Origin of the sequence: Bradyrhizobium sp. RDI18 (assembly GCF_043203335.1) — a bacterium.
In the GTDB taxonomy this organism is placed as follows: Bacteria; Pseudomonadota; Alphaproteobacteria; order Rhizobiales; family Xanthobacteraceae; genus Bradyrhizobium; species Bradyrhizobium retamae.
On sequence record NZ_JBICRN010000008.1, the window covers coordinates 1,860,037 to 1,973,993 of the forward strand.

Consider the following 113,957-nt stretch of genomic DNA (forward strand, 5'->3'; position numbering starts at 1 on the left):
TGGTGTGGTCTCGTCGCGCTGAAGCCGAGCCTCGGGCGCGTTCCGATCGATCCGCCCTATGTCGGCCGGGTCGCAGGTCCCATGACCCGCACCGTCGACGACGCGGCGCTGATGATGTGCGTGCTGGCGAAACCCGATCGCCGCGACGGCATGAGCCTGCCGGCCGACAGCAGCATCCACTGGAAGACGCTCGACAAGTCGCCGCGCAAGCTGCGCATCGGCCTGATGCTCGATCCCGGCGCCGGCCAGCCGCTTGAGCAGGAAGTGCGTGACGTAGCCGTCAACGCTGCCAAGGCGTTCGAATCCGCCGGCGCGATCGTCACCGAAGTCAACGGCATCCTGACGCGCGAGATGCTCGACGGGCTCGATAATTTCTGGCGGGCCCGGTTGTGGGACGATCTCTCAAAGCTTTCGCCCGAGGAGCGCGGCAAGACGCTGCCTTACATCAACAAATGGGCAGAAGCCGGCGCAAAGCTTTCCGGTGTCGACGTCGTCAGGGGTTTTAACGCCACCATGGCGATCCGCGCCGCGGCAGCAAAGCTATTCCACGAACTCGACTACGTGATCTCTCCGGTGTCGCCGGTGGTGAACTTCCCGGCCGAGTTCGCAGCACCGATCAACGATCCCGACAGGCCGTTCGAGCATATCTGCTATACCGTGCCGTGGAATATGGCGGAAAACCCGGCACTCTCCATCAATGGCGGATACGACGCCAAGGGATTTCCGATCGGCGTGCAGATCATCGGCCGCCGCTTCGACGATCTCGGCGTGCTCGGCATGGCCAAGGCATTCGAAGGCCTGCGCGGTGCGCAGCGGCCGTGGCCGTCGCCGCCGAAGTAACGGGCTAACAGTCTCCGTCATGGCCGGGCTTGTCCCGGCCATCTACGTCTTTACGCTGTCGATGGACAGAAAAGTCGTGGATGCCCGGCACAAGGGCGGGCATGACGATGTGTTGAGCAAGCGAACAAGAAACACACAGGAAGGAACATCCGATGGCGTATGAGACCATCACGTACGAGGTCGACGATCAAATTCTCACCATCACGCTGAACCGGCCCGACAAGCTCAACGCCTTCAACGGCACCATGCAGCAGGAACTGATCGACGCCTTCGACGCCGCCGACAAGGACGACAATGTCCGCGCCATCATCGTCACCGGCGCGGGCCGCGGCTTCTGCGCCGGTGCCGATCTTTCTTCCGGCGCCAATACGTTCGACCGCGACGCGCGGCATGGCCCGGTGAAGCGGCTCGCGAGCGGCGCGGTCGATTACAGCGATCCCATGGTGCGCGACGGTGGCGGCCAGGTGACGCTGCGCATCTTCAAGTGCTTAAAGCCGGTGATCGCGGCCGTGAACGGGCCAGCGGTCGGCATCGGCGTCACCATGCAGCTCGCGATGGACATTCGCATCGCGTCGGAGGCCGCGCGGTTCGGCTTCGTGTTCTCCCAACGCGGCATCGTGCCGGAAGCCGCCTCGAGCTGGTTCCTGCCGCGCATCGTCGGCATCTCGCAGGCGCTGGAATGGTGCTATTCGGGCCGCGTGTTCCCGGCACAGGAAGCGCTCGCCGGCCGTCTCGTCAGCAAGGTGGTGCCGCCGGACGATCTGCTGCCGACCGCACGCGCGCTCGCCAAGGAATTCGCCGCCAAGACCGCGCCGGTTTCGGTCGCGCTGATCCGGCAGATGATGTGGCGCATGCTGGGCGCTGACGATCCGATGGAAGCCCACAAGGTCGACAGCCGCGGCATCTACGCCCGCGGCCGCTCGGAAGACGTCAAGGAAGGCGTGGTGTCGTTCCTGGAAAAGCGCCCGGCAGAGTTCAAGAACAAGGTGTCGAGCGACATGCCCGACTATTTCCCGTGGTGGCAGGAGCGGGAGTATAAGTGAGCGATCGGCCGGCTTCGGCCGACGCGACGCGAGACGGCGTCGTCCTGCTGCATGGCATCAGCAGGACGGCGCGATCGTTTCGAAGAATGCAGACGGCAATCGAGGCTGCCGGGCTGACGGCGCTTAACCTGGATTATGCGAGCCGCCGAACGGCGCTCGAGGCGCTGGCGGAGGACATCCATCCTTCCATCCAGCGCTTTGCCGATGGCGTCGCCGGTTCCGTCCATTTCGTGTGCCATTCCATGGGTGGACTGCTGGCACGCGTCTACATCGCGAGACACCGGCCGCCACGTCTGGGCCGCGTTGTAATGATCGGCACGCCGAACAGCGGCAGCGAGATCGCCGACCGCCTGAAGAATTTCGGACCCTACCGCGCCTTCTTCGGACCGGCAGGGCAGCAACTCGGCACCCAGCGCGACGCCGCCATCGAAGCGCTGTTTCCGCCGGTCGATTATCCCGTCGGCATCATCGCCGGAAACCGCTCGATCTATCCGATCGCCTCGGCATTCTTGCCGAAGCCGCATGACGGACGGGTGTCGGTGGCGAATACCAAGCTCGACGGCATGACAGGTCACATCGTGATCGGTACGTCGCATCCGTGGCTGGTGCGAAATCGCGTTGCGATAGAGCAGACGATTGCGTTTGTTCGAACCGGCAGCTTTCGCGAGATTTAGCCGAGGCGCGCAGGTCTACGCTGAGTCGGTCGGTCGATCGGCGGCGGGCAAGCTAACGTCGCACGTCGCTTTTTGATCCATGTTCATTGAGCATGGAGCCGCGCTCCCGTCCCGCTGCAATTGCGACATCGCGCTGCGATACTGTAATCATCCAACTACCGGACCGATATCGATGTGCTTTCGCCTGCGGATGCTCATTTTGGCACCCCTCGTCCTCGCCGGCTGCGCCGATCGGGAGGCCGAATGGGCGCGGCGAGGCCGGGAAAGCCTCGTTGGTCTCGACCAATCGGCGATCCGCATGTGTGCCGGTCTGCCCACGGGCACGACAAAGGATGGCCGTGGCGAAATCTGGATGTATGAGCACGCGACCAGTCCTCCCGGCGGGGTACTGCCCCCACTGTCACAATCCCGCCCGGGCTGAACATCGGCGGCCAGCCTCCAGCAGGCTACTGTCGCGTTCAGCTCCGCTTCGTCGCTGGCAAGGTCGCGCAAGTACAGTATGCCGGTGCGACCGATATCGGCAACGCACAGGATGCGGCCTGCGGTCAGATCGTACGAACGTGCTTACGATATGCCGAAGCGCGGTGAGGAAACCTCCGTTGTCATCCCATGGTGAGCGCCACCCTGCCGATCGCCTTGCGGTCGATCAACAGCCGCATCGCTTTCGCGTAATCCTCCAGCGGCAACCGATGCGAGACGTTGGGGCGGATTTTTCCGGCTTCCGCCCACTCCGTCAGCGCCTTGATCCTGATCTCGCCAAGCGCGGGATTTCTCCGCACCGCTTCGCCGGCACGGACGCCAAGCACGCTGGCGCCCTTGATCATCAACAGGTTGGTTTTGGCAAGCCCGATGCCGCCGGTGAAGCCGATGACCAACAGCCGCGCGCCCCAGTTGATGCAGCGCATCGAGTTCTCGAACACCTCGCCGCCGACGGGATCGAACACCACGTCGGCGCCCTGCCCGGCGGTGATGCGCTTGACGGCATCGCGGAACGGCTCCTGGTCGTAGCGCACGAGATGATCGGCGCCTCTCGCCTTGGCGATTGCAAGTTTCTCGTCGCTTGACGCGGTCGCAATCACGGTGGCGCCGAGCATCTTGCCGATTTCGACGGCGGCAAGGCCCACGCCGCCGCCGGCGCCGTGCACCAGCAGCACCTCGCCCGGTTGAAGCCGGCCGCGGTCGATCAGCGCGTGATAGGCCGTGCCGTGGCCGGCCAGGGAACGTCGCGCCTTCGGCGTAGTCGAACGTCGATGGCAGCGGCACGAGCTGCGAGGGCGTGGTGACGGCTTCGTCAGCATAGGCACCGTGCCGCATCTTCACGATCACCCGGTCGCCCACCGCAACGCCTTCGACGTCATTAATCTCGACGACATCGCCCGCAGCTTCGACGCCCGGCGTGAACGGCAGTGGCGGCTTGAGCTGATACTCGCCCGCGGCCATCAGGATATCAGGGAAATTGATCCCGGCAGCACGAATGGCCACGCGCACCTGCCCCGGTGCCAGCGGCGCGGAGGCAAATGTTTCCAGACGCAGCCCCTCGGGCGGGCCGAGCTCGCGGCAGACGACAGCTTTCGGCATCAGGCGGCCCGCGCTTTCAGGCGCTCCAGCGCCTCGCGGATCAGCGGCATCCGGTCGTTGCCGAAATACATGTCGGTCTTGCCGACGAAGATGGTCGGCGAACCAAATCCGCCGCGCGCCATCACCTCGTCCGTGTTGGCCTTGAGCTGATCCTTGATCGCCTGCCGGCCGATGCCATCGAAGAATTTGACGGGATCGACGCCGACCTTCTGGCAGATCTCCGTCAGCACTGAATCCTTTGAGATGTCCTTGTCGTCGCCCCAATAGGCCTCGAACACGGCGCGCGCGAACGGCACCATGCGTTCGCCAGGTTCCTGGCCGACCCAGATGCAGCCGCGCATCGCCTTGACGCTGTTCACCGGAAACACCGTCGGCGGCATCTTGATCGCAAGCCCCGCGGACCGCGCCCAGTCGGCGAGGTCCTTCTTCATGTAGCGCGCCTTCAACGGCACCGGCGTCTCGCGAGCGGCATAGACGCTCGGGTTGACGGTGTTGAAGATGCCGCCGACCAGAATCGGCCGCCAGGTGATCGCGACGCCGAGCTCCTTGGCGAGCGGCTGAATGTTGTGGAAGGCGAGATAGGTCCAGGGGCTGGAGCAATCGAAGAAGAATTCGAGCATGGGGTTTCCTTTTGCGTCTTAGTGTTTGGCTGACTGTTTATGCTGTCATTGCGCCGCCCTGTTGCGCCCTCCCAGCGCGCCGGAAGGGTCAACTTGTGTTGTTCTGTACCTTGACCATAAGACATGGCAGACAGGCGCTCAATCAGAACCCATCGGGAGGCTCCCATGCTGTTTCCAACCACGATCGCAGGCTCTCTGCCGAAGCCGGAATGGCTGGCCGAGCCCAACACGCTGTGGGCACCCTGGAAATCGAAGGGTGACGAGCTCGCCCGCGCCAAGCGCGACGCCACCATGTTGGCGGTGAAGCTGCAGGAGGATGCCGGCGTCGATATCGTCACCGAGGGCGAGCAGGCCCGCCAACACTTCGTCCACGGCTTTCTGGAGAAGGTCGAGGGCATCGACTTCGCCCACAAGGTCGAGATGGGCATCCGCAAGGACCGCTACAAGGCGATGGTGCCGCAGGTGACAGCACCGCTGACGCTCAAGGGGCGTGTCCATGCGGATGAAGCCCGCGTCGCCCGCACCCATACCACGCGCAAACTGAAATTCACCCTGCCCGGCCCGATGACCATCGCCGACACCGTCGCCGACCGGTACTACGGCGACAAGGTCAAGATGGCGTTCGCCTTTGCCGAGCTGCTCAACAGCGAGGCCAAGGCGTTGCAGGCGGATGGCGTCGACGTGATCCAGTTTGACGAGCCCGCCTTCAACGTCTTCATGGACGAGGTCTCCGACTGGGGCATCAAGGCATTGGAGCGGGCGGCCGAAGGGCTGACCTGCACCACCGCCGTTCACATCTGCTACGGCTATGGCATCAAGGCCAACACCGACTGGAAGCAGACGCTGGGCAGCGAGTGGCGGCAATACGAGGATATCTTCCCAGCGATCGCGAAAAGCCCGATCCAGCAGGTCGCGATCGAGTGCCGCAACTCGAAAGTGCCGCTGGATCTGCTGGCGCTGCTTCCTGGCAAGGTCATCCAGGCCGGCGTGATCGACGTTGCAAGCGACACGGTGGAGACCGCGGAAGACATCGTTCAGGTGATCGAGGCGGTGTCGAAATTCGTGCCGAAGAGCAACATCGTCGCGACCACCAACTGCGGCATGGCACCGATGCGGAGAGATATCGCGGAGGCGAAGCTGGCCGCGCTCGGCGCGGGCGCAAGGCTGGCGCGGCAGAAGTTGGGGTGATGTTTCCGTCCCCTCTCCCGCTTGCGGAGGAGGGTCAGGGTGGGGGCTCTCTCCACGCGCACGAATCGTGGAGAGAGCCCCCTCTCCAGCTCTCCCCGCAAGCGGGAGAGAGGGCAGACCGCGCAAGCGGCATCGCCCACGCTAACACGCACTCGGATGCAGTACTGGCTGATATCCGGCACTCAGCGCACGCAGCGTTGACGGCGGCGTCAACAGCAATGCGTCATCGAGCGCATCGACCGCCTTGCGATACCCGTCCATCGACCATTGCAGTGCCCTGCCCTGCAGGACCAGAAAACTCTCTTCGCCCCGCTGCACCATCGCGCCGTCAGGCAATTGCGCCACCGGCACTGGCGGCGGATGCAGCCGCTTCTTGCCTCGCTCCAGCCGCTCACCATGCAGCACTGCATCGATCTCCCGCGCACGAATACCCTTCGCGCCATTGCCCTCTTCCCACGCCGCGCGAAAGCGGTTGGCGTCGTCGCGGCGGCAGAAGAAGCATGGGCGGTGCCCGGCGGCGAAAGCGGTCGCCTCGTCGAGAAAGAACAGCTCGGTCCAGCTCCGCCGGCCCATCACGGGCCGCCGCCAACCTCTGAACTCGCAGACGCAGGTGATCCACGCCGGGCTCGACCAGCGCTTCTTCAATAGCGTCTTGGTCGCGGGGTCGTGGATGATGCCGCGGTTACCGGTGAACATACCGCGATGCGGGGTGGCGATGATGTCGCCGGTGGGAGTGACGCGGTTTTGAAGGGGCATCTGTGGCTACCGTCATTCCGGGGCGATGCGCAGCATCGAACTATGGTGCGCAATTGCGCACCTGAGAATCTCGAGATTCTCCGATGTGCAACTGCACATCGTAGTTCGCCTCTTCGAGGCCCCCGGAATGACGAACACCTCACGGACGGATCGGCGGCTGGAACGAGAGCGCGGTGTCCCAGGGAAAATGGATCCAGGTATCCTGCGACACTTCCGTGATGAAAGTATCGACCAGCGGCTTGCCTTTCGGCTTGGCGTAGACGGTGGCGAAATGTGCATCGGGGAGCAACTGCCGCACCAGGCGGCCGGTGGTACCGGTATCGACGAGGTCGTCGACGATCAACAGCCCCTTGCCGGTGCCGCCGCCGAGTTTGGCGACATCGGGCGAGACGCCCTTCAGCACCTGCAGATCACCCTGCTTGTCGTGGTCGTAGCTCGCCACACAGACCGTATCGATCACGCGCAAGCCCAGCTCGCGGGCCACGATTGCGGCCGGCACCAGGCCGCCGCGGGTGATCGCGATCACGGCGTGAAATGGCCCGACCTCGTTGAGCCGCCAGGTCAGCGCCCGGCAATCCCGGTGAAACTGGTCCCAGGACACCGGAAAGGGCCGGCCGGCCTTCGCCCCGGCGCTCGGTTCGTAATTGTTGTCTGCCACGCTGCTTCGCCTTGTCGCTTCGTCCTGTCCTGGCCTGTCTGCTACCGGGTGGTGACGTTCAATGCCGCCAGCATCTCTTTCACCGCGGCCATCGCGGCGTTGAGCTTGTCGGGATCGCGCGAGCGGACGACGAGGTTGGTGTTCGGCTTCTTGTCCTCGTCCATGAACGGATAGCTGCCGATGATGGTGTCGGGATGGGCGATGGCGATCTCCCGTAACGGCCCGCCGATATCGCCTTCGCGCGCATTGGCGCGGACCGAGTCCGACAGCATCCGCACCCCCGATTTCAGCTTGGGCGCGACGATGTCCATCATCGCCTGCATGATCGAGGGGATGCCGGCCATGACTATTACATTGCCGAGCTTGAAACCGGGCGCCAGGATGGTCGCGCTCTGGATCAGTTCGGCGCCGTCGGGCACACGCGCCATGCGCAGCCGCGCCTCGTTCAGATCCTGCTCGCTCCAGCGCTCGCGGAAGCGCGCCACCACCTCCGGGTGATGCCCGATCCCGACACCAAAGGCCTTGGCAACGCTGTCGGCGGTGATGTCGTCATGGGTCGGCCCGATGCCGCCGGTGGTGAAGACGTAGGTGTAGCGATTCCGCAGTGCATTAAGGGCGTCGACAATGTCCGTCTCGTCGTCGGCGACGATGCGGACCTCCTTGAGATCGATCCCGATATTGGTCAGGTATTCGGCGATGAAGCCGATGTTCTTGTCCTTGGTACGGCCGGACAAGATCTCATCGCCGATGACCAGAATACCCGCCGTGACGATCTCGCTCATGACTTCTCCCCACCTGCCCCGTACTTTGCGCAAGCAACGCATTGAAGTCACGGGGGTTTGCTGCCGAAATAAGCACCCGGCAGCCCTTTTTTAGGGCAGCGCGGCCGGCTACCCACACGAAATGCCGCAAGCCAATGCATATCGCGCTGGCCCGAGCCTTGCTACCATCCCGTGAACTCATGCACCGTGCCGCATGGCTTCGAGAGATAGTCAGGATTTATGGCAGTTGCCTTCGATGAAATGAACGGGCCCGGCGGCGACCTCCGCCCGGCCTATCGGGAGCTCTCCCGCTGGCTGAAGGAGACGCCTCCGGATGCCCTGGAATATCGCCGTCAGGAGGCGGAACTGTTGTTCCGTCGGATCGGCATCACCTTCGCCGTTTATGGCGACGCCGAGGCACAGGAGCGGCTGATCCCCTTCGACGTGATCCCGCGAATCATGTCGGCAAAGGAATGGGCCGTTCTGGAGAAGGGCCTGAAGCAACGGGTCCGCGCGCTCAACATGTTCCTGCGCGACATCTATCACGGCCGCGACATCCTGCGCGCGAACATCATTCCCGACGACCTGATCTTCCAAAACCCGGTCTTCCGCCCCGAGATGAACGGCCAGAGCGTGCCGCACGACGTCTACGTCCACATCGCAGGAATCGATATCGTCCGGGTCGACGCCGACAATTTCATCGTGCTGGAAGATAACGCGCGAACGCCCTCGGGCGTGTCCTACATGCTGGAAAACCGCGAAATCATGATGCGGCTGTTTCCGGACCTGTTCGCCCGCCACCGCGTTGCACCTGTCGAGCGATACCCGGACGAATTGCTGTCGGCGCTGCGCTCAGTAGCGCCGCTCTCGGCCTCGGCCGAGCCGACGGTCGCGCTGATGACGCCGGGCGTCTACAATTCCGCCTATTACGAACACTCTTTCCTCGCCGACAAGCTCGGCATCGAGCTGGTCGAGGGCCGCGACCTCATCGTCAAGAACGACGAGGTGTTCATGCGCACCACCGAGGGGCTGAAGCGCGTCGACGTGCTCTACCGCCGCGTCGACGACGATTTCCTCGACCCCCTCACCTTCCGCCCGGATTCGGCGCTCGGCGTGCCCGGGCTGATGTCGGCCTATGCGGCCGGCAATATCACGCTGGCGAACGCGGTCGGCACCGGGATTGCCGACGACAAGGCGATCTATTCCTACATGCCGGAGGTCGTAAAGTTCTATCTCGGCGAAGAACCGATCCTGAAGAACGTGCCGACCTGGCGCTGCCGCGAGCCGAAGGACCTCGCCTATGTGCTCGACAATTTGAGCGAGCTGGTGGTGAAGGAAGTCCACGGCTCCGGCGGCTACGGCATGCTGATCGGCCCGGCCGCGACGAAGGCGACGATCGAGGCGTTCCGCGACAAGCTCAAGCGCGAGCCGGAGGGTTTTATCGCCCAGCCGACGCTGGCGCTCTCGACCTGCCCGACTTGCACCGCCTCCGGCCTCGCCCCGCGCCATGTCGATTTGCGCCCGTTCGTGCTGACCGGCAGCAAGCACGTCACCATCGTGCCGGGCGGACTGACTCGCGTGGCGCTGAAGGAAGGCTCCCTGGTGGTCAACTCCAGCCAGGGCGGCGGCACCAAGGACACCTGGATACTGGACGAATAGAGGGCGAAATCTTCGTATGCTGTCGCGCACTGCCGAAAACCTGTACTGGCTGGCCCGCTATGTCGAGCGCGCCGAATATATCGCGCGCACCATCGATGCGACTTTGCGAGTCACTGCGCTTCCCGCCGCCTATATCGGCAAGACCAATGAGTGGGAATCGGCGCTGCTGACGGCCGGGGTCAGCGCAAGCTTCTATGAGGCCTATCCGGAAGCCACCGAGCAGAACGTTGTCGAATATCTGGCATTCTCGCCTTCCAATCCCTCCTCGATCAAGAACTGCATCGAGGCCGCCCGGCTCAATTCGCGCTCGGTGCGAACCGCGCTGACATCAGAGATGTGGGACACCATCAACTCGGCGTGGATCGAATTGCAGGAGGTCTGGGGCAAGGGCACGTCGAGCCGCGAGGAACTGGCGCGGTTTCTCCGCTTCGTGCAGGAGACCTCGCTGCGGTTCGACGGCTCGGCCTACCGGACCATGCTGCGCAACGACGCCTACTGGTTCTCGCGGCTGGGGCTGCATCTGGAGCGCGCCGACAACACCGCGCGCATTCTCGACGTGAAATATCACGTGCTGCTGCCCGAGGAAGAGCACGTCGGTGGCCCCCTGGACTACTACCAGTGGACCTCGATCCTGCGCTCGGTCTCCGCGCTGACCGCCTATCACTGGGTCTATCGCGAGACGCTAAAGCCGTGGCTGATCGCCGACCTGCTGATCCTCAACGACACGCTGCCACGCTCGCTGGCGAGCTGCTACAGCAATCTGGTGCGCAATCTCGACCAGATCGGCGTCGCCTATGGTCGCCAGGGCGCTGCCCAGCGCCACGCCCGCGGCGTCCGCAACCGGCTTGAACACAGCCATATGGACGATATCTTCCAGCACGGCGTCCATGAGTTCATCCAGGAGTTCATCGCGGACAATTCGCGGCTCGGTGAGATCATCACCAAGCAGTATTTGATTTGAGATTTCGGACGAACAAAACCAAACGCCGTCATGGCCGGGCTTGTCCCGGCCATCCACGTCTTGCTATGCCAACCGAAGAACGTGAATGCCCGGGACATCTAGCGCGAAGACGCGCTTCGCGCTACTGCCCGGGCATGACGATCCGAACCTGGTCAAGCCATGCGCCTGCGAATTGCCCACTCCACCAGCTATCGCTACGAGCCGCCGGCCACGGGCGTGATCCAGATCCTGCGGATGACGCCCGGCAGCCATGACGGGCAGTATGTCGCCGAATGGCAGATCGATGTCTCGACCGACTCTCCGCCTCGACATGCACCAGGATGCATTCGGCAACGTCACGCATGTGCTCACCCACGGGCCGATCGCCGACCTCACCATCCATGTCGAGGGCCTGATCGAGACCCATGACACCGGCGGCGTGCTGCGCGGCTCCGACGAGCGCTTTCCGCCGAGCCTGTTCCTGCGCCAAACTGCGCTGACCGAAGTCAATCCGGCGATGGCGATCTTTGCCCGCGAGCTACGGTCGGAGTCCGATGGCGACATGCTCGGCTTCCTGCATGCGCTGATGGTGCAGATCAACGAGCACATGACGTTCGACGAGGACCCTACCAACTCGGGAACCTCGGCGGCGGAGGCATTCGCGCTCAAGCGCGGCGTCTGCCAGGACTATGCGCACATCTTCATCGCCTGCGCCCGATCCGGCGGCGTTCCGGCGCGCTTCGTCTCCGGCCATTTCCTGCGCTCCGACGGCATGATTCACCAGCCGGCGGGCCACGCCTGGGCGGAAGCCTACGTGGCCGATCTCGGCTGGGTCGGCTTTGATGCCGCCAACGGCATCTGCACCACCGACGCCCATGCGCGCGTCGCGATCGGGCTCGACTATCTCGGCGCGGCGCCAGTGCGCGGCACCCGCTATGGCGGCGGCACGGAAACGCTGACGGTCGCGGTCAAGGTCGAACAGGCCGGGCGGCCGGGTCAGTGGCAGAGCCAGTCGCAGTCGTAAACTTGGCATGTCATTCCGGGATGGCGCGCAAGCACCAGACCTCAGGTGCGCAATTGCGCACCGGGGAATCTCGAGATCCCGGGTTCGCGGTAAGCGCGCCCCGGTTGTAGGCCACCATGCCGTCTTCCCAGGGACCTGCCCGGGCGCCCACGCTGTCCAGCAGTAACAAGGCTGTAATCGAGCCGATCAGCGCTGATTGCCGCATGCGCTCCCCGCCTTCGGTTTGGAGGTTTCACCTGTCGGGCGCATGCCGCGCCACGGGGAATTGGGGTTGGATGGCTCCTCGAAATTGGCTACTAGTTGGCGCCGAAAAATCAGGCGCGTTCGGGGATCGGGAATGACCTATTGCTGCGGAATTCTGGTGCGGGACGGTCTCGTCATGATCGCAGATACGCGCACCAATGCCGGCCTCGACAACGTCTCGACCTTCCGCAAGCTCCATGTTTTCTCAAAACCCGGCGAGCGCATCATGGCGGTCGCCAGCGCCGGCAATCTGGCGATCAGCCAGTCGGTGCTGTCGACGCTGACCGAGGGTATGGAAGATCCGCACACCGGCGAGCTCGAAACGCTGATGAACGCACCGACCATGTTCCAGGCCGCGCAACGCATCGGCCGCGCCATCCGCGCCGTGCACGCCACCGAAGGCGAAGCGCTGCGATCCGAAGAGGTCTCCTTCGACGTCTCCTTCCTGTTCGGCGGCCAGATCAAGGGCTCGCGGATGCGGCTGTTCATGGTCTACACCGCCGGCAATTTCATCGAATGCACCACTGACACACCTTACCTGCAGATCGGCGAGCACAAATACGGCAAGCCGGTGCTGGACCGCGCGATGCATTACGACGTCGAACTGTATGAGGCGCTGAAGACCGGCCTGATCTCGATGGATTCGACCATGCGCTCCAATCTCGGCGTCGGCTTGCCGATCGACGTGCTGGTGGTGCGCGCAGATGCTTGCGAGGCCGACCTTAACCACCGCATCGAGGCCGGCGAGCCCTATTTCCACGACCTGCGTTCGCGCTGGTCGGCGGCCTTGCGGGCTGCACACCAGAATATTCCGAGACCACCCTACAAATCCGAAACAGAAACCAAGAACTGAAGGCGAGGAAACAATGGCCGAAGCAACCAACAAGATCGCGCTCGTGACCGGTGCCGGCACCGGCGTCGGACGCGCGGCGTCGCTGGCGCTGATGAATGCCGGCTTCACCGTGGTGCTCGCCGGGCGTCGCATGGAGATGCTGGAAGAAACCAGGAAGCTCGGCGACAATGTCGGCAAGAGCCTGTGCGTTTCCGCCGACATGACCAAACCCGATTCGATCGCGGCGCTGTTTCAAAAGGTCAAGGACACCTATGGCCGGCTCGACGTTCTCTTCAACAACGCCGGCATGGGCGCGCCGCCGGTCAATTTCGAGGACCTCAGCCTCGAGCAGTGGCAGGCGGTGGTGAACACCAACCTCACCGGCCCGTTCCTGTGCACCCAGCATGCCTTCCGCATCATGAAGGACCAGACCCCGCGCGGCGGCCGCATCATCAACAACGGCTCGATCTCCGCGCACGCGCCGCGACCCTTCTCGGCCGCCTATACGTCGACCAAGCACGCGATCACCGGCCTCACCAAGGCTTCCAACCTCGATGGCCGCATGTACGACATCGCGGTCGGCCAGGTCGACATCGGCAATGCCGCAACCCCAATGACCGACCGCATGGTCGCCGGCCCCGGCGTGATGCAGCCTGATGGCACGATGAAGCACGAACCGCGCATGGACGCGAAGGCGGTCGGCGATGCGGTGGCCTATATGGCCGGCCTGCCGCTTGATGCCAACGTGCTGTTCATGACGGTCATGGCGACCAAGATGCCGTTCGTCGGACGGGGCTGACTTTCGTGCCCCGGGCGCAGCGCACCGCTTCCGGGAACACGAGTTGGGCTTTCACAAATCGACAAGGTTGGCATAATCGCTCCCCAGGGGTTTCGGGGGATTCATGCTGCAACTGCAATCGGCGTTTGGCGTGCTGGCGTTGCTGGCGATCGCATGGGCGTGCGGCGAGAACCGCCGCGCCGTGTCGCTCCGTCAAGTAGCGATCGGGCTGGCCGTCACCATTATTACCGCACTGGTGCTGCTCAAGCTGCCGCCGGTGGCAAAAGCCTTCGGCGCCATCAACGACGCCGTCGGCACGATCGCGGCGGCGACGCGCGCCGGCACTTCCTTCGTGTTCGGGTATCTCGGCGGCGGCGCGCTGCCGTTCGATCTCACGGCGCCGGGCGCGGATTTCATCCTGGCATTTCAGGCGCTGCCGATCGTGCTGGTCATGAGCGTTCTGACCACGCTGCTGTTCTACTGGCGCGTACTGCCCCCGATCGTGCGCGGCATGGCGTGGCTGTTGGAGCGCACGCTCGGCGTCGGCGGCGCGGTCGGGCTATCGGCCGCGGCCAATATCTTTCTCGGCATGGTCGAGGCGCCGCTGTTCATCCGCCCCTATTTGGCGCAACTCACGCGCAGCGAATTGTTCCTGGTGATGACCGGCGGCATGGCTGGCATCGCCGGCACCGTGCTGGTGCTTTACGCCACATTCCTGGCACCGCTGATCCCCGATGCTGCCGCGCATTTCGTCATTGCGTCGGTGTTGGGCGCGCCGGCCGCGATCCTGATCAGCCTGATCATGGTGCCGGAGACTTCCGATAAGCGCACTGGCGGTTCGCTCGGAGATCCCGACATGCATGCGTCCTCGACCATGGATGCAATCACCAAGGGCACCGCGGCCGGGCTCGAACTGCTGCTCAACATCGTCGCTATGCTCTTGGTGCTGGTGGCGCTGGTTTATCTCGTCAATGCGATCCTCGGGCTGTTGCCCGAGATCGGCGGCGCCAAAATTTCGCTACAGCGGCTGCTGGGGCTTGTGATGGCGCCGGTGTGCTGGCTGATGGGCCTGCCCTGGCCGCAAGCCGTCACGGCCGGAAGCCTGATGGGCACCAAGACCGTGCTCAACGAGCTGATCGCCTATCTCGACCTCTCGAAACTCGGCACGGACGCGCTCGACCCGCGCTCGCGGCTGATCATGCTCTACGCGATGTGCGGCTTTGCCAACTTCGCCAGCCTCGGCATCATGATCGGCGGCCTCGGCACCATGGCACCGGATCGGCGCGAAGAGATCAATGCGCTGGGGTTGAAGTCGATCGTGTCGGGTACGCTGGCGACGTGTTTGATGGGGGCAGTGGTGGGGGTGATGACCTGACGCGTCATTCCGGGGCGATGCGAAGCATCGAACTATGGTGCGCAATTGCGCACCTGAGGTCTGGTGCTTGCGCACCATCCCGGAATGACCGCATCTCAACTCGCCAATTCCACCGTCTTGAACTCCGCCGGCAAAATCACCTCCAGCAACTCGACGTCATCGGAGTAATCCATGATCAGATGCCTGATGCGCGGCGGCTGGGTCCAGGCGCTGCCTTCTTTCATCAGCGTCTCGCCCTGCCCTTCCATATAGGTCTTCACCCAACCCTTGAGCACATAGACCATCTGGAATTCGACGTCGTGGTAATGCAGCTTTGAAACTTCCGCCGGGTTGCACGGGCCGATCAGGCGGATGACGTGCGCCTGCGCCAGGCCGTGCGTGGCGTCGGCGATCCCGAGGTCGCGATACTTTGCGTAAGTGCGCAGGCCGTCGGCCTTGAAATCTTCTTCGCGGTGATGGCTGATGGCGATGCGCTGCTTCGGCCGTGCCTTCTTGGTCGCCTTGGCTTTCGATACGCGTCCCTTGGATTTGAGGGTTTTGCGTGCCGGGGATTTGGCGGCCATCTTGTGGCCCGACCATTTCTTTTTCACCGCGGGCTGTGCCGCAGGCCGTGATGCCGCCTTCTGCTTGGCCATGTGTACCTCCCTTTGTTGTTTGTCGCGGAAGGCTAACACAAATCGGATTTCGTAGGGTGGGCAAAGGCGCGCTTGCGCCGTGCCCACCATCTATCCAGGCGTTTGGCTTGCAATGGTGGGCACGCTTCGCATTGCTCACCCTACGAGACCTGCAGTTCAATGCAGCCTGAACACACCGTCGACTGCACGCAGCTCAGCCGGCTTGATCAGCCTGGAATGCGCCACCGTCACGGAATACAGCGGGCCATCAAGCTTTTCCTGCCAGAACGCGAGGAAGTCCTTCAGCGCCGGGAATTTCGGAAACAGATCGTAATTCTGCCAGACATAGGTCTGCAGCAATGAGGGGTGATCCGGCATCCGATACAGAATTTGCGCCGTCGTCAGCCCGTAACCCAGCACCTGCTTCCGGAAGTCGTCGGAAGCAACTCCAACCCGCGAGACCATGCCAAACCTCCATTGCTGGAAGCGCATTTCACGTGGTGGCCACACACCGAGCCACCCCGGCGGAGATGCGCTCACATGAGAGAAATGTGACGCACGATACCAACCCATCACAAGCCTAAATGTTTAATGAACTGTTGAAAATTCCCGCGTTAGCAGCAGCTTACCGCACGTGCTAATACGGGGTCCGGAGGCTTCCCCGGCCGCATTAATCATGCCGAACAAAATTGGCAGGCGACATATTTGAGTGCCAATTTTTCTGCTAGAAGCCCTTGTCCCCCGAAGAATACTGGCCTAAATCAGCCGCAGCCGGATTGGCACTCGCTGGTCCGGACTGCCAAAATTCCAAAATTCTACAACATTCCCAGACGTTTAGGAGGACTGCATGAACTTCCGTCCGCTTCACGACCGCGTCGTCGTCAAACGCATCGACGCCGAAGAGAAGACCGCTGGCGGCATCATCATTCCGGACAGTGCCAAGGAAAAGCCCTCCCAGGGCGAAGTCATCGCCGTCGGCCCGGGTGGCCGCGACGAAGCCGGCAAGCTGATCCCGATCGACCTCAAGGTCGGCGACCGCGTCCTGTTCGGCAAATGGTCGGGCACCGAGGTCAAGATCGACGGCCAGGAACTCCTGATCATGAAGGAGTCCGACATCATGGGCGTGCTCGACGCCTCCGCCGCCAAGAAGAAGGCCGCCTAAGACATCGCCTGCCACGCTCACCCTGAGGAGCGCCCGCAAGGCGCCTCCCCGACAGGGTGAGAAACAAAGATCAACTCAGGGAAACCAATATGTCAGCCAAAGAAGTTAAATTCGGCGTCGATGCCCGCGACCGCATGCTGCGCGGCGTCGACATCCTCAACAACGCCGTCAAGGTGACGCTCGGCCCCAAGGGCCGCAACGTCGTGCTCGACAAGTCGTTCGGCGCTCCCCGCATCACCAAGGACGGCGTCACCGTCGCCAAGGAGATCGAGCTCGACGACAAGTTCGAGAACATGGGCGCACAGATGGTGCGCGAAGTCGCCTCCAAGTCCGCTGATGCGGCCGGCGACGGCACCACCACCGCGACCGTGCTCGCGGCTGCGATCGTCCGTGAAGGCGCCAAGTCGGTTGCCGCCGGCATGAACCCGATGGACCTGAAGCGCGGTATCGACCTGGCAGTGGAAGCCGTGGTCGCCGACCTCGTCAAGAACTCCAAGAAGGTCACCTCGAACGAGGAAATCGCCCAGGTCGGCACCATCTCCGCCAACGGCGACGCCGAAATCGGCAAGTTCCTGGCTGACGCCATGAAGAAGGTCGGCAACGAGGGCGTGATCACGGTTGAGGAAGCGAAATCGCTCGAGACCGAACTCGACGTCGTCGAAGGCATGCAGTTCGACCGCGGCTACATCTCGCCCTACTTCGTTACCAACGCCGACAAGATGCGCGTTGAAATGGACGATGCCTACATCCTGATCAACGAGAAGAAGCTCTCCTCGCTGAACGAGCTGCTGCCGCTGCTCGAAGCCGTGGTGCAGACCGGCAAGCCGCTGGTCATCGTCGCCGAAGACGTCGAAGGCGAAGCCCTCGCCACCCTCGTCGTCAACCGCCTGCGTGGTGGTCTGAAGGTCGCGGCCGTCAAGGCTCCGGGCTTCGGCGATCGCCGCAAGGCCATGCTGCAGGACATCGCGGTGCTGACCGGTGGTCAGGCGATCTCGGAAGATCTCGGCATCAAGCTCGAGAACGTCACGCTGCAGATGCTCGGTCGTGCCAAGAAGGTGATGATCGACAAGGAAAACACCACGATCGTCAACGGCGCCGGCAAGAAGGCCGACATCGAGGCGCGCGTGCAGCAGATCAAGGCGCAGATCGAGGAAACCACCTCGGACTACGACCGTGAAAAGCTGCAGGAGCGTCTGGCCAAGCTCGCGGGCGGCGTAGCCGTGATCCGCGTCGGCGGCGCGACCGAAGTCGAGGTGAAGGAGCGCAAGGATCGCGTGGATGACGCGATGCATGCGACCCGTGCGGCGGTTGAAGAAGGCATCGTGCCGGGCGGCGGCGTCGCCCTGCTCCGCGCCTCCGAGCAGCTCAAGCGCCTCAAGACCCAGAACGACGACCAGAAGACCGGCGTCGAGATCGTACGCAAGGCGCTCTCCGCGCCGGCCCGCCAGATCGCGATCAACGCCGGTGAAGACGGCTCCGTCATCGTCGGCAAGATCCTCGAGAAGGAGCAGTACTCCTACGGCTTCGACTCGCAGAACGGCGAATACGGCAATCTGGTCTCCAAGGGCATCATCGACCCGACCAAGGTGGTCCGTGCGGCGATCCAGAACGCGGCTTCCGTCGCGGCTCTCCTGATCACCACCGAAGCCATGATCGCCGAACTGCCGAAGAAGAACGCCGGCGGCCCCGCAATGCCCCCGGGCGGCGGCATGGGCGGCATGGACTTCTGATCCAGCCACTCAGGCGGTACGAGAATGCAAAACCCCGGCAGAAATGCCGGGGTTTTTTGTTTGGGCGGATCCGACCGCAACGGCGCAGTGTTTCTGCAACGTCACGCTGACGCAAAACCTTCCCGCCGCTTGAGATATCCCGGTTATACACAGCGCGGTGTAAAATATACCAGCGTATGCGTTGACAACTTCGAAAAAACTTTTCGCGAGAGTCGCAAACCGAACCGACAGTGCCGCTCTCCTCAAGCAAAGTTGTATCGGGTCGGGGCTAAATCAAAGCTCATCCAAAATCTGGTCCAACACGGAGCGTGAGCTCTCGTGACGCGAGCGTGCGTCACGAGGAATGCTTTCGCTCGCGAAGGAGTAATGCTCTGTGAGTGAAAGCGAAATGAAAGTCACACTGAACGGAACCAATGTTTTCGGCATGCCGTTGCCGGACTTCTCGAAGATCGGCTGGCCCGGCGTAAGCGGCGAGCTTGCCGAGCAGGGTTTCGCCCGCGCACGGGAAAACTACGAGAAGATCAAGGCCGCGTCGGCGGAGATGACGGAAGCGGTGCGCGAGACCTATTCGAGCAACGCCAGAGGCGCGACCGACTACGGGTTGAAGGTGTTCGAAATCTCCAACGCCAATGCCACCGCGGCGCTCGACTTCTTCGCCCATCTCGTCGGCAGCAAGTCGCCCAGCGATGTCTTGACCGTATCCGCGGCGCAAGCGCGCAAGGCGTTCGACACCGCTTCTGACCAGAACAGGGAATTGTGGGTGCTCGCCCAGAAGCTTGCGACGGAAACGGGTGAGCCGATCAGGAAGCACTTCACCAAGGTTCTCCAGAAAGCCGGCTAAAAGCCCGGCGTTCAATTCACACCCGAGACTACGTCAAGGAGGGATCCGGCCGGTTGGAACGAGTCCAAGCGATGAGCATGCGGCCCACTACCCGATGCTCGATCAGACGCGGTGCGCGATGCCCCCCAAGTAACCCGCACCGACAAGTGGCGCACTCCAACCGGCCGGTGCTTTTTTCAAACAACAAACCAATCTCCAGGGAGGGCGATATGGGAATGGTCATGGTCAAATGTCCGCGGACCGGACATGCGATTCCCACCGGCATCAAGACTGATCGCGAGAGCTTTAGCCGCAGCGCAGTGTTTTTCTCACGGACCCGTTGCGTGATCTGCCACGCCGATCACGCCTGGTTTGCCCGTGAAGCCTGGGTCGACGAGCCGAGCATCCGTGTGCGGCACCGCAGCGCACCGACACAGATCGCGTGATGATCGCGATGGAGGGACGCCATGGCGCGCATGCAAGTCTCAACCGAAACCTCCACCTGGCTGCTACAGGCAAAGGACATTCTTGATGAGGCGCGACGGCTGAAGCCGGGCCCTGAGCGCGACGAGCTGCGCCAGACAGCGAAGGTGCTGCACGAAATTGCGAAGCTCGAGGCGACATCCGAGTCAGCGCCCGAACGTGATCGGCGGCAGAGAACCTGATCTGGCGGAGAATCCACCCCTCGATGTGCGTTCCGGAATGCCGCAGCAGCAAGTCGCGACGCGGAAGGTCGAGCGGTCGCTGAAACGCGCTCAGATGGCTCCGCCCGATTTAATTCCGGAATCCGCCGATCTTCGGGCAGAGCCGCCGCGCGAGATCGGGCCGAATGGAGCGCGAACATCTCCTCGACTTCGAGATGCATTACGTTGTGGCATTCGCATGCGACCGCTGCGAGCCGCGCCGGATCGATCTCGATCATGCCTCGTCGATCGGACCTGATCGCGCCACGGGCGCGCAGCTTGCGCATCAGCAGTGTTACGGTCGTGCGTCGTACACCGACTATTTGCGATAGCGCCTGCTGGGTGAGCGGGAGCACATCATGGTCGACGCGGTCGCGAAGCTGGAGCAACCAGCGAGCCATGCGCGCCTCGACCGGGTGAAGCGCATTGCAGGCCGAGCCGAGCTGAAGCTGCATCAGCATCGCCCTGACGTGAATCTGGACCGCGTACCGGATCGCGGGGCTGCGGTTGAAAGCGGCGTGAAATCGCGATGCGGGGATCCGAAAGGCGGTGCCCGCCGCACGAACGACCGCGGTCATATCTGAAGGTGACGGCCCGAGCACCGAAAGCATGCCTACTGCTCCCTCACGCCCGACTGCGGCGGTAGCGACCGTCTGTCCGTCCGCCATGTCAATCATCAGCGAGATGGCGCCGCTATGAGGGAAGTAGACGTACTCGATTGCGTCACCCGCCCGCAAAAGGACCGCTTCCTGATTGAGCGCGATTGTCTCAAGCTCGGGCTCCAGCAGATCGAAGTCCGACGCCGGCAATGCTGCAAGAAGGCGATTCCCCATTCCGCGGCGAGACGTCACTGCGGAAAACCATTGGTAAGGCGTCCGCAACCATCTCCGTCTGGAGCGTCGTGAAACGCGAGCTTTAACATAAGTTTGAAAATGCCTTTTTTACGCGTACTCACGCAACATGCTCTCGCTCAACACACTCCAAACGCCCCGGCGCGAGGCAGACTGCTCGCGCTGTCTCAAAGAGTTAGATGCAAGTGGGCCGCCAGACGCAACCGTAAAATGCGCATGGGTAACACCGTAAGCTTACGGGGGAACCGTATGGTTCCATCCCGGCCTACGTACAAATCGCGATCAAAAGACTGTTCCATTTTTGAAACTTCCGATCCGTGCGGCTCAGGCTGTTCTCAAGGATGCAAAACCGGCAAGCGACGCCTGTCGCACATCGGGCATGCTTCCGGCCCTTCGTTCAGGGAGCTATGGCGGACGTCGTCGCTTTGCCTGTGCTACGGACTCTCTCCGTCATTCCAGCAAGCACCCGGTCTTCCCTGTGCCCTCTGAATGAGAGGGCGGGAAGTGAAGAGCAAACCTCAGGCGCAATGCGTCGCGAGATCGCGAAGTCATATTCAGTGTGTCGTCCCTGCGAACGCAGGGACCCATAATCACAAATGCGAATTGGGAAATGAAGCTGGAGCCCGCGATCGTATCAACAACCACGAGCAGTGGTTATGGGTCCCTGCGTTCGCAGGGACGACACCCGATGTTAGGCTCTTGGGTAAATGACGTCAAATCCGTCCTCGTCATTGCTGCGAGTAGCAGAGCGACGACTTGTCCGCATCCGCCTATTGGACTTTCACCAGCACCGCGAGCCGGCGGATGCCCTTGTTGCGATAGGCGTCGAGGAACGCATAGTAGTCCTTGAACGACACGCAGCCGTTGGACTGGCCGCTCGGCCCGAGCATGTAGCTGTGCGCGAGCAGCCCGTCGCGGCCGAAGATTTTTCCTCGCCGCCGATCGGCGTCAGCCGCAGAGCCGGCACGCCGTGAAACAGCGCCTCGCGCGGCTTCAGTTCGTAAATGTGCGGCGGCGTCACACCCTGCATCCGCACATGTGAATATTTGGGATCGTCCATCTTCGAGCCCAGTCCCGAATGCGCCTCGAGCTGGGTGCCGTCGGGCAGATAGACCTTGCGCGCCGAAATGTCGTAGACCGCGGTCTGGCGATCATAGGGCGGCGAGCCGCCCATCATCGGGTTCTGGCTTCGCGTATCGATGATGCTGCCGGTGACGTTGGCGTCGGCGGATGCAAAAGCGAGCAACGAGTTCTGCGAAGGCTGCTTGCCCCACAGCTTTTCAACCATGGTCTGCTTGTCGTTGGAAGCAATCGACATCACGGCGGCCTTGGCGCGCTGCGCCATGTCGCGAACGGTCGAGCCGGACGCCTTCGCGGTCTTGGCTTCGGTCTCTGCTGGCGCTGGCACAGGTGCGTTCAAGGCGAGCTTGGTGGCAGGAGCGGAAATCTTCGGCTTCGCCGCTTCCGCGGGCTTCGATGCTTGAACGGCTTTCGGCGCCTCGGCCGGCGGCGAAGCTTCCGCCAGTTTCGTCGGTTCGACGGACTTAAATTCCGCCGCTCTCGAGGGCTCGCCTTGCGCGGCAGCGGCCGCGAACCTTTCGTTGAACATCAGCGAACTCGCGACGTTCTCCGGGGCGGGCATCACCAGCGACTGTTGCGGCAGCGAGGCGAAAATCTCATTGAAGGCCGGCCGCACCGCATGCGCCGCGACGGTGCTCGGGTTGTTGACGACGGGCGCCTCGAAGCCGGCGTTGTTCACGGATGGATAGATGCTGGCGCCGAGCACGTAGGTGTAAACGGTCCAGGCGCAGCCCAGCACAAGGCCTGCGACCGCGACACCGCCGAGAAGATACTGGGGAATGCCTTTGCGGGAGGATTTCCCGCGGCTGCGGGCCGCAGGACCGAACGCACGCGTACGCTTACTCATTCACACAACGCCCAGAACAACCGTTCCACCAAGTCCCCCTTTGATGCCGCGTCCGGATATGTCCCCGGGCAGCATCTCGCAGAGGCACAGAGCGTCATTAAGGCGACTTTTAGTTAAATCCGGCTTAAACGCGGGCGGATGTAAGGCGGGCTCAAATCCATGGAACTATTGGAGAAATTTCCCCGCAATGATGCGGGCGTTGGTCCCAATCAGGGACACCCGGCGTGACGTAAACGCCGGATGTCCCATAACGGGCCAAGTTCGGCCTCAATCCTTGACGGCAGCCTGGTTAATAGCTCAACCGCGGATACCAATCCTTGCCGCGCCCTTCCGGCGTGGTGTCGAGAACGGTCCACAGCGGATCGAAGTCGGGTGCGCCGCGCGGGTCCTGTCCGGGGTCGGCGGTCGACGGTCCCATTTCAGCGGACCAGAAATGGCGGATGCTGCCGTCACGCCGGGTCAACACGGTGTAGCCGGGCACATCGGCATCCGCCGCGCTGACGTAGTCGCGCGTGTAATCGCCCGACGCATCCGAATAGATCCTGTGCCGTGTCCAGCCGCGCGCCTTCTTCGCCTCGATCAATCGCGCGATCGGCGAACGCGCCACGAACACGAAGGCGACGCGCTGTTCGAGGTCGGGCAGCTTGCCTTCCCAGGTGCTCATGAAGGACGTGCACATCGGGCACGGCTGCTCGCGCTGCGGACCGAACATGTAGCTGTAGATCACGAGCGTCTGCTTGTCGCCGAACAGGTCCGACAAGGTGGCCTTGCCGCCCTCGCCTTCAAACACATAATTCTTCGTCACCGCGCCGCCCGGCGGCAACGCGCGGCGCAATTCGGCGACCCGTTCGACGTGACGGCGCAGTTCAATCTCCTCGGCCAGCAATTGCTCGCGGGCGCGGCGATATTCGGCGCTCTCGTTGGGAAAGCGCACGCTGTTTCCGCGGGCGAGGTCGGCGGCGGGTTTCAGGGCGGAATTGGACATGGCAACACCTCGGTTGTGGTCGAGTGGTTACAAGACGTTTCGCGCCTCTTCGATCCGACACCTGCGCAACGGAAATTTCGATGTTCCTGCCGCCGTTTCGGTCCATTTTCGAGCCATTTCTGTGCTGTTTTACCGGATCTTTTTGCTGAACTGCCGGATCGGAAGACTTCGCCGAACCTTACCCGCCGAAGGCCGACATACTATTGGCTTTGCATTGGATCGCGGCGCTTGATACGGTGCCGTATCACCCTACTCCTCTGTTTCGCCGCACCCCCAAAGGGAGCCGCCATGACAATGCTGGCACGCGCCGGATCGATCGCCTTCGCAGGCATGCTGCTGTTCGCCGGATCTGCGGCGGCGCAGCCGGCAAAATCAGGCTGCACGTCCGCATCGACGGCCCAGGGAACGCAAACGCTGCATTGCCCGACCGCGATCACGATCGTGGCCGAAAGCGGCGCGAAGTTCGAACTCAGGGATCGCAACCGTGATGGCCAGGTCGATTCCGTCGAACTCAGTAACAAGGCCCTGCTGCTCGAAGTGCCGAAGAAGCCGGGTCGTGTCAGGTTCGAGGTGATGACGCCGCAGGCGATTGCCGCGGTGCGTGGTACCAAATGGACGGTGGACGCCGAAGGTACAAAGACGTCGGTCTTCGTCGTCGACGGCCGCGTGCGCGTGGCGCGGCCCGCTGGCCGCGGCAGCGTCGTACTCGGCGCCGGTGATGGCGTCGACGTGGAGCCGGCGGGCGGGTTGATCATCAAGCGCTGGCCGCCTGCGCGCGTTGCGGCCCTGATGGCAAGATTGGGACAATAGAAGCGAGCGAATGAGCCGTCGACGCCTTCATATTCTGGTTGCGTTGCTTTGCACGGGATTATGGGCAGGCGCGATATGGCTCGGCCATTCGGCCGGCCATTTGCGGTTTCTCGACCGGCTCGAGTCGGCATTGACCGACGTGCGCACGCTGGTGCGCGGCGTGAAGGCGCCACCGGACCTCGTCACGATCGTTGCGATCGACGACACCATCGTCAAACTCGTCGGCACCTATCCGCTGCCGCGCGCAGAGATAGCCAAAATCGTCGAGGCGATCGCGCGGCTGAAGCCGAAAGTCATCGCGATCGATCTCCTGCTGATCGACAAGGGACCCGCCGATGGCGATGCGGCGCTCGCGAAATCGCTCGCGGCGGGTCCGACGGTCCTTGCGGCGGCTGCGGTATTTTCGAACACCGTTCAGCCTTCCGCGGAAAGCGATGGGCCACTGGCCGGCCTGCCGAAGGCCAGCCGCTTCCTGCTGCCGCTACCGGCATTCGCCGACCGCGCGGAAGTCGGTATCGCCAATGTTGCGACGGGCCAGACCGGCACGCCGCTCTCGGTTCCGATGCTGTTCCGGACGCGCGACAAGATCGAGTTGTCGTTTCCGCTCCGTGTCGCATCGATCGCGATCGACCAACCGCTGACAATCGAGCCCGACCGCCTCAGGTTCGGCGATCGGCCGATCCCGACCGCCTCCCACTACGCGCTGCCGATTTCCTATTACGGCCCACGCCAGACCATTCGCACGATCAGCGCCGCCAATCTGGTCGACGGCCAGATCGACAAGGAAGCGATTCAGGGCCGCATCGTGGTGCTCGGCGCGACCGCGACCGGCGCCGGCGACTTCTTTCCCACGCCGTTCGATTCACTGATGCCTGGGGTGGAAATCATTTCCACTGCGATTACGCATCTGGTCGCAGGGGACGGCCTCGTGCGCAACCAAACGGTTCGCATCGCCGGGGCGGTCACGGCGATCCTGCTCCCGATGTTGCTGGTCGGTTTGCTGGTGTGGCGGCGAAACCCGATCGGTCTCGTGGCGGTCAGCGCGGTCGTGCTGGCATGGGCGACCGCGAACACGATTGCTTTCGCGCACGGCATCTGGCTCGACGCCGCGACGACCATTGCGGCAGCAGCGCCGCCGCTCATGCTGTTCGGTACGATCCAGCTATGGTCTGGCCGGCGCAGCGCCCAGCATCTCGCCGTACAGAACAGGCTGCTCGAACAATTCCAGACGCCGGGCCTGCAGGAATGGCTGACACGCGATCCTAACTTCCTGCTGGCGCCGGTCCGGCAGAATGCCGCGGTGGTGTTCGTCGATCTCTCTGGATTTACCTCGCTCAGCGAAACGCTCGATCCGGATGCCACGCGGGGGCTATTGAAAGAATTTCACGCGCTGGTCGACAAGGAAGCGACGCGATGCGGCGGCATGATCACGAGTTTTCTCGGCGACGGCGCCATGATCCTGTTCGGCCTACCGAAGCCGGCTGAGGATGACGCTACGCGCGCGGCACAATGTTCGATCGCGCTCTGCGTCAAGACCGAACGCTGGATCGAGGCGTTGCCGCCGCCGATCGCCGTGCGGATCGGCTTCAAGATCGGCGCGCATTTCGGGCCGATCGTTGCCTCCCGGCTCGGCGGCCGCAACCATCAGCACATCACCGCGACCGGTGACACCGTCAACGTCGCAAGCCGGTTGATGGAAGTGGCGGCCCGCCATGATGTTCGGCTGGCGCTCAGCGACACATTGCGCATCGCAGCCAAACGCACTGGCGCGCGGCTGAAAACCGGAAGCCTTACCGGTCCCGTCGAAGCGCAGATTCGCGGCCGATCAGGCTCGCTCGCGGTCTGGCTGTGGCGGAGCGAACGCCCCACGCTGGACCAACGCACGCATCGCGACGCCGCCGAGTGACTGGCCCACGCGTCCTATCGCAATTCCGGCGGCGGCGTGCGGTCGAACACTTCGCCCTTCGGGTTCCGCAGGAGATGGAGCGCATAAGTCTCGATTACGAGCGGGCCACGCCTGCGCTCGACCTCCCCGATCTTCTCCACGCTGGCAAACATGTCGCTCAACGGAGGATCCCCCGGCCAGACCTCGCGGACATAGAGCAACGGGCCGGCAAGCCGCGCTGCATCGGGCTCGGGCATGTTGACCCAGCGGATGCGCAGGTTCTGCTGCGCCACGCAAGTGCCCTTCGGCAGGTGGAAGGCGAGCCAGCCGGTGGTGCCGTAATCCGAGGCGAGCACGCATGTCGCTCCCGTTCGCGCCCTCGCCGCTTCGATCGCTGCGGCAGTTTCGCGCCAGCCGATGCCGACGCTGCGCACCGTGGCATCGCGGGCATAACCTGACAGCACGCCGCTGTTGGCCTGTACAACCAGCAGCACGAACATCAGGACGCCGGCCGGCACGGCCCAGCGCCGGCAGAAATCGACCAGGCGCTGCCAGCCCGGCTCCCACTCGACCAGATGGGCGGCGACGGCGGCGGCGACGGCAAACGCCGGGTAAACCGGCGCAAACCAGTTCGCCTCGACGCGCGCATGCAGCGAATGCCAGACGAAATAGGCGACGATGATCCAGAACATCACGTTGACCAGCGCGCGCGCCGGCAGCTCGCCGGCCCGGCGGCGGAGAAGCGCGTAGAGACCCATCGCGCCGAGGATCCAGACCAGCGGCGTCGCAAACGCGATCTGGGTCGGAATCAGTTCAGCGATATAGACCGGGCGGAAATCCTCGATCCGCGCCCGCCCCATCTGCTTGATGAAGGAAACCCAGTGGTGCTCGGCGTTCCACAGAATGACCGGCGCGAAGAGCGTTAGCGCAACGAGCCCGCCGAGATAAAGCCAGGGCGAGACCAGCCAGTGCCGCAGTTTGGGAACCGCGATCAGCCAGATCAGGATGGCGGGTCCGAAGAACAGTGCGGTGTATTTCGACAGCAGCGCGCAGCCGGCCGCTGCGCCGACCGCCAGCCACCACACGCCGCGGCCGGTCTGCAGCACCTTGGCGAGCGCAAACAGCAGGAAACTGGACGCCACCAGGAGCGGCGCGTCCGGCGTCACGATCATGGTGCCGACGGCGGCCATCAGCGTGATGTTCAAAAGGATCGCCGACGAGGCCGCCACCCGCCGGCTGCCAAACAGGATGGCGGCGGCGTGATAGATCGCCCAGCTCATCGGCAGCGCCAGCAGATCGAGAGCAGCCGCACGCCAAACTCGGTATCGCCTGCGATCAGGGTGCCGAGCCGGATCACCACGGCAACCATCGGCGGATGATCGTAGTAGCCGCCGGCAAGATGCTTCGACCACATCCAGTAATAGGCTTCGTCGAAGGTGATCGGCGTGAACGCGGCAGCGATCAGGCGTAGCGCGATCAGCGCCAGGATCGCCAGACCCGTGTTGAGGGCAACCCGCGCCTCGTTCGAGGTCATCTTCCGATTATCGCCTGCGCCAGACGAACAGACCGGACATGGCGTAATTCCAGACCACGCCCATCAGCGCGCCGGCAAGCCCCGCGAGCCACCAGATCGGCTCCTGCTCGAAGATCGAGAACGCCACCCCGACGTTGGCAAGCAGGCCGACGCCGCACACCAGATAAAACAGCAGCAGGCCGCGCAGGATCGCAAATCCCTTCAACCGCTGGTCGCGATAGGTGAGGAAATTGTTCAGAATGAAATTGCTGGTCATCGCGACCAGCGCACCAATGGCCTGCGCCTCAGCAAACCGGGCATTGAAGATTTCGTGCGCGATGAACAGCGCCACGAGATGTACGACAAGGCCCGTGCCCCCGACCATCGCGAACAACAGGAAACGCAGTGACACGACGTCATGCGTCAGCTTGGCCAGCACCAGCCCGAGGAAATCCAGCGCCACCATGGAATCGAGCTTGCTCTCGCCATGCTGGCGCGAGCCGAAGGTATAGGGAATTTCGACGGCGCGCAGCTTGCCCTGCGCCGAGGCGACGATATCGAGCAGGATCTTGAAGCCCTGGGTCGAGAGCTGCGGCGCCAGTTGCTCGAAACGATCGCGGCGAATCATGAAGAAGCCGCTCATGGGATCGGCGATCTCGACCTTCAGCGTGCGCTTGGCGACCTCGGTCGCAAGCTGACTGGCGCCTGCCCGCTGCTTGTTGAAACTGTCGGCGCTACCGCCCTCGATATAGCGGCTGCCGACAACCAGTTCCGCCTCGCCGCTCCGCAGCAGCGCGACCATCTTTGGCAGTTGCGCTTCGTCGTGCTGCAGGTCTGCGTCGATCACCGCAGCATAGGGCGCGCTCGATGCCAGGATACCCTCGATGCAGGCACCCGACAGCCCGCGTCGCCCGACCCGGCGGATGCAGCGGACGCGGGAATCCTTCTGCGCCAGCCCCCGCACCACTTCCCAGGTTCCGTCGGGGGAATTGTCGTCGACAAAGACGACTTCCCAGGCGATGCCGGCCAGCGTCGCCTCCAGCCGCCGGTACAGCACCGTCACGTTGTCGCGTTCGTTGAAGGTCGGAACGACCACCGAAAGCTCAGGCAAACCGGCCTGCGACGGGGTTTCGGGGCCCGGTTTGATGGCGTCATTCATGGGAGCCAGCGTATATCCGCAGCCGCCTCACATGCCAAGGCGGGGTTCCGGAACAGCCACTCAATCGGGGAAAACGGCCTTGGAAGAGCCCGAAATGCCAACGACCACGAACAGAGGCGCACGTACATCCGGCGCAGCCAAACTATTCATGGTCGTCCCAGCGCCGGAGCTGTGAAGCGTCAACGTCGCCGTTAGATTCAATATGGGAACACCGCCCGCGTTCCGCAAGGGACGGTCCGTCTCTCCTAATTCGGCACTTCCCAGATCACCGGCCCGCGCGGCGCTGGCGCAGCAGGAACCGGTTGCACCGGCGCCGATTGCTGGATGCTGGCCGGTTTGGCGGGCTTTCCATACTGGCCGATCGGCCCGTAGGCGACGGCGACCACCATCACGACCGAGGCGACGATGGCTCCCAAAAGACCGGCGAATGACTGCGAATTCATACTCAACGTTCCCCTACGCCTGACCGGGAACTGATATCATGGAAAAAGCACGTGGAGGAATACTCCCTGAGTCGACATTGAGAAAATCGGCCATCGAGTCCACCTTTCAAAATCTGACCACGCGAGTGCCGCGCAACCGACAAGCAAGAACCGCGATTAGATCGCAAACATGGCGGAGTCTCGACCTTTGATTTGACAGGGAATAGGGGAAGCAGATGTCGAATACAGATCAGGGCAAGCCGACCGGGAAATCCGGACGGCGCAACCGAAGAAGGAGAGCGGGGCAAAAAGGCCGCTCCCCAAGAGAACCCGACCGTGGGCCCAACCGCGAGCCCGGCGCCGGTTGAATTGCAAAGCCCGGATCAGGATCTGCCGCTGCAGCCGGAGCCGGTTCACGCGGAAAGCCCGAAGGTCGATCAGCCGGCCGTCGACGAACCAGCCGTCGCCGCATCGCCCGAACCGCAACCGACCGCGGCGCCCTCGCTGGCCGAGCCTGCGCCAGCCGAGGCTGCATCGATCCCGTCCGCGCCAGTCGAACCCGCGGCGGAGCCTGCGCCGGTCAGCCTGCAGACCATCGCGAACGCCTATCGCGACTACACAAGGAAATCGCTCGAGGATTTCGGGTCCTTTGTCGAGCAGCTCAGCGGCGTTCGCTCGCTCGACAAGGCGATGACGGTTCAAAGCGAATTTGTGAAGCGGGCTTATGAGACGTCCGTGGCCGAGTCGCAAAAGATCTGCGAACTCCACACCAAACTCGCCAAGCAGACCCTCGAACAACCCTTCAAGGGACTGACGGGTACTACGCGGGCGCCGCACGGCAAGCCCTGAGGTTCACGTGGTCCGGCGCAACTGGGTGGAAGCACAAACGGGTGGAAGCAAAAGGCTCCGGTTTTCCGGGGCTTTTTTTTCAGGGGACCACGCCTATGAGCCGGTGCCCTGCCCGCCCGGCCCCACTTGATTGTTCGCCGCAGAAACATCTGCATCCAACTCTACGGCCGTCACAGCCCGCTATCTCTGGTTTCCGAGAGCTTGTCGTCCGCTGCGACAAACTGGCCAATCACGGCCGGTTTGGCTAACATCGCTCGGAGCCCTCCCCTTTTCGAAGAGTCTTCCAGTGAGCAAGCCCTCGAAGTCGACCGCAACCGGCAACGGCAGCATCTATATCGGCATCGGCGGCTGGACCTTCGAGCCGTGGCGCGGCGTGTTCTATCCCGAGAAGCTGGCGCAGGCGAAAGAGCTGTCCTACGCCGCCTCGAAGCTGACCTCGATCGAGATCAACGGTACCTATTACGGTTCGCAGAAGCCGGAGAGTTTTCGCAAATGGGCGCGTGAAGTGCCCGACGGCTTCGTGTTCTCATTGAAGGGACCGCGCTTCGCGACCAATCGTCGTGTGCTGGCGGAGGCCGGCGATTCCGTAAAGCGCTTCTACGATTCCGGCGTGATGGAGCTTGGCGACCGGCTCGGCCCGGTGCTCTGGCAATTCGCGCCGACCAAAAAATTCGACGAGGCCGATTTCGGCAAATTCCTCGAACTGCTGCCGCGCAAACTCGATGGCCGCGCGCTGCGTCACGTCGTCGAGGTACGGCATGACAGTTTCTGCATGCCGGAATTCATCGCATTGCTGCGACAATTCGAGACGCCGGTCGTATTCGCCGAGCACGGCAAATATCCCGCGATCGCCGATGTCGTCAGCGACTTCGTCTATGCGCGCCTGCAGAAGGGCAATGACGAGCTCAAGACCTGCTATCCGCCGAAGCAGCTCGACGCCTGGGCGAAGCGGTTTCAGGCCTGGGCCGCCGGTGGCGAGCCCGACGACCTGCCGCGCGTCGACAAGGTCAAGCCGAAGAAGATGCCGCGCGACGTGTTCGCGTATGTGATCCACGAGGGCAAGGTGCGCGCGCCTGCGGGTGCGATGGAATTGATCGAGCGGGTCAAATAGTCAAACGCTCAGTCGAGCTTGATGCCGGCCTCGCGGATCAGTTTCGTCCAGTTTTCGTATTCGGACGCGACGAAGGCATCGAGCTTGTCGTCAGGCAGGTCCCACGGCTCGCCGCCGCTCTTCTCGAAACGCTCCTTGAGTTCGGGCAGCGAGGCACGGATTTCGCGGCGCAATTTGGTGATGACCTCCGGCGGGGTCTTGGCAGGTGCAAATATCCCGAGCCGGAATCGACATCGAGGCCAGGCACGCCCGCCTCCGACATCGTCGGCACGTCGGGAGCCAGCGGGCTGCGTTTCGACGACAGCACTGCGATGCCCCTCGCCTGCCCGGACTGCACATAAGGCAACCCGGCGGCAATCAGATCGAAGAACAGGTCGATGCGGCCGGCCAGCAGGTCGGTGAAGGCCGGCGGAGACCCCTTGTAGGGCACCTCCAGAAATTTGACGCCCGCAGCCTTCATGAAGGCAGCCGCTACCAGTTGCTGACCGGTGCCGACGCCTGCCGTCGCGACCGAGATCGAGCCCGGGTTAGCCTTTGCGGCAGCCACGATGTCCTGCAATTTGCCGTGCGGCAAATCCTTGCGGCCGACCATGACGTAGCCGAATCTGTAGACCAGCGCGACCGGTACGAAATCCTTGCGCGGGTCGTAGCCGAGCTTGGAATAGAGGGCCGAATTGAATGCCATGTTGGAGAGCCCGCCGACCACCAGCGTGTAGCCGTCCGGCTCGCTCTGGCTGGCGGCCTGCGTGCCGACGACGGTGCCGGCGCCGGGCTTGTTCTCGACCACGAAGGCCTGCCCCATCCGCTTCGACAGCGCATCCGCCACATGCCGCCCGACCAGATCGTAACTGCCGCCGGGCCCGATCGGGACGATGATCTTCACCGGACGATCGGGATAGCTTGTCTGTGCGTGCGCTGCGGCAATGCCACAAACGACAAGCGCGAGCAGCCCTGCCAGCGTCCGGCAAAATCGGTTCATCGTGTCCCCCGTGCATCCGGCCTTCGACCGGCTCTTTGGAGGGACTATGCGACATGCCGCGCCCGGCGGCAACGCGGCATATGGAAATCATCCGCGCACGACCCTAGCTTTCCCGATGACAGATCAACGCACCGGATATCGACATGGCCCGCAAGACCAAACGCCTCTTCACCATCGGCTATGAGCAGACGCCGGCGAAGGCTGTGCTCGACGAGCTGGAAGCGTCGGGCGTCAAGCTCTTGGTGGACGTGCGCGCCGTTGCTTCCTCGCGGCGGCCGGGCTTCTCCAAAACTCAGCTCGCGGCCGGCCTCGACGAGCGCGGCATCTCCTATCTGCACCTGAAGGGACTGGGAACGCCGAAGGAGGGCCGCGAGGCGGCGCGCAGCGGCAAGTTCGATCTCCTTCACAGGATCTATTCCAGGCACCTGAAGACCGCTCAGGCCAAGGAGGAACTCGACGAGCTTTCAGCGCTGGTGAAGCAATCGGGACCCGTCTGCATTCTCTGCTATGAGCGCGACCATTCTCATTGTCACCGCCAATGGATTGCCGAGATCATCGAGAATCGCGACGGCGTGAAGGTGGAAAATCTGGTCGCGCCGCAATTGTAGACCTCGTAATCCGTCACTCGTTTCCTTCAAGCCGGAACGTTCCCTCCATCATCTTCACGCTGGTGCCGCCAACGTGAATGGATGCAATCACGCCATTCTCTTTGCGGACGCGGGTCAACAGCAGGCTCGGCCGACCCATGTCGACGCCCTGCCCGATCCGCAATTTCAGTTCGCCGTCGTTAGTGGGGTCGAGATCGGCAAGCAGCGCCGCGCAGGCGGCGGTCGCGCTGCCGGTGGCCGGGTCTTCGGACAATCCGCTTGCGCCGGGATGAAACATCCGCGCCTGCAAGTCGCATGGCCTTTCGCCGGCCGGCACGTCGCGCGTATAGAAGTAGACGGCGTCGCTGCCGTCGCAGGGGAAGGTTTTTGCGAACGCCGCGGCGGCTGGCCTGGCACGCCGCAGCGCCTCGCGGGAGGCCACTTCCACCGCGAGGAAGGCCAGGCCGACCGAGATGACCTGCGGCGGATGACGGTCGGTCTTGACGTCGCCAACCGACAATGAGAGGCAGGCCGCCGCTTGTTCGACACTGACATGGGACATCCGCTTGAGCGGCTGCGGCGCCGTGAATTCGGTGCTGACGACCTTGCCATGATCCGTCACAATCTCGACCGGCACCAGGCCGGCAGCCTCCTCGAATAACAGCCGCGCCGGCGGCTTTTTCTGCCAACGTCGCCAGCACAAAGGCGGTGCCGACATTGGGATGGCCCGCGAAGGGGATTTCGCGGTTCACGGTGAAAATGCGAACCTGCGCGTCGTTCGCGCTCTCGCGCGACGGCAGCACGAAGGTCGTCTCCGAATAGTTGAACTCGGTAGCGATCGCCTGCATCTGTTCGGTCGACAGCCCGCCGGCATCGAGCACGACGGCCAGCGGATTGCCGCCGAAGGCGCGGTCGGTAAAAACGTCGACAGTGATGTAACGCCGCTGCATTCTTTCTCTCCCTATGCCAACCGCCACACGGCCATCGGCCGCTCATAGCCCCTGACCTCCACCTCGCCGAGCGAGACGGCATCGCGGCATGCTTCGCCCAGCGCGTCGCGAACCGCTTCGGAGATCAGGAATTGCGAGTTGAAGTCCTTGTTGAGCGCTTCCAGCCGCGAGGCGAAGTTCACGGTGTCGCCGATCACGGTGTATTCCTTGCGCCGGGGCGAGCCGATATTGCCGGCGACGACCTCGCCGAGATGAATGCCGATGCCAATGCGCAGCGGCCAGCTAGTCCCTTCGTTGAACCGCTCATTGGCTTCCAGCATCTCGCGAGCCGCGGCGACCGCCCGGTGCGCCGGGTCCGGCGCTTCCAGGGGCGCACCGAACAGCGCCAGGAATCCATCGCCCAGAAATTTGTTCACGATGCCGCCGTGGCGATCGAGAATGTCGACCAGCACGGCAAAGGCGCCGTCGAGCCGGTCCACCACTTCCTGCGGCGTGCGTGTGCGCGCGCCGGCGGTGAAGCTGCGGAAATCGACGAACATCACGGCGACGCGGCGGATGTCGCTGTCGGTTTTAGTGCCCTCGGCCATCAGACGTTCGACCACTTGCGGCGAGACATGCTGGCCGAACAGGTTGGTGATGCGGTCGCGCGCGGTCGCCGCTCTGATGCTCGCCTCGAACAGCCGCCGCAACTGGTGCCCGACCGCACCGGCGAGCACGCCGCAGATCAAGATGATCAGGCTGCGCGCAGCGTGATAGTAGATACTGGGCTCGGCCTCTACGCCAGTCGGCGGGTGGTAGAACATCGCCATGCAAAACAGTTGCACGGCGGCGACGGCGCCGGTGAAGGTGGAGAGCCAGAAATCCAGCCGAAGCGTCGAGAGAATGATGAAGATGAAATAGGTCATCGGCGTCACGAAGCCGAGCGCTTCCACCGAGCCCATGCTGTTGATGTGCAGCGCCAGCGCGACCGTCGGCATCGAAGTCTCGATCAGCGCGCCGAGGTAGCGCCGGATCACCGGCAGGTCGCGACCCTTCTGCATGTGACGGGTGATCTGGCCATGCACCCACAATTCGAACAGGATGAACGGCAAGATGATCGAATAGAGGTATTCCGGCTTCAGATTGCCGTGCCAGACGCGGCTCACCGCCTCGGGCGCGAAGAAGTAGACGGTCCCGAGGATGATGGCGAGCAGCGCGGTGGTTGCGATCAGCGCCTTGATCCGCAACAGCTCGGTCGTCATGACCTCGTGCATCAACGCACGCTGGAAGTCAGCCGACACGCCTGTGTCTAGATCGCTCTTCCCTTTGCCCCAGAACCTCACCGTTTCTTCCTTCGTCACTCCGCGATGGTTCGACCCGGAATACCTCAATCGAGCGTCCTGCGGAAGCGTGTCACGGCGATCGTCATTGCCACCAGCATCAGTACAATGAGTGCAATCGTGTCGTATTGCAGGTTGGAAGGAGCCGCGCCCTTCAGCATGATGGCGCGGACGATGCGGATGTAATGGGTCAGTGGCAGTCCCTCGCCGAGATACTGCGCCCACACCGGCATGCCGGCGAACGGAAACATGAAGCCGGACAACAGAATGCTCGGCAGGAAAAACATCATCGACATCTGCATCGCCTGCAACTGGTTCTGCACGATGGTAGAGAAGGTATAGCCGATCGACAGGTTGGTGGTGATGAACAGCGTCGTCAGCGCCGCCAGCAGCGCCACGCTGCCGAGAATCGGCACCCCGAACAGCAGGACACCGATGCCGACGATCAGCGAGGCCTGGATGAAGCCGACGATCACGTAGGGAATGATCTTGCCGAACATCACCTCCACCGGCTTGATCGGCATCGACAACAGGCTCTCCATGGTGCCGCGCTCGATTTCGCGCGTCACCGACAGCGCGGTGAAGATCAGCATAGTCATGGTCAGGATTGTACCGACAAGGCCAGGCACGATATTGAGCCGCGATTCCGCTGCCGGATTGTAACGGGCATGCGCCCTGATCTCGAACGGAAGCTGCGGCGGATCGCCGATGTGGAGGTCGTGCGCGAGCGCGGTCTGCACCACTGCACCGAGCGTGCCCAGCGCGGAGCCGGCCGCGACCGGATCGGTCGCATCAGCCGCGACCAATAGCGCCGGGCGGTCGCCGCGCCGCACCGCGCGTTCGAAGCCGCGCGGGATCTCGACCCCGAACAGCACCTTGCCCGACTGCAGGAGATCGTCGAATTCGGCGACGCTGTGTACTTCGCGGGTGAAGCGGAAATATTTGGTATTCTCCAGCGCCTTCAGCACCGAGCGCGCCAGATCGCTGTCCTCCTGGATCAGCACCGCCGTCGGCAGATGACGCGGCGTGGTGTTGATGGCATAGCCGAACAGCAACAACTGCATCACCGGGATCATCACGATCATCGCGAACGAGACGCGGTCGCGGCGGAGCTGGATGAATTCCTTGACCAGCATCGCATAGCTGCGCCGCCAGAAGCCGAAAGCCGGCTCCGGCACGCCGCGATTTTGGCTGGCAGCATCGGTTGCACTCATTGGAAATTGTCCTTTGAGCGGTTCATGAGATCGATGAACACGTCTTCCAGCGACGGCTCACTGTCCTCCCAGCGCCACCCCCTCTTATCGCGATAAGGCGCGATGGTTGTCTCCAGCGCGGGCTTGTCGCGTCCTGAGACGTGCAGGCTGGTGCCGAACGGCGCCACCATGTCGACGCCCGGCTTGCCGGCGAGCTCGGCCGCAAGTCCGTTCAGGTCGTCACCGGAAACCGTGTAGGTCGACAACGCTGATTTCGCGATCACTTCGTCGACCGTGCCGTGCGCCAGCAGGTGACCGTAAGCGATGTAAGCGATCTCGTGACAGCGCTCCGCCTCGTCCATGTAATGGGTGGAGACCAGCACCGTCAGCCCTTCGGCGGCCAGCGCGTGGATCTCGTTCCAAAAATCACGCCGCGCCTTGGGATCGACGCCGGCGGTCGGCTCGTCCAATAGCAGCAATTGCGGATTAGGCAGCGTGCAGGCGCCGAGCGCGAGCCGCTGCTTCCAGCCGCCGGACAGTTCGCCAGCAAGCTGCTCCTCGCGGCCGTTCAGGCCGATCCGCCGGATCATGTCGGCCGCGGCGCCCCGCGCGTCGCGCATTCCGTAGAGCCGCGCGACGAATTCGAGGTTCTCGCGGACCGAGAGATCCTGATACAGGCTGAAGCGCTGCGTCATGTAGCCGACCAGGCGCTTGATCTTGTCAGCGTCGCGGCGGATGTCGTAGCCGAGGCAGGTGCCCTCGCCGGCGTCGGGCGTCAACAGCCCGCACAACATGCGGATGGTGGTGGTCTTGCCGGAGCCGTTCGGCCCGAGGAAGCCGTAGATCGAGCCGCGCTTCACCTGCATCGAGAGGTCATGCACGACCTCGCGGCCGCCGAACGATTTCGACAGCCCGTCGACCTTGATGGCGATATCCGCGGCAGATGTCGTCGAAACCGAACTCATTTCTTCTCCGCTACCGGCGTCCGGCCGTTGAGGAATACGCTGATCGGCTGGCCGACACGCAGCACGTCTGGCCGGTTCGGCCGCGCCTGGATCAGGTAGACCAGCTTGTTGCGCTCATCGAGGCTGTAGATCACCGGCGGGGTGTATTCCGCCGTCGTCGCGATGAAGTAGATTTTTGCGGTGAGATCGGGCGCGCAATTGTCGCAGGTCACCCTCACCTCGTCGCCGATCGCAAGCTTCGGCAGTTCTGTCTCCGGCACGAAGAAGCGAATCTTCATGTTGCCCGGCGGCATGATCGACAGCACGGGCCGCTGTGCCGGCACCATCTCGCCTTCGCGGAAATAGATCTGCTGGACGGTGCCGCCGACCGGCGCGAAGCCGCTCCGCCGCGCGAGGCGTGTCTGCGAAGTATTGACGCGGGCTTCCGCGACGCGCAACGCCGAGGTCGCCGAATCGAGGTTGGCCTGCGTGCCGGAGCCGGTCTTGCTCAGCGACGCCGCGCGGTCATAGGTCTGCTGCGCATTGGCGAGCGTCGCCTTGTTTTGATTGAGGTCGGCCTGCTGCAAATCGTCGTCGACCGTATAGAGCTGCATGCCGGGCTTCACCTCGTCGCCCTCGCGCACATTGAGTTTGGTGACGCGGCCGGTCTCATCCGGACTGACGAAGATCATGTCGGCCTCGACCCAACCCTGAAAGCCCGGATCCTTACGCTCCGTGCAGCCGGCGAGTACGGTGGCGAGCGCCAGCGCGGCCAGGATCGTTATCGTTCGCGACGAAGTCATGCCGTCCTCCGTTCGCCAAAAATCAGATCGAGATGCACCCGAAACATTTCGAGGGCATCCAGTGGCGCATGTCTGCTGAAAAGGCTCTGCCAGATCACGGCGATGAGCGCGGGCGCCACCATGATTTGCGGAAACCGCGCCAGGTTCTTGTGTTGGATCTCGCCGCGCGCGATACCGAGTTCGATCAGCGCGCGCATGCCCGCAAGGCCTCGCGACACCACTTCGCGGTAATAGAAGTCGGCGACCTCAGGAAATCGCGGGCCTTCGGCAACGATCAGCCGCACAAGGTCGCCGCGCCGCGTGGTCGCCACCTCCTCGATGAAGGTCTTGGCAAAGCCCTCCACCATGTCGCGCACCGATGCTCCGGGCTGCGGGGGCGTCGCCCAGAGGCGGGTGACCAGCGGCACGATGGCGGTCCGGATCAATTCCTCGAACATCGATTCCTTGTCCTTGAAGTGCAGGTAGATCGTGCCCTTGGCGACGCCGGCGCGTTTGGCGATGTCGTCGAGCCGTGTCGCCGCAAAGCCGCGCGCGATGAATTCGTCCATCGCCGCCGCGATGATGGCCCCGCGCCGCTCGGCAGCGCGCTCGGCGCGGTTGGAGGCCGGCTTGGGCTTCGAGGAGGCCGGTGCCCTCGCTCCGGCCCGGCGATCGGCCGGCTTCGGGGCGGATTTCCTGGCCCTTTTGGTGGCTTCATTTGTCATGTTCCATTTATGACTGACTGGTCAGTCATTGTCAATTTCGATCTCTCCGTTTGGCACTCACATGGGCGTGACCGGGTTGGACGTCCCTGATCGCGCTGCCCGCCGAGGATGTTGCGTATCGCGAAGAGACATCACATCCCGCGTATGTGGGGTAGCCGGCAAGCTGCGGACCCATCCGCGTCATTGCGAGCGCAGCGAAGCAATCCATCCTTCGCATGCGGGGTGATAATGGATTGCTTCGCTGCGCTCGCAATGACGGGGATATGACTTCGCGTTCTCGCGACGCACCGCGCCCGAGGTTTGCATCTGGTGTCCCCTCCTTGAGAAGGAGGGAGCAGGGAATGCCGGGTGCTTGCTGCACCCGCGGTCTCGTGTGCAATAAGCGCTAAGAGATGCGCACACGAGCATACAGGTACAGCCGAGGCACTCCGGCATTCCCTGCGCAGTGGGTTTACGGCTTATGCCGCGCTCTCCCTGGAGACGAATTCCTCTTGCCTCCATCGCTGCCGGCTTGATGGCTGATCGATCCGGTTGGATCGAACTCGCCACCGGCAGCTTGACACCAGCCACGGGTGCCAGGACCACACGGTTTTGCCGTACGCAATAACGTCGTTCATCTTGCGCGCCGTGAGCCGCTCACGAGTTTGACTTCGCCCTGCACTCACTTTGCGCGCCGACGCCCTCGCGTCCACCGCATCCCGCCTCGCGTTCGTGACGACCGCGATACGCCCCTCTTGCCGAGACGGGACGGCGCGGAAAAAACCACTGATTTGGGGTGATGTGGAAGCGGAATATATTTGCGGGGCAGACTGGACGACCCAAATCAGCTTGAATCTGTTCAGCAAATTAGATTTTTGGCGCAACGGCTTTTCCGCTGCGATGGCTCGCTATCCTGACGTCGTCGCGCTTCCACATTTCTTGTGGGACGCCCCCACTCCCGACAGGCAGCGCCGTCGGACTCAGCCGCCCTTGGCTTTGCGGCCGCGCGCACTCGGCTTGCCGGCACGCTCTTTCCATATTCGTTCCACCAGGCCGTCAGCGCCTCCATCGCGGGTCCGAGCCCGCGCGCCTTTTGCGTGATCTCCCGGCCGCTACGGATCGCCGGAGGAGGACGTCGCACCGGTCGTCCTGTTTCTCGCGAGCAAGGATTCGCAGTTCGTGACGGGCTACAGCCTGACGCCGGATGGTGGCTCGATCATCGACAGCGCGCGGTGATTGGCAAACACAGCGTGCGGAGTACGTCCGACTCTGCCGATCGCCCTCACCCCTTGCGCATTTTGCTGAGCAGATAGTTGTCGTAATAATTTTCCGCTATCTGCGTATAGAACAGCACTTCCTTCATGTACGCGTCGTGGCTCTCCTTGGTCTTCTTGAATAGCGGGCTCTTCTCGGCGATCTCGTTCAGATGGTCCTGCGTGGCCTTGTAGCAGGCTTCCATGACCGGCTGCGGAAACGCGCGCAGCTCCGCGCCGTTGGCGACAAGCCGCTTCAGGGACGCAGGATTGACGCTGTCATACTTTTCGATCATCCACGCGCCGGCTGCCGAAGCGGCCTGGTTGAGGATCGCCTGGTACGGCTTGGGAAGTGCATTCCACTTCTCCTCGTTCACGGCCATGTGCAGCATGGCCCCGCCTTCCCACCAGCCCGGGAAATAGTAGTATTTCGCCACCTTGTAGAAGCCGAGCTTCTCATCGTCATAGGGGCCGACGAACTCCGCGGCATCGATCGTTCCTCGCTCGAGCGCCGGATAAACGTCACCGCCCGCGATCTGCTGCGGCACGACGCCGAGCCTTGCGAGCACATGGCCGCCCATGCCTGCGATGCGGAATTTCAGGCCCTTGAGGTCGTCGACCGTCTTGATCTCCTTGCGGAACCAGCCGCCCATTTGCGTGCCGGAATTGCCGCACAGAATCGCGTGCGCCTTGAAAGGCTTCAGCGCCTCGTTGCAGAGATCAGCGCCGCCGCCGAACGTCCACCAGGAATGCTGGTGGCGATGGTTCATGCCGAAGGGCGCGCCCGTCGCATAGGTCAGCGCTGGCTCCTTGCCGATGTAGAAATAGAGCGGCGTCTGCGCGATCTCGACGGTCGAGGAGCTCACCGCATCAAGCGCCTGCAGGCCGGGCACGATCTCGCCTGCCGCAAAGGTTTGAATCTGAAACTTGTTGTCGGTGGCATCAGCCACGTATTTCGCGAAAGTCTGCGCCGTGCCGAAGATGGTTTCGAGCGACTTCGGAAAGCTCGAGGTCAGACGCCATTTGATCTCCGGCGCTGCTTGCGCGATCGCAGGTGCCGCAACCAGCGTCGTCGCGCCGACCACGGCGCTGCCTTTGAGGAACGTACGGCGTTTCATGATGTACTCACTCCCTCAAATGAAAGTCGATTGGCGTGGGGCGAAGCGCCTTCCGCGCCCGTTTGATCTCATCATAACGGACTTCGAGGCATGCGTGGAAGCACAACCTCACCGTGACCGGGCGGATTGTCGCTTGAACCGCCTCAATCGGACCAGCATTATTCATCCCAGGGGCGCCGTCTCCAGAGCGCCCTCACTTGGGAGGTACAGATGAAAGCATTCACATTGGGTGCGGCGATCGCGCTTGCGTTTTCCGCTGCGGCCTACGCGCAAGCACCAAGCTGGACGGTCCCGTCCGAAAGCCAACGCTGTCCGTCGAAATGGGGCGCGGCTGACGAGCGCGGCTCGGCCAATCACCAGAAGCCCGCGGCCGTGATGAACGCAGCGAAATTGATCAAGACCGGCGAGGTGATCGAGCTGGCGCACGTGCTCGGTCCCAGCATGGCGTTCTTCGGAACGCGGCGCTTCGACATGCATACCAAGCGCACGTTCATGAACCAGTTCTCCAACATGCGTGGCTCGAACGAAGAGATCATCATTACCGAGCTTGGCCAGGTCGGCACGCAGTTCGACGGCTTTGCGCACCAGACCCATCTCAATAGCTGGTACAATTGCCAGAAGGTCGACGAGAACGCCGACCGCACCGGCTTCAAGAAGTTCGGAATCCATAATGTGGGCACGCTGTTCACGCGCGGCGTGCTGATCGACGTCGCGGGCTTCAAGGGCGTCGAGATGCTGGGCGACAATTACGAGATCACGGTGGACGATCTCGAGGGCGCCCTGAAGAAGCAAAACCTGACGCTGCAACCCGGCGACGCGGTAGTTATCCACACCGGCTGGGGCAAGCTCTACGGCAAGGACAACCCGCGCTATGTGAAATCCTGCCCGGGCATCGGCGTGCCGGCCGCGCTCTGGCTAGCCGCAAAGGACCCGATGCTGCTCGGCGCCGACAACTGGCCGGTCGAAGTCGCGCCCAACCCCGACAAGCAATTGTCGCTTCCGGTGCACCAGATCGCCCTCGTGGTGAACGGCATCCATCTGTTGGAGAATCTCAAGCTCGACGAGCTCGTGCAAAAGGGCGTCGGAGAATTCGCCTTCGTGATGCAGCCGCTCAAAATTCAAGGCGGTTCCGGCTCCACGGTGTCGCCGATCGCAGTGAGGTAACGAGTAGCGAACAAGTAGCCCGCACGAGCAACGGGGCGCGCATTCGCGCGACCCGTTGGCTCATGCGGGCTACGCTTGCTACTCCTCGGTCGGGCCCGGAAGGAGGCGGCGAAGGCGCTGAGCTTCGTGCCACGCCGCAAGACCCTGCTTCCCGAGGCGAGCTAGCCTGGTTGCCAACTGCACGAGGATGAGTGTGATCATGGCTGCCGGCCCGCTTTAGCAAGCAGACGCCCGGCCTGCTGCCCGGCGTCGTCAGTCAGTTTGAACCCGCGGGCGGCAAGGTACTGCGCAACGACACGGTCAGCGCGCCGCTGACGGGCTTCGATTTGAACGCGCAACAATCGGGTGAAAAAAGAGGGCTTTCCGGTCGGGGCAGAAAACCAGGCCCCAGTGATGAGTACGTTCGCCATGGATGGCTCCTTTATCGGAGTTGTCCCTGGGCGAATCTCCTTCCCTGACACGAGAGATAGGTACTGGTGCCAACAAATGCGAGACCAAATACCTTGCACTCATGCATCAATTTTGCACCCCGCCGCGCAAAATGCCCGGCGCAATCACATGGCTGTAACATCAAATATGCATGTCCGCCGACCCAAGCGAATCATCTGATCTGCGAGATCACTGGGCGGAGTGTGAGCAGCGAGCGCTCACTTCGCGAACGGGTTCACCCAGCCTCCCCGGCCCGCCGGCGCGCGCGGCGGATAGGCCGTCTCGAGATAGCTCAGGACCTTTTCACGATCCCCGTCGTCGAGTGGCGGCATGTTGTGGCGGTGGATCATCAGGTTGATCGAATCCTCCCACTGCGCGCGCGTCATGCCCTGCTGCGCCACCAGGCGGAAACCGTGACAGGCGGTGCAGGCGTAGAAGGTCTCGTCGCGGCCGGGACCTGCGGGAAACTCCTCCGGACTTTCCTCGCGTGGCGCAAAGCTTGTCTGCGCCACGACCGGCACGATCCAGAGCGCGCCGGCCATCGCGAACCACACCAAGCGCTGCATCATCCGACCAGCACGGCGATGCGGTGCATGGCATTGCCGCCATAGCCTTGCGGATTCCAGAAGCCGGCCTGATGCGGTTGCATCGCGCCTTTGGAATCGGTGGCGCGCGCCCAGATCTCGAAATAGCCGTCACTCGGCAGTTTCAAGGTCGCAGTCCAGCGCTGCCAGTCATATTTGTTCTTCGGCTTCTCGAGCGTGGCCCGCTGCCAGCTCGCGCCGAAATCGGTGGAGATGTCCACCTGTTTGACGGTGAGATCGCCGGCCCAGGACGCCCCGCGCAGCTTCAGCTCCTTGGTGCCAGCCGCGAACTTTGCTCCGTTGGCAGGATTGGTGATGATCGAACGCACCGGCATCGATTCCAGAATGCGGAAGTTTGCCGGATCGGCCTTGCCGCCGGGCACCATCGGCTTGATGGGGGTGCGATAGGAAAATTCGGTCATGCCGGGGCCGTCATGCTCGCGGTCGCGGATGGTGATGCGCGTCAGCCATTTCTGCGAGGCCGAGCCCGACCAGCCCGGCACGATCAGGCGCACCGGCCCGCCATGGATGTTCGGCAGCGGCTTGCCGTTCATGGCCCAGACGATCATCGTGTTGGGGTCCATCGCCTTCTCCAGCCGCACGCCGCGCGAGATGGTCGGCTTATTGGCGTCGCCCGACAGATGAAGATCGGCCGCATAATGTGCGGTGTATTTTGCGGATGGCTTCAGGCCCGCTTTCTTGAGCAGATCGGCGAGCGGCACGCCGGTCCATTCGGCGCAGCCCGCCCCGCCATTGGTCCACTGGTTGCCGCGCGCCGGCGGTGAGAACTGTGAGCGGCCGTTGCCGCCGCATTCCAGCACCATGCGCCGCGTCACGGCCTTGTATTTCGATTTCAACTCGCCGAGCGTGATCTCTATACTGTTGTTGACCTCGCCATCGATGGTGATCTTCCAGGCGTCCGGATCCTTCGCCGGCTCGGGGATCTGCCCGTTGTTGCGGATGTAGAATTTCTCGATCGGCGTGGTGTCGTCGTCGAGCAGGCTTTCGGGCGTCTCTGCGACCAGCGGCCGCTCGCCGAGCACGACCAGCCCCTCGCTCTTGCCAGGATATTTCAGGTGTTGCGGTCCCTTGGCCGGCGCGGGCGTGGCCGCCGACGGGGGCGCGGCCGGAGCGGCCTGCGCATGGGCTTGCGGGATTCCGCCGCCGTTGCGTGAGAGCGGCATGGCGCCTCCGATGACGGCGCCGATCGCAGCCAGTCCTGAACTGCCCAAAAATCTGCGCCGGCTGGTATTGAAATGGTTGCCATTGGGCGCATCGCGCCCGGACTCCCGCGCCATGATATCCTCCCTCGCTGCCCTATGCCGGGCTTTTTGGCCGCAGTTCCCTTCGGAAACCCGGCTGGCGGGAGTATTCGCGTTTTGCGGCCTTGCCGCAAGACGGCCCTGGAGGAGCCGTCGCGCGCGATTCTGCGCTTCGAGCGTCCGGCATTGGCGTCAATTTGTCGCTCGACACGGCCCACAAACCTTGCGAGATTCGCAAGACGCGACCGCCGCACAAGAAAGGCGGGACATGCTTGTCGTCAGACCTGCATTGCTCGCAACTTCTGTACTGGCAGCAATCATCATCACCGGTCGCTGAGGGGCAGTATCGTCGTCTATCGAGGCATCGCCCGATAGCCGCCAAGTCAAAGTTGGAAACAGCGGAGACCTGCCATGACTAGTATCGAAGAAGCCCCGAGCAAGCTCGTTCTGAAAGCGGGCTCGACCACGGTTACGTTCGACAAGGATGCCGGCAAGGCGATACTGCAGAAAAAAATGCTGCTGTGGAACAAGAAGCCTGTCGAGTTCCCGCTCTCCGAAATCGACGACATCGCGGTGAAGTCCGAAGTGGACGGTCTTTCAGGCGCACCAATCCACCACAGCGTCATGCACAGGCGCAATGGCGAGATCACCGTCCTGACAACCGAGGAAGCCAAGGACGCCGCCGAGACGGTCAAGAAGCTGCGTGGATTTGTCGGACTGCAGAGTTAAGGACCAGGACGGTTACCGCTCGGTGTCCGCTCTTGTGCGGACACAACGGCGCGATGCCTGACGGCATCATTTCTGTCATTGGGACAAGCTGACATTGTCACCGCTCCCGATTGGTGTCCGCTGGCGAAGGAACGCGCAGTCGGAACGATGTCCGTTCGTCGGGGCTTGTAGCGGCGTGACCGAGATGCCCGCCTCCTAGGCTCGCACGGTCACATCCAGGGAGCACCAACATGACCCCACACATCCCCGAGGAACCTTCTACCAGGTTGATCGACCGGAATCCCTTCGTGATCGTGGGCAACACGACGCCACCTCGAGATCCTGATGAAGACGGAGAGGACGAAGAGGACGAGGACGAAGAAGAGGACGAAGAAGAGGGTGCAGACGAAGCGCCGGTCATACGCGAGCCGGACGAAGACTAAGCGAGATGCCTGCGCGTCAAAACGAACGCCCGCCGACCGCTCTGAACTTATCGGTCGACTGCTCTAGATATGAAACTTCAGCCGATCGACGATCTTGTCGACCACCTTGCGCTCGGCGCGCATCGCGAGGCCGACGAGGTTGAGCTCGGCGCGGATCACGCCCTTAACCACCCGCGGTTGGCGGTGTCGTGCGTTGTCCTGAACATATCCTCGGTATAGACCGCGGGCGTGACGTTTCTCGCGAGCGCCCGTTCGAGCGCGCGGGAGAGCACCGGTCGGTCGGCGCCGTAGATCAGGATCGGCTGGCCGATCAGCGACAGTCGCATTGTCAGAGAGCGAACCCGCCGGAATGAACCGGCGGGTTTCTGCTGTGTTCGGAGTCACTCTATATCTTATGTCTATGCTGCACTCTTTGAAGGCGTTGCAGCTCCTGTCACGCCGATCTGGCTCAGCAACGTGAGCATATCGAAATAGTGCGACGCGCTCCTGACCTTTCCACCTTCGACCCGGAAGACCTCGCAAGCCGGCACTTCGATCGGCTTGTTCGATGCCGGAATTGCCCCGGTCGGCGTTTGCAGCGGCCCGGTGTGAACGCCCTTCCACACAAGTTCCAAGATGGCGGTATCGTTGCTGACAAACTCGCGTATGAATGTACCTTTGGAGTCCGGGAAGGCCTGGGCCCAGCCTTGAAGGGCTTCGATGATCTGACCCGAGCCCTCCTGGCGACGGCTCGTTGCCTTTTCGTCATACACGGCGTCGGCCGCCAACAAGTCGCTCATCTCGTTCCAGTTCTTGTTGTTGTATGCGGTAACTGTGGCCTTTGCGATTTCAATGATGTTCGCCATGGCTGAACCTCCAACTAGCGCCAAAGACACGCGGCACCAAAAGCAAAATATGTTTGCTCTTGACGCGGCGGTCGGGCACAGAGCACCGCTCCCAGCCGCTCACTTTGTCTATGCGCGGCGAAAAAGGTTCAAGCCGTCGCATTCGATGCGCCCAAGAAGAGACGGTAGTCGGTACATCATCGTCGGGCTCGCACGACACGCTGGTAACAGCGTACTTAAAATGTGCGTCTCTGCCAGGTGCAATTCGCCACTGGCTCCGATGTGCGCGCCGTTGGTATCGAGCTCAGCAGCGCGCATGGGTGAGAGGCACCCGATTGCAAACGCATCATTCGGAACGCCGTCATAAGGCCACCGGAGCAACGTCAGCTTCCTCGCCCGGAATAGTGCACTATTTCGCGCCGACAAGGACGGCTTGGGGCATCAACGACGTGAAAAAGGACGACACGCGGCAGAAGGTGCGCGCCGCACGTTGCTGGCCTGACGATTGGCGACGGCAGCTAACCACCTCGCGGTTGGCATCACGCGTGGTCTTGACGATCGTGGGCCGAGGCGAACTTCATCAGAGGCCGCGCCCGGCTCAGCCCAGACACATCCCGTTCTCAGCGTGTATCGACCTTGTAAGCGACCACAGTGCCATCCATCATCATCGGGATGATGACGATGCCATCCGGCCCCATCCCGATATCGGCGCTCCCCTTCGCGAGCGGAAGGAGGCGCGTCGCTGTGCCATTGCTCGCGATGCGGAACAGCCCGCCGGTCATCCAATCGGTGACGAGATAGCCGCCCTTGCCGTCGGGTTCGACGCCGTCGAGATTGCCGACTGGTGCCGAGCTTCCTAGATCGGACACTTTCTTCGTCGCGAGATCGACCGTCTTCATGTGGCCGGGCACCTTCGTCGAGAAGTCGGGAGCCATTTTGCCCCACGACGCGACCACAAGTCGGCCCTCCTCAACGAGAAGCCCGTTCGGATTTTCGAGCGCGTCATCCTGTATCAGAAGAGACAGCTTGCCGCCGTCGAGCACCCAAATGCTGTTTGACACCATATCGGAAGCGTAAATCCGTCCACTCCTGTCAGCCGCGAGGTCGTTCAAGAACTTGGATCCGGGTGCCTCGAACCGGTTCAGGACTTCGCCCTTGGCGAGGTCGATTTCCGCAATCCGGTCCACATCTGCGACGTACAGCTTGCCATTGGCAAGGGCGAGCCCGCCCGGACTGTCGAGTCCCTTGACCCACTCGATTGTTACGACCTTTCCATCCGGCCCGAGCTTTGAAACGAAGCCGTTGCCATCCTTTTTCATCGGATCGCCGTTGACGTTCGACACATAGACGGCCCCCGCAGCTCGGTCGAATACCGCCGATTCGGGGTTCTTGAAGCCACTCGCCTCCCACAGCTTCTGAGGTTCCGCGGCGCCGGCGCTGAAGGTAAGAACAGCTAACATTAGTGCGGAGAGCTGAGGTGTCCTCATGGTAGCCTCCTCGTGCTGCCCCGACGAACGAACAAGCCTGTTACGGCAGATGTTCCTCAGCTCTTCTTTGAAATTGCGCCGCCGGGTTAGTCGGGCAGATGCAGTCTGACTTGGTAGGTCAATCGCAGTGGCTGTCCTGGGGTCACTCGTTATTCTATTACCTCTTCAACGAGGCCAGCCTGGCGCAACGCCGGGCCAATAGCTCAGGCTTTCGAAAACGCCTAGCTGTGAAACTTCAGTCCGTCGACGATCTTGTCGATCACCTTGCGCTCGGCGCGCATCGCGAGGCCGACCAGATCGAGTTCGGCGCGGATCACCGTTCTCACCACCTCGCGGTTGGCAGCGTCATGCGTGGTCCTGAACATGTCCTCGGTGTAGATGGCGGGCGTCACGTTGCGGGCGAGCGCGCGTTCGAGCGCACGGGAGATCGCCGGCCGGTCAGCGCCGTAGATCAGGATCGGCTGCCCGATCAGCGACAGATATCTGGTGCCTGAGCCGTCGCCATAGGGCTCGCCGATACATTCGGGAAACGCCGCGGCGATGCCGCCGGCCAGGAAGGACGCGACGTTGAGCTTCTGCCACGCTTCGAGATCGGTCCGGATCACGACCGCGATCTTGGTGTCGAATTGCATGGTTGATGCGCCGGTGACGGAATTGGGGACTGTTCGCGCCAAGCGTAGCTTGAATATTTCCGCAGCGGAAGTCGCACCTCCCCCGGGCCAGACGCCGGCGCGTAAGCGCACCGGATTTTGACGATGCTCGCCGCCAGACGCGTATTGGTTTAAACTGCTGTGACGTTCCGAGCGGGAGGGCGAGCATGGAGTGCCCGAGCTGCGGAAGCGCCAATCAGGATGGCAGCCGTTTCTGCGGGAACTGTGGATCGCCGCTGCAACGGCGCTGTGGCGCCTGCGGCCGCGAGAATTCGAGCGGCAATAGTTACTGCAGCAACTGTGGCGCGCCTTTGACCGGTCCTGCCTTTCAGGGAAGATCATCAGCAGGCGGCACGCCTGCCAAGCCGACGTCTCAAGGTGCCGAGCGTCGGCAGCTCTCGGTCATGTTCTGCGATCTTGTTGGCTCAACCGCGCTCGCCTCACGGCTCGATCCGGAAGATCTGCGCGAGGTGATCGGCGACTATCACAAGGACGTTGAAGCGGTTGTGGACCGTTTCGATGGCTTCGTCGCCAAGTACATGGGCGACGGTGTCTTGGCCTACTTCGGCTACCCGCAAGCACATGAGGACGACGCGGAGCGAGCGATTCGCGCGGGTCTGGAAATTGTGACGACCGCGCGGCCGGTACCGGCTGCGCCGGGCGGGAGACTTTTGGTGCGGGTGGGCATCGCCACAGGCCTTGTCGTTGTGGGCGATCTTGTCGGTGCGGGCGAGGCCCAGGAGCGCGGCGTCGTGGGTGAGACGCCTAACCTCGCGGCCCGTCTGCAAACCTTGGCGGAACCAGGCAGCGTCGTAATCGCCCCAAGCACGCGCAAGCTCACAGGCGAGATATTTGAGTACGAGGCACTCGGCGAGGTGGAGCTAAAAGGCTTCGCTGCGCCAGTGGCCGCGTGGCGCGTGCGAGGCGAAGGCGCAGTCCCAAGCAGATTCGAGGCTTTGCATTCGGCCGCCGCCCTCACCCCGCTTGTCGGACGCGAGGAGGAAATTCAGCGGCTGCTCCGGCACTGGACACAGGCGAAGGAAGGTGAAGGGCGGGTCGTGTTGCTGACGGGCGAGCCAGGTATTGGAAAGTCACGCCTGAGCGCTGCGCTCGAAGAGCGCCTGCTCGATGAGCCGCACATCCGATTGCGCTACTTCTGCTCGCCATACCACCAAGACAGTGCTCTCCACCCGACAATTGCGCAGCTCGAACGAGCCGCCAGGTTTGAGCGGGAAGACACGCCCGAGGCCAAGCTCCACAAGCTGGAGGCTCTGCTCTCACAGACTTCGTCGCCAATCGCGGATGTGATGCTGCTTGCCGAATTGCTGAACATTCCCAGCGAAGATCTTTACGCCCCATGCCAACTCAATCCGCAGCGAAAGAAGGAGGAGACGTTCGAAGCGCTGCTTCGGCAACTCGTAGCCTTGGCTCAACACCAGCCGGTCTTGATAGTCTACGAGGATATACATTGGATCGATCCTAGCTCTCGCGAGCTGTTGGACCGTGTAATAGATCTCGTGGCAAGCCTGCCGGTGCTACAGTTGATTACCTTCCGACCTGAATTTCCGCCGCCATGGTGCGGACGATCGCACGTGACGACGTTCGCACTCACCCGGCTGGATCGGCGCCAGGGCGCGATCTTGGTACAGCGGGTCGCTGGCAATCAGGCGCTGTCCACCGATACGGTGGAACAGATCGTCACGCGCACGGACGGCGTGCCGCTCTTTGTCGAAGAGTTGACAAAAGCCGCTTTGGAGGCCCGGGCGGTCGGAGGCAGCGCAGAAGGCGCGCTCACAGGGGCATCCACATCAGCGCTAACTCTGCCCGCGACACTGCACGCGTCGCTCCTGGCGCGGCTCGATCGGCTCGGGCCGACTGCCAAACAGGTAGCGCAGACCGGAGCTTCCATCGGGCGTGAGTTTTCGTACGATCTGCTCGGCGCCGTCGCCACCCGAAAAGAACGGGAGCTGCAGAATGAACTGGCTCGGCTCGTCGCTTCTGAACTTGTATTCCAACGCGGAGCGCCGCCGCAGTCCGTTTACACCTTCAAGCACGCTCTGGTGCAGGATGCCGCCTACAGCACACTTTTGCGCGGCGATCGGCAGCAATTGCATGCGCGAATAGCCGACGTTTTGGAGCGGCGCTTTCCCGAGAGGGTCGCGCGTGAGCCTGAACTCCTGGCGCATCATTTGACAGAAGCTCGAAAGATCGATCGCGCCATCGGCTATTGGCTAAAAGCGGGCGAACGAGCCGCCGAACGCTCGGCCAATCTCGAAGCCGTCCGGCATCTGACCCGGGGATTGGAAGCATTGAAGACGCTTCCGGAAAGCCCCGAACGGGATCGGCGGGAACTCGAACTTCAGATCGCGATCGGCACCCCCTGATCGCCGTGTACGGCTATTCCGCAGCTCAAACGGGCGCCGCCTACAGCCGGGCGCGCGTTCTCTGCGAGCACCTCGGCGAGGCGGAGCCTCTCGTCGCGACGCTGAGTGGCGAGTTCGTCTATTACTTCGTGCGCGGCGACTATCGCACGATGCGGCGACTGACCGATGAGGCTCGGCAGGTATCCGAACGCCTGCCGAATCCGGTGGTTCGCCTTGCCAGCCACCGCTTGGCCGGGATCACAGCCATGCACTCCGGTGCGTTTCTCGAGGCACGGTCCGAGTTCGAGGCGATCCTGCAGCTATACGATGCGCGCCGGCACCGATCACAGCCGGTGCACTACGTTCATGACCCAAAGGTCTCGGCTCTCACCTATCTTGCGCTGGTGCTCTGGATCCTGGGCTTACCCGATGAGGCGCGTCGTTCGAGTAACGAGGCGTTCCGCTGCGCGGCTGAGTTGGATCAGGCGAACCTCACGGCGCATGTTCACAACTTCGCAGGCGCCGGCCTGGACGAATTGCTCGGCGATGTCCCGGGCGTCCGAGCTCATGCAGAAGCGATCGTTGAGCTGGCCGATCGGCACAACCTGGGTTACTGGCGCGTGAATGGTCTGATTCTTCGTGGCTGGGCGATGGTACACGAGGGCGCCGCAGAGGCCGGCATCGCGCTCATGCGCCAGAATGCGGCCGATCGCGCAGCGCTCGGCGTCGGTTGGTATCAAGCCCGGTATCTCTGCATGCTCGCTGCGGCCTATGCCCGAGTTGGGCAGGCCGAACTGGGGCTGCGCGTGATCGCCGAGGCGAAGTCCCTCGTCGCGGCGAACGACGAACACATGTGGGAGGGTGAGCTCGACCGCATCGAGGGGGAGCTCAAGCGGGTGCAAGGTGCATCGGCCACTGAGATCGAAACCTGTTTTGCGCGAGCCATAGCGATAACCCGCGCACAAGGCGCTAGGTCGCTCGAACTCCGCGCCACTCGCGACCTGGCGCGCCTCTGGCACGATCAGGGGCGACACGGTGATGCCTGCGCGCTACTCACGCCCGCTTTCGGCTGGTTCACTGAGGGCTTCGAAACCGCCGATCTAAGAGCCACAAAGGCGTTGCTTGACGAACTGACCTGAGGAGTATGGCTGGTTTTTCGCCGTGCTTGCCAGGCGCAACTGCGGGCCGCTTCCTCATCGCAACTACGATCTTGGTGTCGAATTGCATGATGTCTCCCGATGTCATTACGCGATGAAGGACCAGACCCGGAATTTCGAGATTCTCAAAGGGCAATGTGCACCATAGTTCGCGCTAGCGCGCTCCGGAATGACGATAGCAAAATAGTCACCCCTTGGCGTCGCAGGCCCAGGCGCGGATAACGCATTCCTTGCCGCCGAATTCGTAGCACTTCTTTGTCGCGGCGTTGAGCGAGCTTGAAATCTTGGGTTTCACGGCATAGCCGTGGGGACCGCAGGGATTGGTCATGTCGACGGCGAACGCAGCGCAGGCGCGTTTCATGGTGATCGCGGTGCAGGTGCCCTCGCACTGCTTCAGCGCCGCGGTGCGCGCGTCGGCCTCGGCGGCATAATCATAGGCCTTGCCGTAAGCGCCGCACTTGCCGATCGCGACCGCGCCGGCCGCCCATGCCTTGGTGATGTAACTCGAGACGGCCAGTATCAGTGTCAATGCAACGACAAACAGCGCGCGGCGCTGTGCCGCGACAGTCGAAACGATCAAGATCCCCTCCCCCGAGGTAACGAGTAGAATCTAAACCGGGGGAGTTTCCACTTGGTGAATGAGGGATTGAAGGAGTGAAAGAGTGAAGCGCCAATCTTTCCAAGCCGTCGTCCCGGCGAACGCCGGACCCATACGCCGCGGCCCTGGTTTGAGGCACGCGGGCGAAGACCTTCTAAAACACATGCCGCCTGTGGTTGATGGTGTGGACGGCCCCCTACGGCATCAGTGTGCCAGAATGAGGTTGTTGCAAATCTCAGACAAGGGAGCCGTCCGTGAAGCAGATTAGTCGCATTGGAATGGATACGTCGAAGTATATTTTTGTGCTGCATGGAGTTGATGCGGCGGAGCAGGTGGTGTTGCGCAAGAAACTTTCGCGCAAGCAGGTGCTGGAGTTCTTTGCCAAATTGCCGCCGACCGTGATCGGGATGGAGGCCTGCGGGGCTTCGCAATATTGGGCGCGGGAGCTTCGCAAGCTTGGCCATGAGGTGAAGCTGATGGCTCCGCAATTGGTGAAGCCCTATGTGACGCGGAACAAGAATGACTGGCGGGATGCGGAAGGCCTGTGTGAGGCGATGAGCCGGCCGAGCATGCGGTTTGTGCCGGTAAAGAGCGCCGAGCAGCAGGCTGCATTGATGCTGACAGGAATCCGCGATGGATTGATCGCCCGGCGCACCCAGTTGACCAACACGATCCGCGGCCATGCGGCGGAGTATGGCCTGATTGCACCCAAGGGGTTGGACAAGATCGAGCCGTTGTTGGCGCAGATTGCCCAGGACGAGACGCTTCCCGCGATGGCGCGCGAGCTGTTTACGGTGCTGGGCCGCGAATGCACCAGGCTCGAGGGCGAGCTGGAGGCGATCGAGGCCAAGCTGATGGCTTGGCACCGTGGCGATGCCATGGGCCGCCGGCTGGCAAAGATCCCTTCGGTCGGCCCGATCGTGGCGACGGCGCTGGTGATGAAGACACCAGATCCGCGCGCGTTCCGCTCCGGTCGTCACTTTGCGGCCTGGCTCGGCCTCACGCCCAAGGACCATTCCACCGCCGGCAAGACCAGGCTCGGCAAGATCACCCGGGCCGGCGATGAGGACCTTCGTCGCCTGCTGGTGATCGGGGCGACCGCGGTGATCCAGCAGGCCAGGCGTGGCCGCGGCCATCACTCGCGCTGGCTGCTGGCATTGATCCAGCGCAAGCCGCCGAAGCTTGCGGCCGTAGCGCTCGCCAACAAGGTGGCCCGTATCGCCTGGAAGCTGATGGTCACGGGGGAGGCGTACGACGCGACGCGGATCAATGCCACGGCGGCAGTCGCCGCTTAAACAGGTCAAACAGGTTGGCCGGCCGGCGGCTCGTCCGCCGACCGCCCCGGAAGCTGCAAGAGCAGATGGAGCGATCGATCGAGCAACGATGCGAGACAATCCGTGGGACCCATTGGCCGCCAACAGGCCGCTAGGTTGTTTGGAACTCGCATCGCGCAACCCATCTTGGCCAGCGGTCAACACAACCGCATTCACAGGCCGGACATATGGATGCAAGCGATCCGATCTCACTCAAAAAGCTCTTGTGCCACGGGGGCCGTCCACATATGGGTCCCTGCGTTCGCAGGGACGACAGCTATAGTTTAGCCCCGCCTTGCCGCCTCCAGCGCTTGCGGCGTGTCGATGTCGAGGAACGCGCTGTTTCCCTCGACCGGCACTTCGGCCACGGCCTCAGTGTGCTTGGCGATCAGGTGACGGGCGCCGACGTCGCCTTCCAGCGTCATCAACTCCTTGAAGAAGCGACGCGACCACAGCACGGGATTGCCCCTCCGGCCGTCGCTGACGGGGACCGCGATCAGGTGGCCGCGGTCCGGCGCGAAGGTTTCGATCAACCGGTCGATCAACCGCGCATCAATCAGCGGCATGTCGCCGAGGCAGACAATGGCGCCGTCGGCGCTGTCGGGCACCGCCGCAATGCCGGCCTTCACCGATGAGGCCAGCCCGCCGGCGAAATCCGGGTTGCGGACGAACTTTACATTGAGGCCTGCCAAGGCCTGCTCGACCAATTCGGCCTGGTGGCCGGTAACGACGATCACATCCGTTGCCTTCGAGGCCAGCGCCTGTTCGGCCACGATGCGCACCAGCTTCCTGCCGTCGATTTCGGCCAGCAGCTTGTTGGGGCCGCCCATGCGGGTCGAGCGGCCGGCGGCAAGCACGATCGCGGTCACATTGCGGTTGGCTTCGGTATCGGCAACCGTGCGCGGCTGCGGCCTTGTCACGATTTCCATCAGCAGGCCGCCGACGCCGAGGCCGGTGATTTCAGCGCGCGTGACCTTCAGCCCAGCGAGAAGCCGCATCAGCACCCAGTCAAAGCCGTTTTCGACCGGCGAGCGTGCGCAGCCCGGCGCGCCCAGCACCGGCACGCCGCCGGCGCTGCCGATCAGGAGCAGATTGCCGGGATCGACCGGCATGCCGAAATGCTCGATGGCGCCGCCGATTTCGCTGATCGCGGCCGGAATCACGTCGCGGCGGTCGGCGATCGCGGAGGCGCCGAACACGATGACGAGCTCGGCGCCGAGGCCGAGCACTTCCTTGATCGAGGACGCCAGCGCCGCCTCGTCGTGCGGCACGCGCCGTTCGGCAATGATGCTGGCACCGGCAGGCGCCAGCCGCTCCGCCGTCACCCGCAGGGTCTTGTCGATGACTTTTGGCGAGAGCCCTGGCAGCAGCGTTGAGAGCACGCCGACCCGCTTGATGACGTAGGGTGCAATCCGAAGCACGTCGCGGCCTGCGGCGGCGACGGCCGCGTCGCGCAACTTCGCTTCAACGCCGAACGGAATCAGTTTTACCGTTGCGATCATCTCGCCTTCGACCACCGGCTTGAAGGCCGCGAGCGTCGCAAAGGTGATGGCTTCGTCGACACCGTTGATGCGGTCGACCGCGGCGCGGTCGATCACCAAGACGCCGGCCTGTGCTGCGAACAGATTGGCGCGGCCGGTAAAGGCGCGCTCGACATTGACGCCCTCGCCCGCGACGGCCTGCGCGATGCTGGCGGCGGCTTCGTCTTCGGAGACGTCGCCCTCCTCCAGCCGCACCACGACGATTTCCTTGACACCTGCCTTGTCGAGCGCCTCGACTTCGGCAGGCCCGATCGTGGTGCCTTTCTTCAGCACCAGCGGCCCCTGTCGCAGCGTGTGCACGGTGACGCCGCCAATCGCATCGGCCGGACTGGCGGGACCGAACTTCATGCCGCCTGCACCTTCGCGGTTTCTTTCGGCAACCGCAGCTCGGCCGTGACCTCGGCCATGATCGCGACCGCGATCTCCGAGGGCGATACCGCGCCGATCGAAAGGCCGATCGGCGCATGGATGCGCGCAATGTCGGCATCCGCAGCGCCCTGCGCCTTCAGCCGCTCGGCGCGCTTGGCGTGGGTCTTTCGCGAGCCGAGCGCGCCGATATAGAAGCAGTCGCGTTCAAACGCGTGCAGCAGCGCCGGGTCGTCGATCTTCGGATCATGCGTCAGCGCGACAAATGCCGTGTAGTGATCGATGTTGAGCGGCGGCAGCGCCACATCGGGCCATTCCGCAATCAGCGGCACATCGGGAAAGCGCTCGGGGCTTGCAAACGCGGTGCGCGGATCCACCACCGTCACGTCGTAGTCAAGCGAACGCGCCAGCGGCGCCAGCGCCTGGCTGATATGGACTGCGCCGACAATGACGAGTCGTGCGGTCGGCGCATAAACGTTGAGAAACAGCTTCTTGCCGCCGGACTCGATCATGCCGCTCTTGCCCATGCGGAGCTGCTTGGCTAGTTCGCCCCCTAGCGGATCGGTGGCGATGTCCTTGGCCTTCACCAGCCGCTGATCGCCATTGTCCACATCGGTAACCACGATGACCGGCCGGCGCGCGGCGCGCTCGGCATTGACCTGTGTGAGGGTTTCCAGCTTCACGACTGCCCCACCTTCTCGACGAAGACGCGGATGGTGCCGCCGCAGGACAGTCCGACATTCCAGGCGGTCTCGTCGGCGACGCCGAATTCCAGCATTTTTGGCTTGCCACTGGCGATCACGTCGAGCGCCTCGGTAACAACCGCGCCTTCGACGCAGCCGCCGGAAACCGAGCCCAGAAACGTGCCGTCATCGTTGATGACGAGGCTGGAGCCGGCCGGTCTCGGCGCCGAGCCCCAGGTCTCGACCACAGTCGCCAGCGCCACGCCGTGACCGGCCTTCTGCCAGTTTTCGGCGGCCTGCAGAATGTCTTCGTCGCGATTGAGCATGGGATGCCCTTTCAAGCTGCTGAGCGGATGCGGCTCATGTGGTGCGGCGGAGGCGGCGCCGAAAGCGCCTCGATCAGCCCTTCCATCGAGGTCAAGTTATGCACCGGGCGGAATTCGTCAACGTGCGGCAGCATCATTTTGATACCCTGCGCCTTGGCCTCGAATCCGCTGTAGCGCAACAGCGGGTTGAGCCAGATCAGGCGGCGGCAGGACCGGTGCAGCCGGTCCATCTCGAAGGCGAGCTTGGCATCCGCCTCGCGCTCCAGCCCGTCGGAGATCAAGAGCACGATGGCGCCCTGCCCGAGCACGCGGCGACCCCACAATTTGTTGAAGGAGTGCAGCGAGGTAGCGATGCGGGTGCCCCCGGCCCAGTCTTCCACCGAAGACGAACAGCTCGCCAAGGCTTCGTCGGGATCGCGCGCCCGCAGCGCTCGCGTGACGTTGGTGAGCCGCGTGCCGAACAGGAACACCGAGACACGCTTGCGCGCGTCGGTGATGGCATGGAGGAAATGCAGAAACAGCCGGGTATATTCGCTCATGGAGCCGGATATATCGAGCAGCGCCACGATCGGCGCCGGCTTTTCGATCCGGCCGAGCTTTCGGATATCGATGATCTCGCCGCCGGTGCGGAGACTGCTGCGCAAGGTTCGACGCATGTCGAGTCGCAGGCCTTTGGCATCGGGCTGATAGCGGCGGGTGCGCAGCTCGGCCTGCGGCAGCTTCATATTGGCAATGGCGCGGGTCACTTCCGCGATCTCGGCCGCGCTCATCTGGGCAAAGTCCTTCTTCTGCAGGATCTCCTTGTCGGAGACCGACAGCCGCAGTTCCTGCTCCTGGACTTGCGGTACCTCATCGCGCGCCGAGGGCTGCGCCAACGCCTCCTGCACGCGGCGCGAGGCCGGCGGCGGCTTCTTTTTGGCGTGATCGGGCAACGGCACCGAATCCAGCATGTGCTTCCACTCCTCGGCGGCGCGGAAGAACAGATCGAAGGCTTGGGCAAAGATCAGCATATGCTCGTGGCGCTTGACGAAGATCGCTTCCAGCGTGGCGTACACATCGGCACGGTTGCCGATCTCGATCGCCTGCAGCGCGTCGAGGGCGTCGATCACGGCACCAGGCCCCACGGGAATGCCGGCAGCGCGCAGCGCGCGGCCAAAGCCGACGACATTGTCGGCCATGTGGCCGGTCGGGGGATTGAGGTGGTCAATGGTGGTCATGGTCAACCCGGTTTCCACCTCTCGTCATTCCGGGGCGCGCAGAGCGCGAACCCGGAATCTCGAGATTCTCAGGTGCGCAATTGCGCACCATAGTTCGATGCTGACGCATCGCCCCGGACTGACGACAGCTATGTCTCGCTCGTCGCGTCCTTCAAAACCTTCTGCAGCGTGTCGCCCTGCATGCGCGCGATATCGTCCTGGTACTTCAACAGCGCGCCGAGCGTGTCGCCGACCAGTTGCGGCGTCAGCGAACGGGCGTCGAGCTCGGTCAGCGCAGTCGCCCAGTCGATGGTCTCGGCGACGCCCGGCGACTTGTAAAAATCCTGATCGCGCAGCGCCTGCACGAAGTGAACGACCTGCTGCGACAGCTTTGCGGAAATGCCCGGCACGCGCGACTTGACGATCGCAAGCTCGCGCTCGGCTTCGGGGTAATCCACCCAATGATAGAGACAGCGGCGCTTCAGCGCGTCGTGGATCTCTCGGGTGCGGTTCGAGGTGATGATGACAATCGGCGGATGCGGCGCCCTGATGGTGCCGAATTCGGGGATCGTGACCTGGAAGTCGCTGAGGATTTCCAGCAGATACGCCTCGAACGCCTCGTCGGCGCGGTCGAGTTCGTCGATCAGCAGCACCGGCGCGCCGGCAACGTCCGGCTCCAGCGCCTGCAGCAGCGGGCGCTTGATCAGAAAGCGCTCGGCAAAGATATCGGACGACAATTGCTCGCGGTCGGTATCGCCGGCGGCTTCAGCAAGCCGGATTGCGATCATCTGCGCTGCACTGCTCCACTCGTACACCGCGGAGGCGACGTCGAGGCCCTCGTAGCATTGCAGGCGGATCAGCTTTCGTCCGAGCGCGGCCGACAGAACCTTCGCGATTTCGGTCTTGCCGACGCCGGCTTCGCCTTCGAGAAACAAGGGCCGGCCCATGCGCAGCGACAGATAGGTGACCGTCGCCAGCGACCGCTCCGCGAGATAGCCGCGTGAAGTCAATAGCTCCAGCATCCCATCGACGGATTTGGGTAGCGTCGATGCACTCATGCGATGGCCAATCTTGATGCGCCGGAAATCGGCAAAATAACCGGCAAGCCTACTTCGCCGTCGCGGCTTCGACGGCGCGGCGCGTCAGCACGCCGATCAGATGCGCGCGATATTCAGCGCTGCCGTGCAGATCGCTGTTCAGCCCTTCCAGCGATGCCGAAATACCGTCGAGTACCTTGTGCGAAAAACGCTTCTTCAGCGCTTCCTCGAACTGGGTGGCGCGGAATACGCCATCAGAGCCGGCGCCGGTGACGGCAACGCGCACGTCCGACGGGCGCCTGGCGACGAACACGCCGACCAGCGCATAACGCGAGGCCTGGTTGCGAAATTTGACGTAAGCCGCCTTCTTCGGCAGCGGGAACATCACCTTGGTGATGATCTCGTCGCTTTCGAGCGCGGTCGTGAACAGGCCCTGGAAGAATTCCTCCGCCTTCAGCCGACGCTTGTTGGTGACGATGGTGGCGCCAAGCGCTAGAACGGCGGCGGGATAATCCGCCGTCGGGTCGTTGTTGGCGAGCGAGCCGCCGAGCGTGCCCTTATGGCGCACTGCGGGGTCGCCGATTCCGCCGGCGAGTTCGGCCAGCGCCGGAATGGCTTCGCCGACGATCGGCGACGTCGCGACATCGGCATGCTTGGCGGTCGCGCCGATCACCAGCGAACGGCCCTTCATCTCGATCGCATCGAGCCCTTCTATGTGCGACAGATCGACCAGATGCGGCGGGCTGGCAAGCCGCTGCTTCATGACCGGCACCAGCGTGTGGCCGCCGGCGATCACCTTGGCGTCTTCGTTCTTCACCAGGAGATTGGCGGCCTGCCGCACGGTCGCCGGCCGATGATATTTGAATTCGTACATGAGAACTTCCTGATCGCTACTCGCGATGAAATCGATTAGGCGAACTTGTCGATTGAGCGGGCATGTCGGTTAAGCGGATTTGGCCATTGCCTTGGCGCCGGCGGCGATCGAGGTCACGATATTCTGATAGCCGGTGCAGCGGCACAGATTGCCTTCGAGCTCCTCGCGGATGACATGGTCCGAAAGGTCGTGGCCCTTGCGGTTGACCAGATCGACCGCGGTCATGATCATGCCGGGCGTGCAAAAGCCGCACTGCAATCCGTGATGCTCACGAAAAGCTTCCTGCATCGGGTGTAGCGGCGCGCCGTCGGGCGCCAGGCCCTCGATGGTCTTGACCTCATGGCCGTCAGCCATCACCGCGAGCGTAGTGCAGGACTTGACCGCCTTGCCGTCGAGATGCACGACACAGGCGCCGCACTGCGACGTGTCGCAACCGACATGGGTGCCCGTCAGCCGGAGATTTTCCCGCAGAAACTGGACCAGAAGGGTACGGGGATCGACGTTGGCGTTTACGGGATTACCGTTCACGATCAGGGAAATCTTGGCCATCAACCACTCTCTTGGGCCGCACTGCCGGAGCGGGCAACGCAGACGTTTATAGTCATTCCAAAGCCCATAATATGGGCCATCCCGACAATGAGCAACCTCAGGAGCCCCAGCGAGCCCCTCTTCTGGGGCATGGCCTGAGTGACTTGACGGGGCTATCGGAGGGGCTCGCGGGATCGGACTCGCCAGAATCAGCCTCGTCAGAATCAGCCTTGTCAGAATCAGCCCTGTCAGGATCAGCCCTGCACGGCCTTGCCGAAATTGGCGAAGAATTCGTCGGCCAGCTTCTTGGCCGCGCCGTTGATCAGGCGCTGTCCGAGCTGGGCCAGCTTGCCGCCGATCTGCGCTTCGACGTTGTAGCTCAAGAGTGTGCCGCCATCCTTTTCGGTCAGCGCCACCGTGGCGCCGCCCTTGGCGAAACCGGCAACGCCGCCCTCGCCTTCGCCGGAGATCTTGTAGCCGTTGGGCGGGTCGAGATCGCTCAGCATGACCTTGCCCTTGAAGCGGGCCGAGACCGGGCCGACCTTCATCTTGGCAATGGCGCGGAAGCTGGTTTCATCAGTCTTTTCCAGCTCCTCGCAGCCGGGAATGCAGGCCTTCAGCACTTCCGGATCGTTCAGTTTGGCCCACACGGCCTCGCGCGACGCTGCAAGCTGGACTTCGCCGTTCATTGTCATGGCCATGGGGTGCCCTCCTGGATCGCGTCAACCTGATAGCCCCCAAGTAAAGCACGCGCGGGCCAAAAGGAAGTCCGCCGACGCAATGAGCGATGCATCTTCGCAACCGCAGCAGGCGCGAACCCGACAAGGGGCATTGGCATTGACTGGCCGGAATGGTTAGGTCGCGTCAATGAGCACGTCCCCTCTCCCCTTGCTTGCCCCGATGCTGTCGAGCGCGGCGATGCGCGCCGTCTGCGACGACATGGCAAGCCTGCAGAACATGCTGGATTTCGAGGCGGCGCTGGCGCGCGCCGAGGCCGCAGCCGGAGTGATTCCGGCAAGCGCGGCCGACCCGATTACCAGCGCGTGCCGTGCCGAATCATTTGACATCGCCGCATTGGCCGAGGCGGCGACCAAGGCTGGCAACCTCGCCATCCCCCTCGTCAAGGCGCTGACCGCAAATGTCGCCAAATCGGACGCGGCGGCCGCACGCTATGTGCACTGGGGCGCGACCAGCCAGGACGTCATCGACACCGCCGCCATGCTCGGTCTTCGTGCCGGCATCGATGCGCTGCTCGCCGACATCGATCGCGCGATCGCAGGCTTTGCCGGACTGGCGCGACGGCACCGCCGCACGCCGGTGGTCGCCCGCACCTGGCTGCAGCATGCGCTGCCGATGCCGTTCGGACTGAAGCTCGCCGAATATGCCGCTGCATTGCATCGCTCGAAGCTGCGCCTGCAGCGCGTGCGCAGCGAGGCGCTGGCCCTGCAATTCGGCGGCGCCGCCGGCACGCTCGCAGCCCTCGGAGACAAGGGATTAGCGGTCGCGGAAAAACTGGCCGAGGAACTGAAGCTGCCGTTGCCGGACGCGCCCTGGCACACCCACCGCGACCGCATCGCCGAAGCGGCTTCTGTATTGGCCATCATCGCCGGCACCTGCGGCAAGATCGCGCGCGATGTCTCCTTAATGATGCAGACAGATGTCGGCGAAGCGTTCGAGCCCTCGGGCGAAGGCCGCGGCGGCTCTTCCACAATGCCGCACAAGCGCAATCCGGTGGCGGCAGCGAGCGCGCTCGCGGCAGCCACTATGGCGCCCAACCTCGCAGCGACGATATTTGCCGCGCAAGTGCAGGATCACGAGCGCAGCGCCGGCCCCTGGCACGCGGAATGGCCGACGCTGCCGACGCTATTGCTCGTCACATCAGGTGCGCTGGCGGCCATTGTGGACATCGCGGAAGGGCTCGAAGTCGATGCCGCGCGCATGCGCGCCAATCTCGACGCGACCGACGGGCTGATCATGGCGGAAGCGGTGGCGATGGCATTGGCCGAAAAAGATCGGCAAGAGCGACGCGCATCATCTGGTCGAGGCTGCCAGCAGGAAGGCGGTCAAGGAGAAAAAGCATTTGCGCGACGTCCTGACGCAAGATCCCGAGATCACCGCGCAGCTCGGTGCCGACAAGATCAGCGAACTTTTCGAGCCGATGGCCTATCAGGGCGCCTCGCAGGCCCTGATCGACCGCCTGCTCGCCTCGCTTCACGACAAGTAAGAGACCGGAGACCTCCCATGCCGATGATCAACGCCGACGGTTGCCTGCTCAACGTATCCGTCGAAGGCCGCGACGGCGGACCGACGCTGATGCTGTCGAACTCGCTGGGCTCGACCATGCAGATGTGGGAGCCGCAGATGAAGGCGCTCACCCAGGTGTTCCGCGTCATCCGCTACGACCCGCGCGGCCATGGCAAGTCGAGCGTGCCGCCCGGGCCCTACTCGCTGGAACGATTCGGCCGCGACGTGCTGGCGATCCTCGACGATCTCAACATCGCGCGGACGCATTGGTGCGGCCTGTCGATGGGCGGCATGGTCGGGCAATGGCTGGGCGCCAACGCGCCCGACAGGTTCGGCAAGATCATCCTGTCCAATACCACCTGCTATTACCCGGACCCGACGCGCTGGCACGAACGCATCAAGGCGGTGAAGGAAGGCGGCATCGCCGCCGTGGCCGATACCGTGATTGCCGGCTGGCTGACGGCGGACTTTCGCGAGCGCGAGCCGCAGATCACCGCCAACATGAAGGCGATGATGCTGACCACGCCGGTCGAGGGCTACATCGCCTGCTGCGAGGCGCTGTCGACGCTCGACCAGCGCGAACTGCTGCCCAAGATCAAGAGCCCAACGCTGGTGATCGCCGGCCGCCACGACATGTCGACGACGGTCGCCGACGCCGAATTCATGCGCAGCCGGATTCCCGGCGCGAGCATGACCATCCTCGATGCCGCGCACATTTCGAACGTCGAGCAACCGGACGCCTTCACCGACGCGGTGATCGGTTTTCTGACGCAACGGTAGCTAACCAGAAACGTCATTGCGAGCGAAGCGAAGCAATCCATTTCACCGCTTGCGGAGACATGAATTGCTTCGTCGCTTCGCTCCTCGCAATGACGGAGAGAGAGGGTACCAATGGACGACAACCAACGCCGCGACGACGGCATGGCCCAGCGCCGCAAGGTGCTCGGCGATGAATGGGTCGACAAGTCGATCAAGAACCGCAACGCGTTCAATACCGATTTTCAGGACCTGATCACCCGCTATGCCTGGGGCGACATCTGGACCCGGCCGCATTTCGACCACCGCACCCGCCGCGTGCTCGTGATCGGCACCATGGTGGCGCTGGCACAGTGGGATGAATTCCGCCTGCATGTGCGCGCGGCGCTCACTGAGGGCGGCTTCACGCCCGACGACATCAAGGAAATCCTGCTGCAGCAGGCGATCTATTGCGGCGTGCCGGCAGCCAACCACGCCGTCAAGGAGGCGAACGCGATCATCGCCGAACTAGGTTTGCTGAAGACCTAGCTTGGCGCTATCCCGTGTCCCGGACGCGGCGCGGCACGAAGTGACGCGACGCAGAGCCGGGACCCAGGCTGCATCTGGGTCCCGGCTCTGCGGCGCACCGCCAAGGGACGCTGCGCCGCGTCCGGGACATGAAGTTGGCAACGCACAAAAAGAAAAGCCCCACCTTTTCGGCGGGGCCTTTTCTGTCCTGGCATGTGCCCTTCTACTCTGGCATCTGCCGTGGATCCTGACTGGGTTTCTGGCCCTGACGGCCCGGATCCTGCTGCTGCTGGCCCGGCTTCTGACCGCCGCCCTGCTGCTGCTGTCCAGGCTTCTGGCCCGGGTTCTGGTTCTGCTGACCCGGGTTCTGGTTCATCTTGCTCATTGAGGGATCTCCGTTGGTTGCGACGTAGCCCGAACTAACGGAGAGCCGCGGCGTCGGTTGCAGCGGAACAGCGGTTCCGGTGGGATCATCGGAGGGCAATGCCGTGTCCGGAGTGTGGCGCCGGAACCGCCTGCGCAAAAACTAGCTCTGTACAAGCCAAATAAGCCGCAGCCGGCGCTGTTGCCGCCCCCAGTTCCCACTGTTAGAAAATGCCACGACGCGTCGTCATGGGCTGCCGGGAGCTCTCGCCGCGTCCTCATACAAACAACGGCAGCGCATGGATTATTTCGCCCAGCAACTGATCAACGGCCTCGTGCTCGGCTCGATCTACGGCCTGATCGCCATCGGCTACACCATGGTCTACGGCATCGTCGGCATGATCAATTTCGCCCATGGCGATATTTTCATGATCGGCGGCTTCATCGCCCTGATCACCTTCCTGATCCTGGTTTCCTTCGGGCTTACCGCCATCCCGCTCATCCTCCTGGTCGTGCTGCTGGTATCGATGGCGATCACCGCGCTCTACGGCTGGACGGTCGAGCGCATCGCCTACCGGCCGCTGCGGCACTCGTTCCGCCTGGCGCCGATGCTCTCCGCCATCGGTATGTCATTCGTGCTGACCAATTATTCGCAGGTCGCGCAGGGCGCACGCGTCAAACCGGTGCCGCCGATCATTACCGGCGGCTATACCCTGCATGAGGGTTCTGAAGGCTTTGTGGTACAGCTTTCCAACATTCAGATCATCGTCGTCGTCACCACGATCGTGCTGCTCGCGCTGTTCACCTGGCTGGTATCGAGCACCCGGCTCGGCCGCGACATGCGCGCCTGCGAACAGGACCAGACCATGGCCTCCCTGCTCGGCGTCGATGTCGACCGCACCATTTCCATGACGTTCGTGATTGGTGCTGCGCTCGCTGCGGTGGCCGGCATGATGTACCTGCTCTATTACGGGCTGGTCGATTTTTTCATGGGCTTCGTCGCCGGCATCAAGGCGTTCACCGCGGCCGTGCTCGGCGGCATCGGCTCGCTGCCCGGGGCGATGCTCGGTGGTCTCCTGATCGGCCTGATCGAGACGCTGTGGTCGGCCTATTTCTCGGTTGAGTACAAGGACGTCGCCGCGTTCTCGATCCTGATCGTGGTCCTGATCTTCCTTCCGACCGGCCTGCTCGGCCGGCCTGAAGTCGAAAAAGTCTGATGGGCCGCAGCGTGAGCGCACCCCCGCCGCCCAAACCTCGCGCACCCCTGGCGCCGCCTTCATCCTCAAGAAAGCGCTGATCAGCGCGTTCGTGGCGCTGGTGCTGTTTTCGCTGATGATCGGCGTGCGCACCGAGGCCGGCCCGCAGGGGCAATTGGTCTACTGGACGCGCTTCGACGACCTCGCCGTCATGGTCGCAGCTGTATTCGGCGGCAGCATCCTCGTCGAGCTGCTGCGGCGATGGTGGGGACCGGTCGACACCGTCAGGGTGGTGCCACCTTCGGTGCAAAGCGCGCTGTCGCTCGCCGGACGGCTGGTCGCGCCGGTGCTGCTGGTGTTCACGTTCCTGGTGCCGGTCCTCTTCTACGACGAGCGCTATATTCTCGACCTCGCCATCCTCGTGCTGACTTACGTCATGCTCGGCTGGGGACTGAACGTGGTGGTCGGCCTCGCCGGCCTGCTCGACCTCGGCTATGTCGCGTTCTACGCGGTGGGCGCCTATTCCTATGCGCTGCTCGCCACCAATTTCGGGCTGTCGTTCTGGATCTGCCTGCCGCTCGCCGGCATCCTCGCGGCGTTCTGGGGCGTGCTGCTCGGCTTTCCCGTGCTGCGGCTGCGCGGCGACTACCTCGCGATCGTTACGCTGGCCTTCGGCGAGATCATCCGCCTCGTCCTGATCAACTGGCAGACCCTGACCGGCGGGCCGAACGGCGTCACCGGCATTCCCCGACCGACCCTGTTCGGCATTCCGCTGACGCCGGCCGATGACGGGCTGGCGGCCCTGCTCGGCATCGAATTCTCGCCGACGCACCGCATCGTATTTCTGTTCTACATTATCCTGGCGCTGGCGCTGCTCACCAACTGGGTCACGATCCGCCTGCGCCGCCTGCCCCTCGGCCGCGCCTGGGAAGCGTTGCGCGAAGACGAAGTCGCCTGCCGCGCGCTCGGCATCAACACCACCACGACCAAGCTGACGGCATTTGCAACGGGCGCGTTGTTCGGCGGTCTTGCCGGCGCGTTCTTTGCGACGCGACAAGGCTTCATCAGCCCGGAATCCTTCACCTTCCATGAATCGGCACTGGTGCTGGCGATCGTGGTGCTGGGGGGATGGGCTCGCAACTTGGCGTCGCGCTGGCGGCGCTCGCCATGATCGGCGGCTTCGAGCTGTTTCGCGGGTTCGACCAATACCGCATGCTGGTGTTTGGCATGGCGATGGTGCTGTTGATGATCTGGCGGCCGCGTGGCCTGGTCGGCCACCGCGCGCCGACCGTGTTCCTCAAGCGCAGCCAGGCGATCTCGTCCGACCTCGTCAAGGAGGGACACGGATGAGCGGCGATCCGATTCTCTCCGTTGATCGCCTGTCGATGCGCTTCGGCGGCATCGTCGCCGTCAACGACCTCTCCTTAGACGCCGAGCGGCGCAAGATCACTGCGCTGATCGGCCCCAACGGCGCCGGCAAGACCACGGTGTTCAACTGCATCACCGGCTTCTACAAGCCGACCTCGGGCGCCATCGGCCTCACCCATGATGATGGTCGCGCCATCCGGCTCGAGCGGCTGAACGATTTCCGGATTGCCAAACTGGCTAAGGTCGCGCGCACCTTTCAGAACATCCGCCTGTTTCCCGGCATGACCGCGCTGGAAAACCTGATGGTCGCACAGCACAACGCGCTGATGCGCGCCTCCGGGCTGACGTTCCTTGGCCTGATCGGCGCGCCGTCGTGGCGCCACGCCGAACAGGCCGCGATCGATCTGGCGCGGACCTGGCTCGACCGCATCGGTCTTCTGGATCGTGCCGATGATGCCGCCGGCAACCTGCCCTATGGCGATCAGCGGCGCCTGGAGATCGCGCGCGCAATGTGCACCCAGCCCGCCCTGCTCTGCCTCGACGAGCCGGCTGCGGGATTGAATGCGCGCGAAAGCGCTGCATTGAGCGAATTGCTGCTCTCGATCCGCGCCGACCAGGGCACCTCGATCCTTTTGATCGAGCACGACATGAGCGTGGTGATGCAAATCTCCGACCACGTCGTGGTGATGGACCACGGCGTCAAGATCGCCGAAGGCACGCCGCGCGAGGTCCGCGACGATCCCAAGGTGATCGCAGCCTATCTCGGCGCCGACGAGGAGGAAGCCATCGCGGTGATGGAGAGCGGGACGTGAGCGAGCCGCGCGACAAGTCCCCCACCTCCCCTGGAAGGGGGAGGTCGACCGCGAAGCGGGCGGGTGGGGGTCACGCTTTTCCCGCACGAAAGCTATGACCGCTAGGGCGCGATCTCTCCGCGCAAACATGACCGATGCAGAATTGCGGCTGTGGCGTGCGCTGCGCCGTGACCAACTGAATGGCCTTTCATTCAGAAAGCAGCATCCGATCGGGCCGTACACAGTCGACTTCTATTGCTCCCGTCTTCGGCTCGCTGTCGAAGTGGACGGCGGACAACACGCAGAACAGCGTAAGCAAGCCGACGATCGTCGAACACAATGGCTTGCCGAGAAAGGCGTTACCGTCGTTCGCTACTGGAACAACGATGTCCTTGCGAACCTGGAGGGCGTGCTTAGCGATCTCCTGGCGCACACCGAGAGGCTTGCGCAAGCGGCTGCAACCCCCACCCCAACCCTCCCCTTTCAGGGGAGGGGGAACCGACAAGCTCGCGCCGGGCGAAGAAGAGAGCGAGTCATGACTCACCCCCTGCTCGCGATCCGCTCGCTACGGGCGGCTTACGGCAAGATCGAGGCGCTGAAGGGCGTCGACCTCGACATCAATGCCGGCGAGATCGTCGCGCTGATCGGCGCCAACGGCGCCGGCAAGTCGACGCTGATGATGACGATCTTCGGCCGGCCCCGCGCCCGCGCCGGCCGCATCGAGTTCGACGGCCGGGATATCACCGGCGTGCCGACGCATGAGATTGCGCGGCTGCGGATTGCCCAGTCGCCCGAGGGCCGCCGGATTTTCCCGCGCATGAGCGTGGCGGAAAACCTGCAGATGGGCGCGGATGCAACCGACTCAAGCGAGGCCGACCGGGCGAGCGGCCTGGAACGCGTCTTCGCGCTGTTCCCGCGGCTCAAGGAACGCATGACCCAGCGCGGCGGCACGTTGTCCGGCGGCGAGCAGCAGATGCTGGCGATCGGCCGGGCCCTGATGAGCCGGCCGCGCCTGTTGATGCTGGACGAGCCGTCGCTGGGGCTGGCGCCCCTGATCGCGCGGCAGATTTTCGATGCGATCCGGACCCTGAACCGGCAGGACGGCTTGACCGTGCTGATCGTCGAGCAGAACGCCAACCACGCGTTGAAACTGGCCCATCGCGGCTATGTCATGGTGAACGGTCTGATCACGCTCTCCGGAACCGGCAGCGAATTGCTGCAGCGCCCGGAAATCCGCGCCGCCTATCTGGAGGGCGGCCGGCGGGAGTAGCAGAGTGGGCTATCTCCCGGGTCGTCCCCGCGAGCGCGGGGACCCATACGCCTTTCGCAGGGACGACAGCGATGCTGCGGCAAGATGCTGCGAACGGACCGTGGATTTGCCTGAAAATTGCCGATGACTTCGCCGTAAAATCAGCCGACAATAGGCGTGATTTTGGTACCCGGCCTGCCGGGTGCTTCCTGAAATCGACTGACCTGCGAGGACACCTCATGAAATCACTGAAACTTATCGGCCTGGCATTGGGCGCATCGCTGGCGCTATCGACAACGGCGCTGGCGCAGGACATCTCCATCGCAGTGGCGGGCCCGATGACGGGCGGCGAATCCGCATTCGGCCGGCAGATGAAGAACGGTGCCGAACAATTCGTGGCCGACATCAACGCTGCCGGCGGCGTGCTCGGCAAGAAGCTGGCGCTGCAGGTCGGCGACGATGCCTGCGACCCGAAGCAGGCGCGCTCGATCGCAGAAAAATTCGCCAGCGCGAAAATCCCGTTCGTTGCCGGCCACTTCTGCTCGTCGTCGTCGATCCCGGCGTCGGAAGCCTACGCCGACGGCAACGTGCTGCAGATCACACCGGCCTCGACCAACCCGCTGTTCACCGAGCGCAAGCTCTGGAACGTGGCGCGCGTCTGCGGCCGCGACGACCAGCAGGGCCTGGTTGCCGCCGACTACATCGTCAAGAACTACAAGGGCAAGAACGTCGCCATCCTCAACGACAAGACGACTTACGGCAAAGGCCTCGCCGACGAAACCAAGAAGGCGCTCAACAAGGCCGGCGTCACCGAGAAGATGTTCGAGTCCTACAACAAGGGCGACAAGGACTTTAACGCGATCGTGTCGCGCCTGAAGCGCGACAGTATCGATCTGGTCTTCGTCGGCGGTTACCATCAGGAATCCGGCCTCATTCTGCGCCAGATGCGCGACCAGGGTCTCAAGACGGTGTTGATGGCGGGCGATGCCTTGAACGACAAGGAGTTCGCCTCGATCGCCGGTCCGGCCGCCGAAGGCACGCTGTTCACCTTCGGTCCCGATCCCCGCAACAAGGCAACCGCCAAGGCGATCGTCGAGAAGTTCAAAGGCAAGAACATCGATCCCGAAGGCTACACCCTCTACACCTACGCGGCGATGCAGGTGTGGTCGCAGGCGGTGGCGAAGGCGAAGACCACCGAACCGAAGAAGGTCATGGAGACCATCAAGGCCGGCGAATGGGATACCGTGCTCGGCAAGCTGGGCTTCGATGCCAAGGGCGACATCAAGGTGATCGACTACGTCGTTTACAAGTGGGACGCCAAGGGCAACTACGCCGAGATCAATCCGAAGGGCTCCTGATCCCTTCGACAATCAGCGCCGATCACAACATCAAACGCCCCGGCCTACCGGGGCGTTTTTATTTTCGGTTCCAAATAATTTTTAACCGGCCGGAACAATTGGGTTCCCACGGCATTGTGGAGAGTTGGGGCTGAGTTCCATGTCATTGATTTCACGACCTTAACCGTTATTCCAACTTGATCTGCCGCGGGGCAGCGGGTCTATTCGTGAAATTGCATCTCAGCCAATGAGATTTTGAGATTTTGCGCGAACTGGCCGAGGAGACACCATGAGTGATCTTTCCCCTGGAGCATCTCCCTCCGCTCGCCGGGTCGCCAAACCCAAACCACCTCCCACCAACGGCACGTCCGATCCGATGCAGGATCTTTTGCACGCGTTGCAGGCAATGCGCGCCGGCGATTTCTCGGTACGCATGACCGGCGATCATCTCGGCATCGAGGGCAAGATTGCCGACACCTTCAACGAAATCGTCGCCTCCAACCAGCGAATGGCGCAGCAACTGGAGCACGTCGGCCAGGTCGTCGGCCGCGAAGGCAAGACGCGCCAGCGCGTCAAGTTCGACCTCACGAGCGGCTCGTGGGCGGACATGGAAGGCTCCGTCAACACGCTGATCGACGACCTGCTGTGGCCGACCCGCGAAGTCACGCGCGCGGTCGCCGCGGTGGCACAGGGCGATCTGCTGCAGACCGTGCAACTCAACGTCGACGGCCGCCCGCTGGGCGGCGAGTTTCTGCAGTCTGCCACCATCGTCAACACGATGATCAAGCAGCTCGGCGTGTTCACCTCGGAAGTGACGCGCGTGGCGCGCGAAGTCGGCACCGAGGGCAAGCTCGGTGGCCAGGCCCAGGTGCCTGAAGTGACCGGCGTCTGGAAAGACCTGACCGAGAGCGTCAACTCGATGGCCAACAACCTCACCGGCCAGGTCCGCAACATTGCCGAAGTGACCATTGCGGTCGCCAATGGCGACCTGTCGAAGAAGATCACGGTCGACGTCCGCGGCGAGATCCTGCAGCTCAAGGAAGCCATCAACACGATGGTCGATCAGCTCCGCTCCTTCGCTTCCGAAGTGACGCGCGTGGCCCGCGAAGTCGGCACCGACGGCAAGCTCGGCGGCCAGGCGATCGTTCCCGGCGTCGCCGGTACCTGGAAGGATCTGACCGACTCCGTCAACGCGATGTGCGGCAACCTCACCGCCCAGGTCCGCAACATCGCCAACGTCACTACCGCTGTCGCCCGTGGCGACCTCTCGCGCAAGATCACGGTCGACGTCCGCGGCGAAATCCTCGAGTTGAAGGATACCATCAACACGATGGTCGACCAGCTCAACTCGTTCGCATCAGAAGTGACGCGCGTGGCGCGCGAGGTCGGCACCGAAGGCAAGCTCGGCGGTCAGGCCCAGGTGCCTGGTGTGGCCGGCACCTGGAAGGACCTCACCGACAACGTCAACTTCATGGCTTCCAACCTGACGGCGCAGGTTCGCAACATCGCCGATGTCGCGACCGCCATTGCCGGCGGCGACCTCTCCAAGAAGATCACGGTGAACGTCTCGGGCGAAATCCTTCAGTTGAAGGAAACGCTCAACACCATGGTCGACCAGCTCAATGCCTTTGCCGGCGAAGTGACGCGCGTGGCGCGCGAAGTCGGCACCGAGGGACGGCTCGGCGGTCAGGCCAACGTGCTCGGCGTCGCCGGCACCTGGAAGGACCTCACCGAGAGCGTCAACTCGATGGCCTCCAACCTGACGGCGCAGGTCCGCAACATCGCCGAGGTGACAACCGCGGTCGCCAATGGCGACCTGTCGAAAAAGATCACGGTGGACGTCCGCGGCGAAATTCTGGAGTTGAAGGACACCATCAATACCATGGTGGACCAGCTCAACGCGTTTGCCGGCGAAGTGACGCGCGTCGCCCGCGAAGTCGGCACCGAAGGCAAGCTCGGCGGCCAGGCGCTGGTGCGCGGCGTCGCCGGCACGTGGAAAGATCTCACCGACAGCGTCAATTCGATGGCCAGCAATCTCACCGGCCAGGTCCGCAACATCGCCGAGGTCGCGACCGCGGTGGCCAAGGGCGACCTGTCGAAGAAGATCACGGTGAACGTCTCGGGCGAAATCCTTCAGTTGAAGGAAACGCTCAACACGATGGTCGACCAGCTCAACGCCTTTGCATCAGAAGTGACGCGCGTCGCGCGCGAGGTCGGCACCGACGGCAAGCTCGGCGGCCAGGCCCAGGTGACCGGCGTCGCCGGTACCTGGAAGGACCTGACCGACTCCGTGAACTCGATGGCCGGCAACCTCACCGCGCAGGTGCGCAACATCGCGGAGGTGGCGACCGCGATTGCCGGCGGCGACCTCTCGCGAAAAATCACGGTCGACGTGCGCGGCGAGATCCTGCAGCTCAAGGAAACGCTGAACACGATGGTCGACCAGCTCAACCGCTTTGCCGGCGAAGTGACCCGCGTGGCGCGCGAGGTCGGCACCGAGGGGCGGCTCGGCGGCCAGGCCAACGTGCCCGGCGTCGCCGGCACCTGGAAAGACCTCACCGACAACGTCAACTCGATGGCCGGCAACCTGACCGGCCAGGTCCGCAACATCGCCGAAGTGACCACGGCGGTGGCGAAGGGCGACCTGTCGAAGAAGATCACGGTCGACGTCAAGGGCGAGATTCTCGAACTGAAAAACACCGTCAACACGATGGTGGACCAGCTCAACGCCTTCGCCTCGGAAGTGACGCGCGTGGCGCGCGAGGTCGGTACCGAAGGCAAGCTCGGCGGCCAGGCCCAGGTGCCCGAAGTCGCCGGCACCTGGAAGGACCTGACCGACAACGTCAACTTCATGGCCTCGAACCTGACGGCACAGGTCCGCAACATCGCCGAGGTCGCGACCGCGATCGCCGGCGGCGACCTCTCCAAGAAGATCACGGTGGACGTCCGCGGCGAGATCCTGCTGCTGAAGGACACCCTCAATACAATGGTCGAGCAGCTACGCTCCTTCGCCGCCGAAGTGACGCGCGTGGCGCGCGAGGTCGGCACCGAGGGCCGGCTCGGCGGCCAGGCCGTGGTGCCCGGCGTCGGCGGCACCTGGAAGGATCTGACCGACAACGTCAACCTGCTGGCGGCCAACCTCACCACGCAGGTGCGCAACATCGCGGAAGTCACGACCGCCGTGGCGCGCGGCGACCTGTCGCGCAAGATCACCGTGGACGTGAAGGGTGAAATCCTCGAACTGAAGAACACCATCAACACGATGGTCGACCAGCTCAACGCCTTTGCCGGCGAAGTGACGCGCGTGGCGCGCGAGGTCGGCACCGAGGGCAAGCTCGGCGGTCAGGCGCAGGTCCCGGGAGTCGCCGGCACCTGGAAGGATCTCACCGACACCGTCAACTTCATGGCGGCCAATTTGACCGAACAGGTCCGCGGCATCGTCAAGGTGGTGACGGCGGTCGCCAACGGCGACCTGAAGCAGAACCTGACGGTGAAATCGAAGGGCGAAGTCGCAGCTCTTGCCGACACCATCAACAACATGACCGAGACGCTCGCGACCTTTGCCGATCAGGTCACCAGCGTGGCGCGCGAAGTCGGCGTCGAGGGGCGCCTCGGCGGCCAGGCCAACGTGCCCGGCGCGGCCGGCACCTGGAAGGACCTCACCGGCAACGTCAACCTGCTCGCCGCCAACCTGACCTCGCAGGTGCGCGCGATCGCCGAAGTGGCGACCGCCGTGACCAAGGGCGACCTGACCCGCTCGATCCAGGTCGACGCCCGCGGCGAAGTGGCCGAACTCAAAGACAACATCAACACGATGATCGGCAACCTGCGGCTCACCACCCAGGTGAACACCGAACAGGACTGGCTGAAGACAAACCTCGCAAGATTCACCAACATGTTGCAGGGCCAACGCGAACTGTCCACCGTCGGCCGGCTGCTGCTGACCGAACTGGCGCCGCTCGTCAACGCGCATATGGGCGCGATCTACCAGGTGGAGAATGGCGAGACGCCGCAATTGCGCCTGCTCTCCCCTATGCCGGCGATGGCGCCAATCCGCATCCGCAGCTCGTGCAGTTCGGCGAAGGTTTGATCGGCCAGTGCGCCATGGACAAGAGGCAGCGGCTGGTATCGGATATCCCCAGCGATACCGCTCCGATCAATTCGGCGCTGTTGCGCGTGATCCCGAAGAATATCGTCGTGCTTCCGGTGCTGTTCGAGAACCAGGTGAAGGCCGTGATCGAGCTTTCCTCGATCGGCCCGTTCACTACGTCGCAGATGACCTTCCTCGAACAATTGACCGACAGCATCGGCATCGTGCTCAACTCGATCGAGGCCACGATGCAGACCGAGGGCCTGTTGAAGCAATCCCAGCAGCTCGCCGGTGAACTGCAGACGCAGCAGAAGGAATTGCAGCAGACCAACGAGCAGCTCGAACAGAAGGCCCAGCAGCTCGCCGAACGCAACGTCGAGGTGGAACGAAAGAACCAGGAAATCGAACAAGCACGGCGCGCGCTTGAGGAAAAGGCAACGGAACTTGCGCTGACATCGAAGTACAAGTCCGAATTCCTCGCCAACATGTCGCACGAGCTGCGCACGCCGCTCAACAGCATCCTGATCCTCGGTCAGCAGCTCACCGAAAACCCCGACGGCAATCTGTCGCCGAAGCAGGTCGAGTTCGCCCGCACCATCCACGGCGCCGGCACCGATCTTCTCAACCTGATCAGCGACATCCTCGACCTGTCGAAGATCGATCCGGCACGGTGACGGTCGATGCGGAGGAAATCCTGACGTCGAGCCTGCTGGAGACCGTCGGCCGCCCGTTCAAGCACGAGGCCGAAAACCGCCACCTCTCGTTCAACATCAATGTCGACGAGACCCTTCCCCGCAGCTTGGTCACCGACTCCAAGCGGCTGCAGCAGGTGCTGAAGAACCTGCTGTCGAACGCGTTCAAGTTCACCGCGGAGGGCGGCGTGAAGTTGAACGTATCGGCCGCCGTTGGCGGCTGGAGCGCCGAGCACCCGATCCTCAATCACGCACCCGCCGTCGTCGCCTTCGAGGTGACCGACACCGGCATCGGTATTCCCCTGGAAAAGCAGAAGCTGATCTTCGAGGCGTTCCAGCAGGCAGACGCCGGCACCAGCCGCAAATACGGCGGTACCGGCCTCGGCCTTGCCATCAGCCGCGAACTCGCGAGCCTGCTCGGCGGCGAAATTCATCTTCGCAGCGCGCCCGGCAAGGGCAGCACTTTCGTGCTTTACCTGCCGTTGCATTATTCCGGCCCCACCGTTGCGCCGCGCTCCCCTGCCTCGTCGGCATTCACACCCGCGCCTGCGCTGCAGGCGACACAGGAGCGCGCCGTCGAGCAATTGCCGGACGACCGCCTCGATCTCGCGCCGGGAGACAACATCCTCCTGATCGTCGAGGACGATCCGCATTATGCGCGGGTGCTGATCGATCTGGCCCGCGACAAGGGCTTCAAGGTGCTGGTCGCGAGCCGCGGCGCCGAAGCGCTCGAGCTCGCCAAGCAGTTCCAGCCGACAGCGGTTTCGCTCGATGTGTTCCTGCCTGACATGCTGGGCTGGACCGTGCTGAGCCAACTCAAGCATAGTCCGCTGACGCGGCACATTCCGGTGCAGATCATCACGCTCGACGAAGACCGCCAGCATGCGCTGGCGCGCGGCGCGTTTTCCTTCGTCAACAAGCCGACGACGACCGAGGGCGTCAGCGCGGCGCTGTCGCAGATCAAGGAATACGCCAAGCCCCGCCGCAAGCGCCTGCTGATCGTGGAGGACAATGCCGCCGAGCAGATGAGCATCACCGAATTGCTTGGCCATGACGACATCGAGATCCTCACCGCCGACACTGGCGCCGATGCCTTGTCGACGTTGCGGAACCAGCCCTGCGACTGCGTCGTGCTCGATCTGCGATTGCCTGACATGAGCGGCTTCGAGGTGCTCGACCGGCTTCGCAACGACGAAACTCTATCGAACGTGCCGGTCGTGGTGTTCACGGGGCGGGAACTGTCGGCCGAGGAGGATGCGGAACTTCACACCATGGCGAGGAGCATCGTGGTGAAAGGCGTCGAATCGCCGGAACGCCTGCTCGACGAAACGTCGCTGTTTTTGCACCGTGTGATCACGGAATTGCCGGTCGAGAAGCAGAGAATGCTCGAAAAGCTCAATAGCTCCGATGAGGATCTTGTTGGCAAGACCGCGCTTCTGGTTGACGACGACGCCCGCAACATTTTCGCACTATCAAGCGTTCTCGAACGGCGCGGGATGAAGGTGCTGACCGCGACGACGGGCCATGAGGCCATCGCTCTGGTCGAATCAAATCCAAATATCGCAATCGTGCTGATGGATATCATGATGCCGCAGATGGACGGATATCAGACCATCGGTGTCATCCGCGAAAATCCGTCCTTCAGCCGCCTGCCGATCATTGCGCTGACCGCCAAGGCGATGAAGGGCGACCGCGAGAAATGCCTCGAAGCCGGCGCTTCGGACTATCTCGCCAAACCCGTCAATACCGAGCAGTTGCTGCTCGCCATCCGAATGTGGTTGCACCGCTGACCGGCGTAAGCAAATGATGGATCAAGAGAAGGTAAACATTCTTCTGGTTGACGATCAGCCGGCGAAGCTGCTCGCCTATGAGGTCATCCTGAAAGAACTCGGCGAGAACCTGGTCAAGGCCTCGTCCGGGCGCGAAGCGCTCGAATTCCTGCTCAAGAACGATGTTGCCATCATACTGGTCGACGTCTGCATGCCGGAGCTCGACGGGTTCGAGCTCGCGGCCATGATCCGCGAACATCCCCGCTTCCAGAAGACGGCGATGATCTTCATCTCCGCGATCCAGGTCAGCGACATCGACCGGCTGCGCGGCTATGAGATGGGCGCGGTCGACTACGTTCCGGTGCCTGTGGTGCCCGAAGTGTTGCGCGCCAAGATCAAGGTGTTCGCGGAGCTCTATCGCAAAACGCGCCAGCTCGAACGGCTCAACGTCGAACTCGAGGACCGGGTTCGCGCGCGCACCGCCGAACTCGAGGAATCGCACGCCAGGCTTCTGGAAAGCGAGCAGCGCCGCAGTCTGGCGATCGCGGCCGGAAAGATGGGCTCCTGGGACTGGGACTGGGTCAATGGCGACTTTATGTGGGACGAAGGCCAGTATCAGATCCTCGGTGTCGATCCCGGCAAGTTCGAACTGACGCCGGCCAATATCCAGGCGCTGCTTCACCCTGACGACGTTCATGAATTGCACGAGGCGTGGGCCAGCTTCGCCCGGGGCGCGAAATCATACGAAGCGGAATTCCGCATCATCCGGCCGAATGGCGAGGTGCGCTGGTGCGCGGGAACGGCGGCGGCAAGCACCGACAAGGGCGGCCGCGTCATCCGCGTCAGCGGCGTCACCGTCGACATCACCGAACGCAAGCAGGCCGAGGAGCGGCAAAGCCTGCTGGCGCGGGAGGTCGACCACCGCGCCAAGAACGCGCTGGCACTTGCGCAGTCCATCGTCCGATTGACGCGCGGCGACAATGTAAAGAGCTACGTCCGTTCCGTCGAAGGACGGATCAATGCGCTTGCGCGCGTGCACACCGTGCTCTCGCTCTCGAGCTGGCAGGGCGCCGAAATACGCAAACTGATCGATGAGGAGCTGGCGCCCTACTCCACCGGCGACCAGATCGACTTGTCCGGCCCGGAGATCCATCTCGAGCCCGCGACGGCTCAGACGGTTGCGCTGGCACTGCACGAGCTCGTCACCAATTCGGCGAAGTACGGCGCGCTGTCTGCGCTGTCGGGCCGGCTGTCGGTGTGTTGGGAAGATCAGGCGGGCGTTCTCAAGATCATATGGTCGGAGACTGGCGGGCCACATGTCGAGAAGCCGGTGTCGCGAGGGTTCGGAACCAGAAGCGTCATCGCCAGCATCGAGTCGCAGCTTGGTGGCCGCGCGGAATTCGACTGGCGCCCGGAAGGCCTCGTTTGCCGCCTGTCGGTGCCGTTGTCGCAACGGCAGTTTGGCGCCGATCCGGTTTCGCTGATCGAGGCTGCTCTCGATGGCAATGGTCTGCGACGCGCCGAGCGGTAAGACTGCTAAAGCGCTCGTCGTCGAGGACGATGCACTGGTGCGGCGCTATGTGATCACCCAGACCGAGAGCCTGGGCTACACCACCCTGGAGGCAGCCAACGCTTCCGATGCGTTGCGCATCATCGACGATGTCCCGAACGTCGATCTGCTGTTTACCGACGTAATCATGCCCGGCATCATGAACGGCCGCCAGCTCGTCGACGAAGCGCTGAAGCGCCGGCCTGCCCTCAAGACGCTCTACACCTCGGGATATACCGAAAACGCCATCGTCCATCACGGCCGCCTGGATTCCGGCGTGCTGCTATTGGCAAAGCGCTATCGCAAATCCGAGCTTGCCCGGATGATCCGGCTGGCGCTTGCCAGTTGAAGCAAGCCCGGCGGCTGATATATCCGTGGATGGCACGCCAAAACTGATGCAGCCCTACGGACCGCCGCTTTGAAAAACCTGCTGACCGATATTTCCGGCGTTCGCGTCGGCCACGCCCATGACGCTAGCGTCGCCTCCGGCGTCACCGCGATCCTGTTCGACTCGCCCGCGGTGGCCTCGATCGACGTGCGCGGCGGCGGCCCCGGTACCCGCGAGGAAGCGCTGCTCAGCCCTGAGAGCACCGTCGAGGCAATCGACGGCATCGCGCTTGCCGGCGGCTCAGCGCTCGGACTGGATGCCGCCGGCGGCGTGCAGGCCTGGCTTGCCGAACAGGGCCGCGGCTTTCGCATCCGTGACGCGATCATCCCGATCGTTCCGGGCGCGATCTGCTTCGATCTGCTCAACGGCGGCAACAAGGCATGGGGACGCTTTCCTCCCTATCGCGATCTCGGCTACGCCGCGGCCAATGCGGCGGCTGCCGATTTCGCGCTCGGCAGCGTCGGCGCCGGTCTCGGCGCGACCACAGCCAATTTCAAGGGCGGCCTCGGCTCCGCTTCGGCACAGACCGACGGCGGCGTGACCGTCGGCGCGCTCGCGGTGGTCAATGCGGTGGGCAGCGTAACGGTCGGCGACGGCCCGTGGTTTTGGGCGGCGCCGTTCGAGCAGGATAACGAGTTTGGCGGACGAGGACTGCCGCCCTCGTTCACGCCCGATATGCTGAGAGCCCGCCTCAAGGGCGCGCCGTTAGCTGCTCCATCGCAGAACACCACGCTGGTGGTCGTCGTCACCGATGCGGTGCTGACCAAACCGCAGGCCAGGCGGCTCGCGATGATCGCGCAAACCGGCATGGCGCGCGCCATCTATCCGTGCATGCGCCGCTGGACGGCGACGTGGTGTTTGCCGCCGCGACCGGCAAGAAACCGATCGATCCACTGTTCGGCCTCACCGAACTCGGCATGGTGGCCGCCAATACGGTCGCGCGTGCAATCGCACGCGGCGTCCATGCTGCGACCGCGCTACCGTTTCCGGGTGCGCTCCCGTCGTGGAGCGATCGTTTCGGTTAGAGCATGGTCCGCTCAGGCGCTGACCGAGAGCGACGCGGTTGCGCTCGATGAGATCGCCTTGGCTTCGCGCTGAATCATCTGCTCGATGAAATTGTAGGACGATGTCGCTGATGCGGACGAGCTTCCGGAGGCCGGCGACGTCATCGTCACTTTCGAGCCGTCCGCATAGGTCAGCGACGTCGTTACCGAACCGTCGCTGTTGGTGACGGTCGTGGTGGTGGCGCCCTGCCGTGCCTGTGAGACTGGATCGGAGCCTGATCCGTCGCCACCGCTCGCCTCATCGCGATCGCGATGATGGCCCTTGTCGGGCCGGAGCGCCGATGCCAGCTCCTTGATGCTGACCGAGCCGTCGCCGTCCTGATCGAGTTTTCCGAACACGCTGTCGGCCTGCCCAATGTTGGTGCCGCCCGCGCCAAGCGCCTCTTCGAATTCCGTCTTGCTGATCTTGCCGTCACCGTCGCCGTCGATCTGCCCGAACAGGTCCCTCAGCGCGGCGTGGCGGGTCTTTAAGGCCGTCCCCGATCCTCCCGAGGACTGGCTTTGCGCGTCAAGCAGCGCGCTCATGGTTTCCGGCGATATCGACGAAAAGCCGTTGCCCGAGCCGGACCCTGGAGCGATTGATGCCGGCGTAGTCGGGGACGACTGGCCGAAGCTTGCGAAGTTCTGGCTGAGGCCGGTGGTCGGCGCAGACGATTTGGACGACGTCAGCGCCTTGAGGACATCGATGGCCGATGACGCGGCGCCCAGAGCAAAGAACATGGCGGAACTCCAACAATGCCGCGCGCAAAGCGGCCCACAGCTCGTGTTCCGTCTTCCTCAGCAAGCACCGTGCCATGAAGAAAACCCAATAAAACCGGGCTTTTCCGTATCCCGTCCGATCGGCAAACCCGGCAATAGCTGCCCGCCGCGGCAGATTTTTCCGCCCACAGGAGACGGCGGCGCCGCGCATTGCCCCCGGCCCGCCTGCATGTTACGCGGGGCCGTTCCGCCCTTTCGCAAGCCTTTCGGGAAAGCGCACATGTCCCAGCAATTTGCGTCGCGTCCCCTGGTCATCGCACCGTCGATCCTGGCGGCGGATTTCGCCAAGCTCGGCGAGGAAGTCCGCGCTGTGGACGCGGCGGGCGCCGACTGGATCCATCTCGACGTGATGGACGGACATTTCGTGCCGAACATTTCCTACGGCCCCGACGTCATCAAGGCGATGCGCCCGCATACCAAGAAGATCTTTGACGCGCATCTGATGATCTCACCCTGTGACCCCTACCTCGAGGCGTTTGCAAAGGCCGGCTGCGATCACATCACCGTCCATGCCGAGGCCGGCCCGCACCTGCATCGCTCGCTGCAGGCGATCCGCGCACTCGGCAAGAAGGCCGGCGTCTCGCTCAACCCGGGCACGCCGGCGAGTGCGATCGAATATGTCATCGACCTGATCGATCTGGTGCTTGTGATGTCGGTCAATCCCGGCTTCGGCGGCCAGGCCTTCATCAAATCCGCGCTCGGCAAGGTCAGCGATGTCAGGGCGATGGCCGCGGGACGTCCGATCGACATCGAGGTCGATGGCGGCGTCGGTCCTGACGTCGCCGGCCAGTTGGCCGCCGCCGGCGCCAATGCGCTGGTCGCGGGCTCAGCGGTGTTCAAGGGCGGCACGGTGGACAGCTACAAGGCCAACATTTCCGCAATCCGCAATGCCGCGGCGCTGGCGCGCGGCGAAGCGGTCTAGCCACCTCAATGTCGTCGAAATACTAAACGATCGGGAATTGGTAAGCGCCGGCAGGAAAGCCACACCGGGCGCGCAGCGAGCCATGGAACCCGAAAGTCCACGCTCCGGCCACAAAGCTTGACGCATCTCGCCATAAACGCGGACCAGCATCCCGCCTTCCACGGACGGGACAGAAATATGATCAAGGCCTTCACCACAGCCGCAATGCTCCTGGTACTCGCGCCCTCTGCCGCGCTCGCGCAGCGCGCGGGCGACGCGGCCCTCGGCGCCGTGGCCGGCGCCGTCGTGCTGGGCCCGGTCGGGGCTGTCGCCGGCGCCTTCGTCGGCTATACGGCCGGGCCTTCGATATCGCGCTCATGGGGACTGGAAGGCTCGCGCTCGTCGCGGCACCGCAGACAGGCTTCAAGGGATAGCGTGCGAGGCGCCAGGGCGGAAGCGGTAGGCCCCGCATCCAATTCCGCCGGTCAGGCCGAACGGAGCGGCCGCGTCACCAGCTATCCCGCGCCGAACCCGCCGCGCGCCGCCAAAACAGCGCTGCCGCCCGTCCAGACTCTCGAGTGAGCGCACGCGCCACCTGTTAAATGCTATCCGCCGGCGCCACTGCCGATCGCGGCGGCCTTGAAGCCGTCGAGTTGGGCGCCGGGCGCGATTGCGGGCTTCGCCATCGCCGTCATCTCCCGACCAGCAGGCGATCGGCCAGCCAGTGCGGCAGCCCGTTGGCGCGGATGCGGTCGGCTGCCGCTTCGACGTCGTACGGCACGCGGCAATAGGTGATTTCGCGCGATGACGTATCGAGCATCGCAAACGCCGCCGCCGGATCACCGTCGCGCGGCTGCCCGACCGAGCCGAGAACGGCGAGCCAGCGCCGGCCGCCGAGCAATTGCACCGGCACATCGGATGTTGGAACGAAGCTTGTCATCTTCGCCGCCGATGACATCGAATAGAGCGCTGGCCGGTGGATGTGTCCGCAGAAGGTGACATGGGCTTCGGCCGCCTCGATGCTGCGCGCGGCGTCCATACTGCTGCGTACATAATGCCATCGTGCCGGATGCGATGCCTCGGCATGTACGTAGAGGCGATCGTCTTCCTGCCGCGTCAGCGGCAACTCGGCGAGAAAACGCCGTTGCGGCGCGCTGAGCCTGCCGCGGGTCCACTCGATCGCGGCCTGGGCCTCGGCGTTCATGGTCTCCGACGGGGTGCTGATCGCCTGATCGTGGTTGCCGATCACGGCGATGGCGCCGTCATCGACCAGGCCCATCACGGTATCGACCGCCCATTCCGGATCGGCGCCATAGCCGACGACATCGCCGAGACAGACAATCCGTTCCGCGCCGCGGGCGCGCGCGAAATCAAGGCACGCGCTGAACGCCTGCCGGTTGGCATGGATATCGGCAAAAATGGCCAGCCGCACGCATCTCCTCCCGATCCATCATCGCGCCCGTGCCTGCGCGTGCCTTGAGGGATATATCAAACAACGAGCCGCTTGCGCAGTTCGATTGCTGATTTGGGGCGCCTCAACTTACGCTCCGGAAAAGGTTCACGGCGCCGAAATAGGTTTGCTGCTGTTCTCAGTCATCGTTGCTGCGGTCCATGTGCTGACGCTTAGAAGAGCCGCGCGAGCAAGCTAGGCCACCGCTCAATTCTAGCCCGCGATGCCCATGGCGGGATGGGTCAGCCTCTCCTGACGCCTTTCGGTTGGAACAGACTTGGCTTAAGCTGGTTCATCTGCTGGATTGGAGAATGCACAGATGAAGCCCTTCTTGATGGCGTTCGCAGTAGCACTTGTAAGCAGCACCGTCGCGCTTGCTGACACCCCAGTGACACCGGCAGAGGCCGAGAAGATCAAGGCTGCTTTGGAAGTCTTTGGCTGCACGGGCGGCAAGATGGAAAAGGAGACCGAGGCCAGCGGCTACTTTGAAGTCGATGACGCCAAATGCAAGGACGGTCAGTACGACATCAAGCTCGACAAGGACTTCAAGTTGATCGCGATGACCCGCGACTGAGCATGCTCAAGCCCTGCCCTGAGCGGCCGTCATCGCATTGACGTTTTCCGGCGCGAAGAACTCAGCGGGTGATATTGTTCCGGCATTCATCCGCGCGAACGTATCCATGGCTCTCTGATTGCCGTGAATCGCGCCAAGGAGGTGCTGCATATCCGGTGGCGGTGGTTCCAGCGTCGCCAGCATGCAGGTGAATTCATACATTGCCGCCACCCGTGAATCGCGCGCGCGATGGTAATCTCTCATCGCCGCGTCGAACGGCTGCGCTCCCGAGAAGGCCCTGTCGAGCGCGACCGCGCAGAGCTCGGCGTCATGGAAGGCGTCCATGATTCCTTGTCCGGTGATGAAGTCCCGGTTGTAGCCCGCGTCGCCGACGAGCACCCAGCCGGGGCCGTAGGGCTTGCGAAAGTAGTTCGGCACCGCCGCACCGGCGAAGCGCGCTTCGCGCTTGGCTTCGTGCAGGCGGTCGGCGAACGCCGGCGCCAACGCGATGGTCTTCAGGTAATTCCCTTCGATGTCCTTCTTGCAATCGTCGAACCTTGCGTATGGCCAACCGGCGATCACCATCGTCAGCCCGTCATGGGTTGGAGCGGCGGCAAATCCGGTCCCGTCACGGATAAATTGCTCAAACTTGCCGAACATCGGCAGTCCGCTCCAGTAGGTGTAATACGCGACGAGCAGAATCGGTTTCTCGTCATAGTGCTCTGGCCGCACCGCTTCGGCCACGAACGAGTGTCTGCCGTCGGCGCCGACGACGATTTCTGCGCGCTCGGTGATAGGGCCGCCATGCTTCGAGCGGCCCTTGATGCCGACTGCCCGTCCGTCCTCGATCAAGATTTCATCCACGGCGAAGCCTTCGCGGACTTCCGCGCCGGATTGAGCCGCAGCATCGACGAGCAGCTTGTCGAGTATCGTGCGGCGTGGACAGTACGCAACCGGCGCTTCACTCGTGCCTGGCGCGCCCACAATCGTGAAAGGACCAAAGTCGAAAGCATAGCTGTCGATCGGCGGGCACCCGGTCACAGTCAGACGATCGAGAAGGCCCCAACTGGACAGGGCATTTACGCCAAGGGGATGCAAGATGTGCGTAGAGACCGTGTCGCTCGGAAACGTTGCGCGGTCGACCACGAGAACCCGATATCCTTTCCGGGCCAGCAGCATTGCGGTCGGCGATCCCGCGCAGCGGGCGCCAACTACGATTGCGTCAAATGCCTTGGTCATCGCGGCTCTCTCCTGTGCTGACAAATCAGACGCGGGCTCGGCGCATCGCGGATCCGCGGCGTACATGGCTGGTGCTAGAGAGAAACGGGAGCCGGCGCTTCGGGAGAACGCCCCAATCGGGCCCTTGCAAACGTATGGGTGATCTTCCCCATTCGCGGGCGCCGTGGCCATGGCATGATCGCGACGTGTCGAAGCCGGCGGCAAGCCGCCGGAAGGAGAAACGATATGAGCGATACATTCGAGGGGCGTTGTCTCTGCGGTGCCGTACGCTTCCGTGCGGCTGGCCGCCCGAAATGGGTCCTGTGGTGCCACTGCGAGAGTTGCCGACGCCATACCGGAGCGCCGGCATCCGTCTTCGTTGCCTTCGACGACTCCTCCGTCACGGTAACAAGCGGAGCGATCAGCAAATACAATTCATCGCCGGGTGTGGAGCGCGGGTTCTGCGCAAGGTGCGGCTCGACCCTGACCTGCGCGAACCAGCGACGACCAAATGAGACGCACTTTCATCTCGGCGCGTTCGAAGAACCCGAGAAGCTCAAGCCCACGGGAGAGGCGTTTGCAGGCGAAAGGCTCCCGTGGCTGCGCCCGGAAGCCGCGTCCGGCTCTCCTGTTTGACCGTCCGAAGCTGATCGAAGAAACCTTCGACCTAATCTCAGCGTTCAGATCAGCTTGTGCCGGCACGCAAAGGCCGTCGCCGCGGCTCGCGAGGGGACATCAAGCTTGGCGAGGATGTTGCTGACGTGCCGGTCGACCGTCTTCTCGCTTCGGGAGAGCCTGCCAGCAATCGCCTTGTTGGTTTCGCCGGCGGCGACGAGGCGAAGAACATCAAGCTCACGTGGGGTCAGGCGATGCACATTGCTGGAAGCGACGCCCTTCGTCAGTGAGTCGATCTGCGTGAGATCGGGACCGGCACCTAAACGCTCGAAAATGGTCCGAGCCGCGTCGAACTCCAGATCGGCAGCGTCCTCGTCTCCGAGGGCGCGGCAGGCCTGTCCGATCAGCACGCGCACGCGCGCAGCCGCGTAGGGCGCCGGGATCTTCTGCCACACCTCGAAGGCACGGCGCAGCGAACCGAGTGCGGCCCGCGCGTCCCCTTCGGCGAGGTCCACCGCTCCACAGGCCTGCGCGGCAATTGCATCCGGCACGCTCGTATCGAAGCTCCGCGCAATGTCCTCGAGTTCTCGGCAGGCGTTGCGTGCGTCCCGAACGTCACCGGCGGCCAACGTGATCTCGATATAGGCGGGCAGCAAACCCATGCGTTTCAGGCGGTTCACCGTCGTGCCTGCGACGCGGCGAATGGCGATGGCTGCCGCGTCGGTGCGTCCCTGCACAAGGCGCAGCAACGCTAAGCCCGGCTGGGGCTCCAGGCCAAGCTGGCTCGCGCCTCGATACGCCTCTTCAGCCGCTGCAAACTCCCCTTTCAGACGATGGACCTCTGCCTGCTGGTAGAGCGCTCCGGCGGCAGCCCGCCGGTCGAAGCCCTGCGACCGCGCGCAGGCGCGCCGCGCTTGCTCGGTCGCCTCAGGCCAGGCGCCCTGCAACTGCAGGATCTCCGCGCGATGCACTTGGCAAACCCCGGCGAAGGCGACCATATCGGGCTGGCCCTCACACCACCGCGCCAGGGCGCCTGTCCATTCGCGGGCTCGGTCTAGTGCGTACACCTCCTGACAGGCCGCGATCACGCTGCAATACATCAAGCCGGTCACCAGCGGCGACAGCTCTCCGGCAGTGACCATGACCATGGTCTCATCCAGGAGCGCGAGTCCGGCTCCGAGCTGCGCCTGCTGCAGTCGTATGCGGCCCTGCTGGTGGCGGGCACAGGCGACGAGGTCCGGGTCGCCACAGCGCTCGCCGACTGCGGCGGCCTCGGCTGCAGCGACGAACGCGGCCTCGTACTCACCGGATCCGAGGCGTTGCTCGACGACCGGCAGCAGCAAATAGCCTCGCTCGGCGCATTCGCGCGTGTCACGCTCCAGCAAACGTTGAGCACGAGAAAACCAGCCGCTCGCACGGCCCATCTCGCCGCGCATTAGCAGGCGAAAGCCGAGCCAGAACGCGCAACGGACGGCGCGAAGACGCCGGGGAGTATCCCGGTGCGCATTGTAGGCCCGTTCGAGCGCCTTGAGATAATCCTCGTCGCGGCCGACCAAGTATGCGGCCATCGCCAGCAGTTCGAGAGCTTCGGCAGTTAACGAGGTTTCCTGGTCGGCGCGCAAGAACGCCTGGTAAGCGTCGGCCCAAGCGCGCTGTCGATAATATTCGCGGGCCAGATCGAGGTCGCCGGATTTGCTCGCACCTCCGCGCTTCTGCTGGCCCGGACACTGCTTCATGCGTTTGCTCCAGTCCCCAAGAGATAAGCGGACCCCATGAGATTTGCCAAAGCATCATATGCGGAACAGTCGACGGGCAGGATGCCTTTCGCGCGGGTAGATTTCCGATGGGAACAGTGAGCAGATCGCGAAATGTCGGCTTGGCGGTCAACGTGAGACCTCGGCACCCGATCTTGGCATGGCTGTTTCCACCGCCCCAAAACCAACATCACGGCTCGCGGGAAAACGGGCTTTGTCTTGCAAGTCGGTCCTAGAAGGATCGTCAGTGCTTGCGCGGCGCTTCCAGGCCCTTGAGCAAAAGCGCCAGTAGCGCATCGATCCGCGCCGGGGCACCCGGTTCGTTCCATTCCTCGGCATGCGCGGGATGGTGGAAGCGGCTGGTGGCATCGAAAATGGCGCGCGCCGACACCTTGACGTCGGCGACCTCGAACTCACCCTGCCTCACGCCGTCGAAGAGGATCCGGGCGATCTGATCGACCAGGCAGTCCTTGTGGCAGCTCACGGATCTGCAGGCCTCGCGCGCCAGCGCCAGGTAGGTCGCAAACATCTCGGGATCGTCGCTGAGCCGCTTGTGCTTGATCGAGAACATCGTGCGCAGCCACTTCTCCAGCCGCGCCGGCGCCGGGTCGGAGCTTTCAGCGATCTTCAGTAGAGGCGCGCTGAGACGGTCGAGCCAGCGCTTGGCCACCGCTTCGCGCAGCGAGGCCTTGCTGGGGAAATGGCGGTAGACGCTGCCGTGGCTGACATCCAGCGCGCGGGCGACGTCCACCACCGTTGCCTTGGCGAGCCCGTAGCGGCGCAAGACGTCCTCGGTGACCTCCAGGATCTGTTCGGGGGTCAAAACCACGACTTCGTTCATGCGCGCACCTGCGAAACGATGGGACGGGTGGTCATTCTAATCCCCTTGCAATCCGCGTTGTAAATCCTTTGGCGGATTAATGTTTCACCGGTTCGAGCCGCTCGGCCTGGGCGGCCAGATGGCGGGCGACGCTCTGATTGAGCCAGCGCTGGAGTTGGGCGGTGAGATGAATGAGATGGGCAGTCATTGGCGTAGTCCTTTGCAAGTCCCCGGGCTCAGAGCCAACGAGCCGGGTGACGCCCGATTCCGGCGTCGGCAATGGATATAGCATCTCTCGCTGACAGATTTCAATATCTGTCAGTCAATAATCCGTGAGTGACGCCCTCCCGAGGCCCGCCGCTTCCCGCCCCAAGTCTATTGCTCGTCCTTGGGCGGCATCCGCGGCGGGAGCAGCGGCGTAAACGACACTCCGTCGCCGTCGCGGGGAGCCGCGGCCAATCCCCCGCCCGTGGAGGGATCGCCCCCCGACGTATCGATGATCGCCGTGGGCATGATGTACTCCCGGGCGGTCCCAAGCAGGCTGCCCCCGCCATCGCCAAAGTCGGCGGCGCGGCCGCCCTGCGGCCGGCCAGCGGCGATCTCACTGGCCGCCTTGTCGGTCTTCTGCGCGAGTTTGTCGCTATAGGGAATGCGAAAGGCCCTTGGCACACCGCTCGGCCGGTTGCCGTCATCGAGCGTCTCGACCCAGAGATAGATCGAGCCCGGATCGCCTTCCAGCGAGTGCGGCTCCACGATCCGGGCCTGTAGCAGCTTGAAGCTTGCGGGAAGCCTGTCGACGCTGGCCCACCCCAACAGGCCGCGCACGCCCATGAAGCTCGCAATGTAGAACGCGCTCGTCACCACGACGGCGACTGCCTTGGCCGACCAGGGCAAGCGCGCATAGACGAGGACAATCAGCAACAGCGCGCCAATCAGCGCGTAACTGACAGAGAGCGTGACGACGACCGATTGCAGGCTATTCACGTCGCGGCATCCTGACGCCGGTTTTCGGATCGAGATCCGCGCCATTGGCACGGACGTTGCGGAACGTCTCCATCAGCGACTTCTGCCGTTGCTGAACGTCGAGCACCTTGCCTTCGGCATCGAGCCAGAACCGCAGCGCGGTCTTTTCCTCGCCGGTGTGGTCGAGCGTCAGCTTGTTGTCGAAGATCACCTGCGCGGTCGGATTGAGTTTTTGGACTTTCACGCTCACCGCGACGGGCTGGCCGGTCGTCGCCTGGAAGTGCGAGACGTTGACGGTGTATTCACCGGCGACGATGCCGCGCACGGTGACGATCTCTTCCCTGATCGGCGACGCAATCTTCTTGCCGTTGACGATGATGAAATTGTTGGCGCCGCCGCGGTCGTCGCGATCGAGCGTGAGGAAACCGGCTTCGCGGTGGCGATACCAGGCGATGTTGCCGGCGGGGTCCTGCACGAACAGATCGAGATCGTCGGGATGATTGTCCGGCCAGTCCATCGTGATGATGAACTCGGCCTTGGAATCGATCTTGCCGTCCTTCGCGTCCGGCGAGACTGCGAGCAGCGCCAGGAAGAACAGGAACGCAATCACCTGAAGCGCCTTGAACAGCATGACGCCGAGCGGATCGAAGGCCTCCTCGCGCGGATAGAGACCGAAATCGTCCATCATGCCGGCGTTCCAGTATGGTGTTCCAGGGCCGGGGTGACGTGCGTCTCGGTCAGCATGACGGCATCGGAAAACACCCGCTGGGTCGCAGCATCCAGCATGTAGTACTGGATCTTCACGAGGATGGATCCGATCAGGCCGGCCAACGTCGTGTACATGGCCACAGCCATGCCGTCGCTCATCAGGCCCATCGATGATTTCATCGCGACCTTGTCGGCCGCATCGAGGGTGGCGATCGGCGCCAGCATGATGATGAAGCCGATGATGGTGCCGAGCAGCCCGAGCTTCATCAGCGTGTCGGACACGAACGCGCCAAATCCGTTGGAGCCACGCAGCCGGTCGGCGAGCGAGCGGAGCAGCAGCGTCTGGTCGATGCGCCCGGCCGCCTGCGCCCTCGCCTTCTGCACCAGGCTGCGTATGTGATCCGTCACCAGCCCGCCCGGCAAGGCGCGCGCATCCTCGTCCAGCCCCCTTGCGCCGCCCGGGACCGACAGGATCGCGCGGCAGCGTCGCGTGATCTCGCCTTCACGCGCGATCGCGCGTGTCCGCCAGAAGCAATGGAAGCAAGTGACGATATAGAGGACGGCAATGACGCTCGAAATGTAGGTGCGGTCTGAAATGATCATCAGATGGAGCAGACCGTATCGCCACAAGAGCACCACGGCGAAGACCGAGAGCCCGGTGAAAATCATCCATAGCAGGAGCACGCTGCGTTCCGACGTATCCGCGCCGGATGATGCGGTCTCGGCGCCAGCCGTTGCACTCATGCTGCGTCAGCTCCCTGTGAACGCGCGCCGCGGCCGGAAGGCCGCCTGCGAAAATAGGCCCTGGCTTTGATAGATCAGCGGTCACGACCGCGTCCAAAGACATATGCCCACGGTTGGTTGGGAAATTTTCCCGAACTAGAATTCGCTGCATTGGCACGGGTTGGCGGTGCTGTTACGCTTATCCGCACGTTCGGGAGTGATCGCATGCGCCTCGTGCTTCAGCTCGTCGCCCGCTTGTTTCTCGTGGTCATCCTGTGCCTGGGAGCGGCGACTATCTGGGCAACGATCGACGCGCATCGCAGCGTCGATCGCGCCACGGCCGCCTCCGCCGAGCGTGTCTCGGTGGCGCTGGAAGCGCTCTACTGGCGCGAATTGATGTTGCGCAGCAACAGGATGCGCGAGCAGCTGCTGCCGGTGCCGGAATGGCGCACCATCGAAACGATGGGGCTGATCTCGCCGGGCATCTGCGTCCGGCTCGAGCCGGCGGGCGCGTTCGAGAGGCCGCTCTGCGGCCAGAGCAAGGGGATCGGCCAAGCTCCACCGGGCTGGTTCGCGGCCACCGTGCAGACACTGCTTGGGGATCACGCCGCGTTCGTCCGGCCGATCAGCACCCGCGCGGCCAATGCAGGCAGCGTCTCGGCCGCTGCCGATCCAGATACCGCCATCGCACTCGCCTGGCAGCACATCCTCGGCAACATCCACGTCGCCCTGCTGATGGCGGTGGCGATCGCGCTGCTTGCTTCACTTGCGATTGCGCATACGCTTGCGCCGGCGCAGCAGATCGTCGCCGCGCTGCAGCGGATGGCGCGCGGGCAATACAGCACGTCGCTGCCCCGCTTCCGATCGATGGAACTTGCCATGATCGGACAGGCCGTCGGCGATCTCGGCGACCGCCTCGCGCAGTCGATGGAGGAACGCGCCGCGCTGACCCGGCGCCTGCTCGAAATCCGCAGCGACGAGCGGCGGGCCCTTGCCCGTGAACTGCATGACGAATTCGGACAGAACCTGACGGCGATACTCGCTTTCGCCAACACGATCGAAGCAACCAGCGCGCGGGAAAAGGACAGAAGCGAGGTCGCGCAGGACGCGCGGATGATCTCGCAAGCCACCCATCGCATCATAGCGTGCCTGCGCGATACGTTGAACCGCTTGCGTCATCCGCCCGCCGAGGAACTCGGGCTCGAAGCCTGCCTCGTCGATCTCGTCGATAGCTGGCGCTCGCGGAATGCGACGCAGCCGACGATCCAGCTCGATCTCAAAGGCGATCTCGCCGACGTCCGCGGCGCCGTCGCTGCGACCGCCTATCGGGTTGCCCAGGAGTGCCTGACCAATTCCTTGCGGCACAGTTCGGCGCGGGTGATCGTGCTGCGGATCGAGCGGCGCACCGGTGCGGAAAATGCGCTGCTGGTCCACGTCGAGGACGACGGCGGCGGCGATGCGGCCAAACTGGCCCGCTCTCCCGGCTTTGGCCTGACCGGCATTCGCGAGAGGGTCACAGCGCTCGGCGGCTCGCTGTCGATCGCGGATGCGAACCGCGGGGTGAGCGTGGCCGCCACGATCCCGCTTGCAGCCTGATGACCGCGTCGCAGACCAAAGGCATTTCGATCCTGCTCGTCGATGACCATCCCGTGGTCCGGCAAGGCTATCGGCGCGTGCTGGAGCACCAGGATGATTTCCAGGTGGTGGCCGAGGCCGACAACGCCGCCGACGCCTATCGCGCGTTCAAGGCGCACGCTCCTGACGTCGTGGTCATGGACATATCGATGCCGGGCGCCAGCGGGCTTGAAGCGATCAGGAACATTCGCGCCCGCTCCTCCGACACCCGCATTCTCGTCTTCAGCATGCACTGCGAGGCGGCGCAGGTGAAGGCCGCCTTCAATGCCGGCGCGAACGGCTACGTCACGAAGGGCTCCGACCCATCAGCGCTGATCCGGGCGATCCGTTCGCTGGTGCGCGGCGAACAGGCGATGAGCGACGATATCGCCCGCGTGCTGGCGCTGGAAAGCCTCTCCCCCTCGGGATCGCTGCTCGATCAGCTCGGCGAGCGGGAAATCGAGATCCTCAGGCAATTGGCTGCCGGCGCGACCACGGAGCAGATCGCCTCGAACCTCAACCTCAGCATCAAGACCGTGCAGAACTACCACTACCTGATCAAGACCAAGACCGGCATGCGGACGGACGCGCAGCTTGTCCGCCTGGCCGTGGAGTGCGGGCTGGCCAGCCTGTAACGACGGCCCGGGCAGTTTTCGTCCGGCCAGGCCCTTGCAAAAGGTCCGGTTTTCCCCGCTCGCGGGCCGCCGTGCGGGTGGCCTCCACGGGCACGATTTGCTAAAGCGCAGCGTAAAAACAAATCGGCCGGGATCGCCTCGCGCGCCTCGCCTGCCCGTTTCGGAGTTTTCGATGATCCCCCGCTATACCCGCCCGGAAATGGCCTCCATCTGGGAGCCGCAGACGCGTTTCAAGATCTGGTTCGAGATCGAGGCGCATGCGGCTGATGCGCTGGCGGAACTCGGCGTGATCCCCAAGGAGGCCGCGAAGACAATCTGGGCCAAGGCCAAGCACGCCACCTTCGATGTGGCGCGGATCGACGAGATCGAGCGCGAGACCAAGCACGACGTCATCGCCTTCCTGACCCATCTGGCCGAAATCGTCGGCCCCGAGGCGCGTTTTGTCCATCAGGGCATGACCTCGTCCGACGTGCTCGACACCTGCCTCAACGTGCAGCTCACCCGCGCCGCAGACTTATTGATATCGGACCTCGACAAGGTTCTGGCCGCGCTGAAGAAGCGCGCGTTTGAGCACAAGATGACGCCGACCATCGGGCGCTCCCATGGCATCCACGCCGAGCCGGTGACGTTCGGGCTCAAGATGGCCTACGCCTATGCGGAATTCTCCCGTGCCCGCGAGCGCCTGGTTGCCGCCCGCAAGGAAGTCGCGACCTGCGCGATTTCGGGCGCCGTCGGCACTTTTGCGCAGATCGATCCGCGCGTGGAAGAGCATGTCGCCAAGGCGATGGGGCTGGAGCCGGAGCCGATCTCCACGCAAGTGATCCCGCGCGACCGGCATGCAATGTATTTTGCGACGCTTGGCGTGATCGCCTCTTCGGTCGAGCGGCTCGCCATCGAAATCCGCCATCTGCAGCGCACTGAGGTGCTGGAGGCCGAAGAGTTCTTCTCCGAGGGCCAGAAGGGCTCGTCGGCCATGCCGCACAAGCGCAACCCGGTGCTGTCGGAAAATCTCACCGGCCTGTCGCGCATGGTGCGCGCCTATGCGATGCCGGCGATGGAAAACGTCGCCCTCTGGCACGAGCGCGACATCTCGCATTCTTCCGCCGAACGCATGATCGGACCGGACGCCACCGTGACGCTGGACTTCGCGCTAATGCGGCTTGCCGGCCTGATCGAGAAGCTCCTGATCTATCCCGCCAACATGCAGAAGAACCTCGACCGCCTCGGCGGTCTCGTGCATTCGCAGCGGCTGCTGATCGCGCTGACGCAGAAGGGCGCCAGTCGCGAGGACGCCTACAAATACGTCCAGCGCAACGCCATGCCGGTCTGGCGCGGCGAAGGTGACTTCCAGACGCTGCTCAAGAAAGACCCCGACGTGAAGAAGCACCTCTCCGATGCCGAAATCGAGGAGCAGTTTGACCTCGGCTATCACTTCAAGCACGTCGACACGATCTTCAGGCGCGTGTTCGGCGAGAGCTGACTGCGCACCCGTCGGAACGCTTGACGGTCATCTCTCGGCCTGCAGCAACCCAACCGCGAGATATCGGAAAGCCTCGACAGCCTTTGCAAAGACGGCGTGCGGATCGTCGGCTGCGGCAATCCAGAGCGAAGCGTTGAGCGCCGCTCCATTGATGAGCCGCGCGGCAGCTTCCGCATCCATCGGCCTCACCGTTCCTTCGTCGATAAGCGCCTGGATCGTTTGCGTGGTCGCGCGAAGACACGCAGTCTGATTGGGCCATAGCGATGGATCGCCGAGCACGGCCGGCCCGTCTAGCAGCATGATGCGCTGGATCTCCGGCTCCAGCGCCATCTCGATATAGGCGACGCCCTCGGCGAGAAAGCCGAGCCACCGGGTCTCCGCCTGATTTTGCGCAGCGCGCATTCGCGCCACCATTTCCGCGTCGATCTGGCCGATCACGGCCTGCAGCAGACCCTTCTTGTCGCCGAAGTTGTGATAGAGCGCACCGCGCGTCAGACCGGCCTCGGCGGTTAGATCGTCCATCGACGCCGCCGCATAGCCTTTGGTCGCGAACGCCTTACGGGCGGCCTGGATGAGCTTGGCCCGGGTTTCCTCCACCATCTGTGCGCGTCGCTTCGCGGCCACCGCTATCTCCGCAAATCACATACGCTCCGTATGCTAATTGACATACGCCGCGTATGTAGCCTATAGAAACATACGGAGCGTATGTCAATTTAGCGCTCGAGTAGGATGCAAACAGCCGGACCCATGGAGGTCTGGCTTGCCTGTGAACAGGAGTGACGTCATGGCCAAACGCGATGCAATCTTCCCTGCCGGCCGGCAGGCGCTCTACGAGATCAACCGTTATTCGGCGGCGATCCGCTCGGGCGACCTTCTGTTCGTCTCGGGCCAAGTCGGCAGCCGCGATGACGGGTCGCCCGAGCCAATCTTCGAAAAGCAGGTCCAGCTTGCGTTCGACAATCTCTCGGCCGTGCTGAAGTCTGCCGGTTGCACATTTGACGACGTCGTTGACGTGACCACGTTCCATACCAATCCGGCCGCACAGTGGGAGGCGGTCAACGCAATTCGCATGAAGGAGATCGGTGAGCCGCCCTATCCGAACTGGACTGCGGTGGGCGTGAACTGGCTGGCGGGTTTCGATTTTGAAATCAAAGTCATTGCGCGACTTCCTCAGTCCACCTGATCGATTGGCGGCGAGCGTGCAAGGGACGAACGGCCGTCCGTCGTCTCAGGACACCCCATCTTCCATCGACTGCAAGGGCAGCGGACGAGCCTCCGCTTGTGCGTCCTGGGTGCCACCCCAGCAGTTTTCCGGCCTTGCCAAGCCGATTTAGATGGTTCCAAATCGTCGTAACCGCCGTCGACAAGCCGCATGACCCGCCGGCACCCTCAAGCAACCTGACGGTAACCGCAAATCGGCTAAGGTCGCAGCGTGTCATCATTGCCGAAAATCCTCGTCTTCGACTCCGGCCTTGGCGGCCTCTCGGTCGTGCGCGAGGTCGTCCGCGCCCGGCCCGACGCGCACTACGTCTATGTCGCCGACGACGCGTTCTTTCCCTATGGCCATCACAGCGAGGAAGAGATCATCGCCCGCGTGGTGCCGCTGGTCGGCGAGTTGATCGCCCGCCACGCCCCTGCCCTGGTGGTGATTGCCTGCAACACCGCTTCCACGCTCGTGATGTCGCATCTGCGCAACGCCTACAGCGTGCCGTTCGTCGGCACCGTGCCTGCGATCAAGCCGGCCTGCGCCAGCTCGAAGACCAAACGCGTGTCGGTGCTCGGCACCAAGGGCACCGTCAAGCGCGAATACACCAAGCGCTTGATCGATGATTTTGCGCAAGGCTGCGAAGTGACGCTGGTGGGATCGGCAGAACTCGCTTCACTCGCCGAATCCGCACTCAGCGGCCACGACGTGCGTGACGAGGATATTGCGGCGGAGCTCGCCCCCTGCTTTCTCGGCAGCGGCGAGCATCGCACCGACACCGTCGTGCTGGCCTGCACCCATTTTCCGCTGTTGCTCGACCGCTTGACACGGCTCGCGCCGTGGCCGGTCGACTGGATCGACCCGGCACCCGCGATCGCCCGGCGCGTGGCCGAGCTGCTGGGGTCGCCAGACCGGCAAAGCGATGAGGCCGGGGCCGAGATGATTTTCACCTCCCAGCGGCCGCACACGCTGAGCCAGGCGCTGATGCCGTTTTTCGGCGGCCGCGTGCTGGCGTAAGGTCGCCAAGGCGCGTCGCGGTACGCTGGAAGCAGGATGCAACTTCTTATGTCGTTCCCAGGCCGGCCTTGGCGCATTGCTCGTCCTGGTCACCGGTGACGCCGCTCACTCCCACTCCGCCTGTGACTTTTCCGTCGACCATGATCGGCAATCCGCCCGGCGAGGCGAAGACACCGGGAAGTGTGGCCGTGGCCGGCCCACCTTTGTTGATCGCCTCCATGAAAACGCGTGTCGGGCGGCGATAGGTCGCCGCGGACCTCGCCTTACCGACGGCGATGTCCATGCTGCCCGTCTGCGTGTTGTCCATGCGTTCGAAATACACCAGGAATCCGTGATTATCGACCACAGCGACAGCCACGTTCCACCCGTTCTTCTGGCATTCGGCAAGTACGCCGGCTGCAATCTTCTTCGCACCCGCGGCATTGACCGCCGTGCCGTAGTCAGGACGCTTGTCCTGAGCGGATGCGCCAATGGTAAGGGCGGCGAGTGCAGCAGCGACAAGAATTGTCCTCATCTTCGACTCCTCCCTGGGTTTATTGTGCTGGGGATCATACCGGGACGGATGAAAACGTCGATGTCCAATGATGTCGCAAAGCCGCGTGCCGGCGTAAGGTGCCGGGCATTGATGAACCTGTTTAGGGCTTCTGAAGATCGCGGACGTCAGCGAAGGTAAGCGGGACCTCGCCGCTCCTGCGCGTCAGGCTGAGCTTGCGAGCCCAATTGAGCGTCGGCACTTCGACGAGCAGGTGCAAGACCGCCGCGAGGCCGATCGAAAGCAAAATGCTGGCGACGATGACGCCGGCCGGAGAAATCTGCCACAGCTCGGGAAAGTTCGCGATCCATGTGATCAGCAGGTAATGTGAGATGTAGAGCGAATAGGAGATGTTGCCGAACCATTGCAGGATGCGGGAAAAGGAAGCGCCGTGGAGTTCGGCCGAGACGACGGTATAGATGAGGAGTGCCGCACCAAGACCATAGGTCGGCACGCGTGCGAATTGAGGACTGCTCGATCCGTGGACGAAAATCCAGTACCAGCCCGCAGTGAACAAGGCTGCGGAGATAGCCGTGGTGTATGGCAAAACAGGCAGCGTTCCCTTCATCCGAACAAGGTAAGCGATAAAGACGCCGGCGCCGAATTCCAGAATCAGGGGATGCGAATAGAGCCCGAGAGGCAGCTTAAAAACGATCGCGACCACCGAAACGCCGAGGCCTGCGAACAAGAGCTCGAAAAGGCGGTGCGGTGCAATGGCAAGTATCACCGCGACAACAGCGTAGAAGTGCATTTCAAACGCGATCGACCAGGCGGGTCCGATATACCAGTTAGGAAAGTCCCATGCGAAGAGGTGGCCGAGGTCCAGTGCGGGTCGATCTCCCGGTGCGAGTGCGATCCAGTATGAACTGATAAACGCCGCCAGCAATACAAGCCAATACATCGGATAGATTCGAACGGCCCTTCTGAAAACGAAATTCAGCGCGTCGGTTTGCGACGCGGCCGTAGTCGCGATGATGAACCCGGAAATGACGAAGAAGATGTCGACGCCGCTCGCCAGGATCGTGTGCGCCGCTTCCGCGGCACTTTGCGTCGCCGAATCAGAGCGAGCGATTACCGCGTGTCCGCAGACGACAGCCAGCGCCGCGACGCCGCGCATGGCTTGCACACCATTGAATGTCCGCATAACGCCCCGGCACGCTCATCTTTATGAGCCGCATTTTTGCGGGCAAGATGTTAACATATTGTTGTGAGGTTGATGCATGTCCGTATCGGCATGCATGGCGGGCCGAATGCGATGCGCAAAAAGCAGGTGGCTCGATGGTCCACGAATTATCCATACGATGCCGAGCGCCGAATTTTGAATCGATCGTTTGAAGAGGGAGTTTCCGCCTTGACCTCCGCAAAGCCAGCGCCGCTCAACCGCCTCCGCCAGGCGTGGCGGGAGGGACGTCCGACCTTCGGCGCGATCGCGACCATCCCCTCGATCCAGACCGTGCAGATCATGGCGCGTTCGGGAATCGACTTTATCATCGTCGATCTCGAGCACGGCCCGATCGATCTCGGCTCGGCGCATGCGATGGTTACCGCGACATCTGGCACGCCCTGCGTGCCGATGGTGCGGATTGCCGCCAACGAGCCTTGGCTGGCGAAAGCGCCGATGGACCTTGGCGCGCTCGGCATCAACTTTCCGATGATCTGCAGCCGCGCTGAGGCCGAAAAAGCCGTGCGCAGCGTGCGCTATCCGCCGAAGGGCGACCGGCTGTGGGGCCCGTTCCATGCGCCGTTCCGCTGGGGCGTGTCGATGGCGGATTACATGGCGACCGCGGACGACGACATGATCTGCATGGTCACCATCGAGCATGTCGAAGCGGTCGAGCGCATTGACGAGATCATGGCGACGCCTGGCATCGATGTCGCCGTGATCGGCCCCGGCGATCTCGCCACCTCCATCGACAAGCGAGGCCTGCCCGATGATCCCGAGGTGGTGGCGCTGATGAAGCGCGCCGAGGAAGGCATCCTCAGGAGTGGCGTACCAATCGGCGGCGTCGCGCGCACGGCCGAGCAAGCCAACAAGATGATCGACCGCGGCTACGTCGCGCTGGCGCTCGGCTTCGACTGGTCGCTGTTCCAGCGCGGCATCGCGGTAAGCTTTGAAGGGATCAAGCGATAGGTGCCGAGACGGCGGCAAACCCTTCAAAGTTCTCGGGGTTTACGGGAGCCCCTCGGGACTGCGGCGCCGGCAACCGGGGCGATCCGGATCCGAACCTTCTGGCGTCAAAACGCCTTGTTCGTGCTAGATGAGATGCTGGCAGGTTGCCAGGGCGGGGCCTGCCGGCTTTTTGATTGATCTATTGCGGAAACGCGGGCGGAGCGATGCGCGGAACGGTTCGAAAAATCACACTACCGCGCCGTCTGGTCGCCGACCTCATGCACGCCTCGAACCGCGTGCCCTTTGTTTCGCTCTCGCGGCCGCTTCATATTCGAGCCCTGCAGGAAGCCCGCGCGCAGGCCGCCCAGCGGCCGGGCTGGGCCGCGATTTTCGTCAAGGCCTTCGCGCTGGTGGCCAAGGAACAGCCGATCCTGCGCACCCTCTACGTCAAATGGCCGGTGCCGGCCTTCTACGAACTGCCGCGCAGCGTCGCGATGGTGGCGATCGCCCGGGTCGATGACGGCCAGGATTGCGTACTGCCACAAAAAGTCGCCGCGCCCGACGAAATGCCGCTTGCCGAGGTCGATGCCCTGATCCGGCACGCCAAGGTGGCGCCGATCGACGAGGTGCCGGCGTTCCGGAAGATCCTGCGAACCACGCGGCTGCCGCTGCCGCTGCGGCGGCTGTTCTGGGCGGTCGGGCTGAATTTCGGCCGCCAGCGGGCCAATTATTTCGGTAGTTTTGGGGTCACCTCCGTGGCCGCCTATGGCACGGGCCAGCTCCATGCCATTAGCCCCGGACCCTTTGTCCTGAGCTATGGGGTGGAAAAGCCCGACCAAACCATCGATGTCGTCTTGCGCTGGGATCACCGGATTACCGATGCGGCCCCGATGGCCAGGGCGTTGAACCGGTTGGAACAGGTGCTGAACGGCGAAATATCAGCCGAATTGCGGGCCAATCGGCAGCAAACCGAGCCCAAACCGGTCCGCGCGGTCGCGACGTGACGGCCCCCTCTGGTCGTCATTCCGGGATGGTCCGAGGGACCAGACCTCAGATGCGCAATTGCGCATCGGGGAATCTCGAGATTCTCAGGGGCGCAAGGCCCATAGTTCGATGCTTCGCATCGCCCCGGAATGACGGTCTCCGTGAGGTCCCTTTTCATTGACAGAACGGCGGTTTCTCCCTAAGAACCCGCTTGCTCGCGGGCCGGTTTCGGCCCGCGATGCGTTTCGCGACCCGTGGTCCTCCCCGAGCTTTCGAGGCGGACCTGTCGGCCCCGGCAACCCCGGTGCACAGGAGGGCGCGTTTCCTCAAAACTCAAACTCTTAAGCAGAGGACGCGATGACAAAGCGCAGTGAGGCGAAATACAAGATCGATCGCCGTATGGGCCAGAACATCTGGGGCCGCCCCAAGAGCCCCGTGAACCGCCGGGAATACGGCCCCGGCCAGCACGGCCAGCGCCGCAAGGGCAAGCTGTCCGACTTCGGCGTCCAGCTCCGCGCCAAGCAGAAGCTTAAAGGCTACTACGCCAACATTTCCGAGCGTCAGTTCCACGGCATCTATGTCGAGGCCGGCCGGATGAAGGGCGACACCGGTGAGAACCTGATCGGCCTCTTGGAGCGCCGTCTCGACACCGTGGTCTACCGCGCCAAGTTCGTCGCGACGATGTTCGCCGCGCGTCAGTTCATCAACCACGGCCACATCAAGGTGAACGGCCGCCGCGTCAATATTCCGAGCTACAAGCTCAGGCCCGGCGACGTCGTCGAGGTCAAGGAATCCTCCAAGCAGCTCACTCCCGTTCTGGAAGCAAGCCAGCTCGGCGAGCGCGATGTGCCCGACTTCATCGAAGCCGATCACTCCAAGATGACGGCGAAGTTCACCCGCATCCCCGCGCTGTCGGACGTGCCGTTCGCAGTGCAGATGGAGCCTCATCTGATCGTCGAATTCTATTCGCGCTGATCGGTTTTCAGTTACGAGATATCAAAGGCCCCGGTTTTGCCGGGGCCTTTTTGTATGCGAGTATGGCGTCGTCTCAACGCCGAGCCTCGCTGTGGGCTTGAACCAAGCGGGATCAACATGCGCTTGCGCGACTGCCACAACTTTCATGATTTCCGCAGGTTGGCCCGGCGGCGGCTGCCCGGCCCTATCTTCGACTACATCGATGGCGCGGCCGACGACGAGGTGACCCATCGCCGGAACACCGCAAGTTTCGAGCGCTGTGACCTGGTACCCAATGTCCTGCGCGGCGTCGAAAACATCGATATGTCGGTGACGGTCCTGGGCCAGAAGCTCGCGATGCCGATCTATTGCTCTCCGACCGCACTGCAACGCCTCTTCCACCATACCGGCGAACGCGCCGTCGCCGCCGCTGCGGCGAAGTACGGCACGATGTTCGGCGTATCCTCGCTCGGCACGGTAAGCCTCGAGGAACTGCGCAAGGCCCACGACACGCCGCAAGTCTATCAATTCTATTATCACCGGGATCGCAGCCTCAACCGCGCGATGATGCAACGCGCGAAAGAAGCCGGCGTCCAGGTGATGATGCTCACCGTCGACAGCATCACGGGCGGCAACCGCGAGCGCGACAAGCGCACCGGCTTTTCGATTCCATTTCGGCTGACGCTTGCCGGGATGTACCAGTTCGGGATCAAGCCGGCCTGGGGCATCAATTATCTCACGCACGAGCGGTTCAAGCTTCCGCAACTGGACCAGCACGTCGACATGGGCAGCGGCGCGCTGTCGATCTCCAAGTATTTTACCGAGATGCTGGACCCCTCGATGAACTGGGACGATGTGGCTGAAATGGTCCGGCTATGGAACGGGCAATTCTGCCTGAAGGGCGTCATGTCGGTGGCGGACGCCAGGCGCGCCGTCGAGATCGGTTGCACCGGCATCGTGCTGTCCAATCATGGCGGCCGGCAGTTGGACGGTTCGCGCGCGCCATTCGACCAATTGGCCGAAATCGTGGACGCGGTCGGCGATCGAATTGACGTGATCATGGACGGCGGAATTCAGCGGGGCACCCATGTCTTGAAGGCGTTGTCGCTTGGAGCCAAGGCCGTTGGCGTTGGACGCTATTATCTTTATCCTCTCGCGGCGGCCGGCCAGGCCGGCGTCGAGCGGGCTCTCGACCTGATGCGGTCGGAACTCGAGCGGGGAATGAAGCTGATGGGATGCACTGCGATCAATCAGCTCTCTCGCGAAAATCTGCGGTTCAGGTAATTTCTGTCCCGCCATCAAGTCCAAAAGAGACGAGAAACTGCCATGCACTACACCCCTGCCCCGCGAGATCCCAAGGCCGATCCCATCCGCATCAACCTGCTGTCGGACACCCAGACGCGACCGACGCCTGCGATGCGCGAGGCGATGGCGCGGGCGGAGGTCGGCGACGAGCAGATCGGCGACGATCCGACGGTGAATTTGCTGTGCGAGCGCGTGGCGGACCTGCTCGGCAAGGAAGCCGCCGTGTTCATGCCGTCGGGCACCATGTGCAACGTCGCGGCTACCCTCGCCCATTGCCGGCCGGGCGATGAAATTCTGGCCCATGCCACCGCGCATATCATTGCCCGCGAAGGCGGCGCACACGCAGCGCTCGGCGGATTCCAGATCATGCCGCTGCCGGGCGATGACGGGCAATTCACGCCCGAAACGTTCCGCGCCGCGCTGCACCCGCGCTCGCGCTACCAGCCGCCGCAGACCGTCGTCAGCGTCGAGCAAACCGCCAATATCGGCGGCGGCACGATCTGGAAGAAAGCGGTGCTGGATGAAATCGTCGAGATCGCCAAGGCACATGGGCTGATCACCCATATGGATGGCGCGCGCCTGTTGAACGCTTGCGTCGCCACGAAAATATCGGCGCGCGACATGGCCGCGGGATGGGATTCAGCCTGGATCGATTTCTCCAAGGGCCTCGGCGCGCCGATCGGCGGCGTGATCGCGGGCTCGCGCACCTTCATCGACGACGTCTGGCGCTGGAAGCAGCGCCTCGGCGGCTCGATGCGGCAGGCCGGCATTTGTGCCGCGGCCTGCGTCTACGCGCTCGACCATCACGTCGACCGCCTCGCCGACGATCACGCCAATGCGCGTGCGCTGGCGCGGGGGCTGTCGCAGATCGACGGCATCGAGGTGCAAGAGCCTGAGACCAACCTGGTGTTCTTCAAGCCTGACAGAGCCGGCATCGCCGGCGACAAAATGGTCGAAGCCTTGCGCAAGCGCGGCGTGCTGCTCGCGATGATGGACGGCCGCATTCGCGCCTGCACGCATCTCGACGTCAGCGCTGCAATGATCGAGGAGACGGTCGCCCTGGTGCGCGAGATCGTACGCGGCGCGTGAGAAGCGTCAGCCCGAGGCCGTGAACTCAGGCAACGGCTGATGTGCGCGCCCGCCACAGTGCGCTGCCGAGCAGCAGATACACTGCGCCCGTCCACATGGCCTGCCAGTTCTGGAAGCCTTCGTTGAGGACGATATAGATCGCCGCCAAAGCGAAGAGGCCGGCAAACACGGCCTCAGAGAGCGGCCGCTCGCCGGATTTCGAACCGTTGAGAAACGCCAATGTCCAGAACGGCACCACGGCCATGGTCAGGGCGGCGAACGGGAAATCGCGCCAGCGCGCGTCGAATATCAGGCTGAGCGCGGTCTGCGCGGCGATGAGCGTAGTCACGATCAGGGTCACGCCCAGTATGTTGCTCATGAACAATGGGGTCAGGCCCTTGCGCGGCCCCAACACTTCAAGAAACGCCGGAAGCTCCCGCCCCGACATCAGCGCGTAGGTGGCCAGCAGCGGCGCTGTCACTGCCGCCGTCAGCAGAAAACCCTGAACCAGCCAACCGCCGAGCCCGTAGCTTTCCTGGAGCATCTTGTCGATGCTGATGCCCAGCAATATCCCGCCAGCGGTCGCGGACGCGGCGACCGCCGCCCACGATGCCAACGGCGCCGCGGCCCGCTGGCGCTTCTGCGTGAACCCGGCAACTGCGAATACGCAGAGGCAAAGCAGCAGCCCGCCTGCCATCTGCAGCTTCCAGAACGGGTAATTGCTGATGGCCACGCCGGCCGGATATTTCAGCTTGCGTTCGGCCCCGTCGAACAGTCCCCAATAGCCCCCCACCGTTCCTTCCCAGCGACGCTTCCACGGCTCGTCATAGGCCTCGAACAAATTGACGCGGAAGTTATCGCGCCTTGCCCGTTCGAGAATCTCGGAGATGAAACGTGCCTGGTTGACGCGGGAAGCCAGCGCGCCATCGCGCATCCGCCCGTGGCTTGGCCAACCGGTTTCGCCGATCAAAATCTCCTTGCCGGGAAAGGCTGCCGCCACTTGCTTGCGCATCTCATCTATATGCGCGGCCGCATCCTCGGCGCGCGGGGGAACGTCCTCCCAATAGGGCAGGAAATGGGCGGTAACGAAATCGACATCGGCGCCTACCTCGCGGTAGCGCAGCCAAAATTCCCAGACATCGGCATAGGTCACCGGAATGTCCACGCGCGGCTTGACCGACTGGATCGTTTGGCGAAGGTCGCCGACGGTCATGTCGCCGCGCAGCAGCACTTCGCTGCCGACGATGAGCGCTGCGACCGTGCCCGGATGATCCTTGACCAACGAGACCGCAATGTCGGCGAGTTGCGCGTTCTTCGCGCGATCACGTCCGATCCACACGCCGAGCAGAACCTTCAATCCGACCCTGGACGCTAGCTCGGGCACCTTGTCCAGCCCGTTGTCGATGGAATAGGTGCGGATGCATTTGGAGACCTTGGCAAGCTCCTGCAGATCCTCCGCGATCTGCTCCGGCTTGACGATGAGCGTCGGATCGTGCGGCGTTTGATCGTTGCGGAACGGCGCGTAGGAAACGCATTCCAGCTTCGATGCATCATCGATCGGCGCACGCGTCAGCGCTACCGGCGTGGCCAGCCACCACCACGCCGCGACAACGATGCCGAGCGATAGAAATAAAAGCGCCAGCGGCGTGCGAAAGCCGATTGGTCCTGCTCCCCTAATAGGACGAATAGATGAGCCTGTTTAGCCGCGCGCGGCAGGCATGTCGACCCGCTGGTCCCACCATGTGTACAATTGCGCGAGAGCACGGAAGCGGCGATATTGAGCCCTTCAAAAGTGAGTTTTGTTTGCGCAAAATTGATCGCGCCTGACGAGGGAAATGATGGCATTCAAGAGATTTTCCCGGCGACAATTTGGCAGACTTGCAGGCTGGTCGGCGTTTGGCTTGTCGATGCTGTCAGCCAAGTCGAGTACGGCGCAATCGGATCAGGCGACCGGAACACAGAACCAACGCCCCTCGTCGAATTTTCCGAGCGGCTTTCTGTGGGGCACGGCGACCTCGGCCTATCAGGTCGAGGGCGCGGCCAACGAAGACGGCCGCGGGCCGTCGATCTGGGACCGATTTGCCCACACGCCCGGAACGATCGCCGATAACAGCAATGGGGATACTGCTGCGAACCACTATCATCTCTACAAGGAAGACATCCGGCTGATGAAGGAGCTCGGCACAAAGGCCTATCGATTCTCGATCGCCTGGCCGCGCGTCTTCCCGGATGGGACCGGACCAGCAAATCCAAAGGGCCTCGATTTCTATCACCGCCTTGTCGACGAATTGTCGGCAAACGGCATCGAGCCGTTTGTGACCCTGTATCACTGGGACCTGCCTCAGGCGTTGCAGGATCGCGTCGGCGGATGGACCTCGCGCGACACGCCAAAGGCATTTGCGGATTATGCCGCCCATGTCGCAAAGCACCTCGGCGATCGCGTGAGGCATTTCTTCACGATCAACGAATGCTCCAGGCTCGTTCATCTCGGCCACGGCCTCGGCGCCGACGCGCCCGGCCTCAAACTGCCTCAATCAGGATTGAACCAGGTCCGTCACCACGTTGCGCTGGGACATGGTCTCGCGGTTCAGGCCATCCGCGCCCATGGGCGAGCCGGAACGAAGGTCGGTCCGGCGGAGAATGCGGTGAGCTGCATCCCCGCCATCGAAACGTCAGCCAATATCCGCGCCGCCGAGATGGCGACGCGCGAGCTCAACGCCGGCTACCTGACCGTGATGCTCGAAGGAAAGTATACCGAGGCATATCTGGCGCGGTCCGGCCAAGACGCGCCGAAATTCACCGCCGAGGATCTGCGCGTCATTTCATCCCCGATCGATTTCGTCGGGCTGAACGTCTATATGCCGGACCATTATGTCGTTGCCGCCGGCAACGAGCGCGGCTTCACGCTGGCGCCGTTTCCCGCCTCGTTTCCGCACATGAAAGCGAGCTGGCTGAGGCCCGGCCCCGAAGCCATCTACTGGGTGCCGCGTCATGTCGCAAAACTTTGGAACGTGAAGTCGATCTATATCACCGAGAACGGAACGTCGGGGAGCGACCAGCCGGCGCCGGACGGGACCATCTACGACGTCGACCGCATCATGTATCTGCGCAATTATCTCACGCAGTTGCAGCGCGCGACATCCGAGGGCGTGCCCGTGCTCGGATACTTCCTGTGGAGCCTGATGGACAATTTCGAATGGTCGGATGGATATGAGCAGCGCTTCGGCATCTACCACGTCGACTTCGATTCCAAGCGTCGTACGCCCAAGCTGAGCGCGTCGTTCTATCGCGAGACGATCGCGAAAAACGCCGTGGCGTAATCAGGCGATTGTCAATCCTTGCGCAGGCCCTTGCCGAGCGCCTCATACATGATCGTCTTCAGCGCCAGTTGAATTCGCCCGCCCTGCGTCGGAGCCTGCACCATGAAGACAACGAGCAAGTCGTCCTGCGGATCGACAAAATAGAAACTTCCGCCTGCGCCATCCCACCGGTATTCGCCGAGCGGCCATGTCGTGTTTGGCGGCGGTGAGGTGCGCACGGCAAAGCCAAGACCGAATCCGCTGGATGGGCCCGGAAAGTAAAAGGGATCGTGAATGATCTTGGTCTCCGGCCCGATCTGATCCGACGTCATCAGTGCGACGGTCTCAGGCTTGAGATAGCGCTTGCCGTCCAGCTCGCCGCCGTTCAGCAGCATTTGCAGAAATCGCGCGTAGTCCCCGGCCGTCGAGACCAGGCCTGCCCCGCCGGATTCCCAGCGCCGCGGCTCTGTCGGATCCTTGATTCCGGCCACCCGAAAACGATCAACGGGAAATGGCTGGGCGATGCGCGGCCACTTCGCGTCATCTGCGACATAGTATGCGGTCTCGGACATGCCGAGCGGATCGAACAGTCTCTGCTTCTCGAATTGAAACAGCGTCTGCCCCGAGACCACCTCGACGACACGGCCGAGCACGTCGGTCGAATGGCTGTAGTTCCAACGCGTTGCCGGCTGATCGGCGAGCGGCAGCGTCGCGATGCGGTCAGCGAATTCGGCATTGTCGAAGTCGCCGGCGTATAATCGCGGATTGGCATAGAGTTTTTGCACCGCGGTTTCGCCGAAGAAACCGTAGGTGATGCCCGACGTGTGCCGCAGCAGATCCCTGATCGTGATCGGGCGCTTCAGCGGCTCGAGCTTGAGCGGGTACTGTCCTGCTTCATCGGAAAGATCGACACCGACTTTCGCATCCGCAAAGGCACGAATGTATTTGGACACAGGATCGTCGAGGGCCAGCTTCCCGTCGTCGATCAGCATCATCGCGGCAACCGAGGTGACGGCCTTCGACATCGAATAGATCTGGAAAATGGTGTCCGACGTCATCGGCTGGCTGGACGCAGGGTCCCGCACGCCGAAACATTCAAGATAGACTGGTTTGCCGTGCTGCTGGATCAGAAGCACCGCACCGGGAATCTTGCCGGCCGTGACCTCGCTGCGAACGTAGTCACCAATCCGGTCAAGGGCCGCTCGCGAAAAAGTTGGCGCGGCCGGTGCATTCGGCTCGGCCCGCGCCTCCTGCGGTTGGCCGCTGACCAGGCAAACCACAAGCGTCGCCGCAGCAAGGCAACGCCCTACCGTGCCGTCAGTTCTCCAGAGCTTCATAGACCAACTGCTTCAGCGTCCGCTGGATGCGCTGGCGTTCCGTCGGCGTCTGCTCAAGCAGCACGAAGAACATGTCCTGCTTGCGGTCGACCACGAAATAGCAGCCGCTGGCGCCATCCCATTTCAATTCGCCAAGCGATCCCGGCGGCGGCGGCTTGGCATTGCCCGGATCGGTGCGCACGGCAAGGCCGAGGCCCATTCCGAAGCCGTCCCCGGGGAAATAGAAATAGTCCCGCTCGACCCCAGACCCGGGGCCGACATAGTCGGTCGTCATCAGCTTGAACGTTTCGGGCTTCAGGTAGGTCTTGCCCTCGAACGTGCCGCCATTGAGCAGCATCTGCGTAAAGCGGCGGTAGTCCGCCATGGTCGAGTACATGCCGCCGCTGGCGAACTCGATCTTCTTGACATTGGTCGGGTTGGTGTCGCGGCCGACGCGAAAATTGCTGTCGTTCGGTACCGGCAGCGCCATCCGCTTCTGCTTCTCCGGATCGGTGATGTAGAAACCGGTGTCAACCATGCCAAGCGGATCGAGCAGCCTTTCGCGCATGATCGTGAACAGGGATTTTCCCGACGCGACTTCCATCACCCGCGCCAGGATGTCGGTGGAATGGCCGTATTGCCAGAGCGCGCCCGGCTGATTGTGCAGCGGCAGCTTGGCGATCCGCTCGGCGAACCCGGCCAGATCGAAATCTCCGTCATAGATATTGGCGGCCGCATAGGCCTTGCGGACCAGGGTGTCGCCGTAGAAGCCGTAGGTGATCCCTGACGTATGCACCATCAGGTCGCGGACCGTCATCGGCCGGGTCGGCGGCACCAGCTCGAGCGTCTTGGTGCCATCCTCGGCCTTCTTCTCGATGCCGACCTTCACATTCGCGAAGGACGGAATGTACTTTGAGACGGGATCGTCGAGCTTGATCGTGCCGTCCTCGACCAATTGCATGGCCACGACCGACGTGATCGCTTTCGTCATCGAGAACAGGCGAAAGATGGTCTTGTCGTTGATTGGCTTCTTGGACTCCACGTCCTGAACGCCGAAGGTTTCGTGATAGACCGGCTTACCATGCTGCTGGATCAGGACGTTCGCACCCGCGATTTTCCCGGTCGCCACCTCGTTCCCAAAGAACTCGGTGATCTTCGCAAGCTTTTCCTTGTTGAAGCGCGCACCGGCGGGAATATCGAACGTGCCTTCGGCGCGGACCTGTGGCGCAACCGCCAGCATCACCGCGCCGCAGGCAAGCGCGCGCAGCATTTGACGCAAGTTCATTGGAACCCCCTCCAGAATTCGGAGAGGAGTGTAGCCGCAGCGTCAGTCGGCGCAAGGGCTGCCAAAGGCTGCCAGCGCCTCTTCATGCAACCGAGCGCTGTCAGGGGAGAAACAGCAGAAGATAACCCTTGTCACGGCAGGCGCCGCGGCCAGTGCATCGACGACGGTTGCGGCGGCGATGCCCGCCGCACGGTCTGCAGGGAAGCGATAGACGCCCGTAGAGATCGCGGGAAATGCCAGAGAGGAGAGCGCATTGGCCTGGCACAGTTCGAGGGAGCGCCGATAGCAGGAAGCGAGCAACCCGTCCTCTCCAACATTGCCGCCGTGCCAAACCGGCCCGACGGCGTGGATCACATGCCTGGCCGGCAGCCGGTATCCTTGGGTGATCTTGGCGTCGCCGGTCGCGCAGCCGTTTAGCGTGCGGCACTCGCGCTTCAGTTCAGGTCCTGCCGCCCGATGGATCGCCCCATCGACGCCACCTCCGCCGAGCAGCGACGAATTCGCCGCGTTGACGATGGCGTCAACGCGCAAGCCGGTAATGTCGGCAACAATGACTTCCAGCCGCGCCTGGCCGACCTGGCGCGCCAGCCCGCTCAGGCGGAAGCCGCCGCGTTGACGGTGACGCCCTTGTCGACAAAGAGCTGCTGCAATTCACCAGCCTGGAACATCTCGCGGATGATGTCGCAGCCGCCGACGAATTCGCCCTTGACGTAGAGCTGCGGGATGGTCGGCCAGTTCGAATATTCCTTGATGCCGTTGCGAAGCTCGGCGGATTCCAGGACGTTCAGCCCCTTGTAGCCTACGCCGACGTGGTCGAGGATCTGGACCACCTGGCCAGAGAAACCGCACTGCGGAAACTGCGGCGTGCCCTTCATGAACAGCACGACGTCGTTCGACTTCACTTCGTTGTCGATGAATTGTTCGATGCTCATATTTGCTTCCTTTTGGGGCTCAGCCCCTGCGGCGTCGCGTAACGGGCCGGCTTCGTCTATGTAACCCGGATACTTGCCATATATGTAGCCCAAACCGTTGTGCATCCAAAGTAAAATGGCGAAGAGCTGGCATGCTCGGGGCCGGCTCCGGGCGCCCGCCTTCCATAGTCCGACAGCATTAATGTCATAGCGCGGGCAGGCTTTTTTCCCGCACCGGAACCCCTATCTAGGACGGACTGCCTGTCAGGAACCTGTTTGCCAGACCAACGTTCTCTCCTCTCACCGGAGACACCTGTGACGAAACCAGTATCCGCCGCCGCGTTCGCGACCCCTGCCCCGTCACTTTTCTCGGATTCCGGCGCCCTCGCCCAGAATTTGGTGGAGGCCTATCTGGCTGTCCGCGGCGAGACCGAGCGCCGGGCCGCTCCGTTGAGCCCCGAGGACCAGCTCATCCAGTCGATGCCGGACGCCAGCCCGGCCAAATGGCACCGCGCCCATACCACCTGGTTCTTTGAGCAATTCCTGCTCGGCGAGCATTGCGAGGGTTACCAGCCCTTCCACCCTGACTACGCGTTTCTATTCAATTCCTATTATGTCAGCGCCGGACCGCGGCACGCCCGTCACCAGCGCGGCCATCTGACCCGTCCGAGCGCCGACGAGATCACCGCCTATCGCCGGCATGTCGATGCCGCCGTGGTCAAATTCTTCCAGACCGCCGGCGAAGAGCGCCTCACAAAACTGGTCCCGCTGGTCGAGGTCGGCCTCAATCACGAGCAGCAGCATCAGGAATTGATGCTGACCGACATCCTGCACGCATTTGCCCAGAACCCGATCCCGCCGGCCTATGATCCGGAGTGGCGCCTCCCAACATCGCACCGTTCGGTAGACGAGTGGACCACCCTCAACGAGGGCATCCACACCGTAGGCCACGCCGACGACAGCTTCCATTTCGACAATGAAAAGCCCGCGCACCGCGCCCTGGTCGGCCCGGTCAGGCTGGCCCGCAACCTCGTGACCAATGCGGAATGGCTCGCCTTCATGCAGGACGGCGGCTACGGCACGGCCACGCTGTGGCTGATGGACGGCTTTGCCACGGTGGCTGGCGAGGGCTGGCAGGCCCCCGGCCACTGGCGCCAGGTCGACGGCGAGTGGCGGATCATGACGCTTGGCGGGCTGCAGCCGATCGACCCGGCCGCCCCGGTCTGCCATGTCAGCTATTACGAGGCGGACGCGTTTGCACGCTGGGCCAGCCGCCATCTGCCGACCGAAATGGAATGGGAGGTCGCCGCCCGCGCCGGTCAGCTCAACGATGCCTTCGGCATCGTCTGGCAGTGGACCCGCAGCTCCTACTCCCCCTACCCCGGCTACCGCGCCATCGAGGGGGCGCTCGGGGAATACAACGGCAAGTTCATGGTCAATCAGCTCGTGCTGCGCGGCTCCTCGCTTGCAACTCCGGCCGGCCACAGCCGTATCACCTACCGTAACTTCTTCTACCCACACCACCGCTGGCAATTCACGGGGTTACGCCTCGCCGATTACGCCTGACATTTTCGATCATCGAAGCGCGCCGGAAAGCGCGTTCAGGAGAGTATCATGAATGTGCATGCCGCCGCTTTGGCCCAAACGCACCCGTTCGACGAACAGACCTCCGCCTTTGCCGGCGACGTGATCGGTGACCTCTCGCAGTTCCCCAAACGGCTGTCGCCGAAGTATTTTTACGACGCCACGGGCTCCGAGCTGTTCGAGCAGATCACGGTGCTGCCGGAATACTACCCGACCCGCACCGAAGTCGGCATCCTGCGCAGCCGCGGCGATGAAATCGCTGCACTCATTCCGAAAGGTGCGGCCCTGGTCGAATTCGGCGCCGGCGCGACCACCAAGGTCCGCCTGCTATTGGAGCGCTGCGATTTTTCCGCCTATGTCCCGGTCGATATTTCCGGCGATTTCCTGAACGCGCAAGCCGGCGGCTTGCGCAACGATTTTCCCGATCTCGGCGTTTATCCGGTCGCCGCCGATTTCACCGCGCCGTTCGAGCTGCCGGCGGAAATCGCTGACCAGCCCAAGGTCGGATTCTTTCCAGGATCGACGCTCGGCAATTTCGAGCCGCATGAGGCGCGCGCCTTCCTGCGCAGCGCACGCGACATTCTGGGCAAAGGCGCACAGATGATCATCGGCGTCGATCTCGAGAAGAACGAGCGGGTGCTGTACGACGCCTACAATGACGCCGCCGGCGTCACCGCGCGGTTCAATCTCAACGTACTGGTCCGCATCAACCGCGAACTCGGCGGCAATTTCGACGTCTCCGCCTTCATGCACCGCTCGGTCTATAACCGCGAGCGCCATCGCATCGAGATGCATTTGATTTCCAAGAAGGCGCAGAGCGTGCGCATCCTGGGACGGAATTTTTCATTCCGTCCCGGCGAGAGCATCCACACCGAGTCGAGCTACAAATACAGCTTCGACCGCTTCACCGCGTTGGCGCGCGAGTCCGGCTGGTCGGTGCGGGAATCCTGGAACGATCGCGACCAGATGTTCTCCGTTCACGCGCTGGCGGCGTCGGACTGAGGATTAGAGCGTTTTCAAGCGAAAGCCTGCCCCGGACTTGATCCGGGGTGGACACCGGTTAGCGTCAAGAAAACGCGTCAAAGCAAGTATCTAGAGCCCGGTTCTGATTCAATCAGAACCGAAAAGCTCTAGCCGCGGGTTTGCAGCTCACGTCTTGCAGACGGACCGCCTGCGGTCCGGTCGCGGCCTGCGTGTCGGCGCAATCCGGGGAGCGACAGATATCCAATCATCGGACAATCGGTCCGCACCTAACAGCCACGCGTGAATGATCCGCCACTTGTCTTGTCCGCGGGACTGGAAATCCAGTAGCGGAGACCCTGCATCTTGCAGTTCGTGAAAGAACTTCAACGAATCTTTTCCAGTCGGTCCGTCCGGATCGATCGTCTGCGTCAAGATCCAGCGGTCCCACTCTTGAATAATCCGTACTCTTGCATCGCTCTGTTTCATAGGCGCGTATTTCCAGCCACGGCACCCCGTGGGCACTGAGTGATCGCGCTGGTCAAGGTTTGATGGAAAGGTGCTTACGCCGCCGCGCGTCCCCACACCTTGTCCGGGCTCAGTATAACCAAACTTCTTAACAAGTATTCATCTTTATCGACCCGCCCGCAAAACGGTCCATCTGCGCTGTCGTTTCCCCTTCGAAATGTCCAATTTTTGACGCGGACTCAGCCCAGCCTCCGCGGCAGCATGGCTTGGGGTGAGTTCGTGCCAGGGGATATCAGTTATGGGCAACGCATTTCCAGCGTCCAGCAACCACAGGCAACGTTCGGCATCTTCGTCTGTTCACAGTGATACGGACACGGGCTGGGACGAAGGAGCAGACACCGAGCGGGTGGCGCTTCGCGAGGAAAATGCGAGGCTCCGGGCTCTCGTCGTCCAACTGTCAGATCTCGTTCTCAGAAACGTCGTCGATCAGTACAACTCGCCGCAACTGGTGCCGATGAGGCGGCCCAGGCTGGATTAAAGCTACTACTCTGC

99 protein-coding genes and 16 pseudogenes (2 of these 115 only partly in view) are annotated in these 113,957 nt (G+C 63.2%); 57 read left to right on the forward strand and 58 right to left on the reverse strand.

The window, feature by feature from the left end; translation table 11 throughout:
- The 3 genes from ACFXS9_RS18065 to ACFXS9_RS18075 all read left to right on the forward strand — a co-directional run.
- Window positions 1–840: the 3' portion of an amidase gene (locus ACFXS9_RS18065; protein WP_392690804.1), read on the forward strand. It extends 582 nt beyond the left edge of the window; only the last 840 of its 1,422 coding nucleotides appear in the window; the start codon falls outside the window, past its left edge; the stop codon is at window positions 838–840.
- 152 nt (window positions 841–992) lie between these two features.
- Window positions 993–1,883: a crotonase/enoyl-CoA hydratase family protein gene (locus ACFXS9_RS18070; RefSeq protein WP_392690806.1), complete on the forward strand. Its 891-nt coding sequence runs from the start codon at window positions 993–995 to the stop codon at window positions 1,881–1,883.
- Window positions 1,880–2,557: an esterase/lipase family protein gene (locus ACFXS9_RS18075; protein WP_392690808.1), complete on the forward strand. Its 678-nt coding sequence runs from the start codon at window positions 1,880–1,882 to the stop codon at window positions 2,555–2,557. The genes ACFXS9_RS18070 and ACFXS9_RS18075 overlap by 4 nt, the downstream gene beginning before the upstream one ends.
- Before the next feature lie 602 nt (window positions 2,558–3,159).
- Here the strand turns inward: ACFXS9_RS18075 and ACFXS9_RS18080 are convergent.
- Window positions 3,160–4,135, reverse strand: a pseudogene (locus ACFXS9_RS18080) (NADPH:quinone oxidoreductase family protein).
- Window positions 4,135–4,755, reverse strand: a complete 621-nt coding sequence (locus ACFXS9_RS18085) for a 2-hydroxychromene-2-carboxylate isomerase (RefSeq protein WP_392690810.1) — start codon at window positions 4,753–4,755, stop codon at window positions 4,135–4,137. The pseudogene ACFXS9_RS18080 and the gene ACFXS9_RS18085 overlap by 1 nt, the downstream one beginning before the upstream one ends.
- A 165-nt stretch (window positions 4,756–4,920) precedes the next feature.
- On the opposite strand from ACFXS9_RS18085, the gene ACFXS9_RS18090 reads away from it, so the two are divergent.
- Window positions 4,921–5,943 (forward strand): methionine synthase, encoded by a 1,023-nt coding sequence (locus ACFXS9_RS18090; RefSeq protein ID WP_392690812.1) that lies wholly within the window; start codon window positions 4,921–4,923, stop codon window positions 5,941–5,943.
- A gap of 141 nt (window positions 5,944–6,084) precedes the next feature.
- Here ACFXS9_RS18090 and ACFXS9_RS18095 read toward each other — a convergent pair whose 3' ends face one another.
- The 3 genes from ACFXS9_RS18095 to ACFXS9_RS18105 all read right to left on the reverse strand — a co-directional run bounded on the left by ACFXS9_RS18095 (window position 6,085) and on the right by ACFXS9_RS18105 (window position 8,139).
- The gene (locus ACFXS9_RS18095; protein ID WP_392690814.1) at window positions 6,085–6,699 is read right to left on the reverse strand and encodes a hypothetical protein; all 615 of its coding nucleotides are present in this window, start codon (window positions 6,697–6,699) and stop codon (window positions 6,085–6,087) included.
- A gap of 139 nt (window positions 6,700–6,838) precedes the next feature.
- The gene (gene gpt, locus ACFXS9_RS18100) at window positions 6,839–7,357 is read right to left on the reverse strand and encodes a xanthine phosphoribosyltransferase (RefSeq protein WP_028349883.1); all 519 of its coding nucleotides are present in this window, start codon (window positions 7,355–7,357) and stop codon (window positions 6,839–6,841) included.
- A gap of 41 nt (window positions 7,358–7,398) precedes the next feature.
- Entirely contained in the window at window positions 7,399–8,139 is a 741-nt protein-coding gene (locus tag ACFXS9_RS18105) for a competence/damage-inducible protein A (protein ID WP_392690816.1), read from the reverse strand.
- A gap of 219 nt (window positions 8,140–8,358) precedes the next feature.
- Here ACFXS9_RS18105 and ACFXS9_RS18110 point away from each other — a divergent pair, with 219 nt between their 5' ends.
- From ACFXS9_RS18110 to ACFXS9_RS18135, 6 genes and pseudogenes are all read left to right on the forward strand, one after another.
- A complete protein-coding gene (locus tag ACFXS9_RS18110) occupies window positions 8,359–9,777 on the forward strand; it encodes a circularly permuted type 2 ATP-grasp protein (RefSeq protein WP_392690817.1) in 1,419 nt (472 codons plus the stop codon).
- A 16-nt stretch (window positions 9,778–9,793) separates the two neighbouring features.
- Window positions 9,794–10,738, forward strand: a complete 945-nt coding sequence (locus ACFXS9_RS18115) for an alpha-E domain-containing protein (RefSeq protein ID WP_065748002.1) — start codon at window positions 9,794–9,796, stop codon at window positions 10,736–10,738.
- Between the two features lie 159 nt (window positions 10,739–10,897).
- Window positions 10,898–11,741: pseudogene (locus ACFXS9_RS18120) on the forward strand (transglutaminase domain-containing protein).
- Between the two features lie 337 nt (window positions 11,742–12,078).
- On the forward strand, window positions 12,079–12,837 hold the full coding sequence (locus ACFXS9_RS18125; RefSeq protein WP_392690818.1) for a peptidase: 759 nt from the start codon (window positions 12,079–12,081) through the stop codon (window positions 12,835–12,837).
- A 13-nt stretch (window positions 12,838–12,850) separates the two neighbouring features.
- Window positions 12,851–13,615 carry an SDR family oxidoreductase gene (locus tag ACFXS9_RS18130; protein ID WP_392690819.1) on the forward strand — a complete coding sequence of 255 codons (765 nt, stop codon included), beginning with the start codon at window positions 12,851–12,853 and terminating at the stop codon, window positions 13,613–13,615.
- Between the two features lie 103 nt (window positions 13,616–13,718).
- Window positions 13,719–14,969 carry a NupC/NupG family nucleoside CNT transporter gene (locus ACFXS9_RS18135; protein ID WP_392690821.1) on the forward strand — a complete coding sequence of 417 codons (1,251 nt, stop codon included), beginning with the start codon at window positions 13,719–13,721 and terminating at the stop codon, window positions 14,967–14,969.
- 95 nt (window positions 14,970–15,064) lie between these two features.
- Here the strand turns inward: ACFXS9_RS18135 and ACFXS9_RS18140 are convergent, their stop codons facing one another.
- Window positions 15,065–15,604: a cupin domain-containing protein gene (locus tag ACFXS9_RS18140; RefSeq protein WP_392690823.1), complete on the reverse strand. Its 540-nt coding sequence runs from the start codon at window positions 15,602–15,604 to the stop codon at window positions 15,065–15,067.
- A gap of 156 nt (window positions 15,605–15,760) precedes the next feature.
- Entirely contained in the window at window positions 15,761–16,048 is a 288-nt protein-coding gene (locus tag ACFXS9_RS18145; protein WP_212422107.1) for an usg protein, read from the reverse strand.
- Between the two features lie 382 nt (window positions 16,049–16,430).
- Here ACFXS9_RS18145 and ACFXS9_RS18150 point away from each other — a divergent pair, with 382 nt between their 5' ends.
- The 5 genes from ACFXS9_RS18150 (at window position 16,431) to ACFXS9_RS18170 (ending at window position 19,960) form a co-directional block, all read left to right on the forward strand.
- Window positions 16,431–16,745, forward strand: a complete 315-nt coding sequence (locus ACFXS9_RS18150; protein ID WP_392690825.1) for a co-chaperone GroES — start codon at window positions 16,431–16,433, stop codon at window positions 16,743–16,745.
- A gap of 89 nt (window positions 16,746–16,834) precedes the next feature.
- Window positions 16,835–18,475 (forward strand): chaperonin GroEL, encoded by a 1,641-nt coding sequence (groL, locus tag ACFXS9_RS18155; protein WP_392690827.1) that lies wholly within the window; start codon window positions 16,835–16,837, stop codon window positions 18,473–18,475.
- A gap of 388 nt (window positions 18,476–18,863) precedes the next feature.
- Window positions 18,864–19,316 carry a phasin gene (locus ACFXS9_RS18160; RefSeq protein WP_392690829.1) on the forward strand — a complete coding sequence of 151 codons (453 nt, stop codon included), beginning with the start codon at window positions 18,864–18,866 and terminating at the stop codon, window positions 19,314–19,316.
- Between the two features lie 209 nt (window positions 19,317–19,525).
- The gene (locus ACFXS9_RS18165; protein WP_392690831.1) at window positions 19,526–19,741 is read left to right on the forward strand and encodes a hypothetical protein; all 216 of its coding nucleotides are present in this window, start codon (window positions 19,526–19,528) and stop codon (window positions 19,739–19,741) included.
- 21 nt (window positions 19,742–19,762) lie between these two features.
- Window positions 19,763–19,960, forward strand: a complete 198-nt coding sequence (locus tag ACFXS9_RS18170) for a hypothetical protein (RefSeq protein ID WP_392700331.1) — start codon at window positions 19,763–19,765, stop codon at window positions 19,958–19,960.
- A gap of 134 nt (window positions 19,961–20,094) precedes the next feature.
- Here the strand turns inward: ACFXS9_RS18170 and ACFXS9_RS18175 are convergent.
- The 4 genes and pseudogenes from ACFXS9_RS18175 to ACFXS9_RS18190 form a co-directional block, all read right to left on the reverse strand.
- Window positions 20,095–20,811: pseudogene (locus tag ACFXS9_RS18175) on the reverse strand (Crp/Fnr family transcriptional regulator); the annotation flags it as partial.
- 788 nt (window positions 20,812–21,599) lie between these two features.
- The gene (locus ACFXS9_RS18180) at window positions 21,600–21,719 is read right to left on the reverse strand and encodes a hypothetical protein (protein WP_392690832.1); all 120 of its coding nucleotides are present in this window, start codon (window positions 21,717–21,719) and stop codon (window positions 21,600–21,602) included.
- A gap of 128 nt (window positions 21,720–21,847) precedes the next feature.
- A pseudogene (locus ACFXS9_RS18185) lies at window positions 21,848–22,756 on the reverse strand (hypothetical protein); the annotation flags it as partial.
- Window positions 22,757–23,045: 289 nt separating this feature from the next.
- Window positions 23,046–23,741 carry a DUF899 family protein gene (locus ACFXS9_RS18190; RefSeq protein WP_392690834.1) on the reverse strand — a complete coding sequence of 232 codons (696 nt, stop codon included), beginning with the start codon at window positions 23,739–23,741 and terminating at the stop codon, window positions 23,046–23,048.
- 288 nt (window positions 23,742–24,029) lie between these two features.
- Between ACFXS9_RS18190 and ACFXS9_RS18195 the strand changes: the two genes are divergently transcribed.
- Both ACFXS9_RS18195 and ACFXS9_RS18200 read left to right on the forward strand, forming a co-directional pair.
- Window positions 24,030–24,551, forward strand: coding sequence for a FecR domain-containing protein (locus ACFXS9_RS18195; protein WP_392690836.1), 522 nt, complete (start codon window positions 24,030–24,032; stop codon window positions 24,549–24,551).
- Between the two features lie 10 nt (window positions 24,552–24,561).
- A complete protein-coding gene (locus ACFXS9_RS18200) occupies window positions 24,562–26,457 on the forward strand; it encodes a CHASE2 domain-containing protein (RefSeq protein WP_392690838.1) in 1,896 nt (631 codons plus the stop codon).
- Window positions 26,458–26,471: 14 nt separating this feature from the next.
- Here ACFXS9_RS18200 and ACFXS9_RS18205 read toward each other — a convergent pair.
- The 3 genes and pseudogenes from ACFXS9_RS18205 to ACFXS9_RS18215 all read right to left on the reverse strand — a co-directional run bounded on the left by ACFXS9_RS18205 (window position 26,472) and on the right by ACFXS9_RS18215 (window position 29,551).
- Window positions 26,472–27,970, reverse strand: a pseudogene (locus tag ACFXS9_RS18205) (glycosyltransferase family 39 protein).
- A 7-nt stretch (window positions 27,971–27,977) separates the two neighbouring features.
- The gene (locus ACFXS9_RS18210) at window positions 27,978–29,108 is read right to left on the reverse strand and encodes a glycosyltransferase (RefSeq protein ID WP_392690840.1); all 1,131 of its coding nucleotides are present in this window, start codon (window positions 29,106–29,108) and stop codon (window positions 27,978–27,980) included.
- A gap of 245 nt (window positions 29,109–29,353) precedes the next feature.
- A complete protein-coding gene (locus tag ACFXS9_RS18215) occupies window positions 29,354–29,551 on the reverse strand; it encodes a hypothetical protein (protein ID WP_392690842.1) in 198 nt (65 codons plus the stop codon).
- A gap of 315 nt (window positions 29,552–29,866) precedes the next feature.
- Here ACFXS9_RS18215 and ACFXS9_RS18220 point away from each other — a divergent pair, with 315 nt between their 5' ends.
- Both ACFXS9_RS18220 and ACFXS9_RS18225 read left to right on the forward strand, forming a co-directional pair.
- Window positions 29,867–30,379 (forward strand): phasin family protein, encoded by a 513-nt coding sequence (locus ACFXS9_RS18220; protein WP_392690844.1) that lies wholly within the window; start codon window positions 29,867–29,869, stop codon window positions 30,377–30,379.
- Between the two features lie 286 nt (window positions 30,380–30,665).
- Window positions 30,666–31,490, forward strand: coding sequence for a DUF72 domain-containing protein (locus ACFXS9_RS18225; protein WP_392690846.1), 825 nt, complete (start codon window positions 30,666–30,668; stop codon window positions 31,488–31,490).
- A gap of 8 nt (window positions 31,491–31,498) precedes the next feature.
- On the opposite strand, the gene ACFXS9_RS18230 is transcribed toward ACFXS9_RS18225, so the two are convergent.
- Complete coding sequence (locus ACFXS9_RS18230; RefSeq protein WP_392690847.1) at window positions 31,499–31,663, reverse strand: hypothetical protein; 165 nt, start codon at window positions 31,661–31,663, stop codon at window positions 31,499–31,501.
- Window positions 31,664–31,725: 62 nt separating this feature from the next.
- Window positions 31,726–32,469: pseudogene (locus tag ACFXS9_RS18235) on the reverse strand (Bug family tripartite tricarboxylate transporter substrate binding protein); the annotation flags it as partial.
- 143 nt (window positions 32,470–32,612) lie between these two features.
- On the opposite strand from ACFXS9_RS18235, the gene ACFXS9_RS18240 reads away from it, so the two are divergent.
- Window positions 32,613–33,077, forward strand: a complete 465-nt coding sequence (locus ACFXS9_RS18240; RefSeq protein ID WP_392690849.1) for a DUF488 family protein — start codon at window positions 32,613–32,615, stop codon at window positions 33,075–33,077.
- Between the two features lie 13 nt (window positions 33,078–33,090).
- Here the strand turns inward: ACFXS9_RS18240 and ACFXS9_RS18245 are convergent.
- From ACFXS9_RS18245 to ACFXS9_RS18275, 7 genes and pseudogenes are all read right to left on the reverse strand, one after another.
- Window positions 33,091–34,006, reverse strand: a pseudogene (locus ACFXS9_RS18245) (PhzF family phenazine biosynthesis protein).
- Window positions 34,007–34,017: 11 nt separating this feature from the next.
- The gene (locus ACFXS9_RS18250) at window positions 34,018–35,259 is read right to left on the reverse strand and encodes an adenylate/guanylate cyclase domain-containing protein (protein ID WP_392699839.1); all 1,242 of its coding nucleotides are present in this window, start codon (window positions 35,257–35,259) and stop codon (window positions 34,018–34,020) included.
- Window positions 35,260–35,372: 113 nt separating this feature from the next.
- A complete protein-coding gene (locus ACFXS9_RS18255) occupies window positions 35,373–36,539 on the reverse strand; it encodes an ABC transporter permease (RefSeq protein ID WP_392690851.1) in 1,167 nt (388 codons plus the stop codon).
- Window positions 36,536–37,483, reverse strand: a complete 948-nt coding sequence (locus tag ACFXS9_RS18260; RefSeq protein WP_392690853.1) for an ABC transporter ATP-binding protein — start codon at window positions 37,481–37,483, stop codon at window positions 36,536–36,538. Before ACFXS9_RS18260 ends, ACFXS9_RS18255 begins: the two co-directional genes overlap by 4 nt.
- Window positions 37,480–38,265: an HlyD family secretion protein gene (locus ACFXS9_RS18265; protein WP_392690855.1), complete on the reverse strand. Its 786-nt coding sequence runs from the start codon at window positions 38,263–38,265 to the stop codon at window positions 37,480–37,482. The genes ACFXS9_RS18260 and ACFXS9_RS18265 overlap by 4 nt, the downstream gene beginning before the upstream one ends.
- On the reverse strand, window positions 38,262–38,969 hold the full coding sequence (locus ACFXS9_RS18270) for a TetR/AcrR family transcriptional regulator (protein ID WP_392690857.1): 708 nt from the start codon (window positions 38,967–38,969) through the stop codon (window positions 38,262–38,264). Before ACFXS9_RS18270 ends, ACFXS9_RS18265 begins: the two co-directional genes overlap by 4 nt.
- Window positions 38,970–39,928: 959 nt before the next feature.
- A pseudogene (locus tag ACFXS9_RS18275) lies at window positions 39,929–40,056 on the reverse strand (transcriptional regulator); the annotation flags it as partial.
- A gap of 2 nt (window positions 40,057–40,058) precedes the next feature.
- Here ACFXS9_RS18275 and ACFXS9_RS18280 point away from each other — a divergent pair.
- Window positions 40,059–40,184: pseudogene (locus ACFXS9_RS18280) on the forward strand (3-oxoacyl-ACP reductase); the annotation flags it as partial.
- A gap of 46 nt (window positions 40,185–40,230) precedes the next feature.
- Here ACFXS9_RS18280 and ACFXS9_RS18285 read toward each other — a convergent pair.
- Window positions 40,231–41,319 carry a substrate-binding domain-containing protein gene (locus tag ACFXS9_RS18285; RefSeq protein WP_334381657.1) on the reverse strand — a complete coding sequence of 363 codons (1,089 nt, stop codon included), beginning with the start codon at window positions 41,317–41,319 and terminating at the stop codon, window positions 40,231–40,233.
- A gap of 210 nt (window positions 41,320–41,529) precedes the next feature.
- Here ACFXS9_RS18285 and ACFXS9_RS18290 point away from each other — a divergent pair, with 210 nt between their 5' ends.
- Window positions 41,530–42,483, forward strand: coding sequence for a cyclase family protein (locus ACFXS9_RS18290; RefSeq protein ID WP_392690859.1), 954 nt, complete (start codon window positions 41,530–41,532; stop codon window positions 42,481–42,483).
- Window positions 42,484–42,680: 197 nt separating this feature from the next.
- On the opposite strand, the gene ACFXS9_RS18295 is transcribed toward ACFXS9_RS18290, so the two are convergent.
- The 3 genes from ACFXS9_RS18295 to ACFXS9_RS18305 all read right to left on the reverse strand — a co-directional run bounded on the left by ACFXS9_RS18295 (window position 42,681) and on the right by ACFXS9_RS18305 (window position 44,794).
- Entirely contained in the window at window positions 42,681–42,893 is a 213-nt protein-coding gene (locus ACFXS9_RS18295) for a hypothetical protein (RefSeq protein ID WP_392690861.1), read from the reverse strand.
- A 237-nt stretch (window positions 42,894–43,130) separates the two neighbouring features.
- Window positions 43,131–43,481 (reverse strand): hypothetical protein, encoded by a 351-nt coding sequence (locus ACFXS9_RS18300; RefSeq protein WP_392690863.1) that lies wholly within the window; start codon window positions 43,479–43,481, stop codon window positions 43,131–43,133.
- Window positions 43,478–44,794, reverse strand: coding sequence for a sulfite oxidase (locus ACFXS9_RS18305; RefSeq protein ID WP_392690865.1), 1,317 nt, complete (start codon window positions 44,792–44,794; stop codon window positions 43,478–43,480). Before ACFXS9_RS18305 ends, ACFXS9_RS18300 begins: the two co-directional genes overlap by 4 nt.
- Before the next feature lie 375 nt (window positions 44,795–45,169).
- Between ACFXS9_RS18305 and ACFXS9_RS18310 the strand changes: the two genes are divergently transcribed.
- Together ACFXS9_RS18310 and ACFXS9_RS18315 are read left to right on the forward strand one after the other, a co-directional pair.
- A complete protein-coding gene (locus ACFXS9_RS18310; protein WP_334363554.1) occupies window positions 45,170–45,487 on the forward strand; it encodes a hypothetical protein in 318 nt (105 codons plus the stop codon).
- Between the two features lie 230 nt (window positions 45,488–45,717).
- A complete protein-coding gene (locus tag ACFXS9_RS18315; RefSeq protein ID WP_392690867.1) occupies window positions 45,718–45,909 on the forward strand; it encodes a hypothetical protein in 192 nt (63 codons plus the stop codon).
- Window positions 45,910–45,972: 63 nt separating this feature from the next.
- On the opposite strand, the pseudogene ACFXS9_RS18320 reads toward ACFXS9_RS18315, so the two are convergent.
- From ACFXS9_RS18320 to ACFXS9_RS18335, 4 genes and pseudogenes are all read right to left on the reverse strand, one after another.
- Window positions 45,973–46,226, reverse strand: a pseudogene (locus ACFXS9_RS18320) (DUF2000 family protein); the annotation flags it as partial.
- Between the two features lie 81 nt (window positions 46,227–46,307).
- A complete protein-coding gene (locus ACFXS9_RS18325; protein WP_392690869.1) occupies window positions 46,308–46,754 on the reverse strand; it encodes an ester cyclase in 447 nt (148 codons plus the stop codon).
- Window positions 46,755–47,353: 599 nt separating this feature from the next.
- The gene (locus ACFXS9_RS18330; protein ID WP_392690871.1) at window positions 47,354–48,220 is read right to left on the reverse strand and encodes an SMP-30/gluconolactonase/LRE family protein; all 867 of its coding nucleotides are present in this window, start codon (window positions 48,218–48,220) and stop codon (window positions 47,354–47,356) included.
- Window positions 48,221–48,441: 221 nt separating this feature from the next.
- On the reverse strand, window positions 48,442–48,852 hold the full coding sequence (locus tag ACFXS9_RS18335) for a DUF2000 family protein (protein ID WP_392690873.1): 411 nt from the start codon (window positions 48,850–48,852) through the stop codon (window positions 48,442–48,444).
- 185 nt (window positions 48,853–49,037) lie between these two features.
- On the opposite strand from ACFXS9_RS18335, the gene ACFXS9_RS18340 reads away from it, so the two are divergent.
- Both ACFXS9_RS18340 and ACFXS9_RS18345 read left to right on the forward strand, forming a co-directional pair.
- Window positions 49,038–51,254: an AAA family ATPase gene (locus tag ACFXS9_RS18340; protein WP_392690875.1), complete on the forward strand. Its 2,217-nt coding sequence runs from the start codon at window positions 49,038–49,040 to the stop codon at window positions 51,252–51,254.
- A 5-nt stretch (window positions 51,255–51,259) separates the two neighbouring features.
- Window positions 51,260–52,372 (forward strand): hypothetical protein, encoded by a 1,113-nt coding sequence (locus tag ACFXS9_RS18345; protein WP_392690877.1) that lies wholly within the window; start codon window positions 51,260–51,262, stop codon window positions 52,370–52,372.
- 205 nt (window positions 52,373–52,577) lie between these two features.
- Here ACFXS9_RS18345 and ACFXS9_RS18350 read toward each other — a convergent pair whose 3' ends face one another.
- Window positions 52,578–52,967, reverse strand: a complete 390-nt coding sequence (locus ACFXS9_RS18350; protein WP_392699841.1) for a DUF4189 domain-containing protein — start codon at window positions 52,965–52,967, stop codon at window positions 52,578–52,580.
- Window positions 52,968–53,242: 275 nt separating this feature from the next.
- Between ACFXS9_RS18350 and ACFXS9_RS18355 the strand changes: the two genes are divergently transcribed.
- A complete protein-coding gene (locus ACFXS9_RS18355) occupies window positions 53,243–54,283 on the forward strand; it encodes an IS110 family transposase (protein WP_392690879.1) in 1,041 nt (346 codons plus the stop codon).
- Between the two features lie 302 nt (window positions 54,284–54,585).
- Here ACFXS9_RS18355 and ACFXS9_RS18360 read toward each other — a convergent pair whose 3' ends face one another.
- The 8 genes from ACFXS9_RS18360 to ACFXS9_RS18395 form a co-directional block, all read right to left on the reverse strand.
- Window positions 54,586–56,190: an NTP transferase domain-containing protein gene (locus tag ACFXS9_RS18360; RefSeq protein WP_392690881.1), complete on the reverse strand. Its 1,605-nt coding sequence runs from the start codon at window positions 56,188–56,190 to the stop codon at window positions 54,586–54,588.
- On the reverse strand, window positions 56,187–56,891 hold the full coding sequence (locus ACFXS9_RS18365) for an XdhC family protein (protein ID WP_392690882.1): 705 nt from the start codon (window positions 56,889–56,891) through the stop codon (window positions 56,187–56,189). The genes ACFXS9_RS18360 and ACFXS9_RS18365 overlap by 4 nt, the downstream gene beginning before the upstream one ends.
- Window positions 56,888–57,217: an XdhC family protein gene (locus ACFXS9_RS18370; RefSeq protein ID WP_025589337.1), complete on the reverse strand. Its 330-nt coding sequence runs from the start codon at window positions 57,215–57,217 to the stop codon at window positions 56,888–56,890. Before ACFXS9_RS18370 ends, ACFXS9_RS18365 begins: the two co-directional genes overlap by 4 nt.
- A gap of 11 nt (window positions 57,218–57,228) precedes the next feature.
- Window positions 57,229–58,434, reverse strand: a complete 1,206-nt coding sequence (locus ACFXS9_RS18375) for a VWA domain-containing protein (RefSeq protein ID WP_392690884.1) — start codon at window positions 58,432–58,434, stop codon at window positions 57,229–57,231.
- A 128-nt stretch (window positions 58,435–58,562) separates the two neighbouring features.
- Window positions 58,563–59,471 (reverse strand): AAA family ATPase, encoded by a 909-nt coding sequence (locus tag ACFXS9_RS18380; RefSeq protein WP_392690886.1) that lies wholly within the window; start codon window positions 59,469–59,471, stop codon window positions 58,563–58,565.
- Window positions 59,472–59,520: 49 nt separating this feature from the next.
- On the reverse strand, window positions 59,521–60,324 hold the full coding sequence (locus ACFXS9_RS18385; protein WP_392690888.1) for an FAD binding domain-containing protein: 804 nt from the start codon (window positions 60,322–60,324) through the stop codon (window positions 59,521–59,523).
- 69 nt (window positions 60,325–60,393) lie between these two features.
- On the reverse strand, window positions 60,394–60,873 hold the full coding sequence (locus ACFXS9_RS18390; protein WP_028349934.1) for a (2Fe-2S)-binding protein: 480 nt from the start codon (window positions 60,871–60,873) through the stop codon (window positions 60,394–60,396).
- Between the two features lie 233 nt (window positions 60,874–61,106).
- Complete coding sequence (locus ACFXS9_RS18395; protein ID WP_334363563.1) at window positions 61,107–61,553, reverse strand: carbon monoxide dehydrogenase subunit G; 447 nt, start codon at window positions 61,551–61,553, stop codon at window positions 61,107–61,109.
- 166 nt (window positions 61,554–61,719) lie between these two features.
- On the opposite strand from ACFXS9_RS18395, the pseudogene ACFXS9_RS18400 reads away from it, so the two are divergent.
- From ACFXS9_RS18400 to ACFXS9_RS18410, 3 genes and pseudogenes are all read left to right on the forward strand, one after another.
- Window positions 61,720–63,076: pseudogene (locus ACFXS9_RS18400) on the forward strand (3-carboxy-cis,cis-muconate cycloisomerase).
- 17 nt (window positions 63,077–63,093) lie between these two features.
- The gene (gene pcaD, locus ACFXS9_RS18405) at window positions 63,094–63,876 is read left to right on the forward strand and encodes a 3-oxoadipate enol-lactonase (protein WP_392690890.1); all 783 of its coding nucleotides are present in this window, start codon (window positions 63,094–63,096) and stop codon (window positions 63,874–63,876) included.
- A 111-nt stretch (window positions 63,877–63,987) separates the two neighbouring features.
- Window positions 63,988–64,380 carry a carboxymuconolactone decarboxylase family protein gene (locus tag ACFXS9_RS18410; RefSeq protein ID WP_392690892.1) on the forward strand — a complete coding sequence of 131 codons (393 nt, stop codon included), beginning with the start codon at window positions 63,988–63,990 and terminating at the stop codon, window positions 64,378–64,380.
- A gap of 202 nt (window positions 64,381–64,582) precedes the next feature.
- On the opposite strand, the gene ACFXS9_RS18415 is transcribed toward ACFXS9_RS18410, so the two are convergent.
- Window positions 64,583–64,744 (reverse strand): hypothetical protein, encoded by a 162-nt coding sequence (locus ACFXS9_RS18415; protein WP_171578229.1) that lies wholly within the window; start codon window positions 64,742–64,744, stop codon window positions 64,583–64,585.
- A gap of 277 nt (window positions 64,745–65,021) precedes the next feature.
- Between ACFXS9_RS18415 and ACFXS9_RS18420 the strand changes: the two genes are divergently transcribed.
- The 10 genes and pseudogenes from ACFXS9_RS18420 to ACFXS9_RS18465 all read left to right on the forward strand — a co-directional run bounded on the left by ACFXS9_RS18420 (window position 65,022) and on the right by ACFXS9_RS18465 (window position 80,176).
- Entirely contained in the window at window positions 65,022–65,939 is a 918-nt protein-coding gene (locus ACFXS9_RS18420; protein WP_028349939.1) for a branched-chain amino acid ABC transporter permease, read from the forward strand.
- A gap of 61 nt (window positions 65,940–66,000) precedes the next feature.
- A pseudogene (gene livM, locus ACFXS9_RS18425) lies at window positions 66,001–67,268 on the forward strand (high-affinity branched-chain amino acid ABC transporter permease LivM).
- Entirely contained in the window at window positions 67,265–68,098 is an 834-nt protein-coding gene (locus tag ACFXS9_RS18430; RefSeq protein WP_392690895.1) for an ABC transporter ATP-binding protein, read from the forward strand. The pseudogene livM and the gene ACFXS9_RS18430 overlap by 4 nt, the downstream one beginning before the upstream one ends.
- A gap of 94 nt (window positions 68,099–68,192) precedes the next feature.
- Window positions 68,193–68,495: pseudogene (locus tag ACFXS9_RS18435) on the forward strand (endonuclease domain-containing protein); the annotation flags it as partial.
- A gap of 117 nt (window positions 68,496–68,612) precedes the next feature.
- Window positions 68,613–69,347 (forward strand): ABC transporter ATP-binding protein, encoded by a 735-nt coding sequence (locus tag ACFXS9_RS18440; protein WP_028349942.1) that lies wholly within the window; start codon window positions 68,613–68,615, stop codon window positions 69,345–69,347.
- 218 nt (window positions 69,348–69,565) lie between these two features.
- The gene (locus ACFXS9_RS18445) at window positions 69,566–70,684 is read left to right on the forward strand and encodes a branched-chain amino acid ABC transporter substrate-binding protein (protein WP_392690897.1); all 1,119 of its coding nucleotides are present in this window, start codon (window positions 69,566–69,568) and stop codon (window positions 70,682–70,684) included.
- A gap of 268 nt (window positions 70,685–70,952) precedes the next feature.
- A pseudogene (locus tag ACFXS9_RS18450) lies at window positions 70,953–77,235 on the forward strand (HAMP domain-containing protein).
- Between the two features lie 16 nt (window positions 77,236–77,251).
- Entirely contained in the window at window positions 77,252–78,745 is a 1,494-nt protein-coding gene (locus ACFXS9_RS18455) for an HWE histidine kinase domain-containing protein (protein WP_392699843.1), read from the forward strand.
- A 7-nt stretch (window positions 78,746–78,752) separates the two neighbouring features.
- A pseudogene (locus ACFXS9_RS18460) lies at window positions 78,753–79,112 on the forward strand (response regulator); the annotation flags it as partial.
- A 69-nt stretch (window positions 79,113–79,181) separates the two neighbouring features.
- Window positions 79,182–80,176, forward strand: a pseudogene (locus tag ACFXS9_RS18465) (P1 family peptidase).
- A gap of 12 nt (window positions 80,177–80,188) precedes the next feature.
- Here the strand turns inward: ACFXS9_RS18465 and ACFXS9_RS18470 are convergent.
- The gene (locus ACFXS9_RS18470) at window positions 80,189–80,935 is read right to left on the reverse strand and encodes an EF-hand domain-containing protein (protein ID WP_392690899.1); all 747 of its coding nucleotides are present in this window, start codon (window positions 80,933–80,935) and stop codon (window positions 80,189–80,191) included.
- Between the two features lie 259 nt (window positions 80,936–81,194).
- On the opposite strand from ACFXS9_RS18470, the gene rpe reads away from it, so the two are divergent.
- Together rpe and ACFXS9_RS18480 are read left to right on the forward strand one after the other, a co-directional pair.
- Complete coding sequence (gene rpe, locus ACFXS9_RS18475) at window positions 81,195–81,896, forward strand: ribulose-phosphate 3-epimerase (RefSeq protein ID WP_065747949.1); 702 nt, start codon at window positions 81,195–81,197, stop codon at window positions 81,894–81,896.
- Window positions 81,897–82,073: 177 nt separating this feature from the next.
- A complete protein-coding gene (locus ACFXS9_RS18480; RefSeq protein ID WP_392690901.1) occupies window positions 82,074–82,457 on the forward strand; it encodes a hypothetical protein in 384 nt (127 codons plus the stop codon).
- Window positions 82,458–82,566: 109 nt separating this feature from the next.
- Here the strand turns inward: ACFXS9_RS18480 and ACFXS9_RS18485 are convergent, their stop codons facing one another.
- Entirely contained in the window at window positions 82,567–83,307 is a 741-nt protein-coding gene (locus tag ACFXS9_RS18485; RefSeq protein ID WP_392690903.1) for a metallophosphoesterase family protein, read from the reverse strand.
- A gap of 337 nt (window positions 83,308–83,644) precedes the next feature.
- Between ACFXS9_RS18485 and ACFXS9_RS18490 the strand changes: the two genes are divergently transcribed.
- Complete coding sequence (locus ACFXS9_RS18490) at window positions 83,645–83,899, forward strand: hypothetical protein (protein ID WP_392690904.1); 255 nt, start codon at window positions 83,645–83,647, stop codon at window positions 83,897–83,899.
- A gap of 6 nt (window positions 83,900–83,905) precedes the next feature.
- Here the strand turns inward: ACFXS9_RS18490 and ACFXS9_RS18495 are convergent, their stop codons facing one another.
- Complete coding sequence (locus ACFXS9_RS18495; RefSeq protein ID WP_392690906.1) at window positions 83,906–85,117, reverse strand: NAD(P)/FAD-dependent oxidoreductase; 1,212 nt, start codon at window positions 85,115–85,117, stop codon at window positions 83,906–83,908.
- Between the two features lie 225 nt (window positions 85,118–85,342).
- On the opposite strand from ACFXS9_RS18495, the gene ACFXS9_RS18500 reads away from it, so the two are divergent.
- A complete protein-coding gene (locus tag ACFXS9_RS18500; RefSeq protein WP_392690908.1) occupies window positions 85,343–85,732 on the forward strand; it encodes a GFA family protein in 390 nt (129 codons plus the stop codon).
- 44 nt (window positions 85,733–85,776) lie between these two features.
- Here the strand turns inward: ACFXS9_RS18500 and ACFXS9_RS18505 are convergent, their stop codons facing one another.
- The 5 genes from ACFXS9_RS18505 to ACFXS9_RS18525 all read right to left on the reverse strand — a co-directional run bounded on the left by ACFXS9_RS18505 (window position 85,777) and on the right by ACFXS9_RS18525 (window position 90,700).
- Window positions 85,777–87,333: a LuxR C-terminal-related transcriptional regulator gene (locus ACFXS9_RS18505; RefSeq protein ID WP_392690910.1), complete on the reverse strand. Its 1,557-nt coding sequence runs from the start codon at window positions 87,331–87,333 to the stop codon at window positions 85,777–85,779.
- A 376-nt stretch (window positions 87,334–87,709) separates the two neighbouring features.
- The gene (locus ACFXS9_RS18510; protein ID WP_392690912.1) at window positions 87,710–88,306 is read right to left on the reverse strand and encodes a TetR family transcriptional regulator; all 597 of its coding nucleotides are present in this window, start codon (window positions 88,304–88,306) and stop codon (window positions 87,710–87,712) included.
- A gap of 354 nt (window positions 88,307–88,660) precedes the next feature.
- Complete coding sequence (locus ACFXS9_RS18515) at window positions 88,661–89,269, reverse strand: hypothetical protein (RefSeq protein WP_392690913.1); 609 nt, start codon at window positions 89,267–89,269, stop codon at window positions 88,661–88,663.
- Window positions 89,262–89,936, reverse strand: a complete 675-nt coding sequence (locus ACFXS9_RS18520; protein ID WP_028349955.1) for a hypothetical protein — start codon at window positions 89,934–89,936, stop codon at window positions 89,262–89,264. Before ACFXS9_RS18520 ends, ACFXS9_RS18515 begins: the two co-directional genes overlap by 8 nt.
- Window positions 89,933–90,700, reverse strand: coding sequence for a MotA/TolQ/ExbB proton channel family protein (locus ACFXS9_RS18525; RefSeq protein ID WP_392690915.1), 768 nt, complete (start codon window positions 90,698–90,700; stop codon window positions 89,933–89,935). The genes ACFXS9_RS18520 and ACFXS9_RS18525 overlap by 4 nt, the downstream gene beginning before the upstream one ends.
- A 204-nt stretch (window positions 90,701–90,904) precedes the next feature.
- Here ACFXS9_RS18525 and ACFXS9_RS18530 point away from each other — a divergent pair, with 204 nt between their 5' ends.
- The 3 genes from ACFXS9_RS18530 to purB all read left to right on the forward strand — a co-directional run bounded on the left by ACFXS9_RS18530 (window position 90,905) and on the right by purB (window position 94,408).
- Entirely contained in the window at window positions 90,905–92,275 is a 1,371-nt protein-coding gene (locus ACFXS9_RS18530; RefSeq protein WP_392690917.1) for a histidine kinase, read from the forward strand.
- On the forward strand, window positions 92,275–92,928 hold the full coding sequence (locus ACFXS9_RS18535) for a response regulator (protein WP_392690919.1): 654 nt from the start codon (window positions 92,275–92,277) through the stop codon (window positions 92,926–92,928). The genes ACFXS9_RS18530 and ACFXS9_RS18535 overlap by 1 nt, the downstream gene beginning before the upstream one ends.
- 172 nt (window positions 92,929–93,100) lie before the next feature.
- Entirely contained in the window at window positions 93,101–94,408 is a 1,308-nt protein-coding gene (gene purB, locus ACFXS9_RS18540; RefSeq protein WP_392690921.1) for an adenylosuccinate lyase, read from the forward strand.
- A 27-nt stretch (window positions 94,409–94,435) separates the two neighbouring features.
- On the opposite strand, the gene ACFXS9_RS18545 is transcribed toward purB, so the two are convergent.
- On the reverse strand, window positions 94,436–95,032 hold the full coding sequence (locus tag ACFXS9_RS18545; protein ID WP_392690922.1) for a TetR/AcrR family transcriptional regulator: 597 nt from the start codon (window positions 95,030–95,032) through the stop codon (window positions 94,436–94,438).
- Window positions 95,033–95,192: 160 nt separating this feature from the next.
- Between ACFXS9_RS18545 and ACFXS9_RS18550 the strand changes: the two genes are divergently transcribed.
- Together ACFXS9_RS18550 and murI are read left to right on the forward strand one after the other, a co-directional pair.
- Entirely contained in the window at window positions 95,193–95,591 is a 399-nt protein-coding gene (locus tag ACFXS9_RS18550) for a RidA family protein (protein WP_275184787.1), read from the forward strand.
- A gap of 249 nt (window positions 95,592–95,840) precedes the next feature.
- Window positions 95,841–96,629, forward strand: coding sequence for a glutamate racemase (gene murI / locus ACFXS9_RS18555; RefSeq protein ID WP_392690925.1), 789 nt, complete (start codon window positions 95,841–95,843; stop codon window positions 96,627–96,629).
- A 46-nt stretch (window positions 96,630–96,675) separates the two neighbouring features.
- On the opposite strand, the gene ACFXS9_RS18560 is transcribed toward murI, so the two are convergent.
- The gene (locus tag ACFXS9_RS18560; RefSeq protein ID WP_392690926.1) at window positions 96,676–97,143 is read right to left on the reverse strand and encodes a heme-binding protein; all 468 of its coding nucleotides are present in this window, start codon (window positions 97,141–97,143) and stop codon (window positions 96,676–96,678) included.
- A 121-nt stretch (window positions 97,144–97,264) separates the two neighbouring features.
- Window positions 97,265–98,278: an acyltransferase family protein gene (locus ACFXS9_RS18565; RefSeq protein WP_392690928.1), complete on the reverse strand. Its 1,014-nt coding sequence runs from the start codon at window positions 98,276–98,278 to the stop codon at window positions 97,265–97,267.
- A 234-nt stretch (window positions 98,279–98,512) separates the two neighbouring features.
- On the opposite strand from ACFXS9_RS18565, the gene ACFXS9_RS18570 reads away from it, so the two are divergent.
- From ACFXS9_RS18570 to ACFXS9_RS18590, 5 genes are all read left to right on the forward strand, one after another.
- Window positions 98,513–99,292, forward strand: a complete 780-nt coding sequence (locus ACFXS9_RS18570; RefSeq protein WP_392690930.1) for an HpcH/HpaI aldolase/citrate lyase family protein — start codon at window positions 98,513–98,515, stop codon at window positions 99,290–99,292.
- A 203-nt stretch (window positions 99,293–99,495) separates the two neighbouring features.
- On the forward strand, window positions 99,496–100,275 hold the full coding sequence (locus ACFXS9_RS18575; RefSeq protein ID WP_392690931.1) for an acyltransferase: 780 nt from the start codon (window positions 99,496–99,498) through the stop codon (window positions 100,273–100,275).
- 337 nt (window positions 100,276–100,612) lie between these two features.
- Window positions 100,613–101,230 (forward strand): 30S ribosomal protein S4, encoded by a 618-nt coding sequence (rpsD, locus tag ACFXS9_RS18580; protein ID WP_392690933.1) that lies wholly within the window; start codon window positions 100,613–100,615, stop codon window positions 101,228–101,230.
- A gap of 117 nt (window positions 101,231–101,347) precedes the next feature.
- Window positions 101,348–102,493 (forward strand): alpha-hydroxy acid oxidase, encoded by a 1,146-nt coding sequence (locus ACFXS9_RS18585; protein WP_392690934.1) that lies wholly within the window; start codon window positions 101,348–101,350, stop codon window positions 102,491–102,493.
- Between the two features lie 42 nt (window positions 102,494–102,535).
- On the forward strand, window positions 102,536–103,603 hold the full coding sequence (locus ACFXS9_RS18590) for a threonine aldolase family protein (protein WP_392690936.1): 1,068 nt from the start codon (window positions 102,536–102,538) through the stop codon (window positions 103,601–103,603).
- A gap of 25 nt (window positions 103,604–103,628) precedes the next feature.
- On the opposite strand, the gene ACFXS9_RS18595 is transcribed toward ACFXS9_RS18590, so the two are convergent.
- Window positions 103,629–104,966, reverse strand: a complete 1,338-nt coding sequence (locus ACFXS9_RS18595) for a glycosyl hydrolase family 17 protein (protein ID WP_392690938.1) — start codon at window positions 104,964–104,966, stop codon at window positions 103,629–103,631.
- A gap of 523 nt (window positions 104,967–105,489) precedes the next feature.
- Here ACFXS9_RS18595 and ACFXS9_RS18600 point away from each other — a divergent pair.
- Complete coding sequence (locus tag ACFXS9_RS18600; RefSeq protein WP_392699845.1) at window positions 105,490–106,902, forward strand: GH1 family beta-glucosidase; 1,413 nt, start codon at window positions 105,490–105,492, stop codon at window positions 106,900–106,902.
- A gap of 11 nt (window positions 106,903–106,913) precedes the next feature.
- Here ACFXS9_RS18600 and ACFXS9_RS18605 read toward each other — a convergent pair whose 3' ends face one another.
- The 4 genes from ACFXS9_RS18605 to grxD are packed head-to-tail and all read right to left on the reverse strand — an operon-like array spanning window position 106,914 to window position 110,414.
- A complete protein-coding gene (locus tag ACFXS9_RS18605) occupies window positions 106,914–108,218 on the reverse strand; it encodes a serine hydrolase domain-containing protein (RefSeq protein WP_392690939.1) in 1,305 nt (434 codons plus the stop codon).
- Complete coding sequence (locus tag ACFXS9_RS18610) at window positions 108,199–109,482, reverse strand: serine hydrolase domain-containing protein (protein ID WP_392690941.1); 1,284 nt, start codon at window positions 109,480–109,482, stop codon at window positions 108,199–108,201. Before ACFXS9_RS18610 ends, ACFXS9_RS18605 begins: the two co-directional genes overlap by 20 nt.
- 42 nt (window positions 109,483–109,524) lie before the next feature.
- Window positions 109,525–110,079, reverse strand: a complete 555-nt coding sequence (locus ACFXS9_RS18615; RefSeq protein WP_392699847.1) for an O-acetyl-ADP-ribose deacetylase — start codon at window positions 110,077–110,079, stop codon at window positions 109,525–109,527.
- Window positions 110,076–110,414 (reverse strand): Grx4 family monothiol glutaredoxin, encoded by a 339-nt coding sequence (gene grxD / locus ACFXS9_RS18620; RefSeq protein WP_057843761.1) that lies wholly within the window; start codon window positions 110,412–110,414, stop codon window positions 110,076–110,078. Before grxD ends, ACFXS9_RS18615 begins: the two co-directional genes overlap by 4 nt.
- 294 nt (window positions 110,415–110,708) lie before the next feature.
- On the opposite strand from grxD, the gene egtB reads away from it, so the two are divergent.
- Window positions 110,709–111,959: an ergothioneine biosynthesis protein EgtB gene (egtB, locus tag ACFXS9_RS18625; protein ID WP_392690943.1), complete on the forward strand. Its 1,251-nt coding sequence runs from the start codon at window positions 110,709–110,711 to the stop codon at window positions 111,957–111,959.
- Window positions 111,960–112,007: 48 nt separating this feature from the next.
- Entirely contained in the window at window positions 112,008–112,979 is a 972-nt protein-coding gene (gene egtD, locus ACFXS9_RS18630) for an L-histidine N(alpha)-methyltransferase (RefSeq protein WP_392690945.1), read from the forward strand.
- Window positions 112,980–113,948: 969 nt separating this feature from the next.
- Here egtD and ACFXS9_RS18635 read toward each other — a convergent pair.
- Window positions 113,949–113,957: the end of a low temperature requirement protein A gene (locus tag ACFXS9_RS18635; protein ID WP_392690947.1), read on the reverse strand. It continues 1,170 nt past the right edge of the window; only the last 9 of its 1,179 coding nucleotides appear in the window; the start codon falls outside the window, past its right edge — the gene reads right to left on this strand; the stop codon is at window positions 113,949–113,951.

Coding starts and splice junctions, on each gene's coding strand:
- ACFXS9_RS18590 (WP_392690936.1), top strand. CDS start 102,536: ATGCACTACACCCCTGCCCCGCGAGATCCCAAGGCCGATCCCATCCGC.
- ACFXS9_RS18340 (WP_392690875.1), top strand. CDS start 49,038: ATGGAGTGCCCGAGCTGCGGAAGCGCCAATCAGGATGGCAGCCGTTTC.
- ACFXS9_RS18325 (WP_392690869.1), bottom strand. CDS start 46,754: ATGGCGAACATCATTGAAATCGCAAAGGCCACAGTTACCGCATACAAC.
- ACFXS9_RS18380 (WP_392690886.1), bottom strand. CDS start 59,471: ATGAGTGCATCGACGCTACCCAAATCCGTCGATGGGATGCTGGAGCTA.
- ACFXS9_RS18135 (WP_392690821.1), top strand. CDS start 13,719: ATGCTGCAACTGCAATCGGCGTTTGGCGTGCTGGCGTTGCTGGCGATC.
- ACFXS9_RS18480 (WP_392690901.1), top strand. CDS start 82,074: ATGATCAAGGCCTTCACCACAGCCGCAATGCTCCTGGTACTCGCGCCC.
- ACFXS9_RS18415 (WP_171578229.1), bottom strand. CDS start 64,744: ATGAGCAAGATGAACCAGAACCCGGGTCAGCAGAACCAGAACCCGGGC.
- ACFXS9_RS18495 (WP_392690906.1), bottom strand. CDS start 85,117: ATGACCAAGGCATTTGACGCAATCGTAGTTGGCGCCCGCTGCGCGGGA.
- ACFXS9_RS18250 (WP_392699839.1), bottom strand. CDS start 35,259: ATGCACGAGGTCATGACGACCGAGCTGTTGCGGATCAAGGCGCTGATC.
- ACFXS9_RS18315 (WP_392690867.1), top strand. CDS start 45,718: ATGACCCCACACATCCCCGAGGAACCTTCTACCAGGTTGATCGACCGG.
- ACFXS9_RS18215 (WP_392690842.1), bottom strand. CDS start 29,551: ATGAATTCGCAGTCATTCGCCGGTCTTTTGGGAGCCATCGTCGCCTCG.
- ACFXS9_RS18150 (WP_392690825.1), top strand. CDS start 16,431: ATGAACTTCCGTCCGCTTCACGACCGCGTCGTCGTCAAACGCATCGAC.
- ACFXS9_RS18110 (WP_392690817.1), top strand. CDS start 8,359: ATGGCAGTTGCCTTCGATGAAATGAACGGGCCCGGCGGCGACCTCCGC.
- ACFXS9_RS18525 (WP_392690915.1), bottom strand. CDS start 90,700: ATGAGTGCAACGGCTGGCGCCGAGACCGCATCATCCGGCGCGGATACG.
- ACFXS9_RS18085 (WP_392690810.1), bottom strand. CDS start 4,755: ATGCTCGAATTCTTCTTCGATTGCTCCAGCCCCTGGACCTATCTCGCC.
- ACFXS9_RS18090 (WP_392690812.1), top strand. CDS start 4,921: ATGCTGTTTCCAACCACGATCGCAGGCTCTCTGCCGAAGCCGGAATGG.
- rpsD (WP_392690933.1), top strand. CDS start 100,613: ATGACAAAGCGCAGTGAGGCGAAATACAAGATCGATCGCCGTATGGGC.
- ACFXS9_RS18550 (WP_275184787.1), top strand. CDS start 95,193: ATGGCCAAACGCGATGCAATCTTCCCTGCCGGCCGGCAGGCGCTCTAC.
- ACFXS9_RS18605 (WP_392690939.1), bottom strand. CDS start 108,218: ATGAAGCTCTGGAGAACTGACGGCACGGTAGGGCGTTGCCTTGCTGCG.
- groL (WP_392690827.1), top strand. CDS start 16,835: ATGTCAGCCAAAGAAGTTAAATTCGGCGTCGATGCCCGCGACCGCATG.
- ACFXS9_RS18390 (WP_028349934.1), bottom strand. CDS start 60,873: ATGGCCAAGATTTCCCTGATCGTGAACGGTAATCCCGTAAACGCCAAC.
- ACFXS9_RS18165 (WP_392690831.1), top strand. CDS start 19,526: ATGGGAATGGTCATGGTCAAATGTCCGCGGACCGGACATGCGATTCCC.
- ACFXS9_RS18610 (WP_392690941.1), bottom strand. CDS start 109,482: ATGAACTTGCGTCAAATGCTGCGCGCGCTTGCCTGCGGCGCGGTGATG.
- ACFXS9_RS18535 (WP_392690919.1), top strand. CDS start 92,275: ATGACCGCGTCGCAGACCAAAGGCATTTCGATCCTGCTCGTCGATGAC.
- ACFXS9_RS18420 (WP_028349939.1), top strand. CDS start 65,022: ATGGATTATTTCGCCCAGCAACTGATCAACGGCCTCGTGCTCGGCTCG.
- ACFXS9_RS18410 (WP_392690892.1), top strand. CDS start 63,988: ATGGACGACAACCAACGCCGCGACGACGGCATGGCCCAGCGCCGCAAG.
- ACFXS9_RS18455 (WP_392699843.1), top strand. CDS start 77,252: ATGGATCAAGAGAAGGTAAACATTCTTCTGGTTGACGATCAGCCGGCG.
- ACFXS9_RS18140 (WP_392690823.1), bottom strand. CDS start 15,604: ATGGCCAAGCAGAAGGCGGCATCACGGCCTGCGGCACAGCCCGCGGTG.
- ACFXS9_RS18575 (WP_392690931.1), top strand. CDS start 99,496: ATGCGCGGAACGGTTCGAAAAATCACACTACCGCGCCGTCTGGTCGCC.
- ACFXS9_RS18190 (WP_392690834.1), bottom strand. CDS start 23,741: ATGTCCAATTCCGCCCTGAAACCCGCCGCCGACCTCGCCCGCGGAAAC.
- ACFXS9_RS18255 (WP_392690851.1), bottom strand. CDS start 36,539: ATGAGTGCAACCGATGCTGCCAGCCAAAATCGCGGCGTGCCGGAGCCG.
- ACFXS9_RS18125 (WP_392690818.1), top strand. CDS start 12,079: ATGACCTATTGCTGCGGAATTCTGGTGCGGGACGGTCTCGTCATGATC.
- ACFXS9_RS18565 (WP_392690928.1), bottom strand. CDS start 98,278: ATGCGCGGCGTCGCGGCGCTGGCTGTCGTCTGCGGACACGCGGTAATC.
- ACFXS9_RS18560 (WP_392690926.1), bottom strand. CDS start 97,143: ATGAGGACAATTCTTGTCGCTGCTGCACTCGCCGCCCTTACCATTGGC.
- ACFXS9_RS18300 (WP_392690863.1), bottom strand. CDS start 43,481: ATGATGCAGCGCTTGGTGTGGTTCGCGATGGCCGGCGCGCTCTGGATC.
- ACFXS9_RS18200 (WP_392690838.1), top strand. CDS start 24,562: ATGAGCCGTCGACGCCTTCATATTCTGGTTGCGTTGCTTTGCACGGGA.
- ACFXS9_RS18375 (WP_392690884.1), bottom strand. CDS start 58,434: ATGACCACCATTGACCACCTCAATCCCCCGACCGGCCACATGGCCGAC.
- ACFXS9_RS18270 (WP_392690857.1), bottom strand. CDS start 38,969: ATGACAAATGAAGCCACCAAAAGGGCCAGGAAATCCGCCCCGAAGCCG.
- ACFXS9_RS18490 (WP_392690904.1), top strand. CDS start 83,645: ATGAAGCCCTTCTTGATGGCGTTCGCAGTAGCACTTGTAAGCAGCACC.
- ACFXS9_RS18470 (WP_392690899.1), bottom strand. CDS start 80,935: ATGTTCTTTGCTCTGGGCGCCGCGTCATCGGCCATCGATGTCCTCAAG.
- ACFXS9_RS18260 (WP_392690853.1), bottom strand. CDS start 37,483: ATGAGTTCGGTTTCGACGACATCTGCCGCGGATATCGCCATCAAGGTC.
- rpe (WP_065747949.1), top strand. CDS start 81,195: ATGTCCCAGCAATTTGCGTCGCGTCCCCTGGTCATCGCACCGTCGATC.
- ACFXS9_RS18335 (WP_392690873.1), bottom strand. CDS start 48,852: ATGCAATTCGACACCAAGATCGCGGTCGTGATCCGGACCGATCTCGAA.
- ACFXS9_RS18600 (WP_392699845.1), top strand. CDS start 105,490: ATGCTGTCAGCCAAGTCGAGTACGGCGCAATCGGATCAGGCGACCGGA.
- ACFXS9_RS18585 (WP_392690934.1), top strand. CDS start 101,348: ATGCGCTTGCGCGACTGCCACAACTTTCATGATTTCCGCAGGTTGGCC.
- ACFXS9_RS18180 (WP_392690832.1), bottom strand. CDS start 21,719: ATGCTCGGGCCGAGCGGCCAGTCCAACGGCTGCGTGTCGTTCAAGGAC.
- ACFXS9_RS18395 (WP_334363563.1), bottom strand. CDS start 61,553: ATGGCCATGACAATGAACGGCGAAGTCCAGCTTGCAGCGTCGCGCGAG.
- ACFXS9_RS18240 (WP_392690849.1), top strand. CDS start 32,613: ATGGCCCGCAAGACCAAACGCCTCTTCACCATCGGCTATGAGCAGACG.
- ACFXS9_RS18330 (WP_392690871.1), bottom strand. CDS start 48,220: ATGAGGACACCTCAGCTCTCCGCACTAATGTTAGCTGTTCTTACCTTC.
- egtD (WP_392690945.1), top strand. CDS start 112,008: ATGAATGTGCATGCCGCCGCTTTGGCCCAAACGCACCCGTTCGACGAA.
- ACFXS9_RS18430 (WP_392690895.1), top strand. CDS start 67,265: ATGAGCGGCGATCCGATTCTCTCCGTTGATCGCCTGTCGATGCGCTTC.
- pcaD (WP_392690890.1), top strand. CDS start 63,094: ATGCCGATGATCAACGCCGACGGTTGCCTGCTCAACGTATCCGTCGAA.
- ACFXS9_RS18160 (WP_392690829.1), top strand. CDS start 18,864: ATGAAAGTCACACTGAACGGAACCAATGTTTTCGGCATGCCGTTGCCG.
- ACFXS9_RS18500 (WP_392690908.1), top strand. CDS start 85,343: ATGAGCGATACATTCGAGGGGCGTTGTCTCTGCGGTGCCGTACGCTTC.
- ACFXS9_RS18210 (WP_392690840.1), bottom strand. CDS start 29,108: ATGAATGACGCCATCAAACCGGGCCCCGAAACCCCGTCGCAGGCCGGT.
- ACFXS9_RS18370 (WP_025589337.1), bottom strand. CDS start 57,217: ATGCTCAATCGCGACGAAGACATTCTGCAGGCCGCCGAAAACTGGCAG.
- purB (WP_392690921.1), top strand. CDS start 93,101: ATGATCCCCCGCTATACCCGCCCGGAAATGGCCTCCATCTGGGAGCCG.
- ACFXS9_RS18310 (WP_334363554.1), top strand. CDS start 45,170: ATGACTAGTATCGAAGAAGCCCCGAGCAAGCTCGTTCTGAAAGCGGGC.
- ACFXS9_RS18145 (WP_212422107.1), bottom strand. CDS start 16,048: ATGGTCTCGCGGGTTGGAGTTGCTTCCGACGACTTCCGGAAGCAGGTG.
- ACFXS9_RS18385 (WP_392690888.1), bottom strand. CDS start 60,324: ATGTACGAATTCAAATATCATCGGCCGGCGACCGTGCGGCAGGCCGCC.
- ACFXS9_RS18530 (WP_392690917.1), top strand. CDS start 90,905: ATGCGCCTCGTGCTTCAGCTCGTCGCCCGCTTGTTTCTCGTGGTCATC.
- ACFXS9_RS18070 (WP_392690806.1), top strand. CDS start 993: ATGGCGTATGAGACCATCACGTACGAGGTCGACGATCAAATTCTCACC.
- ACFXS9_RS18360 (WP_392690881.1), bottom strand. CDS start 56,190: ATGAAGTTCGGTCCCGCCAGTCCGGCCGATGCGATTGGCGGCGTCACC.
- grxD (WP_057843761.1), bottom strand. CDS start 110,414: ATGAGCATCGAACAATTCATCGACAACGAAGTGAAGTCGAACGACGTC.
- ACFXS9_RS18095 (WP_392690814.1), bottom strand. CDS start 6,699: ATGCCCCTTCAAAACCGCGTCACTCCCACCGGCGACATCATCGCCACC.
- ACFXS9_RS18290 (WP_392690859.1), top strand. CDS start 41,530: ATGAAAGCATTCACATTGGGTGCGGCGATCGCGCTTGCGTTTTCCGCT.
- ACFXS9_RS18130 (WP_392690819.1), top strand. CDS start 12,851: ATGGCCGAAGCAACCAACAAGATCGCGCTCGTGACCGGTGCCGGCACC.
- ACFXS9_RS18105 (WP_392690816.1), bottom strand. CDS start 8,139: ATGAGCGAGATCGTCACGGCGGGTATTCTGGTCATCGGCGATGAGATC.
- ACFXS9_RS18295 (WP_392690861.1), bottom strand. CDS start 42,893: ATGGCGAACGTACTCATCACTGGGGCCTGGTTTTCTGCCCCGACCGGA.
- ACFXS9_RS18170 (WP_392700331.1), top strand. CDS start 19,763: ATGGCGCGCATGCAAGTCTCAACCGAAACCTCCACCTGGCTGCTACAG.
- ACFXS9_RS18510 (WP_392690912.1), bottom strand. CDS start 88,306: ATGAACGAAGTCGTGGTTTTGACCCCCGAACAGATCCTGGAGGTCACC.
- ACFXS9_RS18195 (WP_392690836.1), top strand. CDS start 24,030: ATGACAATGCTGGCACGCGCCGGATCGATCGCCTTCGCAGGCATGCTG.
- ACFXS9_RS18520 (WP_028349955.1), bottom strand. CDS start 89,936: ATGATGGACGATTTCGGTCTCTATCCGCGCGAGGAGGCCTTCGATCCG.
- ACFXS9_RS18305 (WP_392690865.1), bottom strand. CDS start 44,794: ATGGCGCGGGAGTCCGGGCGCGATGCGCCCAATGGCAACCATTTCAAT.
- ACFXS9_RS18440 (WP_028349942.1), top strand. CDS start 68,613: ATGACTCACCCCCTGCTCGCGATCCGCTCGCTACGGGCGGCTTACGGC.
- ACFXS9_RS18445 (WP_392690897.1), top strand. CDS start 69,566: ATGAAATCACTGAAACTTATCGGCCTGGCATTGGGCGCATCGCTGGCG.
- ACFXS9_RS18115 (WP_065748002.1), top strand. CDS start 9,794: ATGCTGTCGCGCACTGCCGAAAACCTGTACTGGCTGGCCCGCTATGTC.
- ACFXS9_RS18285 (WP_334381657.1), bottom strand. CDS start 41,319: ATGAAACGCCGTACGTTCCTCAAAGGCAGCGCCGTGGTCGGCGCGACG.
- ACFXS9_RS18265 (WP_392690855.1), bottom strand. CDS start 38,265: ATGACTTCGTCGCGAACGATAACGATCCTGGCCGCGCTGGCGCTCGCC.